The organism is Streptomyces sp. NPDC002958, from assembly GCF_055563255.1.
Genome location: NZ_JBVHDS010000006.1, coordinates 225,427 through 335,373, shown reverse-complemented (window position 1 = coordinate 335,373; position 109,947 = coordinate 225,427). Strand labels below are relative to the sequence as shown.

Sequence of the window (109,947 nt, the reverse complement as noted above, 5' to 3'; positions counted from 1 at the left end):
GCGTAGTCCTCGGGGCCGCCGGGGAGCCAGAGGCCGATGCCTTGGAGGACCTTGGTCTCCTCACCGTGGATCCCTGCGGCAAGGAAGGAAATCATGAGCGTGGTCAGTGCATTGGCGTGCAGGCCGTCCGGGGGTGGAGCCACAGTGATGACGCCTCCGATGATCTCGACGCGGTAACCCGGATGCTGCTCCATGAGGCTGTTGGCTGTGTCGAGCAGCGACTCCGGCTCACCGTCACAGGGGTGCTCGACTGCTGCTGCAGACATTGCGGGCCTCCTGAAGGGGTGATGTCGAGGCCATCATCGTAAGACGGTGCGCCTTGCGTGTCCTGTATGTCGTCCGTCCACTCGGTCGAGTGAACGAGGCGTGCCAGACCCTATGCAGAGGCGCTCTGCGGGTGCGTGCCCGTCGCCCCGTCGATCAGTTCGCGGACGATGTCCATGTGCCCGGCGTGTCGTACCACGTCCTCCAGCATGTGGATGAGCACCCAGCGCATCGACACCTTCCGCCCGTCCCACGCCGTACCGATCGCGTCGAGCGGGATCTCGTCTATCGCCCGGTCGGCGGCGGTGCGGGCGCGGGCGTAGAACGCCAGGATGTCGGCGGTCGTCTCGTCCGGGGCGACCGTCATGTCCTCCGTGTACGCGTCGAACCAGAGCTTCTCCGTCTCGCGGCCGAACGTCGTGCAGAACCAGCCGTACTCGACCGTTGCCAGATGCTTGACCAGGCCCAGCAGATTCGTGCCCGTCGGGGTCATAGGGCGGCGCAGCTGCTCGTCGTCGAGGCCGTCGAGCTTCCACAGCACCGCGTCGCGGTGCCGGTCGAGGGCGATGTGCAGGGATTCCTTCTCGTCGCCGGTGTACGGCACGGTCTTCGTCATGGGAGGACCGTAACAACAGGCACTGACAGGCCCGTTGTCAGTGGTGGTTGCGAGGATGGCCGGACCATCGAAGGAGGGGGCGCCATGGGCACCTGGGACATCGGCCATTTCGACAACGACACCGCAGCGGACTTCTCGGGGGACCTGGACCACGCCCCGCAGGGCAAACGCGCGGAGCTGATCCGGGACGCTCTGGCGGATGTCGTCCGGACCGAGGACTACCTCGACTCCGACGAGGCCGTCGTGGCCGTGGCGGCGGCCGCTCTGGTGGCCGCGCAGTGCCCGGGTGGGGAGCCCGTGACGACTGCGTACGGTCCGGACAAGCCGCTTCCGGAGCTGCCCGTGGACCTGCGGGGCCTTGCGGTTCAGGCTCTCGACCGGGTGGTGGCCGAGCCGTCCGAGCTGCTGGAGCTGTGGATCGAGGGCGGTCACGGGGAGCCCTGGAAGGAAGGGATCGGCCGGCTCCGGGCGGTTCTGGCGGAGGCGGCGGGGTGAGGAACGGCGAGGGGCCCTGGTACGGATCCGGATCCGTACCAGGGCCCCTCGGAGATGTGCAGCTGCTTGCTACAGCTTCTCGATCACGTAGTCGATGCACGCCGTCAGCGCCTGGATGTCCGACGGGTCGATCGCCGGGAACATCGCCACGCGCAGCTGGTTGCGGCCCAGCTTGCGGTACGGCTCGGTGTCGACGATGCCGTTGGCGCGCAGCACCTTGGCGACGGCCGAGGCGTCGATCTCGTCCGCGAAGTCGATCGTGCCGATGACCTGCGAGCGCTTCGCCGGGTCGGTGACGAACGGGGTCGCGTACTTGGACTCCTCCGCCCAGCCGTACAGGTTCCGCGCCGAGGTGGCCGTGCGGCGGACCGAGAAGTCCAGGCCGCCCTGGGTGTTCAGCCAGTTCAGCTGCTCGTTCAGGAGGAACAGCGTGGCCAGGGCCGGGGTGTTGTACGTCTGGTTCTTGAGGGAGTTGTCGATCGCCGTGGGCAGGCTGAAGAACTCCGGGATGTGGCGGCCCGACGCGTGGATGCGCGCGGCGCGCTCCAGGGCTGCCGGGGAGAAGACACCGATCCACAGGCCGCCGTCGGAGGCGAAGGACTTCTGCGGGGCGAAGTAGTAGACGTCCGACTCGGTGATGTCGACCGGCAGGCCGCCCGCGCCGGAGGTGGCGTCCACCAGGACCAGGGAGCCCTCGTCGGCGCCCGCGACGCGCTTGACCGGTGCGGCGACACCGGTCGAGGTCTCGTTGTGCGTGAACGCGTAGACGTCGATGCCCGCCTCGGCCCGGGGGTCCGGGTGGGTGCCGGGATCGGAGGCGATCACGGTCGGGTCGGCCAGCCACGGGGCGAGCTTGGCGGCCTTCGCGAACTTCGACGAGAACTCGCCGAAGTTGAGGTGCTGGGACTTCGTCTCGATGAGACCGTGCGTCGCGATGTCCCAGAAGGCGGTGGAGCCGCCGTTGCCCAGGATCACCTCGTAACCCTCGGGGAGGGAGAAGAGGTCGCGCACGCCCTGACGCACCGCGCCGACCAGGTTCTTGACCGGGGCCTGGCGGTGGGACGTACCGAGAAGAGACGTACCGGTGGCGGCCAGCGCGTCGAGCGCCTCCGTCCGCACCTTGGAAGGACCGGCGCCGAAGCGTCCGTCGGCGGGCTTGATGTCAGCGGGAATCTGGATATCGGCCACGAACCGGAGCGTAATACCTCACGGACACGGTCCTCGACCGTGTCCGTGAGGTGAGACATCTGCTCCGGTCCGTGGACGGCGGGAGCCGAAGCCGGTCAGCCCAGATCCACCGGCAGGTCGTGCAGGTCGTTCTGGGTGACGATCGGCTTGTTCCGCAGCTCGGACGCCGGGACGGCGAGCTCCAGCTCCGGGAACCGCTCGTACAGCGCGGGCAGCGCCACCCCCGCCTCCAGCCGGGAGAGTGCCGCACCCGGACAGACGTGCGGGCCGTGACCGAACGCGATGTGGCGGTTGGGGGAGCGGGTGATGTCGAAGTCACCGGCCGTCGGACCGTGCTGCGCCTCGTCGCGGCCCAGCGCACCGTACGAGACGATCAGCGCCTCGCCCTTCGGCAGGACCTTGTCGCCCACCTCGATGTCCTCCGTGGCGAACCGGAACAGGACGTGGGACGTGGGCGTGTTCCAGCGCAGTGTCTCCTCGATCACGTTCTCCCACGGCACCTCCCCGTTCAGCACCTGCTTGCGCTGCTCGGGGTGCGTCTGGAGCGCGACGACCGCGTTCACGATCAGGCTGATCGTGGTCTCGTGACCGGCCGCGATGATCAGCTGGAGGGTGTTGACGATCTCCTCGTCGGTGAGGCGGTCGCCGTCCTCCGAGGCCGCGATCAGGGCGCTGGTGAGGTCGTCGCCCGGGTTTTCCCGCTTGGAGTCGACGATCTCCGTGAAGAGCGCGCCGAGGTCCGCCATCATCTGCGGGACCTCCTCCGGCGGCGTCTGCGTCGAGAAGAACTTCTCGAAGAGCTCCTTGAGCCGGGGGTGACCGGAGGCGTCCACGCCCATCAGCTCGCTGATGACGTTCATCGGCAGCGGGTACGCGAACTCCGCCTTCAGGTCGACCCGCTCGCCGTCGGGCAGCGCGGCCAGCCGGTCCAGGCTCGCCGTGGTCAGCGCCTCGATGCCGGTGCGCAGCCGTTCCACGCGCTTCACGGTCAGCGCCTGCGCGACCAGGGTGCGCAGCCGGCGGTGGTCCGCGCCGTCGACCGTGAGCATGGAGCGGCCCGGGTTGGCGAGGCCGATCAGCGGCCAGTCCATCGGTATCTCGCCGCGCTGCCAGGCGCCCCAGACGTTGATGTCCTTCACGAGCCGGCTGTCGGTGAGCAGCTGCCGCGCCTCCGCGTGGTGGGTGACCGCGTAGCAGTGCACCCCGCCCGGCAGTTCCACCTCGGCGAGCGGGCCCGCTGCCCGCAGTCGGGCGCTCTCGCCGTCGAGGTCGGCGACGAAGGGGTCGAGGGCGATCCGGGTCATCTCCGGCCTCCGATGGTGGGTTCGACGGTGAGTGCGTTGTCGGTTCCGTCGGCGAATCCGTTGGCGGATCCGATGGCGGGGGTGGGCGTGAAGGTCACCGGCAGGTCCGTCAGGCCTCGCAGCCACGGGGACGGGCGCCGGGTGAGCTGCTCGGCGGGGACGGCGAGGTCGATGTCCGGGAGCCGGTCCAGCAGTACCTCGATGCCGGTACGGGCGATGACCTCGGCGGTCTCCTGGGCCGGGAACGGGCAGCGGTGCTCGCCGTGGCCGAAGGACAGGAACGCGTTGTTGCCGCCGGTCAGCGTGGAACCGTCGGTGCGGATCTGCGGGTCCGCGTTGGCGGCGGCGATGCCCAGCAGCAGCAGGTCGCCCGCCTTGATGTGGCGCCCGCCGAGATGGGTGTCGCGCGATGCCCAGCGGCCCGCGATGTTCTGCGTCGGGGTGTCCTCCCACAGGACCTCGTTCATGGCCTCGGCGACGCTGTGCCTGCCGCCCGAGAGGGAGGCGGCGAACCGGGCGTCGGTGAGCATCAGCCGCAGCGAGTTGCCGATCCAGTCGGCGGTCGGCTGGTGGCCCGCGGCCATCATGACCATCAGGTCCTGGACGATCTCCTCGTCGGTGAAACCGCCCGAGTCGGCGAGCATCCGCGTGGCGACGTCGTCGCCGGGCGCCGCGTGCTTGTCGACCAGCAGCTGGACCATCGACGAGGCGAGGTGCTGCTGCCCGGCCAGGGCCCGCTCCCGGCCGTCGATCATGTCGTTGATCGAGCCGACCAGCGCCGCGCCGACGCTGTTGTTGAAGCCGTAGAGCTTCGCCAGGACGAGGGCGGGGAGCAGCATCGCGTACTCGGCGATGATCTCGGTGCCGCCCGTGGAGCAGAACCGGTCGATGAGACCGTCGGCGAACTCCTCCGCGTACCGCTTCAGTGCGAACGGGTCGACGGCCTCCAGCGCGTTGCTGATCATCCCGGCGCGCTCGGTGTGCCGTGGGCCGACCGTGTAGAGGATCGACGGCTGCTTGCGGCCGATCATCGGCAGCAGCGGCCAGTCGTCGGGAATGCGGTCCCACTGGTTCCACAGGTCGGAGTCGCGGCTGAACAGCACCGGGTCACCGGTGAGCTGGTGCAGTTCGCGGTAGCCGAGCACGAGCCAGGCGGGGACGTCGCCGTCGAGGACGACGGGCGCCACGGTCCCGTGGTCGCGGCGCATCTCGCGGTACAGGCGGGTCGGTTCGGTCTGGAACCGGGGGCCGGAGAGGGGCACGCGGCCCTGGGACATGGGGCAGCCGGAGGGCGGCGCCAAGGGCTGGGTCACGAGGTGGGCTCCGGGGTCTTCTCCGGTGTGATCTCCGGACGGGCGGCGGACTGGCCGGCAATCCTGCCCTGCGACAGGGCGTGGAGGTGCTCGACCAGTGTGATCAGTACGTACTTGCTGGACGAACGGTCCCGGGCGTCGCACTCCACCAGGGGCACGTCGTCCGAGAGATCGAGCGCCTCCCGTATCTGCTGTTCGGTGTGGAGCGGGCCGCCGAAGTCGTTGCACGCCACGATGAACGGCGTGCCGTGGTGCTCCAGGCGGTCGATCGCGTACCAGGAGTCGGCGAGCCGACGGGTGTCGACGAGGACGACGGCACCGAGCGTGCCCGAGAACAGCCGGTCCCACAGGAACCAGAAGCGTTCCTGGCCGGGGGCGCCGAAGAGGTACAGCACCGAGCGTTCGTCGAGCGAGATCCGGCCGAAGTCGAAGGCGACGGTCGTGGACGTCTTCGAGTGCACACCGTCGAGATGGTCGACGGCCTCGCCCGCGCGGGTCATGGTCTCTTCCGTGTTCAGCGGGCGGATCTCGCTGACGGAGCGGACCATGGTGGTCTTGCCGACCCCGAAGCCGCCGACGACGACGATCTTCAGTCCGTTGTCGGCCGTCGCCTGCAGGGCGGCACGGTCAGAGGTTGCGGAGTCCAACGAGCACCTGTTCCAGGATGTCGGGGTCGGGGAGCCGGTCCGCGACACGGGCGGTACGGGGGTGACGGGCGCTGATCCGGCCGGTGTCCAGAAGATCGGACAGCATGATCCGGACGATGCTGACGGGCAGGCCGAGGCCCGCCGCGATCTCCACGACCGCGGTGGGCCGCTTGCACATGCGCAGGATCGTGACGTGCTCCGACTGCATGCCGGGGGTCGGCTCGCACTCGGAGACCACCAGCGTCACCAGGTCGAACGCGTCCGAATCGGACCGGCTGCGGCCACCGGTGAGGGTGTACAGCCGGTCCGGGTCGTCGTCCCGGCCGGGACGGGGGCGGGTCATACGTTCGCTGTCGCGTCGACGGCCGCGGTGGCCGAGGAGGCCGAGGGAGAGCGCGGCGGGGCGCTCAGGTGCTCGCCGAGCTGCTCGACGAGTTCGCTCATGTTGTGGCCGATGAGGCCGACGTCGGCCACATCGGAGGCGACGACCGCGAGATGGGCGCCCGCGCCCGCCTCGACGATGAACAGCACGCCGCCGTAGAACTCGGCCATCGCGGACCGTACGCCGCCGGTGCCGTCACCGAATTCGACGGACGCGCCGTGCGACAGGCTCTGGATACCGGCCGAGATCGCGGCCAGCTGGTCGGCCTGGTCGACGGAGAGCTCGGGGGTACGGCACAGCTTGAGGCCGTCCCTGGACAGAACGAGGGCATGACGGGTGCCGGGGGTGCGCTCCAGGAGCCCCTCCAGTAGCCAGTTGAGCTTCTCGTCGGTGGTCGCGGTCATCGGGTGTTGCCTTCTTCCGGGTGCGGGGAGTTGGCCCGAACAGCCTGGCGGAAGCTGCTGAAGCGGGCTGCCTGATCCTTGGGGTCGGCGTTACGGGGCCGGGGGGTTGCGGTGGCGCCGTTGGCGCCGGTACGGGCCTCGGCGGCGGCGAGGGTGCGGCCGCGGGGGCGCTTGGGGAGCCCGCTCTCGCCGAACCGGGGGAGGTTGCGGGTGGTCTCGGACTCGGGGGAGTCCGATGCGGGGGCGGGGGTGGCGGCGGCTGCCGAGTTCTGTGGGTGCTGAGCGTCGGCCGTCTTCGTCACAGCCGTCGTCGCTGCCGATTCGTGCGTGGGTTCCGGCTCGGAGGCCGGCTGGGGCATCGGCTGGGGCAGCGGCTGGGACAGCGGGGCCGGGGCCGGGGCCGGTGCAGGGGCCCGGGTGAGGAGCTCCTGCGGGAGCATCATCAGGGTGCCCGTGCCGCCGCGCGCGGACGGTCGGAACGACACGGTCAGACCGTGCTTGCGGGCCAGCCGGCCGACGACGGCGAGGCCGAGCCGGGTGCCGGAGAGACCTGTCAGGTCCTGGTGGGTGGCCGACACCGCACGCTCGGCGCGGCGCAGCTGCACGTCGCTCATGACCAGGCCGCTGTCCTCGACGGTCAGGACGATGCCGGCCGGCACCTCCTCGACGTACACATGGACCTCCGCCGTGGGCGGCGAGAAGTTGGCGGCGTTGTCGAGGAGCTCGGCGAGTGCGTGCATGACGCCCTCGGCGGCGTGGCCGGCGACCGCGACATCGCTGGTCGAGTGGAGACGTACCCGCTGGTAGCCGCTGATCCGGCCCATCGCGCCGCGCAGGATCGACTCCATCACGATCGGCTTCGCCCAGCGCCGTCCGGAGCGGGCGCCCGTCAGCACGGCGATGGAGTCGGCGAGCCGGCCCGCCTGGGCGGTGCGGTGGTCCAGATGGAGCAGATCGCCGAGCACGTCCTCGGAGGCGTGCCGGTGCTCCATCTCGCGCAGGTCGGCGAGCATGCTGGTGGCCAGGGCCTGCATCCGGCCCGCGGCGTTGGCGCAGGCGGCGATCGCGGCGGAACGCTCGGTCTCGCTGCGGGCCGCGCGGGCGGTGAGCCGCTGGACCTCGGCGGTGAGCCGTTCGCTCTCGGCGACGGCCTGCGAGGTGATCCGCGCGGTCTCGGTCTCGGCCGCGGCCTTGATCCGGGCGGTCTCGGCGGTGAACCGCTGGCCCTCGGCCGCGGAGGCGGATACGAGCCGGCTGATCTCGCCGGTGAACCGCTGGGTCTCCGCCGCGAGACGGGCGCGCAACCGGTTCGCGGTGGCGCGGGCACGGACGGCGGCGGCCACGGCGGCGGACAGCAGCACGGCGGCGGCGCCCGCCCCCCAGGCAAGCGTGGTCCGTACCGAATCGGGGGCAGCGGCGACCGCCCACAGGCACAGGGATCCGGTGACGGCCAGTGAGATCAGCAGGGCCAGTGCTGTCGGCCGGGATGAGGGGCTCAAATGGAGGTCCTTGGGGGCGGACGGGGTGGACGGGACGGACGGGGCGGGCAGGGCTAACAGGACTGATCTGGATAGATCGGTACAGCAGGGGTGAACGCGACAACTGGAGTTGATAATTCCCAGACAAGTCGTGGTCACTATATGAGAATTGACTCTCTATTTGTGAAGCGCTTGCGGCGTTCTTTGTCACGTATGTGATTACGTGTCCGACGTATTCCGGCGTATTGACGTATTCGGGGGACGCGCGCGGGTACAGGGCCGCCGAGTGACCGGATCAACGGCATCCTGGCCCCATGGCCGCACATCGGAAACCGGCGGAACGCACCGCACTCGCACAGGCTCTGCGCATCGCGGTTCGCGGAGAGGTCGACTTCGGCCGCACCGCACGGGCGTTGACGACGATGGACGCCTCCAACTACCGCCGCGTCCCGCTCGGTGTCGTCGCCCCGCGCGACGCCGACGACGTGGCCGCCGCGCTCGCCGTCTGCCGTGCACACGAGGTGCCCGTGGTCCCGCGCGGCGGCGGCACCTCCATCGCCGGGCAGGCCACCGGCACCGGTGTCGTCCTCGACCTCACCCGCCACATGCGCGGGATCGTCGGTCTGGACGCCGAATCCCGTACCGCGGTCGTCCAGCCGGGTGTGATCCTGGACGACCTGCGCACGGCCGCCGCCCCGCACGGCCTCACCTTCGGCCCCGACCCCTCCACGCACAGCCGCTGCGCGCTGGGCGGCATGATCGGCAACAACTCCTGCGGCGCGCACTCGGTCGCCTGGGGCACCACGGCCGACAATGTGCACGCGCTGACCGTGACCCGCTACGGCGGCGACACGCTGCGGCTGGACCGGGGATCCGGACTGCCCGAGGGACTCTTCGAACTCCACGGACTCATCGGCGCGAACCTCGCACTCCTGCGTACCGGATTCCCCGAACTCCCGCGCCGCATCTCCGGATACGCCCTGGACGCGCTCCTGCCCGAGCGCGGGACCGACCTCGCCCGGGCCTTCTGTGGCAGCGAGGGGACGCTCGGTGTGGTGACGGAGGCGACCGTGCGGCTGGTCGAGGCACCGGCGGCCCGCGCGCTTGCCGTGCTCGGTTACGCCGACGAGTCGGCGGCCGCCGAAGCAGCTCCCGGCCTGCTCCCGCACCACCCCCTGACCGTGGAGGGCATGGCCGCCGATCTCGTACGGGAACCGGTCGGGCTGCCGCGCGGCGGTGCCTGGCTCTTCGTCGAGACCGGCGGCGCCACTCCGGCCGAGGCGCGGGCGCACGCCGAGCGCATCCTCCGGGCGGCCGACGCGCTGGACGGCGCGGTCGTCACCGACCCGGCCCGGCAACGGGCCCTGTGGCGCATCCGCGAGGACGCCGCGGGCACGGCCACCCGCATGCCGGACGGCACGGAGGCCTGGCCCGGCTGGGAGGACTGCGCCGTACCGCCCGCCCGTCTCGGCCCGTACCTCCGCGACTTCCGTGCCCTGCTCGCCACCCATGGGCTGCGCGGCACCCCGTACGGACACTTCGGCGACGGCTGCATCCACGTCCGGATCGACTTCGACCTGCTGGACCCCGAGGGAGTGGCCCGCTTCCGCCGCTTCTCCGAGGAACTGGCGGACCTGGTCGTCGCGCACGGCGGATCACTGAGCGGGGAACACGGCGACGGCCAGGCCCGCGCCGAACTGCTCCCGCGCATGTACGGAGACGAACTGGTCGCCCTCTTCTCCCGGTTCAAGGACATCTGGGACCCGTACGGCGGCATGAACCCCGGCATCCTCACCCGCCCCGCCCGGCTCGACGAGAACCTCCGTTTCGAGGTGCTGCCGAAGCGCCCGGTGGACGTCGCGTTCGGCTACCCGCACGACGGCGGCGACTTCTCCGCGGCGGTACGCAGATGCGTGGGCGTCGCCGCATGCCGTACGGCGAAACCGGCGGGCGCGGACGTGATGTGCCCGTCGTTCCGGGCGACCGGCGAGGAGGCCCACTCCACCCGCGGCCGGGCCCGGCTGCTGCACGAGATGCTCGCCGGCGAGGTGATCACGGACGGCTGGCGGTCGACGGAGGTGCGCGACGCGCTCGACCTCTGCCTGTCCTGCAAAGGCTGCCGCAGCGACTGCCCGGTGGGCGTCGACATGGCCACGTACAAGGCGGAGTTCCTGCACCACCACTACCGGGGGCGGTTGCGCCCCGCCGCCCATTACACGATGGGACGGCTGCCGGCCTGGCTGCGTGCGGCTACCCCGTTCGCACCCGTCCTGAACGCCCTGGCCCGGTTCGGCCCGTCGGCGGCCCTGGCCAAACGACTGGCGGGCATCGCTCCGGAGCGGACGATCCCGGTACTGGCGCGGGAGACGTTCACCCGGTGGCTCCAGCGGCACCAGGGAACCCGGTGGCTCGGGCGGCACCAGGGCACCCGGTGGCTCGGGCGGCACCAGGGCGAGGGGGCGGTGATCCTGCCGGGCGACCAGGTGGTCACCCTCTGGCCCGACACCTTCACCAACCACCTCTCGCCCGAGGTGGGGCGGGCGGCGGTCCGGGTCCTGGAGGCGGCGGGCCGGAGGGCCGTGCTGCCCGGCCGTGGACTGTGCTGCGGCCTCACATACGTGTCGACGGGCCAGCTGGTCAGGGCCCGCAAGGTCATGCGCCGCACCCTGGACCGGATGGGCGTCACGCTCGGCAACCCGCTCGTCGTCCTCGAACCGAGCTGCGCCGCCACTCTCCGCACGGATCTGCCCGAGCTCCTCCCCGACGACCCCCGAGCCGCCGCACTCGCCGGATCAGTACGGACGTTGGCGCAGTACCTGGAGGAGTACGCCCCCGACTGGCAACCACCCCGCCTGAACCGCCGGGCCGTCGGCCAGACCCACTGCCACCAGCACGCGGTCCTGGGTGACGCGGCGGACCGGCGGTTGCGCGAACGGGCCGGGCTGACCGGCGAGTTGAGCGGCGGCTGTTGCGGACTGGCCGGGAACTTCGGCTTCGAACGCGGTCACTGGCAGGTGTCGGTGGCCTGCGCGGAGGAGCAACTGCTGCCCTCTGTACGGGCCGCCGGGCCCGGCACGGAGTTCCTGGCGGACGGCTTCTCCTGCCGGACGCAGCTGGAGCAGCTGGGCGGTGTGCGGGCCCGGCACCTGGCGGAACTGTTGGCGGAGGGGCTGCCGCCGGAATCGGGTACTTCCTGCGGCTGAGGCGCGGAGCGATCGTTATCTAGCGCTGTGAGACATTTACGCAGGTCATGGCGCTAGAGCGTGTATCGAATGTGGATCTTGAACGTGAGATGATCGTGGTTCGTGGCACGTGGAGATCTGACGGACGCGCAATGGGTAGTGCTCGAACCGCTGTTGCCGAAGGGCAAGAAGCCCGGACGGCCGCCGAAGTTCGACCCGCAGGATTACAAGGCGCGGCATGCGGTCGAGTGCGGCATCAACCGCCTCAAGAGACACCGGGCCGTGGCCACGCGCTACGACAAGCTCGCGGTTCGCTACGAGGCGACCGTCCTCGTCGCGGCCATCAACGAGTGGCTTTGAGCAGCGCATTCGAACCGGCCCCGGGGACGGCAAGGCAAAATGGCTCGCCCCGCCAGCGGACCAGATGGCAGGGTGCGGCGCATGACGCCCCAGTATCAGATTCGTGCCGACTACGACGCTCGCACGATCGTGGTCTATCAGGCGTACTCGCATGCCATCGCTGACGCGGCACTGCAGGCGGGCCGCTTCGTTGCGCCGTTCTCGTTCCACCGAATGACGTGGATCAAGCCGTCGTTCATGTGGCTGATGCACCGCAGCAACTGGGCCCGCAAGCCTGGCCAGGAACGTGTTCTCGCGGTGCGGATTACTCGGGAGGGCTGGGAGGAGGCCTTGTCCCAGGCCGTGCTGACGACCGCCGACCCGGCGGCGGTGGCCCAGGCAGCCGTACATGTTCAGTGGGACCCTGAGCGCTCGCCGCGCGGAGCGGCCCTGAACCACTACAGCATCCAGGTCGGCATCGGTCGCCACCTGATCCGCACGTTCACCGACGACTGGATCGTCAGTCTCACCGACCTCACCCCCCAGATCCGCAAAGCCTCGACACTGATACAGACCGGGCACGCCACCAAGGCTCATCGGCTGTTTCCTGCGGAGCGCGCCTACCCAATGCCCCGGACACTGGAAGACGTCGTTTCCTCAGGTAGATGACCGCGACCGGTGAGGATCGGCCACCGTACTACGAGCACTTTGGACACACGCCCTAGTGGCGGGTAAGGCATGTTAGGCATGGGCCTGCGGGGTCTCCGGTCGTCTCTACCGTGAAGGTGAGTGATCAACGGCCGGTGTAGAGAGGGACGTCGGTGGCTCTCACGGACCCGGGCAGGGTGGAGGGCGCGTGCCATGTTGTTTACGGGTCCGGCTGATATCGAAGGCCCGGCCTTGTGTGTACGCCTAGCGCCTACACCGACTGGAGGGTCAGTACGAGCACCACGCTGTATCCGCACAGCAGCAACAGCATGGCGACCCAGCTCAGCACCGTGTGCAGGCCGAGTCCGCCGGCCGTCATGCCGAGATGGACTCGCACCGCATGGCTCACGCGGGGCTGTCCATCATGCATGGATCCACGCTCAAGCGCTCGGCGAATCCGGCGCAGATCAACGGGCTCGCGCACGGCGAGGCAAACGCCGTATCGGTCGCGTACCACGATCACTCGGTCCACCCTCCCTCCCCAGGAGAAGCTCGCGAGGAGCCGCACCCGGGTGACCGCGGAAAGGTCTACAGTGCGTACGCCGGTCACGGTCCGCGCGGTCATTTGATTCCCGGAGGACCGGACCGGGGGCAGCACGCATGAACTTCGCTGATCAAGATGAAGCCGACGAGTGCAGCGACCAGGCCCAGAGCAAGAACCACACCGGGGTGAATGCCACCCAGGGCGCTGGCCGCAAGCCCGACGAAAGGGAGTGCCAAGAGCGCTCCGACCAGTACCACGCCCTGCCTTGTCCGGCGTCGGCCGGTCGCGGGCGGCACTGCATGGAGCTTCTTCTGAGATGTGGACATACGCTTCAGCTGCCGTGCGGGCCACGCGCGCGTGGCCTGGTGGCGACCCCGTGGTCGGAGCGCATGTGGGGTGGAACGACGAACTTCGGGGCGTTGAACAGCACCACGAGGACCTCCAGCAGCAGGCAGACGAGGATCGCCAGCAGCGCCACCACGAAGACTCCGAGCGACACGCCGCTCAGATCCATGTCGGTTGCTTCAAGCAGGAGCAGGATCGCGATCGCCCACAGCGATACGGCGGTAAGGCCCAGGGCTCTGATCTCACCGCGCTTGACGGCTGGGCCGAACGGCAGGAAGGAGACGGTGGCCGTGAAGTGGTCGATCAGGGTGTCGTCTTTCCATAAGCTGGGCTGCCTTCCAGGTGATGAACGCAGCGCCGAGCGCGAAGAAGGCAAACAGGAAATACGCCACCTTAACGGTCCCTACCCTTTGACGTCCTGGTCTGCCACCTGCTCGCGGGAGCGCCGGACGGGCTCCGAGGGTACGACATCGCCCTGCGGAGCCCGTCGGCTGTGTGCGTCCGGCTGTCAGCCGAACAGTTTCTTCCATCCCTTCGAGATCACGTTGTTGACCGTGCCCGTCGAGATGATGCCGGTAACCGCGCCGACGCCGGCGCCGAGGGCCCCTCCGATGACGGTGCCCACGCCGGGGGCGATGGCGGTGCCGATGGAGGCGCCGAGGGATGCCCCCAGCTTGGTCGCGCCGATCACCACGGCGGTGTCGGCGACGGTCTCCACGGTGGTCAGGGCGATGTTCCCGCCCGTGGCCTGGTAGTGCAACGCGGCCGGCCAGCGCACGACCGAGACGGAGCACGGGGCGTCCGGGAACACCAAGACCACGTACTGCTACGAGGACGCCAGACCGCACGTATTGTCCGGCTCCAGCACCAGACGGCCACCACCCGCCCAGCCAAGCTCGCCCAGCCCTTCACCCGGTGGTTGATCCGCAAGCTCGCCGCATATCTCCACAGAGTTTACGGGCGGGTGATCCGCATCGGTCGCGAGGCCCTGCGCTGCCTGCTCGCCCGACGCGGCGTCACTTTCCAGCGGACCAAGACCTGGAAGGAGTCCACCGATCCTGACCGCGATGCCAAGCTGGACCGGATCGAGCACGTCATGGACCATTTCCCTGACCGCGTTTTCGCGTTCGACGAGTTCGGGCCGCTCGGCATACGCCCGACCGGCGGATCCTGCTGGGCCGAGCAGGGCCGGCCCGACCGGGTCCCGGCGACCTACCACCGCACCCACGGCGTGACCTACTTCCACGGCTGCTACTCCATCGGCGACGACACCCTCTGGGTGTCAACCGCCGCCGCAAGGGCACCACGAACAGCCTGGCCGCGCTCAGGTCCATCCGCGCCGCTCGCCCCGACGGCGCCCCGATACGTGATCAGGGACAACCTCTCCGCCCACAAGGGCGCCAAGATCCGCCGGTGGGCGTGGAAGAACAGAGTCGAGCTGTGCTTCACCCCGACGAATGCCTCCTGGGCCAATCCGATCGAGGCGCACTTCGGGCCGCTGCGGCAGTTCACCCTGGCCAACTCGAACCACCCCAACCACACCGTTCAGACCCGCGAGCTGCACCGCCATCTGCGCTGGCGCAATGCCAACGCCCGCCACCGCGACCTCCTGGCCGCCCAATGCCGCGAACGAACCCGCATCCGCAGCGAGAAGGGCCTCCGCTGGGGCGGCCGACCGTTGGCCGCGGACTGAGGCTTCCCGCCACGACGGCCTACTCGGCCATCTCCTCGGGAGAAAGACGAGTGATCTTCTTTCCTGCTTCGGTCTCGACCAGGGTCAACGCGCCAATCCAGTTCCCGTCTTCGGGATACTCCCAGTTGGCCGCGTCTTCGAGAATCGCCGGAAGCTGATCACGAGGCACCAGCTCGCCGGGCTGGAAGCCGTTCTCTCCGGCGGGGGATGTCCACGGCGCGAGTCGGCGGACCTCGGTCCACCCACGATCGATGAGAGCGAGCAAGATTCCCGCCAGCTCGTTGACCGGTCGAGACTGGTCGGCTTCGTCGAGATCGCCCCAGATACCAGGCAGGATGTCGATCTCATAGGAATTGACCATGAAGGCTTCTTCAGACTTGGTCAATGTGTCCCACTCTTGCTTGCTCACACAGCAATCGTCGCAGAGCCGGGGGCACGACAGGCTCCCTACACGGCTGACCAAACCATCCCGACTCGGAGCTCACCCTGACCGCCCGGACCCGGTGAACCTTCGCGGTCACAGCACTGATGTACTGACCGGAGAGGGTGGTTGAGTTCTCACTCATGTCATGGTCCGGAGATCGTCGCTTGACCTGGACCGAGGTCCAGGTTCGAGGCTTGCGCCATGAGTGAGAAAGAAGAGCAGTTCGGCATCGGAGAGGTCGCCGCGCGTGCCGGTCTTGAACCTGACACGCTGCGGTACTTCGAGCGACAGGGGATCTTGCCTGCCCCTCGGCGTAACGCTGCTGGGCGCCGTCAGTACGTCGCTGCCGATGTTGACTTGATCCGCATTCTGGTTCACTTGCGCGAGACAGGGATGCCTCTGGCCGACATCGCGCAGTTCACCGGCGCTGACGCCGAGGTCACCGAGCCGTCGCGGTTGCGGCTGGAGCTGCTCACAGCGCATCGCCGTCGCGTCGAGGATCGCCGCGAGGCGCTGGATCGAGCCCTCGAGGTGATCACCCGCAAGATCGCGGACTACACCGATCAAGCAACCAACTCGCCGGAAGTTCTCAAGCGACCCGATACGACGATCGCCTACAGCGTTCAGGGGGAGGGACCCCTGCTCTTCCTCGTCGGCGCGCCGACAGGGAGAGCCGGGTTCGCGGCTCTCGCGGACGAGCTAGCTGGGCAGTTCACCGTCGTCACCCATGATCCTCGCGGTATCGGTGCCAGTCGCATGACACCCGGAATGGCTGCGCCTACGCCCGAAGTCCTCGCTGAAGACCTTGCTGCGCTGGTCGACACGTTCACCGGCGCGCCGGCAATCTTCGTCGGCACGAGCGGCGGGGCCGTGACCCTTCTCGAGCTGGCTAAGCAGCATCCCGGCCTCGTCGGGTCTGCCGTGCTACACGAGCCGCCCCTGATCACTCTTCTGGACGATGACACCCTCGCAGGTCGCGCTGCGTCGGCGTTCGCTGTTGCGACAACTGATCCTCAGCGAGCCGTGCAGGAGTTCTTCGACCTCAGCGGCGCCGCCCACTACACGGGCCCGGATCAGATGCCTCCGACGCATATCGCGTTGCCGGAGCTGCCGGCTGAAGAACTCGACAAGAACCGCTACTTCCTTGGTCAGATGGCTGGCCCCAGCGTCTTCTACGAGCCCGACATCGAGGGTCTACATCGAACCAGGCTGACCGTGTGCGCCGGCTCGTTGAGCCATCACCAGATGGCGCGTCGGGCGGCCAACGCCCTGGCCGCTCTGCTGCGTCAGCCCCTGGTCGACATGCCCGGCAACCACGTGGGCGCAAGCACGGACCCGGCAGGGTTTGCTCGTGCTCTCATGCCGCTACTCGACGTCTGAGCACACGTCCCCACACGACCATTCGGTCGTCCTGCACTCGAACGAGCACTCGGCCCTCCTGGGCCGCCCCGGTCCAGGAGGGCCACGACTATGTCGCACCCGAACGCTGCCTTGACCCCGCGCCACCGACACAAGGTGGGCCCTTCTCGTCGTCGAGGGCGGGTGGTGGCCGATCAGCGAGGTCGCCGCCCGGTTCCAGGTCTCCTGGCCGACCGTGAAGCGCTGGGGAGACCGCTGGCTCGCCGACAAGTCCATGCATGACCGGTCGTCACGCCCGAGGACGTCGCCGAACAGGACGAACAAGCCGGTGACGAGGCGCTGCGTGAGCCTGCGAATTCGATTGAGGGAAGGGCCCGTTCAACTCGCCGCCCGACTAGGCATCGCACCGTCGACGGTGCACCGCATCCTCACCACCGCTCGGCTGAACCGGCTGTCGCACCTCGACCGGGCAACGGGTGAGCTGGTCCGCCGCTATGAGCACGCGTACCCCGGCTCGTTGGTGCACGTTGACGTGAAGAAGCTCGGGAACATCCCCGACGGCGGGGGCTGGCGCTACGTCGGCCGCAAGCAAGGCGACCGCAACAGGGCCGGCACCCCCGACAAGCCGCGTCGGGCGAACTCGGGACGGTGGTGTGTGAGCACCGGCAGACCGAGAATCGCCACGGCAAGACCTTCTGCCGAGCCTGCGAGCGACAGCTCTACCTGTGACGAGTCCGCCCCCGGGGCTGTTACTTGGGACCGGCTCGTGGTGTGGGGGACGCGTCACTCCGGCGGCTGGTTGTACCGCTCCAACGTTGCCTTGCTCGTGGACCGGTCGACAAGGCGCAGTTCCCATGGCCCGGTGTTCACGTCGAAGTCCTTCCCGAACCCAACCCACTTCCCGGCCATCCGTCGGCCGGTCGGCTCGACCAGGAGCTGAATGGCCCCGTGGTACCGGGCGCCGTTGTAGTAGCCGTCCGAAGCGGTCTGCTCGACCCACGATCCGGTGACCACGTTGCGGTCAACGGTCAGGTCCAGCGTGAGCGGGCTGTTTGGGTTGCTGCTGGCCCCGGGCAGGCTCTGAGCGGTCAGCCGGTTTCCGTGCTGGACGATCACTACATAGTGCTTGCCCTCATACGAGTCACCCCGGCTCGAAGAGAAGAACTCGTAGTGGCTGAGCCACACCCCCGAGAACGTCTCCTCAGCCGTCTGCGTGGCGGGCTGCACGCCCGCTGCGGCAGAAGTGACACCACCTGTACCCGTCTCCATGTCATGCCCTCCCTTCCCGTCTCCGTGCACCCGTGCCATCGGTACCGGCAGGGTGAACCCCAGGGCCTCGATAGGACGGCCAGTGACCCGTTCCAAGGCTCTGGCGTACACCCCCGAGGGGTCTTGCTCGTACCGGACTCCCAGCGCTGCACCAGGCGCTTCGAAGCCTCGTTCGGCTCTCCCAGTTCCGCACCTGCCCGGCGGAGCGCCTTAGCAAAGTCGTCTTGGCTTAAACGCAGGCCGATACGCACGGCCCGCAGCACATCATTCGGCAACACGGCGGTCGTCGTCATGACGTCAAAGCTAGACCGAACTGACGCCCAATGACACCCAATTGACGCCCTTGTAAGTGTCATTGACGCCCCTCCGAGCGACGCCCCGACGACGCCCGTTCCGTCGTCGCTCTGCCCTACCTCCTGGCCGGAACATCAAGGCGAACCGAGGGCAGTTACGAGGGAGGCGAGCGGATGACGACGACCATGCGGGTATCCCGCGACGGCGGACGGACGTACGGCGGAGAAGTCGTCTGCCCGTCCGACCGGGCCGTGAAGCCGCTGACACCCACGGCCTCCGCCATCTGGCCCGCCTGCGAATGCCCTCGGTGCGCCAACTCCGATCACGCACTATCCGCAGGGACTGGCTACCGCCACCCCTTGACGAGGAAGGCACAGACGTGACGATCACGCAGTACAGCCCCGCCGAGGTTCAGAGCCTCATCAGCCCGGACCTTCGGGTGCTACTCATCAAGGACGTGCGCAAGACCTGGCAGGACCTCACCGACGAGATGGGTGAGCGCGGCGTGAACCAGCTGGTGGCCTTCCTCGCCACCAGCACCCGGAGCGATGAGCCGCTCACCCCGTCCCTTCGGGTGGATCTGTTCTGGCACGCCTTCGTGCAGCGCACCGTGCACTACGTCGCCCTCTCCAGGTCACTCGGCGTGGACTACATCCACCACGTCCCCGACGAGGACGAGGGCGGCTCGGACCCCGAGGCCGGCCGCGCCGCCATGGCCCTGACCACGGCCGCGATCCGTGCGGCCGGGTTCACCATCGATGCCGAGTTCTGGCCGAACGAGGGCGCGGCGGACTGCTCGCAGTGCCACGCTGGCTGCACCGACAGCCCCGTCGGCGGGAAGTAGCTCCACCCAGTCGGCCAGCCGCCCGGTTCCCCGTGCCGGGCGGCTGTGCCCGTGAACGAGAACGGAACCGAAGTGTCTGACACCCGTAGTGCGGCCTGGGACGAGTACGCGCAGACCAAGCCCCAGCGGCGCACGACGAACGCCCGTGGTGAGTCCACATGGTTCAACTGGACTCAGTACGCCGACCACGGCCCTGGGGTCGAGGTACTTGCCTTGAAGCCGGGTGAGACCGTGCTCGACCTTGGCTGTGGTGCGGGCGGGAACGCGGCCCACCTCGCCGGCCTCGGCATGCGAGCTGTGGGCATCGACCTCTCCCCCAAACAGCTCGCGAAGGCGCGGGACCGGTGGTCCGATGTGGACGGGATGGAGCTGCACCAGGGCGACGCGCTCGTTTATCTGGAAGAGACCCACGCGGTCTTCGATGCGATCTACAGCGTCTTCGGTGCGGGCTGGTTCTCGGACCCCGGCCTACTGCTACCGATCGTTCATGCGAACCTCAAGCCCGGTGGCGTGTTCGCCATGTCCCAGCGCCCCCCGATCGAGGGGTGCTACGGCTGCCAGGCGTCGTACATCCCTCGCGGGCCCGACGGTGATCCCGCTGTCGTCAAGCGGTGGGACCATGAACCAGATGTCTGGGCGCTGATCCTCAAGGAGCACGGATACGTGGACGTGTCCGCCTCCGTGATTGCTCCGCCCCCGGGGACCCGGCGCACGGGCACGTTGTTCGTCCGGGGCGTCCGAGGAGGCCAGGAGCTCTGAAACTCCCGCTCGTGGCCGCATCGCGCCTGCTGGGACGGGGCCTGCACGCGAACGGCTTCTCCTGCCGGACACAGCTGGAGCAACTGGGCGGCGTGCGGGCCCGGCACCTGGCGGAACTGTTGGCGGAGGGGCTGCCTCCCGAATCTGGCACTTCCTGCGGCTGAGGCGCGGGGCGGCCGGAGCCCGAGCTTCGGGGGCCGGGAGCCGGGAGCCGGGTTTCGAGCTTCGGGGAGGGCTTGTTCACTCTTTCGTGGGTACGGGGAGGGGGCCGGGGCCGGGTCTTGAGCTTCGGACTTCGGGGGCCGGGGTCCGGGCGTCGGGATTCGAGCGGTGTCGTACAACCGGTATCGGAAAGAAGGGGGTTGGGGAAACCTCCCCGCCCTCCCTGACCTGTCACGGCCAGCAAGTATGACTAATCGTGACCGACTTGCGGCGCGGATTCGCGGCTGCTTACGGTGCCCAACGTAACGACCCCGACGCGGTGTTCTCAGCACCGGCCGGGGCCTGACCCCAAGATCGAAGAGGCGATCCCGTGGCTGTCTCAAACCTTAGTCCTGCCCTGCGTGCGCCCGCATCCTTGCGCGCCCACCCGAAGGCCAAGCCCGGTTACGGAAAGCGATCCGTGCCGAATCAACGCCCGTACTGCGAGGGCGATTTCGCGTTGTTGCCCGAGCGTGAGCGGCACATCGCCGGTTACGTGGACGCGCTGCCCGACGGTGCGGCGATGGACATCAAGTCGCTGGCCAGGAGCCAGCCGTTGTACGGGCAGATGGCCGTCGGCAGCGCTTTGCGGGCCCTGGGTGTGGCCGGTCATCTGCGGCATGTCCGGTGCCTGAGCGGCGAGGGCGGCCAGGTCCGCTGGGTCACCCGCACTTTCTGGTCCCGGGTCGCCCGTGACAACGAGTGGTGGGACGCCTTCCTGGCCGCCGAGGAGCGCCACCCCGCGCCGCAGGAGGCCGCGGAGGCCACCGTGCCACCGCCGCCGTGGGTTCCCGCCGCCCCCGCCGCACCCGAGGTGGACGCCGCGTCCGAAGCACCCCCATCCGTACCGACGCAGCCGCTCATCACGACAGTGCCGCAGCAGCGCACCGCAGAGCCGGGGCCGGGGCCGCAGCCGGGGCCGGTGCTGATGCCGATGTCGCAGGCGACCGTGGACCGGCCCTCCCCCGCTTTCCTTGCCCTGGCCCATCTCGGCCGTACCGATTCCCGCCTGGCCCTCTCGGAGGTGGAATGCGCGGCACTGGAACAGGCGGCCGCCGAGTGGTTCGCGCGCGGTGTGGACGCCGACTATCTGACGCACGCCCTCACCGCCGGGCTTCCCGCGTCTGTCGACTCGCCCTTCGGGTTCGTCCGCCGCCGTCTCCGCGACAAGATCCCGCCCCGTCTGCCTGCCGCAGCCCTGGCCGTGCCGGGAACGCCCGTACGCCGTCTGATGGTCGAGTGCACCGAGTGCGGCGTCCCAGGAAGGCGCGAAGCGTTCCGCGACGGCCTGTGCAGGCCCTGCCGCCAACTCGACCCAGCCTGACCGGCCGGGCCGCGCGAACTGCTCGCGAACTTCGGACCCAAGGAGCCTGTGCACGTGCCCCAGCTCATCGTGGACGCCGCCCACCCGGTGAACGGCGGCGCCCCGCGCCGGACGGGTCCGGCGCGGGGCGTGAGGTCAGCCCTGGACGGCGTACGAGACGAAGTCCGTCCATGCGGTAAGGGAGAGGGTGAGTTCGGGGCTCCGCTGGTCCTTGGAGTCGCGGACGTGGATCGCCTGCGTCCCCTTCGCCACCTCGATGCAGTCGTCACCCTGCGAGCCGCTGTAGCTGCTCTTGAACCAGGCCAGTTCGGACGTGCTCATAGCGCTCCTCGCAATCGCTTCAACAGGCCCAGGGAGTCCTCTGGGGTCAGGGCCTGCGAGCGCAGTTTCGCATACCGGTGCTGGAGGAGACTGATCTCTTTCGCGTTGGCGATCAGTCGTCCGTTCTGCTGTCCCTCCGAGTAAGCGAACCATTGGTTGTCTGGCGTCTCGGCCAGTCGCATCGGTCCGTCCAAGCCCGCGTGCGTCGGCCTCCGCGTCGGCATCACCTGAAACTCCACGTTCCAGTTCCGCGCGATTAACTCCACCAAGTGGTCGAAGAGTTCCCGCGTCACCGCCTCCCCGCCCGTCCACCGCTCCAGCACCGCCTGCTCCACGATGAAGCTGAACGCCGTCGGCGGCTTCCGTGTCACCGCCAGCAGCTCCTGCCGTGCCAGTCGCGCCGCGATCCGCTGCTCCAGCTCCTCCGGGTCGGGCAGCGGCGGCACGTTCAGCGACACCGCCCGCGCGTACGCCTCGGTCTGCAACAGGCCCGGCACGACCCGGCATTCGTACGTGTACAGGCTGATCGCCGTCGTCTCCACCCGCGCCCACTGCCGGAACCAACTCGCCAGTCCCGCCTGCCGCGTCAGATGTGGCGCGGCCTTCCGTAGCGCGCCGGTGTTCCCGAGCGTCGCCTCCGCGCGTTCCACGAAGTCGCGGTCCGGCATCCGGCGGCCCTGCTCGATCGAGGCGACGGTGTGCTTGGAGAAGCGCACCAGGTCGCCGAACTCCTCGCGTGAGAAGCCCGCGTGCTCCCGTAAAGCCTGGACGAACGCGCCGAACGTGCGCAGACTGTCCGACACCCCCGGCTCAGCGCCGGCTCCCGCGCCCGTTCCTCCTGCCGCCGATCCCGCAGCGCCGTCGTCCGTGTTCTCGTAGGCCACAGTCGGCCACCTTTCGCGCGCACCCGCCCCGCCGTACCGCTTCTGACTCGGCTCCATCGTCACGCCGGGTGATGCGTACTGTCCACTGATTGTGTGCGTACGCTGACTCAGCGTACGCACGTCGGTCCTGGTGAACCCCCTTGCGAGCCCTGTGTATTGGGCGCATGAATCCACCGTCCACCCCCGCGACCGGTCAAGCGCCCCTCACCGTAGGTGTGTTCGTCCAGCGCTTCAGCTCCACCCCGCGCGGCGCACGCCTCGCTCGCCGGCTCGTGCTGCACCAGCTCGACGCCTGGGGCGTGCCGCACGGCAGTGGGGCGTCCGACGCCGCCGCCGTGCTGGTCGCAGAGCTCGCCGCCAACGCCGTCACGCACGGCCGCGTCCCCGGCCGAGACTTCGAGGTCACCGCCAAGCTCCTTGGCCGGACCCTGCGTATCGAGGTCTCCGACACCCAGGGCGAACTCCGGCCCCCCGCCCCGGGCGCGCCACGCCCCGCGATGCCGCCGCTGGCGGAGACCGGCCGGGGCATGCTCCTGGTGGAGGCGCTCGCCGATCGGTGGGACGTCCTTGACCGCGTGCCCGTCGGCAAGACGGTGGTGGCCGAGCTGGACCTGCCGCGCTGACGGCCCCGGACGCTGCACTGAAGGCCCCGGATGCCGCACCGGCGGCCCCGGACGTCGCACTGACAGGCACCTGTGACGTCTACAGGCTTGCCGGGCACGGCATCGGACGGTGACGGAGGCGACGGGGACCATCACGGTCCTGGGACACAGCGACGGCAGTGGGGTCGCCGGGCGGAACCGACCGGTGGGACCCCACGGGTACGCGGTGCCGGAGGACGTCGGCGGACGAAGGGATGCGCTCTTCTTGCCGCTGGGGCCGTCCCTGGAGATCGGGCCCGACGGCCGGCCGACCGGCGTGGAACTGGAGCTGCCCGCCGAAACCGCCCCGGCCTTTCCGGTGGTCGAGGAGTGAGCTGAGACGGGCGGGGTGCTCACCTCGGCCATCCGGCCCCGTGCAGGAGTGGACGCGTTCTCCGCGTTTATCGCGACGACCGTCACGATCAGCGAAGCCCACGAGATGGGCATCCAGCCGCCCGGCGCGCGCATCGACGACGAGGCCGCCGGAACGTGGACGATCGACATGCCGCGCGGCCACGGACTGGCCCGCTACACCTACACCGGAAAGCCCCCGACGATCCTCGACGAGGTCGTCATGCCACGCCTCGACTGACACCCGAAGCCCCCGACCGCGCACCCTGCGGTCGGGGGCTTCGTCATGTCCGGGGGACCGGTCACCGGGTGGGCGAGCGGACCACGCGACCGCAAGACGACGTCCTGGTGCTCGGCGAGGGCACCTCCCACCGCGTCGAGATGGTCGGCGGAGCGCTGCTGCTCACCCGCCGCCCGAGCGTCGCGCACCAGCGCGCCGTGCACCGCTTGGCCGTGCTCCTGGAGCACGACGCCGACGGCTTCGAGGTGCTTCCCTCGGTCAACGTGAACCTCGGCGGCCGCGCCCTGGCGGTTCCCGACATCACCGTCGTACGCACCGCGGCCGCCGCCGGCGACCGCCCCTTCGTCGACGCCGACAACGTCCTCCTGGCCGTCGAGGTCACCACGGCGGACACCGCGGTGACCGACCGGATCACCAAGCCCGTGCTGTACGCCGAGGCGGGCATCGGGCACCTTTGCGCCTCGACGACGTACCAGCGTGGCATGCGGCCCGGCCGTGTCCAGGCGTGCGGTGAGCCGGAGGTGGTACGGCCACGGTTCGTGAAGGCTCTGCGTGGACGATCGACGATCGACGATCGTGGCCCCCTACCCCGTTGGACGCCCGGCTCTCGTTGGGGTTGGCCAGGTGTGAGAGCACGTCAAGGAGTGCCAGTGCTCGGATTCGTAAGCACTTCTCTCACTTTGACTACGAACCGATTGTAATGTTGTCCGGCTTCACGGAGTCTGGCGACAGGTTCGTCGAAGGGGCTCTCGTCCGCCCACAGGCGTTGCTCATCTTCAAGAAGCGCCTGAAGAGTCTCAGCCGAGGACCACATAGTCTCGACGAGTTGCTCAGCCGTCTCCAGGAGATCATCCGGTCCCAAGACGAACAGCCTCATCTTCGCCGCCAAGCAGACGTCGTGTATCTCGTCAGCCGTCGTGAGCCGCGTGCGCATCTCGGGGGTGACGATCGATTGGCCAGGTTCTGCCTCATCTACCAACGGCTCCACCAACTCCCAGACCTGCCATAGCGCGCTCACCAGCTCCTCAGATGAGGTAAGTAACCCCACGCAGGCTTCCCGCCTTTCCTGGCGGAGCCAGTGGAGGTGCTCTGCGACGGCTTGATCCCTGACTTGTTGCCGAGTCGCTTCCGCAGACTTCTCAGCGCCAATGCGCGCACCGCGCACGGCTGCTATACCTCCTACGGCCGCGCCGCCGAGCGCTCCAACCATCCCTGCGATCGCGGCAATCAGCGCCGCAGTCCCCTCATCCATCCCTGCATTTTGCTCGTCTGCGGGGCGGAGCGGGACTGTAAAACGTTCGGCTCTGTCCCGTAATCGGTGGTAGCGCTGTGTAGTGATCACTGGAGGAGGATGCGGTGGCGGAGCAGGGAGAACCCGGCTCGGCCATGCATCTGCCTCATGATCCGTTGTCCTGCGGCACGTTCCGCCCAACGGGTACACGGTCACCGCGCGCCTCGACGTCCTACGTCCCGATCAGGCGGAAGCCATCGCCGGGAGGAAGAACCCCCGCCCGGACATCCGCGGCCCCATCCAGCCCGTGGAGGCCGAGGTCCTCCTCCGCGTCTGGGTCGACGGCGGCATTGACACCGCGGACGCCGCCCAGCGCCAGGCGCTCGAAGACCTCGCCGCAGCCGACATGGTCATCCGCAGTGAGCTCGTCGACGTCCTCGACGACAACGTCGCGTACAGCCTGCGGATGCTCTCCGAGCCGCCGCCGCCTAACTGACACACCTCATGTCGCCGTCCGCTGACATCTCGTGTCGCCGGCCACTGACGTTCTGATGTCGTCCGACACCGAGACGTCAGGCTGACCGGATCAGCCATGGTGAACCCGCCTCTTCGGCAACCGGTGATCGGAAGCTGTCGGACGACAGCGGGATGTCAGTGGTCGGCGACATGAAGTGTCAGTAGGGATTGACGTCGTCCGCGTCCTTCCGGGCCTTGCCGCGACGCTGTTGCGCTACCGGCGCCACCCTCCTCGGTGACGGCGAGCACCTCGGAGATCCCTTCGGGCAGTGCCCGGAGCGGCCGCTTGCCGGAAGCCACTCAAGATTTTTCACCTGCTGAGGAATCAGCTGCTTGGCTGGCGGCTCACCTCTACGAGTCCAACAACCCGGGTACGAGTCATCTGGATGTGCGTCCTACGCAGGTGTCATAAATAGCCATCACACTTAGTTCTCTTAAGCGCACTACAGCACGTCAAGTCAGCGTAGCTGACCAGGGGTTGATGGCATGCGCTAGGCGGCGCAAGTGTGTCATCCTCTCCGTATGACCACCACAGGGAGCGAGACAAACCAGGCAGCCGAGATGGCCGGGATCGTGACGGACGCGGCTGGCGAGAGCCTCGGCTACATGACACAGGAGCGCACGATCAAGCTCCTCCTCGACCGCTCGAAGCGGGCGAACCGTACGGTGCCGATCAGGAGGGACTTCCTTCAGACGGGCAAGACCCCCAACACCCAACCCGGCGTCATGCGCTCCCTCGTCGCAAACAAGCAGGAGCGTGCTCTCGACCTGTACCTGGTGATGGCTGCAGTCACCGGCGCCGGCGACTACTCGGCGACCGACTGGTCATCGACGTGGGCCAGGACTGTGGGCATCTTCGAGGAGAAATCCGGGGCGTCTGCAGTCTCCCGTGCCTGGAAGGCGCTGAGGGAACTCAACGTCATCTCGACCGCCAGGGGCGCGGGCCGTCGGACCACGGTCACCAAACTCCTCGAGGACGGCTCCGGCAGCCCTTACCACCCGCCGGTCGCCAACGAGGCGTACTTCCAACTTCCCTTTGAGTACTGGGAGGAGAACCTGCACACAGTCCTGTCCTTCCCGGGCAAGGCTGTGTACCTGATCTCCCTGGCACAGCGGAAGCCGAAGTTCCCACTGGCCCAGGCCAAGATCGGTGAGTGGTACGGCCTTGCCGAGCGGACCGTCGCGAACGGGATCAAGGACTTGATTCACCACAAGGTCCTGGAACGGGCTGGGTCGCAGGCGTACGAGACCCTCGCCGTTCCCTCGGGACGGGCCTCCCGGCCCCTCTACTCCCTCAAAGACCCATTCGGCCACCGCGGGCTGACCGTGCCTGCACCCCGGGACTCCTCCGAGGAGGAAAGCCCGAAGGACTGAAACCCCGTAAACGACGTCGGGGCCGCGCTGTAACGCGGCCCCGATCCATGTCCCCGAAATCCGATCCAGGCAGATCACGACCAAGGAAGACGGAACCCATCATGAGCCAGCAGCTCGCGTCCCACACCACCGGCCTGACGTCCGTACCCGACGAGTCGGTCCCGCCCGACCCCACTGCTCTCCAGGACCAGACGCTGACCGGTCTCGTTCCCGTGCCCCCCGCCAGCGGTGGAAAGCCCACCTCCACGTCGCTCATCCAGTGCATGGCCTCTACCGGCCGGGGAGTGGCCATCGCCCTTCCGCCGGCCACGCTCCTCGGCTGGATCGACCTTCACCCGACCTTCGCGTACGGATACTCGATCGCGTGGGGAATGAGCGAGGCCCTGCTTCCGTGGATCACCTGGGTGCGAACCCGCTACTCGGTCGTACGCCGCCCCGCCTCCTGACGTCTCAACGTTTCACCTCGCGCAGGGCCCGCCCGCACGCCGGGCCGGGCCCTGCCTCACTCCCACAACTGTCGCTGACCACTGACATCTCGTGTCGTCAGCCACTGACGTTCTGATTTCGTCCGACAGAAGCTACCGTCAAGGACCCCTGTGGATGAGCTGACTTCCTATCTACAGGTACAAGATCGAATAAGACCTAGGCACAAAGGGACCTCCCCTGTCGGGGAGGTCGGCTCAGCCGCCGGTGGTGTCCTGCCCCACGATCTCGCGGGCGAGCGCGGCGAGTCTCGGCAGTGCGGGGTGGCCGGGGGCGTCGCGCCGGGCGAGCAGGACGGGGACGGTCGGGGCGTCGACGAGGGGGCGGTAGGCGACCCCGGAGTGCGGGTGCATGCCGGCGGTGGATGCGGCGGAGACCCCGGCGCCGCGCCCGGCCGCGATGGCAGTCAGCCAGTCGTCGGTGTTGGCAACCGTGAGGGTCGCGGCGGGCCTCGCTTCCGGCGGCCACAGGTCGACGGTGGTGGTGCCGGAGACGGTGTTGAGGACGACGGTGCCACCCGCCAGATCGGCGAGACGGAGCGTGGCACGGGCGGCGAGCGGCCCGTCCGCGGCCACCGCCGCCACCCGGTCCTCTTCGAACAGCACCTCGGTGACGAGCCCGGGCGCCTCGACGGGCCCCCGCAGCAACGCGGCATCGACCTCGCCGCGGGTCAGCCCGGCGGTGCGGTCGTCGATCCGCAGCAGTTCGAGCGGGGTCTGCGGATACAGCTCCTGCCAGCGGCGCAGCAGTGGTGTGGTGTACGGGCCGAACGCGGACCAGGCGTGCCCGAGCCGCAGCGGCCAGTGGCGCAGCCCGCCGGGGTCGAGCGCCTCGTCGAACGCGGCGACCGCGGCGGCGGCCTTGTCCCGGAACGCGACGCCTTCGGAGGTGAGGACGAGATGGTGGGTGGACCGGTCGACGAGCCGGATGTCGAGGTGCTGCTCCAGGGCGGCGAGAGTACGGGAGACCGCGGGCTGGGTGAGACGGAGGCGGGCGGCGGCGCGGGTGACGTTGCCCTCGTCGGCGATCGCGAGGAAGGCGCGCAGATGGCGCATCTCGATGCCCCGGCCGGAACCCCGACCGGAACCCCGGCCCGAATACCTGTCGGTGCCGTCACCGTTGCTTCCAAGGCTCATGCGTAGGAAGCATAACGGGAGCCCAGCAGGCATTTCACGTGCCACGCGGAGGTGCCTACCGTAAGAGGGAGTGCCGCAGGGTGAAGTGCGGCATCTTCAATCGACCAGTGCATCGGAATGCACTGTTGGACTCGGGAGGGACATCGCAGGTGAACTACGAGCGCAGTGCAGCAGGGGCTGTGGCCACTGAGCAGGCCGCAGCCGTCGCCGTACCGGAGGCGGTGTCCGCCCTGGGCGGGGCGGAGGGTCCCGCACGTCCCCCGGGCCGGAGGGCGGCACTCGTCCCGGTCGCACTGGTGGTCGCGGGCGGTCTCTCCGTCCAGTTCGGCTCCGCGATCGCGGTCCTGCTGATGCCGCGGGCCGGCGCGCTCGGGGTCGTCACCCTGCGCCTGGCCATCGGCGCGCTCGTCCTGCTGATCGTCTGCCGCCCGAAGCTGCGCGGCTACTCGCGCGCCGACTGGGGCACGGTCCTCGCGTTCGGGGCGGCCATGGCGGGCATGAACACGCTCTTCTACCAGGCAGTCGACCGCATCCCGCTGGGCGCGGCCGTCACCCTGGAGGTGCTGGGCCCACTCGTCCTCTCGGTGATCGCCTCCCGCCGCCTGATCAACGTGGTGTGGGCGGGCCTCGGGCTGGGTGGCGTCTTGCTGCTGAGCGGGGGAGGCTTCGAGCGCCTCGATCCGGTGGGCGCCGCGTATGCCCTGGGTGCGGGCGCCATGTGGGCGGCGTACATCGTCTTCAGTGCCCGTACCGGCCGTCGCTTCCCCAAGGCGGACGGCCTGGCCCTGGCCCTGGTGGTCGCCGCGCTCCTCTCTCTGCCCCTCGGCATCCTGGAGTCGGGCTCGAAACTGCTGGTCCCGTCCACGCTGGCATTGGGCGCGGCGGTGGCGCTGCTGAGCTCGGTCCTCCCGTACACCCTCGAACTCATGGCGCTGCGCCGTCTGCCCGCGCCCACCTTCGCAATCCTGATGAGCCTGGAACCCGCGATAGCGGCCGCGGCCGGCTTCCTCGTCCTCGACCAGGCCCTCTCCGCGACGGACGCCCTGGCCATCGCCCTGGTCATCGCGGCGAGCATGGGTGCGGTGCGCGGCCAGGTGAGCGGGGGGCGGCCGAAGAAGCGCCGGGGTTGACGGCGGTGGGCGCCGTCGACCGCGGCCGGGGCGTTCGGGCCGAACGCCTTGCCGCGTGACTCGGCGCGGTCCATGGCTCCCTCAGCCTCGCGGATGTATCGCAGTGCGCCCGTCCGATCCCCTGTCTGTGCGGCGGCATGTGCCTGCTGACCCGCGAGGAAGGCCCGCATGCGGGGCCCGGCTTTCGGGGAGGCGGCGGCAGCGACGTCGGCCAGCTCCATGGCTTTCGCCCCATGGCGGAGGTCGACTGCCTGGACGCTCATGCCGCGCAGGGTGGTGCAGTAGGTCAGGTGGTCCTCGGTCGCGCCCGGCCGCCTCGTCCGGTGCCGGGGTGAAAAATCATGCAAGCATGCTTGCTTGTTTATGGGGCCGCTGCCATGATCCTGGGCACACCGCCTTGCCCCGAGGGGAGCGCACCGTGCCCGATGTCGCAGCCGTGATCGACGATCTGCGTGATGAGAGTCAGGAACTCGACGCACTCGTACGGGAGTTGAGCGCCGGGCAATGGGCCGCCCCGACACCCGCCCCCGGCTGGAGCATCGCGCACCAGATCGCCCATCTCACCTGGACCGACGAGGTCGCGCTGCTGGCCGCGACCGACGCCGATGCCTTCGCCGGGGAGGTGGCCAAGGCGGAGGAGCAGCCCGAGTCCTTTGTCGACCAGGGCGCCGGGGAACTGGCCGCGCTCGCCCCGGACGCGCTGCTCGCGCGGTGGCGGGACGGGCGCACGCGGCTCGACGCGGCGTTGCGGAACGCGCCCGCCGGAACCCGTATCCCCTGGTACGGACCGCCGATGAGCGTCGCCTCCATGGCGACCGCCCGGATCATGGAGACCTGGGCGCACGGCCAGGACATCGCCGACGCCCTCGGGGTCACCCGAACCCCCACCGCCCGGCTGCGACACGTCGCCCGGATCGGGGTGCGGGCCAGGGACTACGCCCACGAGGTGCGCGGGATCGAGGCACCCGAGGAGGAGTTCCGGGTCGAACTCACCGCACCTGACGGGGAGGTGATCGCGTACGGACCCGAGGGTGCCGCGCAACGCGTCACCGGTCCGCTGCTCGACTTCTGCCTCCTCGTCACCCAGCGCGCCCACCGCGACGACCTCGCCGTCCGGGCCACCGGGCCCGACGCCGACCGGTGGCTCGACATCGCCCAGGCCTTCGCCGGGCCCGCCGGAGCGGGCCGCGCACCCCGGGGAGGCGGCAAGTGACCGAGCCACTGCGGATCGGCAACGCCTCCGGGTTTTACGGCGACCGCTTCGACGCCGTACGCGAGATGCTCACCGGCGGCCCGCTCGACGTCCTCACCGGGGACTATCTCGCCGAGCTGACCATGCTCATTCTGGGACGGAGCCGGCTCAAGGACCCGACGCGCGGGTACGCCGCCACGTTCCTGCGCCAGTTGGAGGAGGGCCTCGGTCTCGCCCACGAGCGCGGCGTGAAGATCGTCGCCAATGCCGGAGGTCTCAACCCGGCCGGACTCGCCGACGCCGTACGGGAGCTGGCACACAAGGTGGGCGTGCCCGTACGCGTCGCCCACGTGGAGGGCGACAGTCTGCGCGTACCCGAGGGGTACCTCACCGCCAACGCCTACCTCGGCGGTGTCGGGATCGCCTCCTGCCTGCGCGCCGGCGCCGATGTCGTCGTCACCGGACGGGTCACCGACGCCGCCCTCGTCACCGGGCCCGCCGCCGCCCACTTCGGCTGGGGGCCCGAGGACCACGACGCGCTCGCCGGGGCCGTCGTCGCCGGACACGTACTGGAGTGCGGAACCCAGGCCACCGGGGGGAACTACTCGTTCTTCCGCGGCCACGACCTGCGCCGGCCCGGCTTCCCCGTCGCCGAGATCCATGCCGACGGGTCGTCCGTCATCACCAAGCACGACGGCACGGGCGGCGTCGTCGACATCGGCACCGTCACCGCCCAGTTGCTGTACGAGACCGGCGGGGCCCGGTACGCCGGACCGGACGTCACCGCCCGGCTCGACACCGTACGGCTGGCCCAGGACGGCCCCGACCGGGTACGGATCTCCGGCGTGCGCGGCGAGGCCCCGCCGCCCACCCTCAAAGTCGGGCTGAACCGGATCGGCGGGTGGCGCAACGAGGTCGTCTTCGTGCTGACCGGGCTCGACATCGAGGCCAAGGCGCAGCTCGTCAAAGATCAGTTCGCTCAGGCGCTCGGTCGGAGCCGTACCCAACCTGAAGAGGTTCGTTGGGAGTTGGCCCGGACCGACCGGGCCGACGCCGAGACCGAGGAGACCGGGAGTGCGCTGCTCCGGCTCGTCGTCCGCGACCAGGACCCGGAAGCCGTCGGGCGCGCGGTCTCCGGCGCCGCGATCGAGCTCGCGCTCGGCAGCTACCCGGGCTTCCATGTCACCGCCCCGCCCGGAAAGGGCGCGCCGTACGGGGTGTTCGAGGCGAAGTACGTCCCGGCCGACGAGGTCCCGCATGTCGCCGTACTCCCGGACGGGCGGCGGGAGAGCCAGCAACCTCCCGTACGGACGCGGCCCCTCCGGGAAGCCGGGGAGCCGCCACTGCCCGAACCCCTGCCGTCCGCCGGACCCACCCGGAACGCCCCGCTCGGCCGGGTCGCGGGCGCCCGCAGCGGCGACAAGGGCGGGGACGCCAACGTGGGGGTGTGGGCCGTCGGCGACGACGCCTGGCGGTGGCTGGCCCATGAGCTGACCGTCGAACGGTTCCGGGAGCTGCTGCCGGAGACCGCCCACCTCACCGTCGTACGCCATGTCCTGCCGAACCTGCGCGCCCTGAACTTCGTCGTCCACGGGCTGCTCGGCGAGGGCGTCGCCGCCCGGCACCGGTTCGATCCGCAGGCCAAGGCGGTGGGGGAGTGGCTGCGGTCCCGGCGCCTCCCCATTCCCGTATCGCTGCTGGAAGCCGTCCACGCACCGGAGGTGAACGCATGACCGTCCTGCCCACCGGGCTCGACACCGCGAGCCCCGAATACGCCGCGAACCGCGCGGCCATGCTCGCGAAACTCGACGAACTGGCCGGCGAGCACGCCAAGGCGCAGGCCGGCGGCGGCGAGAAGTACGTCGAGCGGCACCGCTCGCGCGGCAAGCTCCTGGCCCGTGAGCGGATCGAGCTGCTGATCGACGAGGACACCCCGTTCCTGGAACTGTCGCCGCTCGCCGCCTGGGGCAGCGAGGCCCCCGAGTACACAGTGGGCGCCTCGCTCGTCACCGGCATCGGCGTCGTCGAGGGCGTGGAGTGTCTGATCACCGCCAACGACCCGACCGTACGCGGCGGCGCCTCCAACCCCTGGACGCTGAAGAAGGCCCTGCGGGCGAACGAGATCGCTTTCGCCAACCGGCTGCCCTGCATCAGCCTCGTCGAGTCCGGGGGCGCCGATCTCCCGTCACAGAAGGAGATCTTCATTCCGGGCGGGGCGCTGTTCCGCGACCTCACCCGGCTGTCGGCGGCCGGCATCCCGACCGTGGCCGTCGTCTTCGGGAACTCGACCGCCGGTGGGGCGTACGTCCCCGGGATGTCCGATCACACCGTCATGATCAAGGAGCGGTCCAAGGTCTTCCTCGGCGGACCGCCCCTGGTGAAGATGGCGACCGGTGAGGAGAGCGACGACGAATCGCTCGGCGGCGCCGAGATGCACGCCCGCACCTCCGGTCTCGCCGACCACTTCGCCGTCGACGAGCAGGACGCGCTGCGTCAGGCCCGCCGGATCGTCGCCCGCCTCAACTGGCGCAAGGCACACGCCGATCCGGGCCCCGCCGAGCCGCCGAAGTACGACGAGGACGAGCTGATCGGCATCGTGCCCGGCGATCTGAAGGTGCCCTTCGACCCGCGCGAGGTCATCGCCCGGCTGGTCGACGGCTCCGACTTCGACGCGTTCAAGCCGCTGTACGGGACCAGCCTGGTGACCGGCTGGGCCACCCTCCACGGCTATCCCGTCGGCATCCTCGCCAACGCGCAAGGGGTGCTGTTCAGCGAGGAGTCGCAGAAGGCCGCCCAGTTCATCCAGCTCGCCAACCAGCGCGACATTCCGCTGCTCTTCCTGCACAACACCACCGGCTACATGGTCGGCAAGGAGTACGAGCAGGGCGGCATCATCAAGCACGGCGCGATGATGATCAACGCGGTGTCGAACTCGAAGGTCCCGCATCTGTCCGTGCTGATGGGCGCCTCGTACGGGGCCGGGCACTACGGGATGTGCGGGCGGGCCTACGATCCCCGATTCCTCTTCGCCTGGCCCAGCAGCAAGTCCGCCGTCATGGGGCCGCAGCAGCTCGCCGGTGTGCTGTCCATCGTCGCCCGCGCCTCCGCCGCCGCGAAGGGGCAACCATACGACGACGAGGCCGACGCCGGACTGCGCGCCATGGTCGAGCATCAGATCGAGTCCGAGTCGCTGCCCATGTTCCTGTCCGGGCGGCTGTACGACGACGGGGTCATCGACCCGCGCGACACCAGGACCGTCCTCGGGATGTGCCTGTCCGCGATCCACACCGCCCCGGTCGAAGGCGCCCGCGGCGGCTTCGGAATCTTCCGGATGTGAGGCCACAGATGACCGGGACGACTCAGATGATCTCCACACTGCTTGTTGCCAACCGGGGCGAAATCGCCTGCCGGATCTTCCGCACGTGCCGTGCGCTGGGCATCGCCACCATTGCCGTGTACTCCGACGCGGACGCCGACGCGCTGCACGTACGGGAGGCGGACACCGCCGTACGGCTGCCGGGTGCCGCCCCGTCCGACACCTATCTGCGCGGCGATCTCGTCGTACGCGCCGCGCTCGCGGCCGGCGCCGACGCCGTCCACCCCGGGTACGGCTTCCTCTCCGAGAACGCCGGATTCGCCCGGGCCGTGCAGGACGTCGGCCTCGTGTGGGTGGGCCCGCCGGTCAAGGCCATCGAGCTGATGGCGTCCAAGACCCGCGCCAAGGAGCTGATGGCCGCCGCGGGGGTGCCGCTGCTCGCACCCGTCGACACGGAGAACGTCACCGCCGACGACCTCCCGCTGCTGTTGAAGGCGGCGGCGGGCGGCGGCGGGCGAGGGATGCGGATCGTACGTGAACCAGCCCGCCTGTCAGGCGAGTTGACGGCCGCCTCCGCCGAGGCCGCTGCCGCCTTCGGGGACGGTGAGGTCTTCGCGGAGCCGTACGTGGAGCGTGGCCGGCACGTCGAGGTCCAGATCATGGCCGACGAGCACGGCGGGATCTGGGCGCTCGGCACCCGGGACTGCTCACTCCAGCGACGCCACCAGAAAGTCGTCGAGGAGGCCCCCGCACCCGGCCTCGACGACACGCTGCGGACCCGGCTGCACGATGCCGCCGTGGCCGCCGCCCGCGCGGTCGGCTACCGGGGCGCGGGCACCGTCGAGTTCCTGCTCGCCGCCGACGGACGGCCGTACTTCCTGGAGATGAACACCCGCCTGCAGGTCGAACACCCCGTCACCGAAGCGGTCTTCGGGCTCGACCTCGTCGCCCTGCAACTGCGCATCGCCGAGGGCCAACCCCTGCCCACCACCGCACCGCCCGAGCCGCGGGGGCACGCAGTCGAGGCCCGCCTCTACGCCGAGGACCCCGCCCGCGACTGGCAGCCGCAGACCGGAGCACTGCTCGCACTGGATGTGCCGGACGAACCCGGACTGCGCCTCGACACCGGGTACACCGGCGGCGACACCATCGGCGTGCACTACGACCCGATGCTCGCCAAGGTCATCGCCCACGCACCCACCCGCCGCGAAGCCGTACGCCTCCTCGCCCGCGCCCTCGAACGCGCCCGCATCCACGGCCCGGTCACCAACCGCGAACTGCTCGTACGGTCGCTGCGCCACCCCGACTTCCTCGCCGCCCGCCTCGACACCGGCTTCTACGACCGCCACCTGGACGCCCTCACCCCGGCCCCGGACGAAAGGGACCGCCACCTCGCCGCCCTGGCCGCCGCCCTCGCCGACGCCGCCGGCCGGCACCACGGCCCCGGACCCGGCCCCGTCCGCTTCGGGGCCTGGCGCAACATCTCCTCCCGGCCCCAGGTCAAGCACTACCGCGCCGAACCCGACGGAACCGAGCACCGGGCCGCCTACCGCACCACACGCACCGGCCTCCTCCCCGAAACCGGTGAACGGGTCATCGCCGCCCGCCCCGACCACGTCACCCTCGAAGTCGACTCCCTCACCCACCACTTCGCCGTCACCGCCCACCGGGACAAGGTGTACGTGGACACCGCCACCGGCTCGTACGCCTTCACCGCCCTGCCCCGCTTCACCGACCCCACCGACCGGACCGAACCCGGCTCACTGCTCGCCCCCATGCCCGGCACCGTCGTCCGCATCGCGGACGGCCTAGGGGCCGGGGCGGCGGTGGAGGCCGGGCAGCCACTGATCTGGCTGGAGGCGATGAAGATGGAACACCGCATCCTCGCCCCCGCCTCCGGCACCCTCACCGCACTGCACGCCGCCCCCGGCCTCCAGGTGGAGGTCGGCGCCCTGCTCGCCGTCGTCACCGAACCCGCAGACCCTGAGGAGAACGCATGAGCACCGTCCTCGAAACCGAAGAGCACCAGGCCCTGCGCGCCGCCGTCGCCACCCTCGGAAAGCGTTACGGGCGGGACTACATGACCTCCGTCGTACGCGAAGGAGCCCACCCGCGCGAGCTGTGGACCGAAGCCGCCAAGCTCGGCTACCTCGGCGTGAACCTTCCCGAGGAGTACGGCGGCGGGGGCGGCGGAATGGCCGAACTCTCTATCGTTCTGGAGGAGTTGGGTGCGGCGGGCAGTCCGCTGCTCATGATGGTCGTCTCCCCGGCGATCTGCGGCACCGTCATCGCCCGCTTCGGCACCGACACCCAGAAACAGCAGTGGCTTCCCGGCCTCGCCGACGGCAGCCTCACCATGGCCTTCGGCATCACCGAACCCGACGCGGGCTCCAACTCCCACCGCATCACCACCACCGCCCGCAAGGACGGCGACCACTGGCTGCTCACCGGGCGCAAGGTCTTCGTCTCCGGCGTCGACATCGCCGACGCCACCCTCATCGTCGGCCGCACCGAGGACGCCAGGTCCGGCAAGCTCAAGCCCTGCCTCTTCATCGTCCCGCGCGACGCGCCCGGCTTCCGGCGCTCGCAGATCGACATGGAACTCCACTCCCCGGAGAAGCAGTTCGAGCTGGTCCTCGACGACGTACGGCTGCCCGCCGACGCCCTGGTGGGCGATGAGGACGCGGGCCTCCTCCAGCTCTTCGCCGGACTCAACCCCGAACGCATCATGACCGCCGCATTCGGCATCGGCATGGGCCGCTACGCACTCGCCCGCGCCGTCGAGTACGCGAAGACCCGGCAGGTGTGGAAGGAACCCATCGGCTCCCACCAGGCCATCGCCCACCCCCTCGCCCAGGCCCACATCGAACTGGAACTGGCCCGGCTGATGATGCAGAAAGCCGCCCGGCTGTACGACGACGGCGACGACATCGGTGCCGGCGAGGCCGCCAACATGGCGAAGTACGCGGCCGGCGAGGCCTGTGTCAAAGCCGTCGACCAGGCCGTGCACACCCTCGGCGGCAACGGCCTCACCCGCGAATACGGCCTCGCGTCCCTGATCACGGCGGCCCGCGTCGCCCGGATCGCACCCGTCAGCCGGGAAATGATCCTGAACTACGTGTCCCACCAGTCCCTGGGCCTCCCCAAGTCGTACTGACGCGAGCCGGGTGCCGGATGGCCGAGTGCGACCGGGCGCTGTCCGTGCACGCGGATGGGGCGTCGTGCTGCACGGGGCCGGCCCCGTGCAGCAGACGAGGTAACCGCAGACCATGCAAGCGCGCTTGATCGCTCCCGGCTCCGCTGCCACGCTCGGCAGGACGTCCGGGGAAAAGGAGACGAACCACGTGACTTCGAAGCCGCCGCTCGCCGACCCCACCCACGACCGGGGCATCACCACCCTCACCCTCGACTCACCGGCCAACCGCAACGCACTGTCCGCACAGCTGGTCGGCGAGCTCTCCACGGCCCTGGACGCGTGCGCGGCCGACGACACCGTACGGGCCGTCGTCCTCACCCACACCGGCAACACGTTCTGCGCGGGCGCGGACCTGACCGGGCCGCCCGACCCGGCGGCCTTCGTCGCCCTGATGCGGCAGATCGTCGCCCTGCCCAAGCCCGTCGTCGCCCGGGTCACGGGGCACGTCCGGGCGGGCGGCCTCGGGCTGCTGAGCGCCTGCGACATCTCCGTCGCCGGCCCCGGCGCCTCCTTCGCCCTCACCGAGTCCAGGATCGGCCTCGCCCCCGCCGTCATCTCCATGCCGCTGCTGCCCCGCACCGACCCGCGCGCCGCCGCCCGCTACTACCTCACCGGCGAACGCTTCGACGCGACCGAAGCGGCCCGTATCTCCCTGATCACTATCGCCGTCGGGTCCGCCGAGAACATCGACCAGGCGCTCGTACCCGTACTGGATGGACTGCGCAAGGCCTCACCGCAGGGGCTGGCAGCATCGAAGGAGCTGGTCACGGCTACTGTGCTGAAAAGTTTCGACCAGTACGCCGAAGACCTCATCGCCCGCTCGGCAGCACTCTTCGCCTCCGCCGAGGCACGCGAAGGGATGACGGCCTTCCTCGAACGACGGGACCCCGCATGGGCGTTGTGATGCCCCCCACCGACCGGACCCCCAAGCAGGACCGCAGCCGCGCCACCCGTCGGCGACTCCTCGAAGCCGCGGTCGCCTGCCTCGCCGAACACGGCTGGGCAGGCTCCACGGTCTCCGTCGTCGCCGAACGCGCAGGCGTCTCGCGCGGCGCCGCCCAGCACCACTTCCCCACCCGCGAGGACCTGTTCACCGCAGCCGTCGAATACGTCGCCGAGGAACGCTCCGCCGCCCTGCGCGCCCTGCCCGTCCAGGGCCGCACAGCCGTCGTCGCCGCCCTCGTCGACCTCTACACCGGCCCGCTCTTCCGCGCCGCGCTCCAGCTCTGGGTCGCCGCGTCCAACGAGGAGCAGCTCCGCCCCCGCGTCAGCGAACTCGAAGCCCGCGTCGGCCGCGAGACCCACCGCATCGCCGTCGAACTCCTCACCGCCGACGAGACGAAGCCCGGCGTACGCGAAACCGTCCAGGGCCTCCTCGACATGGCCCGCGGTCTCGGCCTGGCCAACGTGCTCACCGACGACACCGCCCGGCGCCGAAGGGTCGTGGCCCAGTGGGCGGCGTTGCTGGACGAGGCGCTGGGCTGAGCCGGGACCAACAGCCCGCCGACCCCGGACCTCACGCCAGAAGTTCAGTTCCCGAGATTCGTGATCTGCTCGTACCCGGCGATCTCCCGAGGGTCACGCGCTCCGGGCCCGACATACCGCGCCGAAGGACGCACCAGCCGCCCCGTCCGCTTCTGCTCCAGGATGTGCGCCGACCAGCCCGCCGTACGCGCGCACGTGAACATCGACGTGAACATGTGCGCCGGAACCTCCGCGAAGTCCAGCATGATCGCCGCCCAGAACTCCACGTTCGTCGCCAGCACCCGGTCGGGGCGCCGCGCGTGCAACTCCTCCAGCGCGGCCCTTTCCAGCGCCTGCGCAACCTCGAAGCGCGGCGCGCCCAACTCCTCGGCCGTACGCCGCAGAACGCGCGCCCGCGGGTCCTCCGCCCGGTAGACCCGGTGACCGAAACCCATCAGCCGCTCACCCTTGTCCAGGGCCTTCTTCACGTACGCGGTGGCATCCCCGGTCCGCTCGATCTCCTCGATCATGCCGAGGACCCGGGACGGCGCACCACCGTGCAGCGGCCCCGACATCGCACCCACCGCACCCGACAGCGCCGCCGCCACATCGGCACCGGTCGACGCGATGACACGGGCGGTGAACGTGGAGGCGTTCATGCCGTGCTCGGCGGCCGACGTCCAGTACGCGTCGACGGCCTTGACGTGCTTGGGGTCCGGCTCACCGCGCCAGCGGATCATGAACCGCTCGACCACGGACTGCGCCTTGTCGATCTCGCGCTGCGGAACCATCGGCAGCCCCTGCCCGCGCGCCGACTGGGCGACGTAGGACAACGCCATCACGGCGGCCCGTGCCAGATCGTTGCGCGCCGTCTCCTCGTCGATGTCGAGCAGCGGTTTCAGGCCCCACACGGGAGCGAGCATCGCCAGTGCGGACTGCACATCGACCCGGATGTCCCCGGAGTGCACCGGGATCGGGAACGGCTCGGCGGGCGGCAGGCCGGGGTTGAACGCCCCGTCGACCAGCAGGCCCCAGACGTTGCCGAACGACACATGGCCGACGAGATCCTCGATGTCGACACCGCGGTAGCGGAGCGAACCGCCCTCCTTGTCCGGTTCGGCGATCTCCGTCTCGAACGCGACGACTCCCTCTAGTCCCGGTACGAAGTCGGACATGGCGGCTCCCTCGGTCGGCGGCTCTGCGGAGGCCACAATGGCCTGCTCCAAGATATTGGCGGGTTCCCACGACGCGGGGAAGCGTGACATCCGGCACAGCTTCCCGATTCACTGGTGGCGGATCGATGGCCCTCCTCGCCGGGCAGGCTCGGTCACTGCGGCAGGATGACCCCGTGCCCACCGCAGATTCCCCCTCCGATTCCACCACCGATCCGGCCGCGATGCGCGAGCAGTACCGCGCCGTGGCCTTCACCGAGGACACGCTGGCCGCCGACCCGATCCAGCAGTTCGCCCATTGGTTCCGGCAGGTCGCCGTGGGCGGCGTGCTCCACGAACCGAACGCCATGGTGGTCTCCACCGCCACCCCCGAGGGCCGGCCGTCCTCACGCACGGTGCTGCTGAAGAAGTACGACGAGCGCGGCTTCGTCTTCTTCACCAACTACGAATCCCGCAAGGGCCGCGAACTGACCGCCAACCCGTACGTCTCGCTGCTCTTCCCCTGGCACCCGATGGCACGCCAGGTCATCGTCACCGGCGCGGCGGCCCGCGTCGGCCGCGACGAGACGGTCGCCTACTTCCGCACCCGCCCGCACGGCTCCCAGCTGGGCGCCTGGGCGAGCGCCCAGTCGACGGTGATCGGCTCGCGCGACGAGCTGATCGAACGCTACGAGGAACTGGCAGCCCGCTACCCCGAGGGCGAACACGTCCCCGCGCCCCCGCACTGGGGCGGCTTCCGCGTCGTCCCCGACACGATCGAGTTCTGGCAGGGCCACGAGAACCGGCTGCACGACCGGCTGAGGTACGTACGCGAGGGCGAGGGCTGGCGCGTCGAGCGCCTATGCCCGTAGGCAAGCTCCTTGGGGCATGCAGAAACCCGCAGGCTCTGGTCCCTCCTTGCGGAGGAGCCGGCCGGACTTACCGGCGAGCCTGCGGGTCGGTGACTGCTTGGGATTGGCCGATGACCGGCCTGCACTGCAAAGAGCGCGACAACGGGCGTCAGCCCGCAGCCACCTCACGAGTCCGAGAAGAAATCACTTCCGGAACACCTCCTTTCCCTACGTGTGGCAGCAGCCTAAGAACCCTCGGAGAATGTCTCAACTCATTTATTCGGTGGCATGAGTGGCTCTTTGCCCCTCGCCAGGACGAAGACTGTGCCCGCGCCCGTTTTGCCGCTGCCGGTGTTGTTCGGTGGGGAACGTCACCGTCCCCGGTCTCTGCCTTCTCGGCGTGACGCCGACGGAGCTGTGTGCCGCGATATGAGCGATCTTTTGATGAAGATCGAATATGCCATCGTTCGGTGTGCCGACCGGCCGGATCCTGCGCCGGGTGGTGAGTGGATTTCCGAGAAGTCGGTGTGTGCTGGGTCACATTCGAGTTCAATGGTCTGACGTGCGGTGATGCCGGATACGTCCTGCGGGGGGTACGGAGATGAGTGCTTCCAGTAACAGTGGGACCACCGACGCTCCCGGGCCCGACGACGATCCGAAAGGCGATCTGGGGACTGCTCCGAGGACGATCGCGGGGGCCGAGTTGCTTGCGGCGCTGCTCGACGGGATGGATGCGGCGCTCTGTGCGTTCGATGCGGACGGCACCATCACCCACTGGAACCGCGAGGCCGAGCGGATTCTCGGCTGGTCCGCGGAGGAGGCCGTCGGCCGGCCCGGGTTTGCCGGGTGGGCGGTGCGACGGGCGGATGCTGGGGAGGTGCAGGGAAGGCTGATGGCGGCCATGGACGGTGCCGGTCGCCGGGTCCATGAGTTCGCGCTGCTGCGCAAGGACGGTGGGCGGGTGCTCGTGCGGACGCAGTCGGCGGGGGTCCGGGGCGCGGACGGGAGACCGGCCGGGGTGTACTGCGCGTTCGGCGAGGTGCACGCGCAGATCGATCTGGAGCGGTCGATCGCGCTGAGCGAGGCCCTGTTCGAGGACGCGTCGTGGGGTGTGGTGCTCGTCGACGCCGATCTGCGGCCGACGGTCATCAACGTGCACGCGGCACGGGCGCTGGGCGGCCGTCGCACGACGCTGCTGGGGCGCCCGCTGGGGGAGCTGATCGCGCAGGGCGTCGAGGATCTGGAGGGCGCACTGCAGCACGTACTCGCCGAGGGCGCACCACCGGCGCCCGCCGAGTTGTGGGTGACGCTGCGGACGGGGGAGGAGGACCGGCGGCGCTGCTGGCGCAGCGGCTTTCTGCCACTGGCCTCGCCGCTCGCGGAGGAGCCGGTTCCGTTGGGGGTCGGCTGGCTGTTCCAGGATGTGACGGCGGAGAAACTGGCGGCGCAGGAGGCGGACCGGGTGCGGTTCCGCTCCAACCAGCTGCACCGGGCTTCGCGGTCGGCGTCCGAGTGCGAGGACCCGATGGAGGCGGCGACGTCCTATCTGGACTACGCGCTCGCGGGCTTCGCCGACCATGCGCTGGTCGACCTGGTGGCGGGGGAACGGCTGGTGCGGGTGGCGGCGACCCCGTCCGGTGAGCCGGGCCCGTGCCTGCCGGTTGCGGGCGGCGGGATTCCTCTGCGGTACGCGGCCGGTCACCCGGCTCTTCAGGCGGTGGACCGTACGGGTTCGGTGCGGGCCAGTGCGGGAGCGGGGCCGGAGGCCGGGGGGTGGGCGGCCGAACGGCAGTGGCCGGGCGACTCGGTGCACGCGCTGTGCGCGGTGCTGCGGAGCAGGGGGCGCACGCTGGGCGTGGTGACGTTTCTGCGCTCCGCCCACCGCGCCGCCTTCGTACGCCCCGACGCGGCGTACGCGGAGAGCGTGGCGGTCCGGGTCGCCGCGGCGGTGGACCTGGCGCAGGTGCTGGCCCACTCCTAGCCCGTCCGGCGTTCGAGGACGGCACGGTTGCCCAGGCGGCCGGGTGCCGGGGGAGGGGCGTTCGGCGATGGGGGGCGGCGCGGGGGCGGCAGCCGGGCGGCCCCGTCACCCTCCGTGGCGGTAGAAGATCCGGTCCCGGTACTCCGTCATGACGCGCCCGTTCCACTCGTGGCCACCGTCGACGTTCCCCGATCGCAGCATCGGCGGCTCGACCCCCCGCGCCACGAGCTGCTCCGCCGCGGCGGCCATCATCGCCTGCATCACCGCGCTGGTGACCACCGTCGAAGCGGGCGCGAACGGCGCCTCGATCCCGTCGGCGGTCAGTTCCGCGTCGCCGATGGAGATCTTGCTGTCGAGCACGATGTCGCAGTGGTCCCGCAGGAAGCCGCCCGAGCTGTGCCGGGACCGGGTGCCGTCCGCGTACGCCACCGAAGTGACGCCGATGACCTTCAGGCCGAGCGCCCGTGCGTTCATCGCCATCTCCACCGGAAGCGCGTTGCGCCCGGAGAGGGAGATGATCACGAGGACGTCGCCCTCCTCGGCGGGGCTGGAGTCGAGCACCGCACCCGCCAGCCCGTCGACGCGCTCCAGCGCCGAGCCGAGCGTCGCCGGCATGACGTCGACGCCGACCGTCCCCGGCACAGCCAGCAGATTCATCAGGGCGAGACCGCCCGCCCGGTAGACGACGTCCTGGGCGGGGAGCGAGGAGTGCCCGGCGCCGAAGGCGAAGAGCCGACCGCCCGCGGCGACGGTGTCGGCGATCGCGGCACCGGCGGCCGCGATGTTGCCGGACTCCTCGTCGCGCACGCGCTCCAGCAGGCCGATCGCTGCATCGAAGAACTGACCGGCCAGCTTGCTGTCGCTCATCGAGGAGGCCCTTTCCGGCGGGGAGAAATACGGGAAGAAGTGTCCGTGGGGTGTCCGTGCCGCGGATCACGTTGCGGTCTGGACCAGTGACATGTCAATACCGCCCACGCCGCTCCGCTGCACGGTGTCCGGTCGGCGCGGCACGGTTGTCGGTGGTATGCGTCAGAATTGGTTCAGGGCCAGCGCACGACGTTTTTCATGTCACAGCATCGAGGGGCACGAATGTCCGGACTGATCGACACCACGGAGATGTATCTCCGCACCATCCTCGAACTCGAAGAGGAAGGTGTGGTCCCCATGCGCGCCCGGATCGCGGAACGGCTGGACCAGAGCGGTCCGACGGTCAGCCAGACGGTGGCGCGCATGGAGCGCGACGGCCTGGTCCAGGTCGCGGGCGACCGCCATCTGGAGCTGACCGGCGAGGGGCGCCGCCTCGCGACCCGCGTCATGCGCAAGCACCGGCTTGCCGAGTGCCTGCTCGTCGACGTGATCGGCCTGGAGTGGGAGCAGGTCCATGCCGAGGCATGCCGCTGGGAGCATGTGATGAGCGAGGCCGTGGAGCGGCGGGTGCTGGAGCTGTTGCGCCACCCGACGGAGTCTCCGTACGGGAATCCGATCCCGGGCCTGGAGGAGCTGGGCGAGAAGGCCGAGGCCGACCCGTTCCTCGACGAGAGCATGGTGAGCCTGTCGGAGCTCGACCCGGGCGCCGAGGGCAAGACGGTGGTCGTGCGCCGGATCGGTGAGCCGATCCAGACGGACGCCCAGCTGATGTACACGTTGCGGCGGGCGGGTGTGCAGCCCGGTGCCGTGGTCAGCGTGACCCAGTCGGCCGGCGGGGTGCTGGTCGGCAGCAGTGGCGAGGCGGCGGAGCTGAATGCCGAGATCGCCTCGCATGTGTTCGTGGCGAAGCGCTGACGGGCGCCGCTGACCGAGTGTCGGCGGGGCGCCGGAACGTGACGTCCGCTTTCCGTTTTTCCGTCCGGAATCGCAGCGCCCGGACGGATCGCGTGCCAGGCTGTGGCTGAGGCATACCTGAGAGTGTCGGCCATCTGGTCGCGCGGTCGGGGAGGGAGCAGGCGTATGCGCCCGTCGTACTGGCATGTTCGGCATGTTCGGCAGCCGTGCCGGAAGGTGGCTGCCGCGGTCCCGGCCGCCCGCGAACTCGAAGCCGGCACCGGCGCCCACACCGTCGGCGCTGCCGCCCGCGCTGTCGGTGTCGCTGCCGGTATCGGCGGGTGCGGTGCCTGCGCTGTCGGTGTCGAGACCCGCGCCGTGGGTGTCGCCGCCGGTATCGGCGGGTGCGGTTCCTGCGCTGTCGGTGTCGAGACCCGCGCCGTGGGTGTCGCTGCCGGTATCGGCGGGTGCGGTTCCTGCGCAGGCAGTGCCGTCACCCATGCAGTCAGTGCCCTTGCCCGCGACGCCCGCACCTCTGCCCGTGACGCCCGTGCCATCCTGCGCCGCTGCCGGCGCAGCTTGTGCCGTCGCCCGCGAATGCGTTCCGGAGTCGGTCGCTCTCTTGACGCAGGAGGGCCCCGGCGCCTTGCGGCGCCGGGGCCTGTCCTCCCCTGCTTCGACCTGGAGCCCCGAGCTCTCAAGGTCGATCCCTGCGGGCCCTCATCCCCGAGTGGCCCGCCTCCCGGAGAAGATCTCCCCTCCGCGGCCGCCATCAATCCTTGCAGCTGGTCACTCGAACGAGGGGTCTTGGATGCCAGGAACCGTTTTTCGAATAAAGGTTCGATAGTCTCATGTGGCGCGACCACACGGTGATCGAGCGGTATCAAGCGGTGATCGGGGACCAGAAGGGGGTGCCAGAACATGGTGCGGCGCATCGATGTGACCGGGGCCGACGGCGTACGCCTCGCGGCGTGGGAGTTCGCCGACCCGCCCAAAGGGCGCGCGGAGGGTGAGTGCGCCCCAGGGGTCTTATTGCTCCACGGCTTGATGGGCCGGGCCTCGCACTGGGCCTCGACCACCCGCTGGCTCTCCGAACGGCACCGCGCCGTCGGCCTCGATCAGCGCGGGCACGGCCGCAGCGAGAAGCCGGCCGAGGGCCCGTACACTCGTGATGCGTACGTCGCCGACGCCGAGGCGGCGATCGAACAGCTCGGCCTCGCCCCCGTCACCCTCGTCGGACATTCGATGGGAGCGCTCACCGCCTGGCAGCTCGCCGCGAAGCGCCCCGATCTCGTCCGGGCGCTGGTCATCTGCGACATGCGGGCCTCCGCGCTCGGCGCGGCCTCGCAACGGGAGTGGGAGGACTGGTTCAAGTCCTGGCCGGTGCCGTTCGCGACGCTCTCCGACGTACGGAAGTGGTTCGGCGAGGACGACCCCTGGGTGGAGCGGCCCAACCCGGCCCGCGGCGAATTCTTCGCCGAGGTGATGGCCGAGCGGGCCGACGGCTGGCGCCCCGTCTTCTCCCGCCGCCAGATGCTCCAGTCCCGCGCGACCTGGGTGTTCGACGCGCACTGGGAGGAACTGGCACAGGTCCGGTGCCCGACCCTGGTGCTCCGCGGCCTCGACGGCGAGCTGGGCCGGGCGGAGGCCCAGGAGATGGTCCGCGTACTGCCGCGCGGGCAGTACGCCGAGGTGGCCGACGCCGGCCATCTCGTCCACTACGACCAGCCGGAGGGCTGGCGCGCGGCCGTCGAACCCTTCCTGGAGCAATTCGCCGAGGACCCCCAGGGCGACCGCGAGACCGTGTCTCCGTAGGGCAGGCAGGCCTTGTCGTCATAGGAGAGACAGGCCTTATGAGGGGAGGGGCAGGCTCTGCGGAGGTGGCAGGCCTCAACCCTTGCTGGCCGCCGCCACCTGGGGTTACGGGCGTGGCGGGCGTGGTCACGGCTCACTGATCCGGCATACGGGGCGCATGGATGCATGGGCGGGGGCGCGCGTGAGGCGGTGCTCGGTCGGGCGGGTAGCCACCTACGGGCAGCTCACGGGCAGCTCACGGGCAAGCTCACGTGCAGTTCCGTAATGGTCGGCCTTTGTCATATGCCGACACGAATGACAAGGAACGCGACGGACGTGACGAACACGATGAATGTGCGCATTTTCCGTGTATTTGCCGGGCAGTGATCCGCTCATCGATCACTGCGGCCTCAGGGGGAAACATGGCAGCCAGGCCTCTCGTCGCCCGCCAGCCGAACGAACGGCTCCAGGCGCTCATTCAGGAAGCCGGATGCTCCAACGCCGGCCTCGCCCGCCGCGTCAACATGGTCGGCGTGGAGCGCGGGCTCGATCTGCGTTACGACAAGACCTCGGTGGCCCGTTGGCTGCGTGGACAGCAACCACGCGGCAGGGCACCGGGAATCATCGCCGAGGCGCTCGGCCGCAAGCTCGGCCGTACGGTCACGATCGACGAGATCGGCATGGCCAACGGCAAGAATCTGGCGTCCGGTGTCGGCCTGCAGTTCGCCCCGACCGTGGCCGGTGCGATCGAGCAGGTCTGTGAGCTGTGGCGCGGCGACGTCGGCCGTCGCGACTTCCTGTCCGGTTCGTCGGTCGCCTCGTCGGCGCTGGTCGAACCCAGCCGCGACTGGCTGATCAGCGGCGCCGACCCGCAGGTGGCACGGGCCGCCGGTGCCCGCGTCGGGATGTCGGACGTGGAGGCGGTGCGGGCGATGACGGCCGCGCTGGTCGACCTCGACCACCGGTTCGGCGGCGGGCATGTGCGGCCGGTCCTGGTGCACTACCTGAACAGCGTGGTCTCCGGGCTGCTCTCGGGGGCGTACCGCGAATCGGTCGGCCGACAGCTGTTCGCGGCGGTCGCACGGCTCACCGAACTCGCCGGGTACATGGCGGTCGACACGGGCCAGCCGGGGCTCGCCCAGCGCTACTACATCCAGGCGCTGCGCCTGGCCCAGGCGGCGAGCGACCGGGCCTACGGCGGTTACGTACTGGCCGCATCGATGAGCCATCTCGCGGCCCAGCTCGGCAATCCGCGGGAGATCGCCCAGCTGGCGCGGGCTGCGCAGGAGGGCGCGCGCGGGCGGGTTACCCCGAGGGCGGAGGCGATGTTCTACGCGGCGGAGGCGCGGGGACACGCCCTGCTCGGCGACGCCCGCACCTGCCAGGCGGTGACGGGTCGGGCGCTGATGGCCATGGAGCACGCCGAACCGGACACCGGGGACGACCCCGACTGGATCGCCCACTTCGACCACGCCTATCTCGCCGACGAGCTGGCGCACTGTCACCGCGACCTCGGCCAGGCGGAGGCGGCCGCTCGGCGGGCGAAGGAGTCCCTGGCAGGCCACCCGGAGTCCCGGGCCCGCCGCCGCGGCATCGGCCTGGTGCTCCTTGCCACGGCCCAGGTCCAGCTGCGCGAGGTGGAGCAGGCCTGCCACACGGGCACGCAGGCGATGGAGCTGCTGGGGTCGGTGCGCTCCGGCCGGGGCACGGAGTATCTGGACGACCTCCAGCAGCGGCTGGTGCCGTACGGGGACGAGCCGGCGGTACGGGAGTTCGGGGCGAGGCTGGAGTTCCAGGCGGCCTGACCGGGGCCCGATCACCGGATCGTGTCCAGGTGCCCCTTTAACTGCGTCTTGAGAGCGCTGGGTGTTACAGCGCTTGTGAAGGGGCGGTGAGTGAGAACACGCGCTTGGCGAACGGCGGCAGCCACCCGGTAGCGTGAGCCGACGATTCCGTAGGTTTACACGTAGGAGTCCCGGTGACGCAGAGCGGACAGGGTGACGAGCAGCAGCTTCCTGCTGTACGGCCCGCGCACGAAGGTGTCGTGCTGCCCGCGGGTGGCGGCGAGCCCTGGATACCAGGGGGGCCGGCGGATCAGGCCGCCCCGGCGGGCGGCCAGTCGTGGGGGCAGCCTTGGGAGCCGCAGGCGACGCACCAGGACGCCTCGTCGCAGCCACAGGCACACGGTCGGGGGCAGGAACCGTACGGCCAGGGCGAGTACGGCCAGGGGCAGCCGGTACAGGCCTACGGGCAGCCGCAGGCCCAGCCGTTGCCTCCCCTTCAGCCTCAGCAGCCTCAGCAGTCGTACGTGCAGCCGTTGCCGCCCGAGGCCGTGCCCGGCATGAGCGTGGGCGGGGACGCGGATGCCACGCAGTACATCGCACCGGTGCCCGCCGGGCCCGCGCCGGGCGGGCTGCCGCCGGAGAGCCCCGCGGAGGCCACCCAGTTCCTCGACCACGGAGCGCCGCAGCCGCAGCCGCAGGCGTACCAGCAGCAGCCCTCGCACGGCGGGAACGCCGAGGCGACCCAGTTCATACCGCCGGTCCCCGGCGCCGCCCCGTACGGCATCAGGCCCGGGACGCCCGGTGACCGGCAGCCGCCCGCCGAGTTCGACAACCTGTTCCGCAACGAAGGGCCTGCGGGCGCCACCCAGCAGATGCCCCGGTTCGACCCCACGCAGCAGCACCAGGGCGCCCCTCAGCCCCCACAGGCTCCGCAGCCCCAGTACCAGCCCGTGGACGAGAGGCCACAGGGGCGGGCCGGGCAGCGCAAGAAGGCGCCGCACATCCCACTCATCGCGGCGGTCGTCATCGGCTGCGCCGTCGTCGGCCTCGGTGCGGGCGCACTGTTGAGCGGCGGCGACGAGAGCACGGAGAACAAGCAGCCCGTGGCCGCCGCGAGTTCAGCCGCCGGGCAGCCCTCCCCGCAGGCCACGGAAGATCCGGCGAAGCCGCAGGCCGAGGCGCTCGACAAGCTGCTGGCGGACAGCAACAACAGCCGTTCCGCGGTCATCAGCGCCGTCGAGAACACCAAGAACTGCAAGGATCTGGACCAGGCCGTGACGGATCTGAAGGGCGCCGCCCAGCAGCGCCGTGATCTGGTGACCCGGCTTCAGGAACTGAACATCGACAAGCTGCCGAACCACGTCGAGCTGACCGCCTCCCTCACCAAGGCCTGGCAGGCGTCCGCCGCCGCCGACGAGCACTACGCGGCGTGGGCCGTCCAGGCCAAGAACGGCAAGAAGGTGTGCAAGCACGGCAAGGCCCGTACGACATCCGAGACGCAGCAGGCGACCGTGAAGAGCGGCGAGGCGAGCAAGGAGAAGCAGCAGGCGTCGGGGCTGTGGAACTCGATCGCGTCGAAGTACGGACTGACCCATCGAGCGGCGACCGATCTCTGACGGCGGGGCGGCCCGGGCCCCTCACCCGGGCCCTCGCCCCCTCACCCCTTCGCGCTCGCATTCGACAGCGTCTTCGTGACGTCCACGAACCCCTTCTTGTCCGCGACGAGCCGTCCGTCACGCACCACCTGAAACGTCACCTTGGTGTTCACGATGCGCGGATACGCCGACGAGCCGAGCACGTCCTTGAAGTGCCAGCGCAGCACCGGCGTGAGGCCGCCGGTGTCGACGGGGGTTCCGCTGTTGAGAGCGGCGGTGATTTTTCCGGCGGTGATCTGCGGGGCGTCGATCGCCTTCACGATTTCGTTCAGCACGGTGTACGCGATCCACGTCGTCTGGACGCCCGTGTCGTCCGCGTCGATCCGGTTGTCGCCGAAGGCGTGCTCGCGGATCACGTCCCGCATCTCGTCCCAGCGCGCGTCGCCCGAGTCCGGATACCAGCCGGTGATGTAGGCCCCCTCGAACGGACTGTCCCGGCCGCCGGTGCTGTCGATCAGCGGCTGTCCGACGCTGCCGAGGACGGACGAGATCCGTACGTTCCCGTACGACGGTTCGAGTCGGCGGAAGGAGTCGAAGAACGTATCGGTACGGTCCCCCAGCACGGCCGTCACACAGCCGCCGCTCGGACCCGCCGCCTCAAGCGCCCGCTCGGCGGCCTCGTCGTACGAAGTGGCCGACTCCGCCGCCCGGATGTCGGCGGGCTCGGGACGACCGGCCTCGGCGAGACCGGTGTTGAGGAGCCAGGCCTGGCCGTCGCCGCCCAGGGTGTCGGGCCGTACCACGGACACCCGCTCGCAACTGTCGGCGAGCTGCCGGGCATTGCCCGCGAGGAGTGCCGCCTGGCCGCCGTTGACGGGGTAGGAGTTGTAACTGTTGAACTCCTCGTCGGAGGCCCCGTATCCGCCGATGTAGGGAATTCCGGCGGCCGCCAGCGGCGCCATGAATGACGTTCCGTGCCGACTGTACGAGCCGACGACCGCCACCGCCTTCTCCTTGACGGCCAGCCGGGCGCAGTTCGCCGCGCCGAGCGAGGTGTCCGACTCGTCGCAGGTGACGACGCGCAGCTTGTGTCCGTCGAGGCCGCCGTTGCTGTTGACCCAGCGGGCGTACGTACGCGCCATGGCGGTCATGCCCGCCATGTTCACCGCGTCCGGTCCCGCCTCGCCGCCGGGGGCCCATGTCGCCACGGTGATGGGCTCCCTGGAGTCCCCCGAGGCCCCAGGGAGCGCACCGCAGCCGGTGATCAGCAAGGCCCCGACCGCCGCCGCACTTGTGAGGAGCTTGTAGGGGCGGGGGGAGGTGGAGCATTGCCTTCCGGTCATGGTTATGCACATTTCCGCCCACGGGGTAACGCCGCAGTGTGCTCCGCGCAACGCTCGGCGACATCCAGGTGAATTAAGGGGGCCTGTGCGGCGGGCTGGGAAGGGAACGTACGATCGGCAATCGTGCAGCAAGGTTCGGAGAACACTTCCCGTCGCGGCCGTCGCTCCTCCACCATGGGCGGCATGCCGCTGAATGACATGCCGTGGTGGCGCTGGCGCAGCAACGTGCGCTCGGCGCTGCACATGCTCTCCGACCCCGTCTTCCACCACGAGTGCTGGCTGGCCGGCCGGGAAGGGTACGGCGACGTCACCGACGCCGTGTACCGCCTGGTCGAGGACACCTGGCTGGACAACTGGTCCGCCGAGAAGTACGTCGGGACGATCTTCCGCGACTCCGGCGAGTCCGCCCTCGTCGACGTCGCCGTGCTCCGGGTGCTGCGCATCATGCACCAGGTCGGCGCGGATGCCCCCGTCTCGGCGTATCTGGAGCACCACGGCTGGCCGGAGGCAGTACGGGCAGCCCGCGAGGCCCATGTGCTCCTCGCCACCAACGACGGCGAGGACCCGGACACCCCGCCGCGTTCCCTGGACGTGCTCCGCATTCTGACCAGGTCGGCCTGATCTTGGTCCGGTGTGGCACGCTACGGGGATGACCGCGCCGAAGCCTGCTGAGACCACCCCCGAGCAGTACGTCCTCACGCTCTCCTGCCCGGACAAGAAGGGCATCGTGCACGCCGTGTCGAGCTATCTCTTCATGACCGGCTGCAACATCGAGGACAGCCAGCAGTTCGGTGACCACGACACAGGTCTGTTCTTCATGCGTGTCCACTTCTCGGCGGACAGCCCGGTGACCGTGGAGAAGCTGCGGGCCAGCTTCGCCGCGGTCGGCGACTCCTTCCGGATGGACTGGCAGATCCACCGTTCCGCGGAGCGGATGCGGATCGTGCTGATGGTGAGCAGGTTCGGGCACTGCCTCAACGATCTGCTGTTCCGCTCCCGGATCGGGGCGCTGCCGGTCGAGATCGCAGCCGTCGTCTCCAACCACACGGACTTCGCGGAGCTCGTCGCCTCGTACGACATCCCCTTCCGGCACATCCCGGTGACCAAGGAGACCAAGGCCGCCGCGGAGGCGGAGCTGCTGGAGCTGGTCCGCGAGGAGAACGTCGAGCTGGTCGTCCTCGCCCGCTACATGCAGGTCCTCTCGGACGATCTGTGCAAGCAGCTGAGCGGCCGGATCATCAACATCCACCACTCCTTCCTGCCGAGCTTCAAGGGCGCGAAGCCGTACCACCAGGCGCACGCCCGCGGTGTGAAGCTGATCGGTGCGACGGCGCACTATGTGACGGCCGACCTCGACGAGGGGCCGATCATCGAGCAGGAGGTCGAGCGGGTGGGCCACGGCGTCACGCCGGACCAACTGGTCGCCATCGGGCGCGACGTCGAGTGCCAGGCGCTGGCGCGGGCGGTGAAGTGGCATGCGGAGCGCCGCATTCTGCTCAACGGCCGCCGTACGGTGATTTTCGCGTAGGACGCCGTACGGAACGGCCTTTCTGGAGCGCCGGCTCGCGCGCTACAGCCGGCTCAGCGACGCCGCCGCGAACAGTACGTCGCGGATCGCCTCGCGGTCCCCCTCCTGACCGGCCGTCGCCTCCACCGGCGGCACATGCCCGGCCACCAGCTGGCAGAACTCGACGCCGTCCAGCGCGACCTGCGCCACCGTGTGAGCGGGCGAGCCGACCGCGGCCGGGGAGTCCAGCGGGATGTACCAGTCACCGCCGCCCGAGCCCTCGACCTCCAGATGCAGCGAACGGCCCGGTGATCCCGCCGTCACCGGACGGCGGGCGGGCCCGGCCAGCCCGGACCTGCGGCGCTCGGCGAGGGCGGCCGGGAGGAGCCGGGCCGCCAAGTCGATCATCCGGTTGAGATGGGCGGCCGACGGTGCTTCGTACGGATAGTCCACCGCGTCCGCGATGTCGCCACCGTGCACCCAGCATTCGAAGGCCCGGTCCAGCAGCGAGTCGTGCATCGGAAGGGCGAAGTCCCCGTACGAGATGGAGAGTTCGGAGGATTTGTGACCGGCGAAGGACACCGTACGAATGAGGGTGTGGCTCTGCTCGCGCCACGGCTCGCGGATCGTACGGGTAAGTGGCCGCCGGGCGGCCGACCAGTGCTTCTCCGTGCGTGAGGTGGGGGAGAGCGGCCAGTCGTCGCCCCGGCCGGTGACGCCGTCGCCGAGTGGTACGTCGAGGCCGAGGGCGGTGCCGACCAGCCCGTCGACGGTCATGAGGTGACCGATGACGCCCGCGACCGTCGTCTTGCGATTGACCTCCTGCTCGCCCTCGAACCACTTCAGCCGCACCGGGGCATGCCACTCCGAGTCGCCGATGTCACGCAGCAGTGCGTCGAGCCGGGCGGTCTCCGCGTCGTAGGGGGAGGCCCAGTCCGGTACCGGGATCTCGGCCGGACGGCGGCTCAGGCAGGTGTCGATCACCCGGGAACGCAGCGCCGGATCGAGGTCCAGGCTGCGGTCGGTCTGGAGCAGGCTGACCGCGTCGCGCAGCCGCAGGGCCTCATCCGCGCAGGCGGCGCACTCGGTCAGGTGCGCCTCGACGGCCTCGGTCTCCTCCGCCGAGCAGGCGGCCAGGGCCCAGGCGCCGAGGAGGGCTTTGAGGACGCGATGGGGGAGCACCAGGGCCGGTGCGGCGGACGGGCCCGATGGGTCCGGTGGTGCCACGACAGATTCCGGTTCCGGTGTTGCCGGTTGCGGGGCCGGCCGTGACTCCTCGGGCGGGATCGCGGGCACGGGCGGCGAGAGCGGGACGGCGTCGAGGTCGAAGTCGTCCGCGGCGGCCCGCGGTCCCGGTATGCGCCGCGCGCCCCGTACCTCGTCGTCGCCCTCGCGTCTGTTCGCGTCGTCGTCACCGGTCACAGGGGCCGTCCGTATCCGGGTGGCGCGGACCCCTCCAGCGGGCGGGTGTGCGCGGTGGAGAGCAGTTGCAGCCCGAGCCGCAGCCGGCGGCGGGCCTCATCCTCGGTGACCCCGAGGTCGGCCGCCGTCTGCCGGTAGTCCCGGCGCTGGACGTACGCGAGCTCCAGCGCGGCACGCAGCGGGGCGGGCATCGACGCGACGATGTAGTCGGCACGGGCCGCGGCCGTGGCCCGGCGCACCCGCTCCTCCAGATCCTCAGGGTCCGCCGTCGGGGCGGCGGCCCCGGTCTCCTCGTCCGTACCGTCCCGACGGCTGCCCTTCTCGCGCAGCCGCCGCACGGACTGGCGGTGCGTGAGCCGGGCCACCCAGGACCGCATCGAGCCCTGCTTCGGGTCGTACGCGTCCGGGTTCTCCCACACGTAACCGAAGACCTCACGGGTCACCAGGTCGGCGGCGGTCTCGTCGTCGAGCATCAGGTGGGCCTGGCTGTGCACGAGCGAGGCGAACCGGTCGTAGAGCTCGCCGAGAGCAGCCGCCTCACCGCGTGCCAGTCGCTGCTGCATCTTGCGGTCCCAGCGGGGTGGTGCGTTGTTCGGCATACGACCCCCAGCCCTGTTCCCTCGTCACATCGAATGTAGTCGGCGGTGCTGACCATGCACGCCCCTTTACGGCAAGTACGCCCCTGAGCAGGCCCGGGATGATAGGGAGTGCGTCATCCGACGCCGGCGGAATCGGACCTGACGTGATCATTTCTTCCCGAACCCGGCTGTGTTTTATCGCGCCGCCCGGTGTTTCATGGGTCTGCGGCGAGGGCAGCCGCGATAAGGAACGGAAACTTCCGGATCGTCGGAATCCCCGGAGCGAGAGGCCCAGTCGCGTGACACTGAACGTGGCCGAGACCGTGCAGGGCGACTGGACCGTGCTGCGCATACGCGGCGAGCTGGATCTGCTGACCTCGCCCGCCGTACGCCAGGGCGTCCATGACGCGGTCGCGGCCGGGCGCCACGATGTGGTGCTCGACCTCTCCGAGGTCCTGTTCTGCGATTCCAGCGGCGTCGGCATACTGATCGCGTCCCGTCGTCTCATGCGCTCCTGCGGGGGCCGGCTGCGGCTGATCCTCCCGGCCCGCGGCGCGGAGGAGGGGTCCCACGTCAACCGGGTGCTCGCCGCCCTCGGCGTGCGCCGCCTCTTCGAGGTTTACCCCGACCGGGACGCGGCCGTCGACGACGAGGCCCGGCCGCTCTCGGCATGAGGCCGGTCCAAGACCAGGTTGTAACAACGGTGGCGCGCGTAAGTGACACGTGACGCCTGTCGGCGTCGTACGCTCCCCGCATGGAAAGCGCAGAGTATGAGCGCAAGATCGCCTTCCGCTTCGCCGCCTTCGACCAGGACGGCAACGGATACATCGATCGCGCGGATTTCAGTGCCGCCGCGGCCCGTCTGCTCACCGAATTCGGTACGACGGCTCGCTGCGACAAGGGCCAGGCGCTCTACACCGGGGCCGAGGCATTCTGGCAGGGCATGGCGGGCATTGCCGATGTCGACGGGGACCAGCGTGTCACCCGTGAGGAGTTCGTGGGCGGGGCCGTGAAACGGCTGCGCGACAACCCGGAGCGCTTCGCGGAGATCGCCCGCCCGTTTCTGCGCGCGGCGATCGCCGTGGCCGATCAGGGCAACGAGGGCGCGGCCTCCGTATCCGCCGTGGAGCGGGCGCTGAAGGTGCTGGGCGCGGGCGCGGAGACGGCGGCGTTCGCGGCACGGAGTCTGGATACGGACCAGGACGGCAGGGTCACCGAGGGCGAGGCCGTGGAGGCGTTCGCCCGCTATTTCACGGTGATCGGGCCGGACGCGTAGGGCCGCGGCGCTACGGGGGCACGGCTACGGGGCCGCGGCGCTACGGGGGCAGGGCTTACGGGGCACGGCTACGGGGGCAGGCCTTCGGGGGCAGGGCTACGGGGGCACGGCCCCCGCTCCCACCCTCGTCCGCCGCCCCCGCCCGTCAGGAGAACCGCTCCCGCAGCCGGTACTTCAGTACCTTCCGCAGCGCCTCGTTGCGCGGCAGCGCTGCCACCACCTCCAGTTGCTCCGGCAACTTGTGCACGGAGAGCCCCTGCGCCCGTAGATACCCGGTGATCTCCACCAGTGTCAGCGGAGCCGTTCCCGCGGGCTGTTCCACGACCGCGCAGACGCGTTCGCCGCGCGACGGGTCCGGAAGCCCGATCACGGCCACGTCCCCGACGCCCGGGTGACGGTGCAGCAGGTCCTCTATCTCCTTGGCGGAGATGTTCTCGCCCTTGCGGATGATGATGTCCTTCAGCCGCCCGGTCAGCACCAGATGCCCGCTCGCCTCGACATGGCCGACATCGCCGGTGATCAGGAACCCTTCCGCGTCGAAGGCCGCCGCCGACGCCTCCGGGTTCAGATAGCCCTGGCAGACGGCCTCCCCGCGGAGTCGTACCTCGCCGTCGGTGCCGTGCGGCAGCGGTTTGCCGTCCTCGTCGGTGATCCGTATCTCCATTCCCTCGGGCGGGCGGCCCTCCGTCTCGGCGAGGTGTTCCACCGTGTCGTCGGGCGCGCCCATGGTGATCATGGGGACCTCGGTCATGCCGTACCCGTGGGTGAGCTGGACGCCCATTTCCCGTACCACCGCGTGGTAGATCTCCGGCGGTTTCGGCGCCCCGCCGCCCGCCAGCAGCCGCAGGGTGGGGATCAGCTTCCGGTCCGGGGCCTTGCGCTGTTCGGTGAGGAACATCGAGTAGAACGCGGTGGACCCGCCCGCGACCGTCACCCGGTGGCGCCGGTAGTCGTCCAGCGCGTCCGGCATCGCGAAGTGCTCGAACAGGACCGCGGGGAATCCGTACAGCAGCAGCATCACCGCATAGTCCGGCCCACCGACATGGGCGAACGGGAAGGCCACCGAACCGATGTCGTCCTCCGACAGGCGCAGTGCGTGGGCCAGGCAGGAGCCGCCCGCGATCAGGCTGCGGTCGGTGTGGAGGACCCCCTTCGGGTCGGAGGTGGTGCCCGAGGTCCAGTAGATCCAGCGCACCGCCGACCCGTCGGCGGGCGGCGGCGGCAGTACGGACGGGTCGCCGTCCGGCAGTGACGCGTACGCCTCGAAGACCAGCGGCGGGTGCCCTGCTTCCGCGGCCAGCCGGTGCGCCATCGCCGTGTGGTCGAAGCCGCGCCAGGTGCCGGGCACGGCGAAGAAGCCGGCCTTCGACTCGCGCAGCGCGAATCCCGCCTCGCGGTCCCGGTAGAACGGGATGACGGGCGACTGCACGGCCCCGATGCGGGTCAGCGCGAACGACAGCAGCACCGTCTCAAGACGGGTCGGCAGTTGCCAGGCGACGACGCTGCCGGGGCGCACGCCCATCCCCCACAGTCCCGCCGCGACCCGCTCACCGCGGGCGCGCAGCTCGCCGAAGGTCAGGGTCCGGTCGTCCTGGATCAGGAACGGGCGGTCCGGCGTCAGGGCGGCCCGGCGTTCGACGAGCTCCCAGAAGGTGCCCGATGCGCTCAGCGCGTGTGCGGTCTCGTTCACGGCGAACCCCTCGCAGCTGACGGGTAGTCAGATCATGCGGAGAGCGTAGAGCGCTGCGCCTTGTCGGTCCAGGGGTGCGGGGCTAGCCTGAGTCGTGGAGTGAATCTGACGACCCATCAGGAAAGAGTGTCGTCGGAGACGGCCGTCGGAAACAACCGTCGGAATCATCCGTCGGAAACGTCTGTCGGAAACGTCCGTCGGAACCACGGCCGGAAGGCCTCAAGCGTGCGCCGAAGGGGACACCATGACGGAACTGCCTCGGATCGTCAGCGTCGACGACCATGTGATCGAGCCGCCGCACCTCTTCTCGACCTGGCTGCCCGCCAAATACCGCGACCGCGGCCCGCAGCCGCTCACCGCGGGCATCGGCGAGCTGGCGTACACAGGGGGCAAGTACGTCATCACGATGGACCCGGACGGGCCGCCCACCGACTGGTGGATCTACGAGGACCTGAGGTTCCCGTACAAGCGGAACATCGCCGCCGTCGGCTTCGACCGCGACGACATGACGCTGGAGGGGATCACCCGGGCCGAGATGCGGCCCGGCTGCTGGGACCCGGCCGAGCGCCTCAAGGACATGGACCTCAACCATGTGGAGGCGAGCCTCTGCTTCCCGACCTTCCCGCGCTTCTGCGGTCAGACCTTCGCCGAGGCGCACGACAAAGAAGTAGCGGTGGCGTGCGTCCGCGCCTACAACGACTGGATGGTGGAGGAGTGGTGCGGCGACAGCGGCGGCCGGCTCATCCCACTCTGCATCATCCCGCTGTGGGACATCGACCTGGCGGTCGCGGAGATCAAGCGGAACGCGGCGCGAGGGGTGCGCGCGGTGACCTTCTCCGAGATTCCCACCCATCTCGGACTGCCGTCGATCCACACCGGGTACTGGGACCCGTTCTTCGCGGCCTGCCAGGAGACCGGCACGGTCGTCAACATGCACATCGGGTCCAGCTCGCAGATGCCCGCCGCCTCGCCGGACGCCCCGCCCGCCGTACAGGCCAGCCTCTCCTTCAACAACGCGATGGCCTCGATGATGGACTTCCTGTTCAGCGGGGTGCTGGTCAGATTCCCACGGCTGAAGCTCGCCTACAGCGAGGGCCAGATGGGCTGGATCCCGTACGCCCTGGAGCGCGCCGACGACGTGTGGGAGGAGCACCGGGCGTGGGGCGGGGTGCGCGATCTGATCCCCGAGCCGCCGTCCACGTACTACTACCGGCAGATGTTCTGCTGCTTCTTCCGCGACAAGCACGGGGTCGCCTCACTCGACGTCGTCGGGCGGGACAACGCCACCTTCGAGACCGACTACCCGCACGTCGACTCGACCTTTCCGCACACCAAGGAGGTCGCCCTCGACCACGTCAAGGGACTGGACGACGAGACCGTCTACAAACTGATGCGCGGAAACGCGATCCGGATGCTCGGTCTGGACCTGGACAAGTAGGCGCGCGGTGGATCTCGCGTACACGCAGGACGAGGAGGAGTTCCGGGCGCGGCTGCGCGAGTGGCTGGCCGCCGTGCTGCCGTCACTGCCCGCGAAGCCCGGCGCCGACGACTGGCCCGGACGTCGCGCGTACGACACCGCCTGGCAGCGGATGCTGTACGACGCGGGCTACGCGGGCCTGCACTGGCCCGTCGACGCGGGCGGGCAGGGCGCCACCCCGACCCAGCATCTGATCTACCTGGAGGAGACGGAGAGGGCCGGCGCCCCGTATGTCGGCGCGAACTTCGTCGGGCTGCTGCATGCCGGGCCGACGATCGCGGCCGAGGGCACGGCCGAGCAGCGGGCGCGCTGGCTGCCGCCGGTGCTGCGCGGCGACGAGATCTGGTGCCAGGGGTTCAGCGAGCCCGACGCCGGGTCGGACCTCGCCTCGCTGCGGACCCGGGCGGTGCGCGACGGCGATCACTACGTGGTGAGCGGGCAGAAGATCTGGACCTCGCACGCGGAGGTCGCCGACTGGTGCGAGCTGTTGGTGCGTACGGACCCGGCGGCGCCCAGGCACCGCGGGATCAGCTGGCTCGCGATGGAGATGGACGCCCCCGGGGTCACCGTCCGCCCGCTGCGCACCCTCGCCGGGTCCACCGAGTTCGCCGAGATGTTCCTCGACGAGGTGCGGGTGCCGGTCTCCCACCGCATCGGCGCGGAGAACGACGGCTGGCGGGTCACGATGGTCACGCTCTCCTTCGAGCGCGGTACGGCATTCGTCGGCGAGGTCGTCGCCTGCCGCCGCACGCTGGCCGCCCTGGCCGCCGAGGCGCGGGCGAGCGGCCGGTGGGACGACCCGGTCCTGCGCCGCAGGCTGGGCAGGCTGAACGCCGAATTCCGGGCGCTGTGGCGGCTCACCCAGTGGAACGTCAGCGAGGCGCAGCGGGCCGGGGGCGGCGGCGTGCCCGGCACCGGTGGTTCGGTCTTCAAGCTGCGCTACTCGCACGCCCGTCAGGAGCTGTACGAGGCGGCCGCCGAAGTGCTCGGCGCGGACGCGGCCGATCTGGACCGGGAGTGGGCCGTGGACCGGCTCTCCTCGCTCTCGTACACCATCGCGGCGGGCACCTCGCAGATCCAGCGGAACATCGTTGCCGAGCGGATCCTCGGCCTGCCGAAGGGGCGCTGACGCGACTATGGACTTCCAGCTCTCGGACGACCAGCGGGCCCTGCGGGCGGGGGTGCGGGAACTCCTCGCCGGGCGCTTCGGCAGGGGCCGGATGCGGGCGGCTCTCGACGGCGGTGCGGGTCTCGACCGGGCCCTGTGGCGGGAGCTCGGCGAGGCCGGGTTCTTTGCGCTGCGGCTGCCGGAGACGGAGGGCGGTGTCGGGCTCGGTCTGCCCGAATCGGTTCTCCTCTTCGAGGAGGCGGGGCGGTCGCTGCTGCCCGGACCGCTGATCGCCACCCACCTCGCCGCCGGCGCGGTGAAGGGGGCGGCGGAGGGCGAGGCGGTGGTCACCGTGCTGGACGACGGGCAGCCGGTGGGGCACCTGGGCAATGCGGACGGGCTGCTGGTGCTCGGGCCGGGGGCGGGGCGGAGACCGGGACCGGGGGAGGGGGCGGCAGGGGCCGTGACCGGCGGGGCGCTGCGGGATGCCGTACGGGAGGCCGCCAGGCCCGTACGGTCGCTCGACCCCTTCACGCCCCTGTGGCGGGTCACCGGCCCCGTCGGGCCCGGCGAGCTTCTGCCCGGCGGGGTGCGGCTGCGCGACGAGGGCGCCCTGCTCGCCGCCGCCGAACAGCTCGGAAGCGCCGCCCGTACGACTGAGATGGCCGTTCAACACGCCGGTGAACGTGAACAGTTCGGTTCGCCGATCGGGTCCTTCCAGGCGGTCAAACATCTGTGCGCCGGGATGCTGGTCCGCGCCGAGCTGGCCCGTAGCGCCGTGTACGCGGCGGCCGTGACCGCCGACCCCGTGGAGATCGCTGGCGCCAAACTGCTCGCCGACGATGCGGCCGTCCGCAACGCACGGGACTGCCTCCAGGTGCACGGCGGTATGGGCTTCACCTGGGAGGCAGACGTTCATCTGCACCTCAAGCGGGCGTGGCTGCGGTCCGGGCAGTGGCTGACGGCGGCGGCGGCCGAGGAGGTGCTTGCGGCCGACCTGTGCTGATTCCGCACGGGTTCCGTGCAGGCATCGGGCCCGTGCCGGACCCGCGCCGGACGGCGGATGTCCGGCAGACGCATGTGGCAGGCCGAGTTCTGAGCCTCGCGCTGCGAAGTTACGCAGTGCAGTCGGTGGGCGCCGATGTCGGCTTGCACCCTTTGCGTGATTCGTCACGGGGCGGAGTCGGCGCCCGGCTCAGGTACGCTCCGTGGGATGCGAGAGGTTCTGGAACCGGGTGATCCGGGTGTTTGCCGTGCGGCGACTCCGGCCCGGAAAAGGTGCCCTGCTCGCGGCCCATGCAGAAGCGCCGGGCCTGCCCGGGAGACGATTCCCGCAGCCCCGATACGCCTCTGTTCGACTCCCCGCAGCGCGCGTCGCACAGTATGCAGCACGCGTACTCCTTCGCGCTGGAATATGCCCGAAGCGCTTGTTGCGGTGACTGTACGTCAACCATGCTGTCACGTAGGGGAATCACGTTCCGTGACCCTGAGGAGGCGCGAGGCGATGTGTCCGCCGGTTCGGATGGTGTGAGCGGTGCAGGTGCTTCAGGTTCAGCTGGAGGTCGGGCCGGATCCCGCGGAGGTCGGGCGGGCCCGTAGATGGGCGCGGTCGAGACTGGTCGGGTCCGGGATAAGAGACGACGAGCCGCTGGCCGAGACGCTCATCCTGCTGATCTCGGAGCTGGTCACCAATGCGGTGGTCCACACCGGGTGTCCGGCCGTGCTGCGCATGCTCTTCGGCTCGACGGACACGGCGGGGACCGTGCGGGTCGAGGTGGCCGACACCAGCTGCCGCCCGCCGCAGCAGCGCCACGCGAAGGGCGAGGACACCGGCGGCCGGGGCCTGGAGCTCGTCGACGGCCTCGCCGACCGCTGGGGCTGGCAGCCGGAGGGTGCGGGCAAGCGCATCTGGTGCGAGGTCGACCGGAGTGCTCCGCTGACCCAGACGGTGCAGGTGCACCCGGGTGCACAGGGCGGACAGGGCGGACAGGGCGGACAGGGCGGACAGGGTATCCATGGCGCGCCCGGCGCGGGGGATGCGGGCCACGAGACGTATGAGACGTACGGGCCGTCGCGAGCCGTTACGAATCACGCTGTTACGAATCAAGCTGTTACGAATCAAGCTGTGACGAGTCAGGTCGCTACGAGTCAGGTCGCTACGAATCACGCTGTCAAGAATCAGGCCATTGTGAAGCGTGCATAAAGGTTAAAGCAGTCGGTCCGGGTTACGGCCCGGCGTCGGCCCGAGGCCCTTCAGAGGACGGCGACCGGGGCGACCGGGGTGCCGGTGGCACCGATGAACGGTTCCGGCATGGCGGAGAGCAGGAAGCTGTACCGCCTGACTTCCGCACAGGCTGTGGACAACTTTTCCAGGTTCCAGTTCTGGCCCTGCAGCATGCCCATCTCGACCAGGTCCAGCGCATGCACCCCCAGCCACAGATCCTCGATCTCCGGCGGGAAGATCTCGAAGGTCAGGGTGTCATTGGCGACCGCCGCCACATCGCGCGCACGGAACCACTCGGGCGTCCGGATCGAGAGACCCGGCGACGGATAGGCGTACGCATGCTTGTCGCCCGCCAGATACACCTGCACCTGCCCCGTCCGTACGAGCACGATGTCACCGGCCCGGACCCGGACCCCCGCCAGCTCCTCGGCCGCGTCCAGGTCCTCGGGGGTGACGGCATGGTCGCCGGGCAGCCTGTCCACGCCGTGTGCGCGAGCCACGTCGAGCAGCACCCCGCGCGAGACGATGTGCGGCGCCTTGTCGATCCCGCTGAACTGCGCGCCGCCGTGCGCGGTGATCGTGGTGGCCGGGCGGCCGTTGTAGATCTTCCCCGAGTGCGAGGCGTGGGTGAGGGCGTCCCAGTGGGTGGCTGTCTGGAGGCTCAGGACGGCTGTGTCGTCGCTGGTGGCGACGGTGCCGGGGCCGAAGAGTTCCTGGTTGATCTGGACCATGGTGTGCAGCGGATTGATCCGTCCCGGGATCAGCCCGCTCTGGACGCCGTCCTGCAGGAGGGAGAGCGCGAGCGGGATGCGCAGCCCGGTGCGGACGGTGGCGGCCGCCTCCCGTACGACCGCGTCGGTGATCAGGTTGAGCGTGCCGATCTCGTCGTCGGCGCCCCAGCGGCCCCAGTTGTTCACCCGCTCGGCGATGGCGTGGAACTCGGCCGGCAGTGACATGGGGCCTCCCGGGGCTTGTGCTCGTGGACCTGATGGCCCATAAAATCTAACGGTCCGTCAGAAACCGCGGGAAGGGGCCGGGCATGGGGAACTTCTTGGCAGGCAAAGTGGTGGCCGTGACGGGTGCCGGGCGCGGCATCGGGAGGGCGGTCGCGCTTGCGGCGGCGGCCGAGGGGGCGAGGGTCGTCATCAACGACTACGGCGTCTCCATCGAGGGCGGTGAGCCGAGCAGCGAGGTAGCCGAGTCCGTCGTCAAGGAGATCGAAGCGGCGGGCGGGCAGGCGGTGGCCGTCGCCGACGACGTCTCCACGATGGCGGGCGGGCAACGGATCGTGGACACGGCGCTCGCGCAGTACGGGCGGATCGACGGGGTCGTGTGCGTGGCCGGGATCCTGCGGGAACGGATGCTGTTCAACATGTCCGAGGAGGAGTGGGACCCGGTGGTCGCCACCCACCTCAAGGGCACCTTCACCGTCTTCCGGGCCGCGTCGGCGGTGATGCGGAAGCAGGAGGGCGGCGGCACACTGGTCGGCTTCACCAGCGGCAACCATCAGGGCAGCGTCGCCCAGGCCAACTACAGCGCCGCGAAGGGCGGGATCATCTCGCTGGTACGGAGCGCGGCGCTCGGCCTGCACAAATACGGCGTCACGGCGAACGCCGTAGCCCCGGTCGCCCGCACCCGGATGTCCGCCAACGTTCCCATGGAACTCAAGGAGATCGGCGAGCCGGAGGACGTGGCGGCGCTCGTCGTCTACCTGCTCAGCGAACGGGCCCGCAAGGAGAAGATCACCGGCCAGGTGTACACGATCGCGGGGCCGAAGATCGCGGTCTGGGCACAGCCGAGGGAGCTGCGGGCGGGGTACGCGGAGGGGGCCTGGACCCCGGAACGGATCGCGGACTTCCTGCCGGGGACGGTGGGCACGGACCCGATGCCGATGCTGGCGCAGTTGGAGGAGATGGCCGCGGCGGCTGCGGCCAAGGCGCGACCGAACGCGTGACGGGTGTCCGCCCCGGGGTTCTGCCCCGGACCCGGCCGAACGCGTGACGGGGTGTCCGCCCCGGGGTTCTGCCCCGGACCCGGCCGGACGCGTGACGGGGTGTCCGCCCCGGGGCTCTGGCCCCGGACCCGGCCCTCAGTCGCCGGACGGGTTTGATCCTGCAACAGGAGGCAATGTGGACTTCACCTTCGGTCCGGACGACACCGCGTTCCGCGAGGAGGCCCGTGCCTGGCTGGAAGCCCACCTCGTCGGCGAGTACGCGGCGGCCGCCGGCACCGGCGGCCCGGGCAGCGAGCACGAGGGCGTCGCGATCCGCCGTGCATGGGAGCGCGAACTCGGCCGCGGCGGCTGGATCGGCCTCGGCTGGGACAACCACGGCGCCGGCCACGGCAACCGGCACGCGAGCCTCACCCAGCAGGTCGTCTGGGCCGAGGAGTACGCCCGCGCCAACGCTCCGGCCCGGGTCGGCCACATCGGCGAGAACCTCCTCGCCCCCACCCTGATCGCCTACGGCACACCGGCGCAGCAGCAGCGCTTCCTGCCCGCCATCGCCCGCGGCGAGGAACTGTGGTGCCAGGGATACAGCGAGCCGGGCGCCGGATCGGACCTCGCCGGGGTGCGGACGACCGCCGTACCCGACCGGGGCATCGGCGGCCACCGCGTGACCGGGCAGAAGATCTGGACGTCGCTGGCGAAAGACGCCGACTGGTGTTTCGTACTGGCCCGTACGGAGCCCGGCTCCAGCCGCCACCACGGCCTGTCGTTCCTGCTGGTGCCCATGGACCAGCCGGGCAGGATCGAGGTGCGGCCGATCCGCCAGATGTCGGGGACCAGCGAGTTCAACGAGGTCTTCTTCGACGGGGCGCACGCCGGGGAGTGTGTCGGCGGCGAGGGCAACGGCTGGGCGGTCGCCATGGGCCTGCTGGCCCTGGAGCGCGGCGTCTCCACGCTCGTCCAGCAGATCGGGTTCGCCGCCGAGCTCGACCGGGTGGTCCGTGCCGCCGTCAACGGCGGCGCCGTCACCGACCCGGTCCTGCGCGAACGTCTCGTGAGGCAGTGGGCGGAGCTGCAGACGATGCGCTGGAACGCCCTGCGCACCCTGGGCTCCACGGGCGACCCCGGCGCACCCAGCGTGGCGAAACTGCTCTGGGGCGGCTGGCACAAGCGCCTGGGCGAACTGGCCGTGGAGATCAGGGGCGCGGCGGGTGCCGTCGGCCCGGACGACTGGTCGGCGCAGGCACCGTACGAACTCGACGAGGCGCAGCGCCTGTTCCTGTTCAGCCGGTCCGACACCATCTACGGCGGCTCGGACGAGATCCAGCGGAACATCATCGCCGAGCGGGTGCTCGGCCTACCGAGGGAGCCGAGATGAGAGGCGTCGTCTTCGACGGCAAGCGGACCGAGGTCGTCGACGATCTGGAGATACGTGATCCGGGCCCCGGAGAGGTGCTGGTGACGGTGGCCGCGGCCGGGCTGTGCCACAGCGACCTGTCGGTGATCGACGGGACGATCCCGTTCCCGTCGCCGGTGGTGCTCGGGCACGAGGGCGCGGGCGTGGTGGAGGCTGTCGGCGCGGGTGTCGTCCATGTGGTGCCCGGCGACCATGTGTCGCTGTCGACGCTGGCCAACTGCGGGGCGTGTGCGCAGTGCGACCGGGGGCGTCCGACGATGTGCCGCAAGGCGATCGGGATGCCGGGACAGCCGTTCTCGCGGCGGGGTGAGCCGCTGTACCAGTTCGCGTCCAACTCGGCCTTCGCCGAACGGACCCTGGTCAAGGCCGTGCAGGCGGTGAAGATCCCCGCGGACCTGCCGCTCACCTCGGCGGCCCTGATCGGCTGCGGTGTGCTGACGGGAGTCGGAGCCGTACTCAACCGGGCGAAGGTCGACCTGGGTGACACCGTCGTGGTGATCGGTACCGGCGGCATCGGACTCAACGTGATCCAGGGTGCCCGGATCGCGGGCGCCCTGACGATCGTCGCGGTCGACACCAATCCGGCGAAGGAGGCGGTGGCGCGGCAGTTCGGCGCGACGCATTTCCTGACGTCGGCGGACGGCGTACGGGAGATCCTGCCGAGCGGCGCCGACCACGCCTTCGAGTGCGTGGGCCGTACGGAACTGATCCGTACCGCGATCGATCTGCTGGACCGGCACGGACAGGCAATCCTGCTGGGCGTCCCGGCGGCGACGGCGGAGGCGACGTTCCTCGTCTCGTCGATGTACCTGGACAAGTCGATCCTGGGCTGCCGCTACGGTTCCTCGCGCCCGCAGCGGGACATCGCGCTCTACGCGGAGCTGTACCGGGAGGGCAGGCTGCTCCTGGACGAACTCGTCACTGAGACCTACCCGGTGGAGGACTTCGCCAAGGCGGCGGACGACGCACACCACGGTCGGGTGGCGCGGGGGGTGCTGGTGTTCTAGGTGTATTGACCCGCAGCGTCGTTGCCGTCGCTCAGTCGTCGAAGGCGCCGCTGTCGCGCCGGGTGACGCCGGGCCGCGTGTTCACGGACCACATGTGGGTGCACTGCGGACACTGGAGGTGAACGACCGGTCCGTTGTTGGATATCAGATAGCGCCAATGCTCACGGCAGGTACGGAGGTCGGCGCAGTTCTCGCAGTGACGCGCGTCGTCGCAGACGGGGCAGGGCATCCAGGCGCGGCGGGCCGCGTCCGCCTGCGGATCAATGGGCAGTCGCACGGCCCGGCCCCCTTCCCGGCAGGACGCCGGTCGCCACCAGCAGGTCGTAGGTGCGCTGCTGTTCGGCGTCCAGGCCCGAGTAGAGGAGCGCGTACGCCTCGTCCTCGCCCTGGAGCGCGGCGATCGGGTCCCAGTCGGGCCCGAGCGCGGCCACGACCTCGGCCCTGCGCCGAGTTTCCTCGAACGTCAGATCGATCGTGAAGGGTATGAGGCTGTCTGAATTTCCCTTTTTCATGGCGAAACTTCCGATGTGCCGGTGGAACTCCCCATGCCTATCAGGCGGAAGCGGCGTCGGGGAAGGGTGACCTAAGTCGCCCCGAGGCGAAGCGGTACCCGGCCCGTGAGCGAGGAACTCTCGGATCGGTCGGCAGGGGTGGACTGTTGCTGACATGGGGGCCCCGACGGTGGACGCGGTCCGTGCGCGGCGCTGTGACGTACTTCATGACGGCGCCGGCGTTCAGCTGGGCGGTCGAGCTGCTGCAACCGACCGGGCTGCCCGCGGACCATTCCCGGCACGGCACGGCACGGCACGGCACGGCACGGCACGGTGGCGCGGCTGGTGCTCGGCTCGACCTTCAACGCACCCGATCTGCTCGGGTACGCGGTGGGTGCGGGTGCGCCTGGGCTGCGGCGGCCCTGGCTACTTCTGCCGGGAACGCTCCTCGGACTTCTGCATCTCGATGACCTCGAAGACATGGGCGCTGGTCTGCCTGCGCACACTGCCGGCGACGAACAGCGCCGCACCGAGGACGGACAAGGGGGCCGAGATCCCCAGAATGACCAGCTGCTTCGGCCACTCGGTGACCACCTTGCACTGCACGGAGTCCCGGTAGCAGTACACATCCTGCTGGTTCACCAGCAGAAAGCCCAGCCAGATCCACAGGGCGCAGGCGACGAGCAACAGCACGGCGCCCCAGGTCTGCATCAGTACGGAGCGGTGATGGAACTGTTGGCGTGCTACCCACTGCATGAGATCCCCCGGTTCGGTGCGCGACGAAGTAGAAGGGGCGGATGCACCGCCCGTCGACCGACAGGTGATCGTACGTGCATAAGAGCCCGTCCGGGCCGGAAGGCGTTGGCCGCTGTGGCCCGATTCCTGTGAAGCGTGTCTCTCCGGCCACTCGTGAGGGCGTATGCCATGACTCGATGCTGAGTGACGTGCCCCAGACAACCGAAAGCGCCGCCCGGGACGACGACCGGCAGGCCACCCCCGCAGCCCCCGGCGGGCGTTTCCGCCGACGCGTTCACCGTGCCTGGATCGTCGCCGTCGTCACCTTCGTGACGATCACTGGCGGCGCCACGGGGGCGCTGTGTGCGACGGCGGCGCTGATGGCACTGGTGATCCGGCGGGTTCCGGAGCCGCCGGGCGCCGCGGCGGGCCGGCGTGCCGGGCGGCCGATCCGCCGCACCTCACTCGCTGAACCGCCCGAACCTTCCCCGGTGGAAGAGCAGCGGATCGCACCCCTCCGCCGCGCCCAGCGCCGCCACCCGGCCGACGACGATCAGATGGTCGCCCCCGGTGTGGACGGCCTGGATACGGCAGTCGATCCAGGCCGGTACGGAGTCCAGCAGCGGCGACCCGGTCGCGGGGGCCGCCTCGTACGCCACCCCGGCGAACTTGTCGGCCCCGCTCACCGCGAAACTCCGGCACAGTGCGCCCTGGTCCGCGCCCAGGATGTTGACGCAGAACGCCCCGGCGCGGGCGATGCGCGGCCAGGTCGTCGACGTGCGGGCGACCATGAAGGTCACCAGCGGCGGGTCCAGGGAGAGCGAGGCGAACGACTGACAGGCGAAGCCGGCCGGTCCCTCCGCGTCGTCCGGGTCGTGTGCGGTGACGATGGTGACCCCGCTCGCGAAGTGGCCCAGTACGCGGCGGAATTCTGCCGGGTCGACGGGCGGGCGCTCGCCGTCGGCGACGGCCCGCAGGTCCGGTCGCGGCAGCGGATCGACCGGCGCTGGCTCTGCGGTGGTGGCGGCGCCGACGGACCTGAGGTACCGGACGGCGGTGGCGGCCATGCCTGCGTGTCCCATCACCCTTCGATTAGAACTGACGTGGCGTCAGATAGGAAGGGGTGGGCTTGTACGTTCGCCCCGACCGACCGGAATTGCACTGCGGCGAAGCTGATGTCCCAGGTGGGTCTGCGGGAGCGTCCGACGAAGTCAGCGGGCGGGCGCGGCGGCCTTCGGCTTCACCCGGCATCCGAGGCCTGGCCCCTGATCCTGGGCTGGCTGACGGGCGCGACGCTGCTGACAGGGGCAGCCCTCATGGCACGCGATGCCGCGCTGCACGGGGGCCGACTCCGACGCATCCTCGGCTGGGGCGCGTACGAGCCCGGGGACAGCACCACGTGGAGCCAGAGCGTGCGGCTCGACATCGAGGACTGCTCCTTCAGCGGCGACGACGACGGCTGGCGGATCAGCGGCACGCCGGATCGGCCCGAACTCAACCGGGAGTACGGCGATATCGACTCACCGGACTGGTACACGCTCAGCCGGTGAGGGCCCGGACCGCCCGGCAGGGCGGAGAGTACGTGAGGCTCAACTCCCGGCGGCGTATGCCACGAAGGCAGTCCAGGTCTCGGGGGTGACGGCGAACCGGGGGCCCTGCGTGTGCTTCGAGTCGCGGACGTGGACGGCGCGGGGAGTGGTCGCGACCTCCACGCAGTCGTTGGGGTTGCTGCTGTCGCTGTAGCTGCTTTTGAACCACGCCAGTTCGGAGTCGTCCTCGGTGGAGGGCTTGCGAATCATGTTTCTCCCAGCGCTCGCTCGATGAAGGCCAGCGACTCCCGTGCGCTGAGAGCCTCCGCCCGGATGATGCCATAGCGGAGTTCCAGGATCCGTAGCTGCCGTGGACTGGAGACAGGACGACCGCCGAACTCGTCATCGGAGCGCCCGACTGCCGCGCCATCCTCGAACTTCAGCATCTGGATCCGGCCGCCCGTCCCAGGGTGACCCCAATGGGCAGTCGGCATCACCTGAATTTCGACATTGCGCAACTGTCCTACCTCCAGGAGGTGTTCCAGCTGCCTGCGCAGCACGATCTTGCCTCCAATGGGTCGGTTGAGCGTCGTCTCTTCCTGGACAAAGCTCAGTTCGGGGGCCGGGGAGCGGTCGAAGATGGAACGTCTGGCCATGCGGCCTGCCACACCACGTTCCACTTCGTCGTCCGACAGCGCAGGACGCCTCGTTTTCAGCAGCGCCCGAGCATGCTCCTCCGTCTACAGAAGACCGTGGAGGTTGTGGCACCCGTACGACAGCAGCTCGACCGCCCGCGCCTCCATCCGCGCCAGATCCCGAATCTTCTTCGGGTACCGGACCTCCGCCACGTCCTTCTTCATCGCGGCGATCAGCCCACCGGCCCCCAACACCTCGTCCGCCCTGTCCAGATACTCCGGGCGTGGAATCCGCTTCCCGGCCTCGACTTTGTAGACCTGGTCCTCCCCGTACCCGATCGCCACACCGAACTCGGCGGCCCGCATCCCGGCTGTCTCCCGGCGCAGCCTCAACTGCCGCCCCACCGTGGCGACGACCGCCGCACCCGACTCGTCATCCGGGTCGACCTCCCAACCGGACTCGTCCGTTTCGCCCCCGGCCCGCTCCGTACCGTCCGCATCCACCCGCATCCGCGCCACCTCCGACATGCCGTCACCATCGCGGCACCACCTACCCGCACGCCTCCTCCGGACAGCCCGGACAGCTCCGGACAAGCGCCGGACAGTGACCGTACGCATCCGCTTGATCACTGGTCAGCGTAAGCGTGCCCGGCCACGCTGAGTGACGTGAATCAAGAAATCACCCTCCCTCAAGCCCCCACCCCCAGCCGCGCGTTCAGCGTGTTGCTCTCGCCCACCCGTCGGGGCGCCAGGCTGGCCCGGCTGCTCACCACCGCGCATCTGGGCGAGTGGGGGATTCCCTCGGAGTCGGCCGCGCAGATCGTCGCCGAACTGGCGGCCAACGCCGTGGCCCATGGCCGAGTTCCGGGGCGGGACTTCCGGCTGGACCTCGCGGTTCACGACGACGGCGCGCTCCTGCGGATCGAGGTGAGTGACGCTCGTGGCGCGTGCGTGCCGCCCGGTCTGTGCGGCACGCACGTCCCGGATGACGACTCCGAGTCCGGGCGCGGCCTGCTGATCGTCGAGGCGCTCGCGGACCGTTGGGGAGTGAGCCCCGGCCCCTTTCCCCGTAAGACCGTATGGGCTGAGCTCGACCTCGTACCATGACCGCCGCAACCGGATCGTGGATCTCTGCGATCCGGTGGTCCGGGACGCGGTGGCTTGCGACGTCAAAAACCTCGAAGGAACTGGTTAATTACCCTTTCCGAACCCATTCGCCCTCCCGTCACTCACAAGGGTGAGGTTTGCCAACTTGGTTACTGTTCCGGCCGATTGGCTGGCATATGCTCACGGTGACGAGCAACCCCCAGACATGCGACGGCCCCCGGCCGGGACTGGCATCCCGATCGAGGGCCTGACCAACGAGGAAGAAGAGACCTTCCCGATGGATACCCAGCAGATTAGCGCGCCTTCGCGCGCCACGTCCCGCGGACACGAGGACGCCAGGCCGTCCTCCGGTGTCGTGCACGACAACTCCCGGCACACCAGCCGTTTCACGGTCGTGGGCAACCACCTCACCCAGCACCGCGAGCTCTCCCTCACCGCGATCGGTCTCGCCGCGCACATCCAGTCGTTGCCCACCGGGGCCAGGATCGGCATCAAGGACCTTGCCGGGCGCTTCCCGGAGAGCGAGGCGAGGATCGCCGCCGCGTTACGCGAACTCGAAGCGCATGGCTATCTGCGACGCACCAGGGCACGACTGGCCGACGGCCGGATCGTCACCCGTACCGTCTCCTGCAACCGGCCTGCTGGCCGGCAGCCCACAGATCCCCGGCCTGGCCGTGGCTGCCCGCCGCGTCCGCAGCGTACGACCCGGTCATCCGCGCCCGTCCGTCCCCGCCGGGAGGCCGAAGCCGACACCATCCGTCCACCCGGGTCTCCGGCCCGCACCGTGCACGCATCACGCCATGAGCACTCGTCCGCGTCCGGTGGTGAGCACCCCCTCGTGCCCGCTCGTGAGCATGCGCCCGCGCCCGCGCAGGGGCGTGAGCGCACCCCGTACAGCCGGTCCATGCCTCTGCTCGTCGTACCGCAGCCGGCCTTCCCCGCCCCGTCCCTCCTCCGGGACGCCGCCGACCTGCTCGCCGGACTGCACCGCCGGGACCCGCGCCTGCTGCTCTCCGAGCAGGACGTGGACGTTCTGGCTCCGGGGGTTGCCGCATGGCTGGAACGCGAGGTCGGCCCCGATGCCGTGGAGCACGCGTTGACCAGCGGACTCCCGGCCGAAGGGCTGCGGCGACCGGCGGGTCTCCTTGCGCACCGGCTCACCGCCCGGCTTCCTGCACCGCCCCCGTTCAGGGCTCCGGTCGATTCCTCGTCCCGGACGCCGCTCCCGTTGCAGAACTGCGAAGGCTGCGACCGGGCCTTCCGCGCGGCGGAGCCGGGGTCGTGCCCCGGCTGTCTGACCTGCACCTCTCATCCGACCGTTCAAGAACTCTAGGGAAACCACATGGTCAGCTCGTCCCACGAGGCGATGCACCGCATCTTCCAGGAGTACCCGGGACTCTTCTCCCGTGTCTCCGAGGTGCTGGGGGTGACGATCGGCCCACCCGCCTCGGCCACCGTCATGCCCACGGACCTCACCGAGAACCGGCCACTCGAACGCCGTGTCGACACCCTTCTGCGCATCGACATGGAGGACGGCCAGTCCTACCTCCTGGCGATCGAGGCCCAGGGCAAGAAGGACCCGGAGAAGCCGGTGAGCTGGATGTACTACTTGTCGTACCTCCAGGCGAAGTACGAACTGCCGCCCATGCTGCTGGTCGTCTGCCAGGACCGGGCCACCGCCGAATGGGCCGCACGCCCGTTCACCGCCGGACACCCCCAATCGCCCGTGCTGACCCTGCACCCCCTCGTCGCAGGCCCGCACAACATGCCGGTGATCAAGGATGTGGCCGAGGCCCGCAAGGACCTGGCGCTGGCCACGCTGGCGGCGATCACACATGCAGGCGATCCGGACATCGGTGCCATACTGAAGACGCTGTCGACCGCTCTGCGGGACGTACCGGAAACCATTGCCGACCCCATCGTCGAACTCACCGCACAGGGCCTGGGCAACCGCCCGGCCGCACAACAGTGGAGGAATCTGGTGGCCGTGGACCTTTCTTTCTACAAGTCAGCGCTCTCGGAGGAGATCCGGGACGAAGGCCGCGCAGAAGGTCGTACGGAAGGTCTCGCGCGGGGCATCTTGCTGTTCCTTACTCAGGCCGGTATCGACGTACCCGACGAGGCGCGCGAACGCATCACGGGCTGCACCGACCTTGACGCTCTGAGCCGCTGGCTCCTGCGTGCTCCTACTGCCACATCGGTCGAGGACGTCTTCACCGAGAAGTAGGTGGACTGCGGCCGGGACCCCCCGATGGCCCGTACGAACCGATGGGTCCCGGCCGCACAACAGTGGAGGAACCTGGTGGCCGTGGACCTTTCTTTCTACAAGTCAGCGCTCTCGGAGGAGATCCGGGCAGAGGGCCGGGCGGAGGGCTGGGCGGAGGGCATTGCGTGGAGCATTTTGCTCCTCCTGGACCGGGTCGGCATTGACGTACCCGATGAGGCGCACCAGCGGATCACGGGTTGCACCGACCTCACCCTTCTGAGGGGCTGGCTCTCGCGCACTCTCGCCGCGACATCTGTCGAGGACGTCTTCGCCGACCGGTAGGCAGATTGCGGCCGGGGCACGCCGGTGGCCCGTGCCGATCGGTGGGGCCCGGCCGCACAACAGGTGGGTGCGGGGCCCGGCCGGTTCCCCGCAGTGGTCTGTGGCAGGAGCGGAGGACGTGGGCGCCTCCGGAGCCCTCACAGCCCCCGGTACTTCGGAGCGCGCCGCTCCACGAAGCTCGCCACGCCCTCGTGGGCGTCTTGTGTCGTCATATTGATCTCCTGGGCCATCGCCTCGGCTGCGAAGGCCGTCGCCCGGTCGGAGTCCAACGAGGCATTCACCAACTGCTTCGTGAGGGCGATCGCCCGGGTCGGCCCCTCGGCCAGCCGCTGCGCCCACGCGCGGGCGGTGGCCGCCAACTCCTCGTCCGGGACCACCCGGTTGACCAGCCCCAGACGTTCCGCCTCCGCCGCCGGGAGCGCGTCGCCGAAGAACATCAGCTCCTTGGCGCGCTGCGGTCCGATCAGGCGTGGCAGCAGATACGCGCCGCCGCCGTCCGGTATGAGGCCGCGGCGCACGAACACCTCGATGAACTTCGCCGACTCGGCGGCCAGCACCAGATCACAGGCGAACGCGAGGTGCGCGCCGATACCGGCTGCCGTGCCGTTCACCGCAGCGATGACCGGCTTCTCGCACTCCAGCACCGCCGCGATCAGCCGTTGCGCGCCGAGCCGGATCGTACGGGCCACGTCCCCCGGCACCCGGTCGGCGGTCGACGGCGCGCCGCGCAGGTCGGCACCCGCGCAGAAGCCACGACCGGTGGCGGTCAGGGCGACGGCCCGGACCGTCGGGTCCGCGGACGCCTCGGCGAGGAGCGTGATGACGCGTTCCCGCTGGTCCCAGGTGACAGCGTTCATTGCTTCGGGGCGGTTGAGCGTGATCCAGGAGACGCCGTTGTCAGTGGCGTGGAGTACCAATGAATCAAGCGGGTCGGCCGATGAGGCGGGCCCGGCGTGTTCGGTGTGCTCGACGGTGTCTTCGGGGGAGGACGGCATGAGGCAGCTCCTGGGTAGGTGGGTCGGCCGGTGGCGCGGTCTGCGAGGTGGTTGGCGAGATGGTCGGCGCGGTGACCCGTCAGCGGCAGACGGCCAGCGCGTCCAGCGCCACCGCGCCCTGCCCCCGCCCCAGCACCATCAGCGGGTTGATGTCCAGCTCGGCGAGGTCGTCGCCCAGTTCCAGCGCCATCCGCTGCACCCGCAGCACGACCTCGACGAGCGCGTCCACATCCACCGGCGGACCGCCGCGTACGCCCTCCAGCAGGGCCCGGCCGCGCAGTTCGCCCAGCATCGACCGCGCCTGGTCCTCGCCGAACGGCGGCACGCGTACCGCCGCGTCGTGCAGCACCTCGACCAGTACGCCGCCGAGCCCGACCGTCACCGTCGGCCCGAACAACGCGTCCTGCGTGACACCGACCATCATCTCGACGCCCCGCTCGACCATCTGGCAGACCAGGATCCCGTCCAGCTCGACGCCCTCGTACCGTGCGATGTCGGTCAGTTCGCGGTAGGCGTCCCGCACCTGGCTGGCGGAGGTGAGCCCGACCTTGACCAGACCCAGCTCGGTCTTGTGGGCGAGCCGGGCGCCCGACGCCTTCATGACGACCGGGTAGCCGACCAGCCCCGCGGCCCGGACGGCCGCCGCGGCGCTGGACACCAACTGCTCGCGCGGAACGCGGATTCCGTACGCCCGCAGCAGCTGCTTCGCCGCGTGCTCGCTCAGCTGGTGGCCCGGGCGCATCAATGCCTGCGCCTTGCGGAACGAGGGCGACGGCGTGCGGGGCGCCTCATCGAAGGGGGAGCGGTAGGAGGCGGCGAACAGGTGGTGGTCCAGATAGGCCTTCACGGCGGTGATGCAGTTGCCGAAGGTGCGGAAGGTGGCGACGCGGGACGAGCCGAGCAGCGTTGTGCGGTACGCGTCCTCCGTACCGACGGGCGAGCCCCACACCACGCACACCAGCTTGTCCGTGGCCTCTGCCGCGTCCACCAGGTCCTGCGCGAGTTTGTCGCTCATCGGGGGGAAGGGGCCGGTGATCGGACAGATCAGCACGCCGACGGCGGGGTCGGCGAGGATCGCGTCGATGATCTTCCGGCCGCGCCAGTCGCCGACCGGATGGCCGCCGTTGTCGACCGGGTTCGCCACGTTCAGATAGCCGGGGATCCACTCGTGCAGCTCTCGCTGCTTCTCCTCGGACAGGGTGGGGATCTTCAGCCCCGCGCAGGTCGCCAGGTCCGAGAAGTGCGCGCCCGTGCCGCCCGAGATCGAATACACGACGACCCCGTCGGCCTGCGGCTTCCGCGCCCGGGCCAGCAGGGCCGCGGTGTCCTGGAGTTCGTCGAGCCCGTCCACCCGGATCACGCCGAACTGCCGCATTGCCGCGTCCACGACCTGGTCGGCGCCGGTCAGCTTGCCGGTGTGTGAGGCGGCCATCCGGGCCCCCGTCTCCGTACGCCCCACCTTGACCGCCACCACCGGAACGCCGGCCCGCGCCGCCCGGTCCGCGGCCAGCAGAAAGGAGCGCCCGTCCTTGAGCCCCTCCACGTAACAGGCGATGGCCCCGACCTCCGGGCGCTGCGAGAAGTACGAGATGAAGTCGGCGGTCTCCAGATCCGCCTCGTTGCCCGTGGGCGCCCAGTGCGAGAGCCGCACGCCCAGCTCCTGAAGGGTGTAGACGGGGCGGCCCTGGTGACCGGACTGGGTGATCAGCGCGATGGCGGGCCCGTCCAGATCGTCCCGGAACTCCTCGAAGGCGTTGAGGTTGGTGTTCGGCCCGAGCAGCCGCAGTCCGGACCGCTCCACCGCCGCGGCCAGCCGCGCCTGGGCGGCGGCACCTTCCTCACCGGTCTCGGCGAACCCGGAGGCGAAGGCCACCGCGAACTTCACCTTGGTTTGCGCGAGTTCCTCGATCACCGGGAGCGGATCACCGACCAGCAGCACGGCCAGATCGACCTGCTCCGGCAGGTCCGCGGCGGAAGGAGAACAGGCCCGCCCGAACACGGACTCCCGGCTGGGATGCACGGGATACAGCCGCGCCCCGACCCGCTCGGCCCAACTGATCAGCTGTCGGGTGATCCCGGTATTGGGCCGTCCCTCGGTGTCGGACGCGCCGATGACGGCGACGGACTCGGGCCGGAAGAACCGGTCCAGATCCGGCACGGGCGTGTGCAGCGGGCGGCCGCTGACATCGAGATCGCCCTCCGCGGCGGCGGTCGCCATGCTGTGGACGATGGCGTGCGGCTCTTCGCCGCAGGCCACCACCCTGGCGCGGAAGTCGGTGGTGAGGGTGCCGTGAGTCGATCCAAGCATCGTTCCGCCCACTCCTGCTCGAGGTCCGTCGGGTGATCGTGCCCGGCCAGCCCGAAGCTGACACTCTGTCAGGTTACTTAACTGACGGTCCGTCAGGAATGGGTGTGCAGGCAAAGGCTGAAATGGCGGAAGTCCGGTGCCGTGCGGGTGTGGCGCACGGGCGGTGCGTGCCGGTTGCGTGCGGCGTCACCGGGTCCGCTCTTGTGCCCGACGTGCGTGCGGGGTGGCGGACCGGCCGGACCCCGTCGCCGTACAACCTCCCGGTGATCTTGAACGTCCAACCAGCAGGCCGGACTTCCGGCCGCCGTTCACCGTCGTCGTTCCAACCCTGGGGGAGTTCATGAGACCCGTATCCGCCCGGCGCACCGCGCGCCTCGGGGCCTGCGTCGCCGCTGCCGCCGGACTGCTGACCGCCGGGCTCGCCGCACCGGCGGCCGCGTCCGCCGAGGAGCAGTCGGACCAGCTGTGGATTCAGGCGCCGTACGAGCAGAACCTGCTGCTCGCCAATGGCGGAGGTGAGCCGCAGAGCCGTTCGCTGGACGTCGGGCTCTACCACGACAACGACAACTTCACCGTCACGGACGGCCGCCTCTCGGTCGACATCTCCGGCATCGCCGGAGTGGCCGAAGTGACCTGGCCCGACAACTGCGCACCGAGCGGTACGACGGCCGTGTGCAGCGTCCCCGAGGTGCCCGTCATGGGAGATGACTACACCCCGCAGGTCAACCTCACGATCCGCGCCGCGGACGGTGCGACGGCCGGGGCCCAGGGGCGCATCACCTACGCGGCCGTGGCCACCGGCGGTCCTTCGGGCACGCTGGAGGCCCCGCTCGACTCGTTCGACACCACGGTCACGGTCGCCTCGGCACCCGACCTGTCCCTCGGCGAGATCGCCCCGGTGAAGGGTGTCCTGCCGGGCAGCGTGCACACCGTGCCGTTCACGGTGACGAACAAGGGCGGTGAACGGTCCGAGGGCTTCACCGCCACGTTCATGGCGTCGTACGGGCTGGACTTCGTCAACGAGTACCCCGAGTGCGCGTACGAGACGACCGGTGGCGACGACTACGCCCCGATGACCCACGCCACCTGCACCTTCGACCAGGTCCTCGAACCGGGTGACACCTACACGCTGCCCGAGCCGATGCGGGTGGCCCTCGCCCCGCACGCGCTCGGCGAGCGCCTCGACATCAGCGTCGAGCCCGGCAACGGCGCCACCGACCTGACGGACGAGGACAACTACACCATCGCCACCTTCAAGGCGGTCAACACGGCGGACTTCGAGGCCACGGGCGCCCGTGTCACCGGTGGCGCCGGTGAGACCGTCACCGCCGAAATCGGCTTCCGTAACAACGGCCCGGCCTGGATCGGCAACCTCGGCTCCGGCGACCCGGTCGCGGCCGTCGACTTCACCGTCCCGGAGGGCGCCACCGTCACCTCCGCCCCCGCCGACTGCGAGCCGCGCACCCTGAGCGGCGGCTACTACCCGCAGCGGACCGGCGCACCGCGCTACAGCTGCGAGATGCCGTACTGGGCGCTGCCGGACACGACGCGCTCCCTCCCGTTCCAGCTGCGCATCGACCGGGTGGTCCCTGACGCGGCGGGCCAGGTCATGCTCACCACCGGCGGCTCCAGCCCCGCGACCTTCCCGTTCGACCCGCAGCCGGCCAACAACACGGCCCAACTCGTGGTCAACGCCACGCCTGCGGCCTGACCGACGTCCCCGAAACGTGGGTGCGGGGCGCGGCCGGTCTTCCCGGCCGCGCCCCGCGCGGACAGGCGCTGACCTAGGAGCTGTCCGGTCGAGCACGGTCGTGGGCGGTCCGGCATGATGCCCGGGTGAGCGTCATCGTCGAGTTCTTCGCGGCTCCGGATGACGCGTCAGCGGCTTTGGTTCTTCAGACCGGGCCGCGGCGCGCGTTCGAGTCGCTCTCCTTCGGTAACTTCGATCCCGAAGAAGCTGTGGTCGAGTGGCAGTGTCTTCTTGCCGGCGGCAGCTTCGAAGAACTCGTCGAAGCTGGTGAGCCTCGTCTCGTCGCCGGCCAGGGCGATGACGGGTGCGTCGTCTTCGCGATCTCGCCTCGCCTGTCCGCAGCACTCGCCGAGGCTGAGGGGTTCGAGTTGAAGGATGCCGCTGTCGCCTGGTCCTTGCAGCGTGCGGAGGACGGCGAGGTCATCGACACGGAGATCGCCTCCGTGATCCTGGGTGATTTGGCTGCTCTCGTCAGCAGCGCCCGACGCCAGGGCCAAGGTGTCTACTGCTGGGTGGCGTAGAGGTTCATGTTCGGAGTCAGATCGCGACGGACGCCGCGGTGGCGGTGCCGAGGAAGATGCAGCCGCGTTTGTCGTAGCGCGTGGCGACGGCTCGGGGGACGCGGATCTTCTCCAGCACGGCGATGAACTGGGTGCAGCCCGCCCGCTGGCTTGGCGTGACAATCAGGGACGGCGGTCGGCAGCGGCCGTCCGCGCCCGGGATCACCAGTCGACGTGTGTGTCGACCCGCTGGCCCAGGCCGTCTTCGTCGTCCGCAGGCGGCAGTTCGGGGCCGCAGGCGAGCGGCGTGCACGACAGTTGCAGGTGTGTGAGACAGCTGTAGGGGCCGTTGTCGGATGCCGGGCCGAGAACCAGGGCGTGGGCTGGGCGTGCGCCAGATGCGGTGGGTCGGCGCGGGCCCGGGGAGGTGCGGCGCGATCGGCAGCGCGGCGAGTTCGGCGACGGCGTCGGCGGTCAACGGCCGGTGCGCGACGGCGCGTACGGGTATCGGCATGCCGATCATTACAGAAGCGGCGACCCATGCGGCGTCAGCCCCGGCGTGTTAGCTTCTTCGCGATCTTCTGTGCGTCCAGGGCCAGTTCGCGCAGCATGCCACTGATCGGGTTGGTGAACCCGGTGAAGTACAGGCCGGGGGCCTGCTTGGGCGTGCGGCCGCCGTGCACCACCGGCCGGCCCCGTGCGTCCAGTACGCCGAGGTGGCCGACCAGGCCCTCCAGGTTCCGTCGGTAGCCGGTCGCGGCGATCACCGCGTCCGGGGTGATCCGCTCCCCGTCGGCCAGCACCACCGCGTCCCCGTCGAACGACTCGACGGCCGCCACCGGCACCACCCGGCCGCCCTTCACCGCGTCGATCAGCCCTACGTCCTGCACCGGAATGGCGCCGTCCCTGACCCGTGAGTACAGGCCGGTGTCCGGACGCGGGAGACCTTGCGAGGTGAGGTCGGGGACGGCGATCCTGGCCATCAGGCGCCCGGCTCTGTCTACCAGCCGGACCGGCAGCCTGCGTACCAGGATGCCGGTTGCCTGCGCGGGCCAACCCGCGGTCGAGCGGCGCACGATGTGCGGCGCGGTGCGCACCGCGATCCGTACCCGCGATGCCCCGCCCTCCACCAGGTCGACGGCGATCTCCGCGCCCGTGTTGCCGATCCCGACGACGAGGACGTCTTTGCCCGCGTACGGGGCGGGATTGCGGTAGTCGGAGGCGTGCACGAGGTCGCCGGTGAAGGTGTCGCGGCCGGACCAGTCGGGGATGCGCGGGGTGTGGTTGTGGCCGGTGGCGACGACGACGGCCCGGCCGGTCAGCATCCGGCCGCCGGTCGCGTTCAGCTGCCAGCCGGCTCCGTCGGGGGCCCGGTCGACCCGGGACACTTCGACGCCCGTCACCACTTCCAGTTCGTGGTGCTCGACGTACTTCTCCAGATAGCGCACCACATCGTCCCTGCCCACCCAGCGTCCGAACCGGCGCGGCATCGCGAGCCCCGGCAGCGCGGACCAGCGCCGGGTCGTGTGGAGGTGCAGCCGGTCGTAGTGGCGGCGCCAGGAGGCCCCCACGTTCCCGGACTTCTCCAGCACGACCGCCCGTACCCCCTGCTCGCGCAGGGCCGCCGCGGCGGCGAGACCGCCCGGGCCGCCACCGATGACGTACACGGGCCGGTCCTCGGTGAGGTCGGTGGGGGCCGGGGCGGAGCTACCGGCGGTAGGTGCGCTGTCGGGCATGGTTCGGAGCGTAATCGCGCGCTCATTCGGTGGGTCTCGGCCGAGACCGGAATCGATTGCGAATTGATCACGGGTGTGCATCTCGCGTCTCCTGCACGCCTCTTGCGCGAGCCGCCGTCATCAGGTGAACTGACGTACCGTCAGATTCATGAGCGGGAGGCCCCATGCAGACGATCTGGCTCGGCGGCGCCGAGTGGCTCGCCGTCCTCCGGATAGGCCTCGGCCTGTGGTGGCTGGAGAGCTGGCGCCACAAGGACAAGAAGGGCTGGTTCGAGCGCGGTACGGGCATCGCCTGGGCCGCGGACGTGGCGGGCAAGCACCGATGGGCTGCCGTACGCACCGGCTTCCGGCGGATCGTCGCCCCGCGCCCCAAGGCCATGGCCTACCTCGTCGTGTACGCCGAACTCGCCCTGGGCCTCGGCTTGATCGCCGGATTCCTCACCCCTGTCGCGCTCGTCGCCGGACTTCTCCTCAACCTTCTCTACCTCGTGCTGATGATCCATGACTGGGCCGAGCAGGGGCAGAACGCGATGATGGCGCTCATCTCGCTCGTCGGGCTGTTCGCGATGTCCTGGCAGACCTGGTCCTTCGACGAGGCGATCGGACTCTTCCTGTGACCACGGCCGCCGTACGTTTCGACCTGCCCGAGCCCGACTCCTTCACCCGCCCCTACTGGGACGCCGCCGCCCAGGGGCAGTTGCTGCTGCGTCGCTGCCGAGCTTGCGGGCGCGCCCACCACTACCCCCGTGAGTTCTGCCCGCACTGCTGGAGCGAGGACGTCACCTGGGAACGGGCGAGCGGGCGCGCCACGCTCTACACCTGGTCCGTCGTCCACCGCAACGACCTGCCGCCGTTCGGCGCCCGCGTCCCGTACACCGCCGCCGTCGTCGACCTGGCCGAGGGGCCGCGGATGATGACGGAGATCGTGGACTGTGAGGAGTCGGCCCTCGCGATCGGCATGGAGCTGCGCGTCGCCTTCCGGCAGGAGGAGAGGTGCGAGGCGGTTCCGGTCTTCCGGCCGGGAGACGCTGCCTGACGCGTCGGACTCAGCGCCGCTCGCTGCGGCGCAGCTTCCACCGCTCCCTGATGCTGGGGTGGCGGACGACCACTCCGTCCATGCCGCCCGAGCCGGTGAGGCGGAGCAGCGGTGTGCCCGGGAGCCTCTCACCCCGGGTACGGTCCTTGAAGCCGCCCAGGCCGGGATGGACGTCGTCGGTCTCCGCCGCCCACCCCCTGGGTACGACGACGACCCCGCCCATCTGTCCGTTGACCTCCAGCTCGATCGCGCGCAGTCGGGTCTGGGTCTGCGTGAAGTCGAGCTTGGTGCCGCCCATGCCGCCGCGCACGTCGATGCGCGCAGGCACCTTCCACCGTCCGGTCCGTGCCAGGCCGTGGATGCCGCCCTCGATGACCAGCGGCTCCATCGCGTTCTGCGGCACGAGCGACAGATCGGCGGTGAGGGGTTCCAGTTCGGCGAAAGTCTTGGCGGCGAGCGCCTAACCCAGGCGCGTATCCAGCTCGTCGAGATCGATGCGGCCCTCGGCCGCCGCCTCCTGGAGTTGCTCCACCACCGCTTCGCGGGCAGCGTCGGAGGCGCGAAGTTGACTGACGGAATTCGGGCGCTCAGGAGTCATGAACCTGATGGTACGGATGAGGGACTCGGGTGGACCGCCACCTGGCTCACAGACCGGGCGCGCCCCAGACGGGCGAAAGACCGTGCGTCGCGTTCGGGTGGTCACTGGCTCAGGCGGTGGAGAGGCGGTCGGGATCTGCGTCGGTGGCCAGGCGGTCGTGAAGCTCTACGTCGAAGCGCACGCCGTCGTACTCCAGTTTCTGTCGTTCCAAGCCCTCCACCGCAAAGCCGGCTGCCCTGGCCACGCCGCAGGAGGCTGGGTTGTTGACCCGATGGCCGAGTTCCAGGTGGAAAAGTCCGGCGTCGTCGAAGGCCCATCGGGTCATCGACTGGCAAGCCCGGGAGGCGACACCATTGCCTCTGGCTGCTCGGGTGACCCAGTAGGACACCCATCCGGTTCCGTGCCGCCGATCGATTGCGCCCACAGTCATATTGCCCAACATGGTGTCCTGTTCGTCGACGACAGCAAACGCGAAGGCTGAACCTGTTTGCCATCGCTCGCTCTGCCCGATGAGCCAATGCTCTGCGGTTCCAGCTGATGTCACGGGCTCACTGGCCTGTCTCCGCATCAGAGGATCCGCGATGCTGTCAAGACCGCCTGCACGTCCCCTGCCGACCAGCGGCGCAGCCACAAACCCGTCGATACTTCCACATGGTCACGCACTCACCGTCGGAGTCTGCCGCCGGGCACTCGCGGAGCTCATGGCCTTCTGGAAGCGCTGACGATCGGTCCAGGCTGCCGCTGCGGCGCCTCCCCTCTTCATCAGGGGAGGGGCCCGTGATTCAGACCTTGAGGCGTTCGGGGACGAATAGTTCGAAGGAGTCCATGTAGCAGAGGAACTGCACGCCGTTCTTGCGTATCAGCGTCTCCAGCTCGGGCTCCTCGGTCGTCTCCCACAACTCTCGCCACGTCTTCCCGAGGCTGCGGTATTCCCACCGGTCACCGTTCGGCATCTTGCTCAGGGCCTCGTACTCGGCGTTCAGCTTGTCGAGCATCTTCTCGGCCTGGGACCGCATCAGAGCTGTCCCATACCGTCGCCCCGGCCCCATGTCCGCCATGATGACAGGCACGAGTTCCTCGATCTCCCGCATGCGAGTTTCGTTGTCCTCGCCCACGACGTAGATGCGCTCTTCCACCTCGGTGTCGCCGTACTGCTCAAGCAAGTGATGCTTGAAGGTGGTGAGCAGCCTGCCAGGGTTCCAGGACAACTGATCCTCGCACCCGTAGCGAGTCCTCTCACCCACCATGCGCGGGCTGACGCATCGGAACTTCGGGTACTCCTTGCGGCCGTTCTTAGTCTCCCTGCGGGACACGTGCAGGCGCATCTTGCCCTTGCAGTACCCGCAGAGGATCACGTTCAGGAAAGGAGTGACGTTCGTAGGCGAGGAAACCGAGAAGGATCGCTCGCTGAGGTGGTTCTGAAGCGTCTTCCACTCCTCCTCGGTGAAGATCGGCTTAGCCATGTGGATCTTGTTTCCGGTGGAGTCGATGACGGGGGTGGTCTCGTAGTATTTTTTGCCGGGGACCTGTCGGCTCTCCATCTTCCAGCCCATGAGGGCTTCGTTCTTGAGCATCTTCCGGATGCCGGCCGCCGTCCACTTGTACTCGCGACCCGATTCCGCGATGCGCTTGGACGGACGCGTGCCCCGCGGAGTCGGCTCTTTCCGGGAGTTGAGGTCGTCAGCAGTGATCGCTGGAGTGTCCTCGGTGGTGAGGAGTCGGTTGGCGATTTCCCGAATGACGTTTACCTGGTGGGGGTTCTGGCGGAGGTACGCAGCTCCGTCTTCTCCCCTGCAGACCTCGAAGCCGTAGGCCGGCATGCCTCCCGGCCAACGCTGCTGCTCGCGGATGCTCTCTCGGAAGCTCTTGACGCGCATGGACGTGTTATCGACCTCCATCTCCGCGAGGGCGGAGAACAGGGAAATGATCACGCGCTGGAACGGGCCGGTCATGTCGAAGATCGGCTCAGTGACTGAGGCGAATTTCTTCTTCCCGTGGTCATCCGCCCAGCGGAGCATGTCCTGCATGTCTTTGACTTTGCGGATGAAGCGGTCCAGCTTCCAGAACAGAATGAGGTCGAATTCCGGGGCGCGTTCTTTGATCCAATGCCCTAGCTCGACTCGATCCATTGGGCGCTTCTTTGTCGCTGAGACGTGCGCGTCTCGCGCTACGCCGACCTCGACCCAGTTGAGTCCCTGGGCGACCTTCTTGGCGATGTATTCGCGGGCGTCCGCAAGCTGCCGCTCGAGGCTGGTGGATTCGTCGGTCAGGTAGCTGATTCGCAGGGCTACGAGGACCCTGACGGGCTTCTGTCGCCCGAAGGTGTCTGCGGCCGTGTCAAAGGTGGTCACGGCGAAGGAGCGTACGTGCCTACGTCGCGGGTACAAAGGTTGTTTGTATCTGTAGACACCTTCGGGTGACTGTTCAGTCGATCAGTCCTGGCGCGTCCCAGAGCGGGAACCAGCGCGTTTTGTCCTTCTCGATGCGTAGGTCGTTCTCCAGTAGGGCGGCTACCTGTAGCTCCAGCGCGTTATCGCGTTTGTGCTGGTCAGGCAGTGTGCATAGTGGATAGAACGCACCGCGTTTGTACAGATACACCAGTGCCAGCGACCGCCCCCCGCCGTCGCGGAAACTGATCAGTGAGCAGAGCAGCTGCGGCCCGAAGCCGCCGTCCTGGAGCAGGGTGTTCACCGCGTGCAGGTCGTTGACCAGGGTGGCAACGTCGTCGGGGGAGTGGCGGGCGAGCAGCCAGGTGTAGCCGTACGTGTCCTGGCTGAACTCCACCGGGATGCCGCCCCGGTCGGTGTCGGCGTCGAGCAGTTCGCGTACGTCCTGCTGGATGCGGGCGAAGGTGCCTCCCTCGACGCCTGCGAAGCAGACCGAGCCGAGGCCGGTCGGGGCGAACCCGGCACTCGCCTGGAGAGTGAGGGCGGCGGAGGGAACGGCGAAGAGCTGGTCGAGGTCGGGGCGGACCGGTTTGCTGCGGCCCAGGATGGCGTCGAGGAGGCCCATGGGCGTTCCTTACGGGCGGGCGAGGTCGGCGGAGATGCGGGCCAGCTGGTCGAGGCGCTGTTCGAGGGTCGGATGGGAGGAGAACAGCCGGCTCAGGCTCTGCTTGGAGGAGAACGCGGGAACGAAGTAGAAGGCGTTGTACGGCTCCGCCTTCCGCAGGTCCTCGGTCGGGATGCGGGCCATCTGGCCGCTCACCTTCGTGAGGGCGGAGGCGAGCGCGGAGGGGCGGCCGGTGAGCAGGGCGGCGGTGCGGTCGGCGGAGAGCTCGCGGTAGCGCGAGAGCAGCCGGGTGAGCAGGAAGCTCAGGGCATAGACGACCGCGCTGACCAGTGGTATCAGCAGGATCGCGATGCCGACGGGGTCATTGCTCCGGCTGTTGCGGGAGAGGCCGCCCCACAGGGCGACACGGGTGATGACGCCGGCGAGCACGCCGAGGAACGAGGCGATCGTCATGACGGCGACATCGCGGTGCGCGACGTGCGACATCTCGTGTGCGAGTACGCCCTCCAGCTCCTCGGGTTCCAGTCTGCGGAGCAGCCCGGTGGTGGCACAGACGAGAGCGGTCTTCTCGTTCCGGCCGGTGGCGAAGGCATTCGGCACATCGCTCCGGGCGATCGCCACCCGAGGCTTGGGCATATCGGCCAGCGCACAGATCCGGTCGACGGTGCCGTGCAGTTCCGGCGCCTGTTCGGGGGTGACCTCCCGGGCTCCCATGCTGAAGGCCGCGATGCGGTCGCTGAACCAGAACTGCGCGATGAAGAGAACGCCGGTGAAGATCAGAATGATCGGCCAGGCGCCGCGCAGCACCGCGAGCAGCACGCCGACCAGGACCACGTACAGCAGACCGATCAGGAACATGGTGGTCACCATGCGCGTGGTCAGCCCGCGGTCGGCGGCGTAACGGGAATGGGTTCGGCTCATCACTGCCTCCAGTCCGCACCTGTCTCCGTCTGTTTCCCATAGTGCTCCTTTGCTGTTGAAGCAGACCAAAACGGCGGCTCGTGGGAGCGGTCCGTCTTCCCGGCTGGGCGTGCTGCTCCTGTGGCCGGAGCAGTTTCCGGCTCCTACGGCCGGAGCAGTTCCCGGCTCCTACGGCCAGAGCAGCTCCCGCGTCCAGGCATCGCCGGTCCGGCGGTAACGCAGCCGTACATGCCGGCGCCTCGCGTCGCCCTGGAAGAACTCGACCTCCTGCGGCTCGACCACGTACCGCGTCCAGCTCGCGACCTCTGCGTCCGGTTCGGCCGACGCCCGCTCCCAGGCGGCGTCGGCGGTCCGGGCCAGTTCCTCCTGCGACTTCAGCACCTCGCTCTGCGACCCGGTCAGCGCCGATGCGAGCGCACCGGTCGAGCGGGCGTGCAGATCGGCCAGACTCTCCGCCCGGCTCGTCTCGGTGACCGGCCCCCGCACTCGTACCTGCCGCCCCTGTACCGGCCAGTAGAAGCCGAGCGCGGCGTGCGGGCGGGCGGCGAGCTGGCGGCCCTTCGCGCTGGTGCGGTGCGTGGCGAAGTGCCAGCCGCGCTCGTCCGCGTCGTGCAGCATCAGCGTCCGTACGTCGGGGTGTCCCTCGGTGTCGACGGTGGCCAGCGACATCGTGTGCGGCTCGGCCTGCCCGGCGGCCACGGCCTCGGCGAACCAGGTGTGGAAGAGGGGGAGCGGGGCGGCGGGCGCGGCGTCCGGGTCGAAGGCGGGAAGGTCCACGTCCCAGACCCGCTGGGCATGGAGCAGGTCCAGGAAGCTCTGCTGCGCGTCGGTCCTCTGTGTGTGGGGCCGCTTTGCGTGGGTCCTCTGTACGTCGCTCATGGCCCTATTGCAGCGCATGGCACCAGCGTGCGGGGTGACGGGAGAGTTGCCGTAGCGCATGGAGACACGTCGAGCTACGCTCGTGGAATGAAGACCATCACGCAGCGGGAGTTCCGGAACAACTCCGCAGAAGTCATGAACGCCGTGGAGGCGGGCGAGGTCTTTCACATCACCCGCAACGGAATAGAGGTCGCAGAGCTGCGGCCGCTCACCCGGAAACGGCAGTTGAGCGCGGAGGAGCTGGTGGCCAGGCACCGTCGGCTGCCCCGTGTGGACGGTGCGCTGATGCGCCGCGAGGCCGATGCGTTCTTCGGGGCCGAGGACCGGGTCGGGGACGACGACCCGTGGGAGCGCGAACGTGGCTGAGCGGCATGACGTGGGGGTGCTCGACACCTGCGCATATATCGACCTCGATCTGCTGCGAGCCGAGGACCTGCCTGTCCTCCCAGCGCTCACCGCCGTGACGATGGCCGAGCTTCAGCAGGGCGTGGCGATGGCCAAGGACCCCGGCGTGCGGGTGGCCCGGATGGAGAAACTCGGCGCCGCCGTGGCCGACTTCGAGCCGCTTCCCTTCGACGGGGACGCCGCCGCCCGTTACGGGAGCCTGGTGGCTCTGGTGGTCGCTGCCCGGCGTGATCCCCGACCCCGGCGCATGGACCTGATGATCGCTTCCATTGCTTCGGTCAGAGGGCTGCCGCTTTTCACGCGTAACGCGGAAGACTTCAAGGGGCTGGAGGGGGCGCTCACGGTCGTGGCAGTGTGACCGGCCGCCCCCGCCCGGACCCTCACCCCGCCCGCTTCCCCCGCCCGCTTCCCGGCCCCTCACCCCCGCCCCAGCACCACCGTCCCCGACGAGCAGAACCAGCCGCCCGTCCCCGACGCCACCGCCAGCTCCGGGAGCCGGCCGCCCGCCCTGCGCACCTGGCGCTCGCCCGCCTCGCCGCGCAGCTGCCGTACGGCCTCCACCAGCAGGAACAGCCCGCGCATCCCGGGGTGGCAGGCGGACAGGCCGCCGCCGTCGGTGTTGACCGGTAGCTCGCCCGTCAGGCCCGTCCGGCCCTTCTCCATGAACGAACCGCCCTCGCCCTTCTCGCAGAAACCCAGGTCCTCCAGCGTCACCAGCGTCATATAGGTGAACGCGTCATAGATCTCGGCGAGGTCGATGTCCGAGGGCCGCACCCCGGCCCGTTCGAACGCCAGACGGCCCGAGACCGCCGCGGGGGAGACCGTGAAGTCGTCCCACTCGGACATCGTGGAATGCGAGACGTGCTCACCCGTGCCGAGGATCCACACCGGTTCCTTCGCCGTGTCCGGTACGAACTCCTCGGCGGCCAGCAGGACCGCGCAGCCGCCGTCGCTGCGGATGCAGCAGTGCAGCTTGGTGAACGGGTCCGCGATCACCGGCCCCGACAGCACGTCGTCCACGGTGATCGGGTCGCGGAACATCGCGTCCGGATTGGCCGCCGCGTTCGCCCGTGCCTGGACCGCCACCTCGGCGAGCTGCTCCGGGGTCGTCCCGTACTCGTACATGTGGCGGCGGGCGGCCATCGCGTACTTGGCGATCAGCGAGTGCCCGTACGGCACCTCGAACTGGAGCGGGCCGCGCGCCCCGAAGGAGAGGTTGGAGGTCCGGCGGCCCGCCCTGATGTCCGCACGGGCCGTCGACCCGTACACCAGCAGTACGGCATCGGCGTGACCCGCCGCGATGGCGTCCGCCGCATGGGCCGCCATCACCTCCCAGGTCGAACCGCCGACTGCGGTGGAGTCCACCCAGGTGGGTTTCAGTCCCAGATACTCGGCGACCTCGACCGGGGCGAGCGTGCCGAGTCCGGCGGAGGCGAAACCGTCGACGACGGACCGGTCCAGGCCCGAGTCGGCCAGTGCCCGGCGGGCGGCCTGGGCGTGCAGGGCGTACGGCGTGGCCTCGTCGACGCGTCCGCAGTCGGCGAGGGATATGCCGACGACAGCGACCTTGCGGTGGGAAGAAGGCATGAATCTGACGGTACATCAGATAGCTGCAGATAGCTGTCGGGCGGGCAGCTCGCGGTGCGGGAGCTTCCCGGCCCCTCCCCTGCGCGGCTCTGGGCATCTGCTGTATTCACCCCTAGCATGACGGCCCGTCAGATCAGAGGCCCGAGGCCTCTGAGGGGAAGGAGTTGGACGATGGATGCCGCCTTCACCGCGGAACAGGACGAGATCCGCCGCACCCTGCGCGAACTGCTGGTCAAACGCAGCGGACCCGACGACGTCAGGAGTGCCGTACGGACCGCCGACGGGTACGACGGGGCCCTGTGGCGACAGCTCACCCAGGACCTCGGACTGCCCGGACTCGCCCTCCCGGAGGCGTACGGAGGCGTCGGCTGCGGCCTCGCCGAGCTCGCCGTCGCCTGCGAGGAGACCGGCCGCGTCCTGCTGCCGTCGCCCCTGATCGCCACCGCCGCGCTCGCCGCGCCCCTGATTGCCGCACTCGGCACCGAGGCCCAGCGCACCGCCCTGCTGCCGCGCATCGCCGCGGGCGCGCTGACCGCCACTCTGGCAGTCCCCGGAGGCTCGCTCCCCACCGCACTCGGCCTCAGTAGTGACCCCACCGGCGGCGCCTGGGCGGGTGGTGGCCGGGCGGGCGGAGTCCAGGCCAGGCCGGTCGGCGGCGCGGAGGGCTGGCGGCTGTACGGGGAGGCCGCCCAGGTCCTCGACGGGCACAGCGCGGGACTCCTCCTGGTCGCCGCCCACGCCGGCGGCTTCCCGCGCAGCCGTACGCTCCTCTTCCTGGTGCGCCCGGACGCGGCGGCCGGACTCGTCCGCACCCGCCGGACCTCGCTGGACGAGACCCGCCCGCTGGCCCGCATCGAACTCCGCGACACCGAGGCCGAACTCCTCGGCGCGGACGACACCGTGGACGTCACCGACGCACTCGCCCCGGCCGGACGCGGGGTCGCCGCCCTGCTCGCGGCGGAGGCGGTGGGGGCGGCGGCGAGCGCACTGGAGCGGACCGTCGAATACGTCAAGGCGCGCGAACAGTTCGGCCGGGCGATCGGCTCCTTCCAGGCCGTGAAGCACCGCCTCGCGGATCTGTACGTACGGGTGCAGGCGGCCCGCTCCGCCGCGTACTACGCGGCCTGGGACCCGGCAGCCGGGGGCCTCGCCCTCGCCCAGGCCCTGGAGGCGCTGCGGATCACCGCCGCCGAGGCCGTCCAGTTGCACGGCGGGATCGGCTTCACCTGGGAACACGAGGCGCATCTGTACTTCAAGCGGGCCGCCGCCGACGAACTGCTCTTCGGCCCCGTGCACCGGCTCCGCGACCATGCGGCGCAGCGGGCCGGGCTGTTCGCGTCGTCGAACGGGCGGCCGTGCGCGTTCTCGGCATTCACCGCCCCGGGATCGGCCGGGCAGGTGGCGGTCTGATGGCGCCCGGCGTCCGGCTGATCCAGAAAGTCTCCTCGACCCGCGCGTTCGCGAGGATCGCCCCGCATGTCGTCCCCGCCATGGACCGTGCGGTGCACCGGCTCACGCGCGGCAAGGTGCTGCTCAGCGCCCGGATGCTGCCGGGGCTGATCCTGACGGTGCCGGGCGCGAGGAGCGGGCGGCTCAGGACCACTCCGCTGGCCTGCATGCCGGAGAACGGGACGGAGCAGAGTTGGATTCTGGTCGGCAGCAACTTCGGCCGTACGGGGCACCCGGCCTGGACCGCGAATCTGCTGGCCGGCCCCGACAAGGCCGTCGTCAACTGGAAGGGCCGGGACATTCCGGTGCGCGCCACGCTGCTGGAGGGTGCGGAACGGGACGAGGTGTGGCAGACGGCGCTGAGGTTCTGGCCGCCCTACGCGACGTACCAGGCACGGGTGGAGCGGGAGATCCGGCTCTTCAGGCTGGAACGGAGGGGCGACGCCGCGACCTGACGGGGCCGGGTGCGGAAGCGGTGCGCGTGAACGGTGCGCGCAAACAGCGATCGTGGAAACGGTGATCGTGGAAACGAAAGATCGCGAAAACGACGTGCGAAAACTATGTACGAAAAAGGCTGTTGGGGCGGTCCGTGGAACGGTCCGGGTGCACCGACGGCGGACCACGCGTGTGGTCCGCCGTCGGTGAGACAGGACCTGGGGTGCCCGGAAATGCCGCGCGGTGCCCAGTGGGGGGAGGTGGCCTGGCGCGGCGCTACTTGGGCGGCTTCCTGCCGGTGATGCCCAGATGCACCAACAGTGCGAGATTCGGCTTGAGTTCGGCCTGCTTGACGCCCCAGGTCGTAAAGCCCTTCTGGTGCGAGGCGACCGCGGCCAGCATCGCGACCAGGGAGCCCGCCATCGCGGCGGCGCTGACGTCCTTGTCCACCTTGCCCTTGGCCTGGAGTTCCTTCACCGAATCCGTAAGAGAGTTGGTGACCGAGTTCAGGATCTTCATGCGGATCTTGTAGAACCGCTTGTCGCCCTCGGCCGCTCCGAGGTCGACCACGCGCAGGATCGCGTCGTGATGTCGCCAGAAGTCGAGGAATCCCTCGACGAGCTCTTCGGCGGTCTGCCAGCCGGACTTGCCGACCCAGGAGCGGCCTGCGACCAGTTCGGTCAACCCGGCGCCCTCCTTGGCCATTTCCTCGGCGATCTCAAGGACGGCGCCCTCGACGTCGGGGAAGTACTGGTAGAAGGTCGCGGGTGAAGTCCCCGCCTTCCGGGCAACGTCGATGACTTTGACGTCCCGGTACGGCGAGGAACTGAGCATCTCGCTGAGACAATCGAGCAGCTTCTGCCGCGTCGCCTGTCCGCGTCGACCGGCCACGCGGCCGTCGACGGTGCGTACTTGTCCTGTCATGCCGTCAGCTTACCGAGGGGTGATCGGAGCGCGATTCGGCCGACTGCAAATGGGGAGCGCCGCAGGTGCGATGGGGGAGTGGCCGGATATCGACGTATGCGCCCTCACCGGGCGATAAGTGTTATCAACAGCCTGTGGATAACTTCCGTGGATAACTTTCCGTGACTCCGCGACCAAGGAACTCCTCTGTCGAAAATAAGTTCGATGTAGACGGGTCGGGGCGCGGTGCGTGCTGCCCGCGGTTACGTTGACTGTGGCGAGCGTCACTGCCGTGAACGGCGAACGGCTGCGAGCGGTCGCGGACAACCGCCAACAAACAAACCGCAGCAACCCGCGTACATGCCGAGTGCACGCCGCGAGCAAGCCGCGAACGACCGCGAACGACCGCGAACGACCGCGACGGAAGGATCCGGGCCCATGGCCGCATTCGCGCAATTCGCGCCGTGCTGGGTGGATGTGCAGCTTCCCGACCTCGAAGCGGGCAAGCGCTTCTACGGTGAGCTGTTCGGCTGGACCTTCCGGGCCGGCGACGGCCCGTACGCGGACGCGCTCAGCGATGGGAAGCTCGTTGCCGCACTCGCCGCCAAGCAGGACGGCCGGATGCCCACCGCCTGGGGCATCTACTTCGCCACCGACGACATCGCCGCGTCCGTCGCACGCATCAGGGAGGCGGGCGGTCAGGTGATCACCGATCCCGTCCGGGCAGGTGAGGCCGGGGTGCTCGCCCAGGCGGCCGACCCGGGTGGAGCGGTCTTCGGGCTCTGGCAGGCCGGTGACCGGGAAGGTTTCCAGAAGCAGAACGAGCCGGGTTCCTTCCGCTGGACCGAGGTCCACACCCGGCAGAAGGACCGCGTCGACGCCTTCTACGAGGAGGTCTTCGGCTTCCAGGGCACCGATCTCGAAGCCATCGAAGGCATCGAGACCACCGAAGGCATCGAGACCACCAAGGCCACCGAAGGTGTCGAGACCACCGAGGCCGCCGAGACCGCCGAGGCATCCGAGGCATCCGAGGCCTCCGAGGCCACCGGCGCGGGCGAAGCCGACACGGCCGGGTCCGGCGCCGATTTCCGCATGTGGTCCCCGGCGGGCACCGAACCGGGGCCGGACACCGCGATCGGCGGGCGCAGCGTCATCACCGACGCGTTCCCGGCAGAGATGCCCAGCTACTTCCTCTGCTGCTTCGCCGTCGAGGACTGCAATGCCGCCGCCGAGAACGTCGTACGCCTCGGCGGCCGCATTTCCGTGCCGCCCTTCGATACCCCGTACGGGCGGATGGCGGTCCTCCAGGACGATCAAGGTGCCGTGTTCGCCGCACTTCAGCCCCCTATGTCCGAGAAGAGGGCAGAGTGAGCTGTGACACCCCGGTCCGCCCCCGGGTTCGCAACCAGGGCATCGGCCAGGAACAATCGGGGTGCGCACCGCCGGGTGGTGCCCAGTGGTGAGACGCCGCACAGGGCGGGGATTTCGCGGGCTTCTGTTCCTGAGGCCCGTACGGGGAGGTGGCAGGGCAAGTGGTGGAGCAGCTGACGCAGCACGACCCGAGGCGGATCGGCCCGTTCGAGGTGCTGGGACGGCTCGGTGCCGGTGGCATGGGGCTGGTCTATCTCGCCCGCTCGGCTTCGGGCCGGCGGGTGGCGATCAAGACGGTGCGTACGGAACTCGCCGAGGACCAGCTGTTCCGGGTCCGCTTCACACGTGAGGTGGAGGCCGCCCGGGCCGTCAGCGGTTTCTACACGGCCGCGGTGGTGGACGCCGACCCGCGGGCCGCTGTGCCGTGGCTGGCCACCGCCTATGTGCCCGCACCCTCCCTCGAGGAGATAGTGAATGAGTGCGGGCCCATGCCGGTCCAGGCGGTGCGCTGGCTGGCCGCCGGTATCGCCGAGGCGCTCCAATCGATCCACGGTGCGGGGCTCGTCCACCGCGACATGAAGCCGTCGAACGTGCTCGTCGTCGAGGACGGCCCCCGGGTGATCGACTTCGGGATCGCGTCCGGGGCCTCCAACACCCGGCTGACCATGACGAATGTCGCCGTCGGCACGCCCGCGTACATGTCGCCCGAACAGGCGCGGGACTCGCGCAGCGTCACGGGCGCCAGCGATGTCTTCTCGCTCGGCTCGACGCTGGTGTTCGCCGCCACCGGCCATGCGCCGTTCCACGGCGCCAACCCCGTCGAGACGGTCTTCATGCTGCTGCGCGAGGGCCCCGACCTGGAGGGCCTGCCCGGCGAACTGCGGCCACTGATCGAGTCCTGCATGCAGATGGACGCCGGGCTGCGGCCCACCCCCGCCGATCTGCAGGCCCAGCTCGCTCCGCATCTCTTCGCCTCCGGCGGCGACGACAGCGGTACGGCCTCGGCATGGCTGCCGACCTCCGCCACCGCGATGATCGAGCAACGCCGCGGCGGAGGCCGCAAGGCCGCGGCCCCTGCTCCAGCCCCCGCTCCGGCCCCCGCTCCGATGCCGCCGCCACCCCAGCAGCCGCCGGGCGCCGACCGGGACACCGCGTGGCGCGGCGGCGCCGACCTGCGTTCCCCGTCCTCCGCGGCGGCGCAGCTGCCCGACGGGGGCGGTCCGGTGCAGCTGCCCGGCGCGAAGGTGCCGATCGGTCCCGGCCCGCGCGCCCAGGACGTACGGGCCACCGCCACGGCCATCGCGGACGCCGGCCCCACGACCGGCTGGGTGCGCCCGCCCGCCGGGGTGAACGGCACTGCCCCCGCCGTCCCGCCCGCCCCCGCCGTGCCGCCCGCCCCTGTCCCCTCGCCCACGCACGGCCCCGAGGCCGCGCCGCCGGGGCCGGACCGCTGGCGGCCCTGGCGGTTCCGAATGTCCAACGACGTCTGGGGGACGCCCGTCGTCGCCGGAGACCTCCTCTACGTCACCTCGTTCGAGGTGCACGCCCTGGACATCGGCAACGGGCGGCGCCAGTTCAAGACCCGGGACGTGGCCTGGGTGATGGCCGTCGAGGGCGGCCGTATCCACGCCTCCGACGGGCCGTCGCTGTATGCCCTGGACGCGGCGACCGGCGCCGAGTGGTGGCGGTTGCAGACCGACGCCTGGGTGTACTCCCTCAAGGCCGACCGAGGCACCGTCGTCACCGGCACCCGGGGCGGTGGCGTCCAGGCGTGGGAGGCGTCCACGGGCGAGAAGCTGTGGGAGCGCGGCGGCGTACAGACCGACTTCGAGACGGCGGAGGCCGGTCCCACGATCCACGACGGCACGGTCTACCTCTGGCAGGACGCCCGCCTGCGCGCCGTCGACGCCCGTACCGGCATCGAGCGCTGGTCGTACCCCATCGGCGACGCGGCCTCCTGCGGCGGTGTGCCGGTCCGGGTGACCGCGGCGCCTGACGGCTCCGTGTACGTGAGCGCGGGGGCCCGGGTCCTGGCCGTCGACACCGTGTCCGGCCATGTCCGCTGGCACTTCGAGTCGCCCGCGGTCTTCCTCTCCCCGCCCGCGTTCGCGCCCGGGCCCGCCGTCACGGGCGGCGGTGTGTACCTGGCCGACTACCTCGGCACGGTGTACGCGCTCGACGCCTCGACCGGCAAGGACCGCTGGCGCATCGCCACGGAGGCCCGGCAGTCGATCGAACCGGTCCTGGTGGCGGCCGGCAACGTCCATGTCGGCAGCGGCAGCGCGCTGTACACGCTCGACGCGGTCACCGGCACCCCGAAGTGGCGGTTCGCGGCGGGCGGCGAGGTGGTGGGGGCCCCGGTGGTCGCCGACGGCCGGGTCCACTTCGGCTCCGCGGACCACGTCCTGTACACCCTGGACGCGGCGGGCGGCCAACTCCGCTGGAAGTTGGCGACGGGCGGCGAGATCACGGGTTCGCCGGTGGCGCAGGGAGGTGTCGTGTACGCGTGCAGCAAGGACCGCTGCGTGTACGCGCTGGACGCGCTGAAGGGAACGGGCACGGGCAGCCGGGCCCGGACGTAGCGCTCTGCGACGAGGCCGAGCCGCTCTTGTCGAACCGTGCTCGACGAACCGCGTCGGCGCGGTCGAGCCTGTCCGGCGATCGAGAACGCAACCCCGGGCGCGGAGGTCGCCCGACAGGCGTTCAGGGGCGCGGAGGACGGCGCGGATCGGAGTCCGTTTCCGGCACGACCGGATACGGCGCTGTGTCCCGGTCCTCCGCGTCCGGGTGGCGGGCCACAGGAGAGGGCCCCGTGTACAGGTCCGGCTCGGGCTCCGGCAACGGACTCGTCTGCATGGACGGCCCCGGCTCCTGCGTCGGCGGCCACGTGTCCGGGTGCTCCGAGCCGGGCGCCGCGTACGGCTGGTTACGGGCCCTGCGGGCAAGGCGCCCACCACGCCGCCCCGACATCACCGCCGCACCCAACAGCAACAACACCCCGCCCCCCACCGCGTTCGCCACCCCCCACTGCAGCCCGGAACCGTCGCCCGCGACTGTCAGACTGCCCATCGCCTGTCCCTGGCGCACCATCCACAGCACGGTGAACCCGAGCACCACCACACCCGCGGACGCCACCAGTAGCCGCGACCGCAGCGCCACACCGACCACCGCCAGCACGGCGGCGAAGAAAAAGGCCAGAAAGATCGAGCCCAGCGGTCCGGGCCGGCTGCCGGTGACACCCGTGAAGAGCTCGTCGATCCGGTACTGACGCCCGAGACGGCCGTCGTACCAGTCACGGAAGGGGCTCAGCACGGCGACCGCCGCTCCTGCGAGAGCGAGGACCGAGCCGAGGACGTTGCGGATCATCATCGGCCTCCTGCGGGTGCGCGGACCGGCGTCACGGATCAGCATCGCTCTCGGCCTCGACGCTACGCCGGGCCCCTGCCCCCCGCACCTTGCGCTAGCGTGTCGCGCGGTCGTTCGACAACAGCACACGCAGCAACACGGACGGCGACACGGACAACCACACAAGGGGGGCTGCATCGATGATGCGGCAGCACATAAAGCTTTCCGCGGTACTGGTCGTGGTGGTGCTCGCACTCACTGGCTTCTCGACCTCCAGCCTCAGCGGCCGAAGCGGCAAGAGCAAGGGGTCGAGCAGCGGCGGCGGCTGCTCCAACTCCGAGAAGAGCAACGGCAGCTACCACGACAACGACTACGACGACTACGACGACAACGACTACGACTCGTCGAGCGGCTCCTCCGGCAGCGCCGGCTACGAGACGCCGACCCCGAACGTCACGGCCTCGGACGCACCCCAGGCGTACGTCCTCCGCTGCGCCCGGCCCGGCAAGGGCAAGCGCAAGGCCGTCACCACCTCCACCATCCGGCTCACGGCGAACGCTGTCGGCTCGCACACGTACGAAGTCGATGTGACGTTCCTGGACGCAGTGGGCAACACCGTCGACACCGGCGAGGCGAGCGTGGACGTCGAGGGCGGCGAGACCAAGACCGTCTCCGTGCGGATGGACAGCCCGCGCAAGGTCTCCCGGGTGAAGAAGTGCCGGGTCGAGGCCGAGCTGAGCTACTGACCTCGGGTACTGACCTCACCGCATCCGGAACTCGTTGCCGCCCCGCCCCCGGAACAGCTCCGCCTGCCGCTCCGGCGGCAGGTTCCCGAGCGCGATCAGGTGCGGGGCGTGGGCCATGGCCTGCGCCCTGGCCGCCTCCTTCGCGGACCACACCGCCCGTACCGTCCCCTGCACCGCCTTGGTCGGGTACGAGGCGATCACCCCCGCCGCCCGCAGCGCGGCCTCCACTGCGCCGCCCGGTGCCGTCACCTCACTGACCAGCCCGGTCTCGTACGCCCGCCGGGCTGTGACCCGTTCGGCCGTACCCATCAGGGACATCCGGGCCACCTCGCCGAACGGCATCCGCTGCGCCATGGAGATCGCCTCGTACGCGCTGACCATGCCGTACGTCGTGTGCGGGTCGAAGAACGTCGCCTCCTCGGACGCGATCACGAACTCCGCCTCGCCCAGCAGGTAGAAAGCCCCGCCGCAGGCCATCCCCTCCACGGCCGCGATCACCGGCTTCCACAGGTCGTTCGCCTTGGGCCCGATCGCGATCAGCGGATCGTCGATCGTGTACGGGGACGGGGGCTGCGGTACCTCCACATCCCGGTCGATCCCCGTACAGAAGGCCCGACCACCCGCGCCGGTGAGGACGACGGCCCGTACCCCGTCGTCGAAACGGAACGCCCGCCAGGCGGCGGCCAGTTCGGCGGCCGTCGCCACGTCGATCGCATTGAGCTTCTCGGGCCGGTCGAGGGTGACGAGCGCGACCCCGGTCTCCTTGTCCGTCTCCGTCCGCAGCGCCATCGCCGATCACCTCTCCAGCAGCCAACGCACCAGGGTCACCCCGGAACCGACCGGGCAGAACACCGCCCGCACCGGCGCGCCGATCCGCAGCCGCCCCGGATCGACCGAGTCCAGCCGGGCGTCCGGACCGCTCACCACGTTCCCGACCAACCGGATGTCCGGGGCGTCGGCCAGCTCGACCACGACGGCGTTGTACGGGGCCTGCGCAGCGTACGCGGGAAGCAGCGGCGGATGCGGCAGCACGTACGACCAGATGCGGCCGCGCCCGCTCATCGGCCGCCACTCGCTCGCGAAGGACTGGCAGTGCGGGCAGCACGGCCGGGGCGGGAAGCGGAGCCTTCCGCACTCCGGGGCGGCACAGGCCTGGACACGGAGTTCGCCGCGGGCCGCGTACTCCCAGAAGGGGGCGCCGTCCTCGTCCACGACGGGCAGCAGCAGAGCATCCATCCCGGTCAACTCCTCAGCAGTACGGCCGATGTGGGCACGCCCTCACCGGCGGTGACCAGACACGTCCCGGCGTCCGGGACCTGTGCGGTGGAGACGCCGCGCAACTGCTTCACACCCTCGTTGATGAGGTTGAAGCCATGCACATACGCCTCACTGAGCCCGCCGCCCCCGGTGTTGATGGGCAGCCGCCCGCCGCTCTCCAGCGCCCCGCCCTCGGTGAACGCCCCGCCCTCGCCGCGCCCGCAGAAGCCGTAGCCCTCCAGGGAGAGCGGAATGAGCGGGGTGAACGCGTCGTAGATCTGCGCGACATCCACGTCGTCAGGCCCGAAGTCGGCCTGCTTCCACAGCTGTCGGGCGGCCGTCCAGGCGGGTCCGGTGAGCGGGTCGTCGTTCCAGTAATTGACCATGCCGTGGTGCTGGGCCGGCAGCCCCTGGGCGACGGAGTGGACGTAGACGGGTTTCTGCCGGCAGTCGAGGGCCCGCTCCGCCGAGACGATGACGCAGGCCAGCGCCCCGTCCGTCTCCAGACAGTTGTCGAAGAGACAGAGCGGCTCGCTGATCCAGCGCGAGGTCATATACATGTCGCGGGTCAGCGGCCGCTCGTACATCACCGCGTCCGGGTTCTGGTTGGCGCGGTTGCGGCAGGCGAGGGCGACGTTGAAGAGATGGTCGCGGGTCGCCCCGTACTCGTGCATGTATCGCCGCGCCAGCATCCCGATCTCGTCGGCCGGCCGCAGCAGCCCGTACGGCCGGGTCCACTGGGCGGGCGTGGGCAGTTGGACGGAGGTGTTCTTCCAGGGCCGGGGCCCCGACCCGCGTTTGCGTGACCGCCAGGCGACACCGACACTCGCCTGCCCGGTCGCCACGGCGGCGGCGAGATGCGCGATCGTCGCACAACTGCCCCCGCCTCCGTACCCCACCTTGCTGAAGAAGGTGACATCGCCCGCCCCGATTGCCTTGGCGATCTCGACCTCGTCGGTCTCCTCCATCGTGTACGAGGCGAAAGCATCCACCTCCGAGGCGGCGATGCCCGCGTCGTCGAGCGCCGCGACGATGGCCCGGCAGGCCAAGGTCCTTTCTGATTCGGGCAGTTGTTTTGCGAAGGCCGTCTGTCCTATGCCGACTATCGCTGTCACGTCCTTGAGCGCCGCCACCGCCACCGCCACCTCCGAGACAGTCATGACTGCTGACAGCGGCTGAGGCTACAGCTAATCTGACGGATAGTCAGCTACTGTGTCAGGGAGGGTGAGCGATGCGCGGCGACGAGGAATGGGGCAGCATTCCGAAGCTGATACGGGCGGCGGCGCGGCGGTACGGGGACCGGGAGGCGGTCGTCGAGGGCCGGACCCGGATCTCGTACGCCGAACTCGGCGACCGCGTCGAACGGGCCGCCGCCGCGTGCATGGCCTCGGGCGTCGAGCCGGGGGACCGGGTCGCGATCTGGGCCCCGAACACCCTGGACTGGATCGTCTCCGCGCTCGGCGCGGTCACGGCGGGGGCGGTCCTGGTCCCCCTCAACACCCGCTTCAAGGGCACGGAGGCGGCGTACATCCTGGAACGCAGCCGGGCGAAGCTGCTCTTCGTCACGGGTACCTTCCTCGGCACGTCGTACGTGGCGTCCCTGCGCCGGGCCGACGTACGGCTCCCGCACCTGGAACGGGTGGTGGTGCTGGCGGACAGTGCCCCCGACGACTACGTCACCTGGAAGGACTTCCTGGCGGCGGGGGAGGGGGTGTCCGGAGCGGCGGTACGAACCCGAGCCGACGCGATCGCCCCCTCGGCCCCCTCCGACATCATCTACACCTCGGGCACCACGGGCCGGCCCAAGGGTGCCGTCATCACCCACGCCCAGACCCTGCGCTGCTATGCGATCTGGAGCGAGCTGGCGGATCTGCGCGAGGGTGACCGCTATCTGATCGTGAACCCCTTCTTCCATACCTTCGGCTACAAGGCGGGCATCATCGCGTGCCTGATGCGGGGCGCGACGATGGTTCCGCAACCGGTGTTCAACGTGGACACGGCCCTGGCCAACATTGCCGCCGAACGCATCTCGGTCCTGCCCGGCCCGCCCACCCTCCACCAGTCCCTCCTGGACCACCCGGCCCGGGACGCCCACGACCTCTCCGCCCTCCGCCTGGTGGTGACGGGCGCGGCGGTGGTCCCCCTGCGACTGGTGGAACGCCTGCGTACGGAGCTTGGCATAGCGACGGTCCTCACCGCGTACGGCCTCTCCGAGGCGAGCGGCATCGTCACGATGTGCCGCCGCGGCGACCTGGTACGGACGATCGCCTCGACATCGGGCCGGGCGATCCCCGACACGGAGATCCGTGTCCTGGCCGCTCCCGGCAGTTCCGGCGAGGTCCTGGTCCGCGGCTTCAACGTGATGCAGGGCTACTTCGAGGACCCGGAGACCACGGCCGCCGCGATCACTTCCGACGGCTGGCTCCGCACCGGTGACGTGGGCGTCCTCGACGAGGACGGCAACCTCCGGATCACCGACCGGATCAAGGACATGTTCATCGTCGGCGGCTTCAACGCGTACCCCGCCGAAATCGAACAGCTCCTCGACCTGCACCCGGACGTGGCCGACGTGGCGGTGATCGGCGTCCCGGACCCCCGACTGGGCGAGGTGGGCAAGGCGTACGTGGTGCGCAGACCGGGCGCGACGGTGACGGCCGATGACCTGATCGCCTGGTCCCGCCGCGAGATGGCGAACTACAAGGTGCCGAGGGCGGTCGAGTTCGTGGCGGAGCTGCCGCGCAATGCGAGCGGCAAGGTGGTGAAGGGGGAACTGCGGGGTCAGAGGTAGAGAGGAGGGCTCAGGGCGACGGCCACGATCCGGAGGCCCGTCTGGAACCGTCGTCGAGCCCGTCACGAAGGACGTCGCCGACGAGGCGATCGGCCTGCTGGGCGCCACCGGGCTGCGCGGTCACAAGTACGCCATCGACGCGGCGCTCGCGGTGATCGCGGGGCGTCAGGTGGGCCGGGTGGTGGTCTTCACCTCCGGCGAGGACGACATGGGCAAGCTGTGCGGGGTGGACGTACTGGTCCGCGGGCTGTAGGCCCTGCCGTACGGGGCCTGCCAGGCACGCTGAGGCCGCGCGGAACGCGGAGAGGGGCACGAACCGATGGTTCGTGCCCCTCTTTCGGCTTCGTGCCACGGCCGCGACGGCTCCCCCTCCGCGCCGCCGCGGCCGTTCCCCCGTCCCCGTCGAATGCAGCTCTACTTGGCCGGCTCGCTCGTCGCGTGCATGTCATCGGTCGTCGCGGTGCCGACCGTCGCGTGCATGTCGAGCGGCTTGATGGTCCCGCCGGTGGCGTGCATGTCCTGCGGCTCGACGGTGCCGCCGGTGGCGTGCATGTCCTTGGTCGTGATCTTCCCGGTGTCCTCGCCGGTGGCGTGCATGTCCTGCGGCTTGATCTCCAGGTCGTTCTTCGGGTCAGCCATGTTCGTTTGCTTCCTTAGGCTCTCGGACGGTGGGGCGACGCCCCGCCCGGCTGTTCCCCCGTGGACTGCCGGGCGGGCGCCTCAGGGCCGCTCACACTAGTGCTACGGCCGTGGTATCGATCCGCCTGCCCCCCGACGCGGCGGATTGACATGCATGAGCTTGCCGTGCCGCGATAAACGAATGATGAACGGCGCGCGGGGCGGGTCACGTTGCCGCGGAGGCCAGCAGGGCGCGCACTTCGTCGGCTTCGTGGGAGCCGAGTTGATCGTAAATGGTCAGGGCCTCGCGCCAGCAGACTTGTGCCCGGCCGAACTGGCCGATGCCGTCGAGGGCTCGGCCGAGGACGGTGAGTACGTTGCCCCTGCGCCACTCGCCGCCGATGCCGCGCAGGGAGGTCAGAGCCAGTTCGGCCTTGCTCGCCGCGTCGGCCGGACTGCCGGACGCGAGATCGACCTCGGAGAGGCGGAAGAGGGTCATCCCCTCCCACAGGCGCTGGCGGCTGTCGCGGAAGATCTCCAATGCCTCCAGGAGGCTTTCCGCCGCGATGGCGAACTGGCCGCTCTGCGTGAGAGCCATGCCCAGCGCATAGCGCCCGTTCGCGCTTCGTAGCGCGTGCCCCATGGCGTCGTAGATGTCTATGCCCTGCTGGGCCAGCGAAACCGCGCTGTCGGTGCGACCGATGGCGAGATGGATGCGTGAGAGATTGCACAACGCGCTCGCCTCTCCCGGGCGGTCGTGGATCTCGCGGAAGCGCTCGATGGCCAGGGTGAGGTACTTTTCCCCGTCGTCGTGCCGGTTCTGATAGAGAGCCATGATCCCGAGGGCGTTCGGAGCCCAGCAACCGGGCAGGGGATCGCGGGTGGTTTCGACGAGGCACATGACTCTCTCCGCCTCGTCCTTCGCCTGGTCGAAGCGGCCGGAGGTGTGGTGGACATCGGCGAGCGTCATCAGAGCGCGCACCTCGGCACGCTGGTCGCGCGCCGCACGGGCGGCCTCCAGCACCGCGAAGGCGGTCGTCTCGTACTGCTTCGAGTTCGCTCCCGACTCACCCAGATCGAGCGCCGCCCAGAGGAGATCGATCCCACGGGACAGCGTCGAGGGGCTGGTGGACTGGCGAACGCAGGAGAGCAGGGAAGCCGCCTCGGAGTACAGCCAGTCCCGTGCGCCGTGCCGGTCACCGAAGGTCAGCCCCGCACGCCCCGTCGGCTCCAGATGGTCCACCAGCCGATCCCCCGGCCGCTCCAGCGCGTACACCCCCGCCGCCGTCGCCAGGTAGAAGTCCAGCAGCCGCGACAGTGCCGCCTCCCGCTCCTCCGGGGGCTCCTCGTCACGTTCGGCACAAGAACGCGCGTAGAGGCGCACCAGGTCGTGGTAGCGGTAGCGGCCCGGTGCCGCGGACTCCACGAGGCTGGTGTCCACCAGGGCTTCCAGCAGGTCTTCCGCCGCGTGGGGTTCCAGGTTCAGCAGCGCTGCCGCCGCGGCCAGTGAGATGTCCGGGCCGTCGGCCAGGCCCAGCAGGCGGAACGCCCGGGCCTGGGCGGGTTCCAGCTGCCCGTAGCCGAGCTCGAAGGTGGCCTTCACCGCGAGGTCGCCCGCCTGGAGCTCGTCCAGGCGGCGGCGTTCGTCGGCGAGTTTGGCGGCCAGGACGGAGACGGTCCAGGTGCGGCGGGAGGCCAGGCGGGAGGCAGCGATGCGGATGGCCAGAGGGAGGAAGCCGCAGGCGGCGACCACGTCGAGGGCGGCCTCGCGCTCGGAGCTGATGCGCTCCTCGCCCACGATGCGGGTGAAGAGCTCGAGTGCCTCCTCCGGGGACATCACGTCCAGGTCGACCAGGTGGGCACCGGCCAGGTCGACCATGCGGACGCGGCTGGTGACCAGGGCCGCGCAGCCCGCGGTGCCGGGAAGGAGGGGACGGATCTGGGCCGCGTCATGCGCGTTGTCGAGGAGGACCAGGATGCGTCGGCCGTCGAGCGTGGAGCGGTAGAGGGCGGCGCGTTCGTCCAGGGAGTCGGGGATTGCCGAGTCCGCCGTGCCCAGGGCGCGCAGGAAGGCGCCGAGGACCGTCTCCGGTTCGGCGGCCCGTGCGCCAGCGCCCTGGAGGTCCACGTACAGCTGTCCGTCCGGGAAGTGCTGGCGCGCCTGGTGGGCGACGTGCACGGCGAGCGTCGTCTTGCCGACACCGCCGATGCCGGCCAGCGCCGAAACGGCCATGACCGAGCCCTCGGCGGTCGCCAGCCGGTCGCCCAGCTCCCGTACGAAGGAGGCACGGCCGGTGAAGTCCGGGACGGTGGCCGGGAGCTGGGCGGGGCGCACCGGTGCGGGGGCCGGGGCCGGTTCGTCGGCCGGGCGGGCCAGTTCCTCGTCGGCCTGCAGGATGCGCTGTTGGAGCTGGGAGAGTTCGGGGCGCGGGTCGACGCCCAGCTCGTCGGCGAGCAGCCGGCGGGTGTCGGCGTACACCGCGAGCGCCTCGGCCTGACGGCCGCTTCGGTACAGGGCGACCATGAGGAGCTCGCGCAGCCGTTCGCGCAGCGGGTGCGCGGCGGTGAGCGCGGTCAGCTCGGAGACCGCCTCCGCGTGGCAGCCGACCTCCAGGTCCAGGTCCAGGCGGGTTTCGGTGAGCTGGAGCCGCCATTCCTCCAGACGGGTGCGCTGATTCTCGGCGTACGGGCCGGGCACGGAGGCCAGGGCCTCGCCGTCCCACAGGCCGAGCGCCTTGTTGAACAGGGAGCGGGCCTGGGTGCGGTCGCCGCCGGCCCGGGCCTTCTCCGCCTCGGCCGCCAGCTCCTGGGCCACGGTGAGATCGAGGGCCTCGCGCCTGGTCCGGATCGCGTATCCGCCGGCGTCGCTGACCAGCGTGTGCGGGTCGAGGACCTTCCGGAGCCGGGAGGCGTACGTGCGTACCGCAGCCAGCGCCTGCGAGGGCGGTTCCTCACCCCAGATGGCATCAATGAGTTCGGAGGCCGTGGCCGTGCGGCCGCCACGCAGGAGCAGCGCGGTCAGCAGGGCGCGCTGCTGGGGTGAACCGGACGGCAGCACCTCGCCGCCCCGCCGTGCCCGTACCGGGCCGAGCACGGAAAAGTGCAGATCGACGTCGTCGTCCGACCGCTGTTTCGGAGCGCGCTGCTCCGGAACACGCATGTGCGGCCGGTTGTCACGGTCCATTGCTGCCCCCTGCCCTGCTCGCCCCGCCGGTTCTGCCGATCGTGCTGATGCTGTCCGTTCCGGATCGCTCGCCCCCACTGCCGTTGTGGTGCGGGTGGATCCGGATTGCTCCGTACCGCTGGTATCGCGCTCACAGTCTGCCTTGTTTTGGGCGGACACGTCAGCAGTGGGTGGCTCTCTGCACAAGCCCTCGACAACGATTGAGGGAAGGGGGCCGGTACCGATAGCTGACGGTACGTCAGATCAGCGCTACCGTGGTGGGCATGGAGACCTTCCCGAAGATCATCTCGGTGGACGACCACACAGTGGAGCCCGCTCATGTCTGGCGGGACCGGCTCCCGTCCAAGTACCTCGACCGCGGCCCGCGGATCGTTCGCGCACCGCTCAAGGAAATGACCTTCATGGGGGGCAAGTTCGCGCCCGTGATGGGCGCGAAGGGCGATGACGGGCCGATCGGCGACTGGTGGGTGTACGAGGATCTGCACCGCCCGCTCACCCGGCTCGACACCGCGGTCGGCTACGACCGGGACGAGATCAGGCTTGAGGTCATCACGTACGAGCAGATGCGCCCGGGTTCGTTCTCGGTCCCCGACCGGCTCGCCGACATGGACGTCAACCACGTCCAGTCCGCCCTCTGCTTCCCCACCTTCCCCCGCTTCTGCGGCCAGACCTTCACCGAAGCGAAGGACCGTGAGCTGGGGCTGCTCGGGGTGCGGGCGTACAACGACTGGATGGTGGAGGAGTGGTGCGGGCCCGAGGCGCGGGGCCGGCTCATCCCGCTCACCCTGATCCCGCTCTGGGACGCCCGGTTGGCCGCGGACGAGGTCCGGCGGAACGCGGCGCGCGGTGTGCGCGCGGTGGCGTTCTCCGAAATACCTCCGCATCTCGGTCTGCCGTCCATTCATACGGACGAGTGGGATCCGTTCCTGCGGGCCTGTGACGAGACGGGGACGGTGATCGCGATGCACATCGGCTCGTCCTCGAAGATGCCGTCCACCTCGGCCGACGCCCCGCCCGCAGTCGGTTCCACCATCACCTTCGCCAACTGCTGCTTCTCGATGGTCGACTGGCTGATGAGCGGCAAGTTCGAACGGTTCCCGAACCTGCGGATCATGTACGCGGAGGGCCAGGTCGGCTGGATTCCGTACATCCTGGAACGTGCCGACGTCGTCTGGGAGGAGAACCGGGCCTGGGGCGGCGTCGCCGACAAGGTCCACCGCCCGCCGTCGGAGCTGTTCGCCGAGCATGTCTTCGGCTGCTTCTTCGACGATGCCTTCGGGCTGAAGAATCTCGACTCGATCGGTGTCGGGAACGTTCTGTACGAGACGGACTACCCGCACTCCGACTCCACCTGGCCCAAGTCGCGCGAGGTCGGCGAGGCACAGATGGGGCATCTGGACGCCGACCTGGTGGACCGGATCGTCCGACGCAACGCGATCGACCTGCTGGGGCTGACGGACGACGGGCTGTGGGCGGGGCCCGGAGGACGGTAGGGGGGCAAAGGAACGTGACACCTGGGGTGCGGAGTGTCACGTTCCTTTTCGGCCCATGGGCGTCCGAGGGGGATCAGGCCCTGGTGACCGGCTCCTGGAGTTCCGTCACCCACTTGTCCCGGTCCTCGGGGCACTCCAGGCTGATCTCGCGGGCGTATCCCGCGGACCGGTAGCCGTTGGCGTCGATCCAGCGGGCCAGGGCCTGGGCCGTCGGCAGTACGCCGGCCATCGAACCGCGGTGGACCATGGTCGCTGCCTCGAACGGAGGCAGCTCGACCACCGTGATCCCGGTGTCGCCGAGCGGGCCCACCGGGGCGGAGACCGTCACCCCGGCGTGGACGACGACCGCGCCGCCACCCTCCGGGGCATCCTCGTAGTGTGCGATCCCGGGGCCGCTCGGGCTGACGCCCACCGTGCCCAGCAGCGGGAAGAGCCGGTCGTACAGCGGGCCGATCACCGGAGTGATGTCCTCCGGTTCGTAGCCCGCCGCGGTGCCGGTCAGCTCGGCCACCCGTACCGCGGCAACACTCTTGACCACCACGTCGTCCGCAGACATGCGTCCCTCGCTCTCGATCGACCGGAGCCTCGCCTCGACCTGCGCCAGCCGTGCGGCCGCCGCCGCCATGGCCTCCTCCAGCTCCGCCCGCCGCAGCCGCAGCATCCCGCGCAGTTCCTCCGATCCCACCTGCTCGTCGAGGATGGCCCGCACCTGCTGGAGCGTGAAGCCGAGATCCTTGAGGGCGATGATGCGGTTGAGGCGTGCGAGCTGCGCGGCCCCGTAGAAGCGGTAGCCGGTGGCGGGGTCGGTGCGGTCGGGGTGCAGGAGCCCGATGGCGTCGTAGTGGCGCAGCATCCGGGCCGACACCCGTCCGTACCGGGCGAAGTCTCCGATGGTGAACATGATGACTCCCACTGCACCGCTTCACACGGTGTCAAGGTCAAGCACGGTGTCGAGGCCGATGCATCGGGGCGCCCCGATGCCCCCGCCGAGAGGGAAAAGGCAGGAGCCCCGCTCCCCGCCGAAGCGGAGGAGCGGGGCTCCTTGGGTACTACTAGCCGGCCGCGATCGGCCGACCCGGGCAACTAGGCCGGGGTGACGTTCTCAGCCTGCGGACCCTTGGGTCCCTGAGTGACGTCGAAGTTCACGACCTGGTTCTCCTCGAGGGAGCGGAACCCGGACGCGTTGATCGCGGAGTAGTGAACGAAGACATCCGGGCCGCCGCCGTCCTGGGCGATGAAGCCGAAGCCCTTTTCAGCGTTGAACCACTTGACGGTTCCGGTAGCCATAAGCCCTCCTTGGGCCAAAGGGTTGCCCTGCTCCAGAACCTGCAAAGAAGTCTGAAAACTACAAAAGCCTGCGGGTTACATGCTCCGCAGGCTCTGTACTGCAAGGGAAACCAAACTGCAACTTGCGTCGAGCCTAGCACGCAGCGTGTGCGGAAGGGTAGGGGGAAAGATCACTTCACCCGGATGTTTGATTGCCGTGCCGATGAGCTGACGAAGAGGTGTCCCGGAGGGTGTCATCCAGGTGCCTTCAAGAGGTACGGGAGAGGACTTCGGCGCGATCCCTGGGGGCGATACCGGTGCGCGCCGGGAGCGGGATCGAGTGAGGCCCCGGGAGTGGGATTCCCGCGCACCCGGTGCCGTCCGGGGAGCGCCACGGGTCTAGCCTCGCGATGTGGACAATTCAACCGTCTCAACCGTCTCAACCGTCGCAGGCGACGACCGTCGCAGCCGGCCGCGCGTCGGCCACATCCAGTTCCTGAACTGTCTCCCTCTGTACTGGGGACTGGCGAGAACGGGAACCCTGCTCGACCTGGAGCTCTCGAAGGACACCCCGGAGAAGCTCAGTGAGCAGCTGATCAGGGGCGATCTGGACATCGGCCCCGTCACGCTGGTGGAGTTCCTCCGCAACGCCGACGACCTGGTCGCCTTCCCGGACATCGCGGTGGGCTGCGACGGGCCCGTCATGTCGTGCGTGATCGTGTCGCAGGTGCCGCTGGACCAGCTGGACCGGGCCCGGGTGGCGCTCGGTTCGACCTCGCGCACCTCCGTGCGTCTGGCTCAGCTGCTGCTCGCCGAGCGGTACGGGGTCAGCCCGGACTACTACACCTGCCCGCCGGACCTCGGCGTGATGATGCAGGAGGCGGACGCCGCTGTGCTGATCGGCGACGCCGCGCTGCGCGCCAACCTGCACGACGCGCCCCGGCTCGGTCTCCAGGTCCACGACCTGGGTCAGATGTGGAAGGACTGGACCGGGCTGCCCTTCGTCTTCGCGGTCTGGGCGGCCCGCAAGGACTATCTGGCGGCCGAGCCCCATCACGTGAGCAAGGTGCACGAGGCCTTCCTGGCCTCGCGGGACGTCTCCCTGGAGGAGGTCACCAAGGTCGCGGAGCAGGCGGCACGCTGGGAGGCCTTCGACGCGGAGGTGCTGGAGCGGTACTTCACGACTCTGGACTTCCGCTTCGGCCCGGACCAGCTGGCGGGTGTGCAGGAGTTCGCGCGCCGGGTCGGTCCGACAACAGGCTTCTCGGCGGACGTGAAGGTCGAGCTGCTCGGCGGCTGAGCGGACGGCAGGACGGGGCGGGGCTGGACGTGGGGGCGGGTGTCGAGTGCGTCGCGTGTGGGAATGGCCCGGGATATAGGTGAATCCTGTACCTCCGGGCCGGATATCTCTTCCCGCCCCTTCTCGCGTCCCTCTCTTCCGGCCCGGCTATCGATTCAGGTTAATTCGCGTTGAATAGTCGATTCTGGGTGGCATCCGGGGAGAGTCCCGGTCGTGTACCGGAATCGCTCGGGTGAACGACGCATTCACGCCTTTTGTTGTGTCGAAAGCCGTTGTTCGTTCCCTTAGGGGCGAAATCGGCGGATGGTTTCCTC

At 69.9% G+C, this 109,947-nt stretch carries 109 protein-coding genes and 7 pseudogenes (1 of these 116 only partly in view); 63 read left to right on the top strand and 53 right to left on the bottom strand.

What is annotated here, in order from left to right:
* Positions 1-266 carry the 5' end (the start) of a Uma2 family endonuclease gene (locus ACZ3IC_RS14375; protein ID WP_467415974.1) on the bottom strand. It extends 346 nt beyond the left edge of the window, so only the first 266 of its 612 coding nucleotides appear in the window; the start codon lies at positions 264-266; the stop codon falls past the left edge of the window.
* A 110-nt stretch (positions 267-376) separates the two neighbouring features.
* Complete coding sequence (locus tag ACZ3IC_RS14370; protein ID WP_467415972.1) at positions 377-880, bottom strand: DinB family protein; 504 nt, start codon at positions 878-880, stop codon at positions 377-379.
* An 84-nt stretch (positions 881-964) separates the two neighbouring features.
* On the opposite strand from ACZ3IC_RS14370, the gene ACZ3IC_RS14365 reads away from it, so the two are divergent.
* Positions 965-1,375 (top strand): DUF4259 domain-containing protein, encoded by a 411-nt coding sequence (locus tag ACZ3IC_RS14365; RefSeq protein WP_467415970.1) that lies wholly within the window; start codon positions 965-967, stop codon positions 1,373-1,375.
* A 69-nt stretch (positions 1,376-1,444) separates the two neighbouring features.
* On the opposite strand, the gene serC is transcribed toward ACZ3IC_RS14365, so the two are convergent.
* From serC to ACZ3IC_RS14330, 7 genes are all read right to left on the bottom strand, one after another.
* Positions 1,445-2,563 (bottom strand): phosphoserine transaminase, encoded by a 1,119-nt coding sequence (gene serC, locus ACZ3IC_RS14360; RefSeq protein WP_467415969.1) that lies wholly within the window; start codon positions 2,561-2,563, stop codon positions 1,445-1,447.
* Between the two features lie 95 nt (positions 2,564-2,658).
* Positions 2,659-3,867, bottom strand: coding sequence for a cytochrome P450 family protein (locus tag ACZ3IC_RS14355; protein ID WP_467415966.1), 1,209 nt, complete (start codon positions 3,865-3,867; stop codon positions 2,659-2,661).
* Positions 3,864-5,168, bottom strand: a complete 1,305-nt coding sequence (locus tag ACZ3IC_RS14350; protein ID WP_467416106.1) for a cytochrome P450 — start codon at positions 5,166-5,168, stop codon at positions 3,864-3,866. The genes ACZ3IC_RS14355 and ACZ3IC_RS14350 overlap by 4 nt, the downstream gene beginning before the upstream one ends.
* An 8-nt stretch (positions 5,169-5,176) precedes the next feature.
* Positions 5,177-5,827 (bottom strand): GTP-binding protein, encoded by a 651-nt coding sequence (locus ACZ3IC_RS14345; RefSeq protein ID WP_467415965.1) that lies wholly within the window; start codon positions 5,825-5,827, stop codon positions 5,177-5,179.
* Complete coding sequence (locus ACZ3IC_RS14340) at positions 5,808-6,170, bottom strand: DUF742 domain-containing protein (protein ID WP_467415962.1); 363 nt, start codon at positions 6,168-6,170, stop codon at positions 5,808-5,810. The genes ACZ3IC_RS14345 and ACZ3IC_RS14340 overlap by 20 nt, the downstream gene beginning before the upstream one ends.
* Positions 6,167-6,613 (bottom strand): roadblock/LC7 domain-containing protein, encoded by a 447-nt coding sequence (locus tag ACZ3IC_RS14335; protein WP_467415960.1) that lies wholly within the window; start codon positions 6,611-6,613, stop codon positions 6,167-6,169. The genes ACZ3IC_RS14340 and ACZ3IC_RS14335 overlap by 4 nt, the downstream gene beginning before the upstream one ends.
* Positions 6,610-8,112 (bottom strand): sensor histidine kinase, encoded by a 1,503-nt coding sequence (locus ACZ3IC_RS14330; protein WP_467415958.1) that lies wholly within the window; start codon positions 8,110-8,112, stop codon positions 6,610-6,612. Before ACZ3IC_RS14330 ends, ACZ3IC_RS14335 begins: the two co-directional genes overlap by 4 nt.
* 293 nt (positions 8,113-8,405) lie before the next feature.
* Here ACZ3IC_RS14330 and ACZ3IC_RS14325 point away from each other — a divergent pair, with 293 nt between their 5' ends.
* The 3 genes and pseudogenes from ACZ3IC_RS14325 to ACZ3IC_RS14315 all read left to right on the top strand — a co-directional run bounded on the left by ACZ3IC_RS14325 (position 8,406) and on the right by ACZ3IC_RS14315 (position 12,281).
* Complete coding sequence (locus ACZ3IC_RS14325; protein WP_467415955.1) at positions 8,406-11,294, top strand: FAD-binding and (Fe-S)-binding domain-containing protein; 2,889 nt, start codon at positions 8,406-8,408, stop codon at positions 11,292-11,294.
* A gap of 162 nt (positions 11,295-11,456) precedes the next feature.
* Positions 11,457-11,633, top strand: a pseudogene (locus ACZ3IC_RS14320) (IS5 family transposase); the annotation flags it as partial.
* Positions 11,634-11,714: 81 nt separating this feature from the next.
* Positions 11,715-12,281 carry a DUF4291 domain-containing protein gene (locus ACZ3IC_RS14315; RefSeq protein WP_467415954.1) on the top strand — a complete coding sequence of 189 codons (567 nt, stop codon included), beginning with the start codon at positions 11,715-11,717 and terminating at the stop codon, positions 12,279-12,281.
* A gap of 250 nt (positions 12,282-12,531) precedes the next feature.
* On the opposite strand, the gene ACZ3IC_RS14310 is transcribed toward ACZ3IC_RS14315, so the two are convergent.
* The 3 genes from ACZ3IC_RS14310 to ACZ3IC_RS14300 form a co-directional block, all read right to left on the bottom strand.
* A complete protein-coding gene (locus tag ACZ3IC_RS14310; RefSeq protein WP_467415951.1) occupies positions 12,532-12,669 on the bottom strand; it encodes a hypothetical protein in 138 nt (45 codons plus the stop codon).
* A 466-nt stretch (positions 12,670-13,135) separates the two neighbouring features.
* Positions 13,136-13,525: a hypothetical protein gene (locus ACZ3IC_RS14305; protein ID WP_467415949.1), complete on the bottom strand. Its 390-nt coding sequence runs from the start codon at positions 13,523-13,525 to the stop codon at positions 13,136-13,138.
* A 132-nt stretch (positions 13,526-13,657) separates the two neighbouring features.
* Positions 13,658-13,963 (bottom strand): hypothetical protein, encoded by a 306-nt coding sequence (locus tag ACZ3IC_RS14300; RefSeq protein WP_467415947.1) that lies wholly within the window; start codon positions 13,961-13,963, stop codon positions 13,658-13,660.
* Positions 13,964-14,113: 150 nt separating this feature from the next.
* On the opposite strand from ACZ3IC_RS14300, the gene ACZ3IC_RS14295 reads away from it, so the two are divergent.
* Positions 14,114-14,842 (top strand): transposase, encoded by a 729-nt coding sequence (locus ACZ3IC_RS14295; RefSeq protein WP_467415945.1) that lies wholly within the window; start codon positions 14,114-14,116, stop codon positions 14,840-14,842.
* A 19-nt stretch (positions 14,843-14,861) separates the two neighbouring features.
* On the opposite strand, the gene ACZ3IC_RS14290 is transcribed toward ACZ3IC_RS14295, so the two are convergent.
* A complete protein-coding gene (locus ACZ3IC_RS14290) occupies positions 14,862-15,251 on the bottom strand; it encodes a hypothetical protein (protein WP_467415944.1) in 390 nt (129 codons plus the stop codon).
* 216 nt (positions 15,252-15,467) lie between these two features.
* On the opposite strand from ACZ3IC_RS14290, the gene ACZ3IC_RS14285 reads away from it, so the two are divergent.
* Positions 15,468-16,646, top strand: coding sequence for an alpha/beta fold hydrolase (locus ACZ3IC_RS14285; RefSeq protein ID WP_467415942.1), 1,179 nt, complete (start codon positions 15,468-15,470; stop codon positions 16,644-16,646).
* Between the two features lie 90 nt (positions 16,647-16,736).
* Positions 16,737-17,271: pseudogene (locus tag ACZ3IC_RS14280) on the top strand (helix-turn-helix domain-containing protein); the annotation flags it as partial.
* A gap of 137 nt (positions 17,272-17,408) precedes the next feature.
* Here the strand turns inward: ACZ3IC_RS14280 and ACZ3IC_RS14275 are convergent.
* Positions 17,409-18,187: pseudogene (locus tag ACZ3IC_RS14275) on the bottom strand (helix-turn-helix domain-containing protein).
* A 380-nt stretch (positions 18,188-18,567) separates the two neighbouring features.
* Here ACZ3IC_RS14275 and ACZ3IC_RS14270 point away from each other — a divergent pair.
* The 4 genes from ACZ3IC_RS14270 to ACZ3IC_RS14255 all read left to right on the top strand — a co-directional run bounded on the left by ACZ3IC_RS14270 (position 18,568) and on the right by ACZ3IC_RS14255 (position 21,316).
* Positions 18,568-19,032 carry a glycine-rich domain-containing protein gene (locus ACZ3IC_RS14270; RefSeq protein WP_467415939.1) on the top strand — a complete coding sequence of 155 codons (465 nt, stop codon included), beginning with the start codon at positions 18,568-18,570 and terminating at the stop codon, positions 19,030-19,032.
* A 72-nt stretch (positions 19,033-19,104) separates the two neighbouring features.
* Positions 19,105-19,791, top strand: coding sequence for a class I SAM-dependent methyltransferase (locus tag ACZ3IC_RS14265; protein ID WP_467415938.1), 687 nt, complete (start codon positions 19,105-19,107; stop codon positions 19,789-19,791).
* Positions 19,792-19,802: 11 nt separating this feature from the next.
* Complete coding sequence (locus ACZ3IC_RS14260; protein WP_467416110.1) at positions 19,803-19,955, top strand: hypothetical protein; 153 nt, start codon at positions 19,803-19,805, stop codon at positions 19,953-19,955.
* Between the two features lie 368 nt (positions 19,956-20,323).
* On the top strand, positions 20,324-21,316 hold the full coding sequence (locus ACZ3IC_RS14255) for a MarR family transcriptional regulator (RefSeq protein ID WP_467415936.1): 993 nt from the start codon (positions 20,324-20,326) through the stop codon (positions 21,314-21,316).
* Positions 21,317-21,451: 135 nt separating this feature from the next.
* Here the strand turns inward: ACZ3IC_RS14255 and ACZ3IC_RS14250 are convergent, their stop codons facing one another.
* On the bottom strand, positions 21,452-21,637 hold the full coding sequence (locus ACZ3IC_RS14250; protein WP_467415933.1) for a DUF397 domain-containing protein: 186 nt from the start codon (positions 21,635-21,637) through the stop codon (positions 21,452-21,454).
* Positions 21,634-22,521: a helix-turn-helix domain-containing protein gene (locus tag ACZ3IC_RS14245; protein ID WP_467415931.1), complete on the bottom strand. Its 888-nt coding sequence runs from the start codon at positions 22,519-22,521 to the stop codon at positions 21,634-21,636. Before ACZ3IC_RS14245 ends, ACZ3IC_RS14250 begins: the two co-directional genes overlap by 4 nt.
* Before the next feature lie 164 nt (positions 22,522-22,685).
* On the opposite strand from ACZ3IC_RS14245, the gene ACZ3IC_RS14240 reads away from it, so the two are divergent.
* The 4 genes from ACZ3IC_RS14240 to ACZ3IC_RS14225 all read left to right on the top strand — a co-directional run bounded on the left by ACZ3IC_RS14240 (position 22,686) and on the right by ACZ3IC_RS14225 (position 24,455).
* The gene (locus ACZ3IC_RS14240) at positions 22,686-23,144 is read left to right on the top strand and encodes an ATP-binding protein (RefSeq protein ID WP_467415930.1); all 459 of its coding nucleotides are present in this window, start codon (positions 22,686-22,688) and stop codon (positions 23,142-23,144) included.
* A 184-nt stretch (positions 23,145-23,328) separates the two neighbouring features.
* Positions 23,329-23,496 (top strand): hypothetical protein, encoded by a 168-nt coding sequence (locus ACZ3IC_RS14235; RefSeq protein WP_467415927.1) that lies wholly within the window; start codon positions 23,329-23,331, stop codon positions 23,494-23,496.
* Positions 23,497-23,544: 48 nt separating this feature from the next.
* Positions 23,545-23,754 (top strand): hypothetical protein, encoded by a 210-nt coding sequence (locus ACZ3IC_RS14230; protein WP_467415925.1) that lies wholly within the window; start codon positions 23,545-23,547, stop codon positions 23,752-23,754.
* A gap of 68 nt (positions 23,755-23,822) precedes the next feature.
* Positions 23,823-24,455 (top strand): Uma2 family endonuclease, encoded by a 633-nt coding sequence (locus tag ACZ3IC_RS14225; protein ID WP_467415922.1) that lies wholly within the window; start codon positions 23,823-23,825, stop codon positions 24,453-24,455.
* On the opposite strand, the gene ACZ3IC_RS14220 is transcribed toward ACZ3IC_RS14225, so the two are convergent.
* Entirely contained in the window at positions 24,392-25,006 is a 615-nt protein-coding gene (locus ACZ3IC_RS14220) for a hypothetical protein (protein WP_467415921.1), read from the bottom strand. The two genes, ACZ3IC_RS14225 and ACZ3IC_RS14220, sit on opposite strands and share 64 nt — an antisense overlap.
* A 286-nt stretch (positions 25,007-25,292) precedes the next feature.
* Between ACZ3IC_RS14220 and ACZ3IC_RS14215 the strand changes: the two genes are divergently transcribed.
* The 3 genes from ACZ3IC_RS14215 (at position 25,293) to ACZ3IC_RS14205 (ending at position 27,321) form a co-directional block, all read left to right on the top strand.
* Positions 25,293-25,481: a hypothetical protein gene (locus tag ACZ3IC_RS14215; RefSeq protein ID WP_467415918.1), complete on the top strand. Its 189-nt coding sequence runs from the start codon at positions 25,293-25,295 to the stop codon at positions 25,479-25,481.
* A 542-nt stretch (positions 25,482-26,023) separates the two neighbouring features.
* Positions 26,024-26,875, top strand: a complete 852-nt coding sequence (locus ACZ3IC_RS14210; protein WP_467415915.1) for a hypothetical protein — start codon at positions 26,024-26,026, stop codon at positions 26,873-26,875.
* Positions 26,876-26,976: 101 nt separating this feature from the next.
* Positions 26,977-27,321, top strand: coding sequence for a hypothetical protein (locus ACZ3IC_RS14205; RefSeq protein WP_467415914.1), 345 nt, complete (start codon positions 26,977-26,979; stop codon positions 27,319-27,321).
* Between the two features lie 234 nt (positions 27,322-27,555).
* Here the strand turns inward: ACZ3IC_RS14205 and ACZ3IC_RS14200 are convergent, their stop codons facing one another.
* A complete protein-coding gene (locus ACZ3IC_RS14200) occupies positions 27,556-28,413 on the bottom strand; it encodes a LysR family transcriptional regulator (RefSeq protein WP_467416104.1) in 858 nt (285 codons plus the stop codon).
* 230 nt (positions 28,414-28,643) lie between these two features.
* Between ACZ3IC_RS14200 and ACZ3IC_RS14195 the strand changes: the two genes are divergently transcribed.
* Complete coding sequence (locus ACZ3IC_RS14195; protein ID WP_467415911.1) at positions 28,644-29,624, top strand: EamA family transporter; 981 nt, start codon at positions 28,644-28,646, stop codon at positions 29,622-29,624.
* A gap of 14 nt (positions 29,625-29,638) precedes the next feature.
* On the opposite strand, the pseudogene ACZ3IC_RS14190 reads toward ACZ3IC_RS14195, so the two are convergent.
* Positions 29,639-29,926, bottom strand: a pseudogene (locus ACZ3IC_RS14190) (transcriptional regulator); the annotation flags it as partial.
* Positions 29,927-30,042: 116 nt separating this feature from the next.
* Here ACZ3IC_RS14190 and ACZ3IC_RS14185 point away from each other — a divergent pair.
* From ACZ3IC_RS14185 to ACZ3IC_RS14155, 7 genes are all read left to right on the top strand, one after another.
* Positions 30,043-30,837, top strand: a complete 795-nt coding sequence (locus ACZ3IC_RS14185) for a TIGR03084 family metal-binding protein (RefSeq protein ID WP_467415909.1) — start codon at positions 30,043-30,045, stop codon at positions 30,835-30,837.
* Positions 30,834-32,549, top strand: coding sequence for an acyclic terpene utilization AtuA family protein (locus tag ACZ3IC_RS14180; RefSeq protein WP_467415907.1), 1,716 nt, complete (start codon positions 30,834-30,836; stop codon positions 32,547-32,549). The genes ACZ3IC_RS14185 and ACZ3IC_RS14180 overlap by 4 nt, the downstream gene beginning before the upstream one ends.
* Positions 32,546-34,153, top strand: a complete 1,608-nt coding sequence (locus ACZ3IC_RS14175; protein WP_467415905.1) for an acyl-CoA carboxylase subunit beta — start codon at positions 32,546-32,548, stop codon at positions 34,151-34,153. The genes ACZ3IC_RS14180 and ACZ3IC_RS14175 overlap by 4 nt, the downstream gene beginning before the upstream one ends.
* Positions 34,154-34,179: 26 nt before the next feature.
* Positions 34,180-36,132: an acetyl/propionyl/methylcrotonyl-CoA carboxylase subunit alpha gene (locus ACZ3IC_RS14170; protein WP_467416102.1), complete on the top strand. Its 1,953-nt coding sequence runs from the start codon at positions 34,180-34,182 to the stop codon at positions 36,130-36,132.
* Entirely contained in the window at positions 36,129-37,289 is a 1,161-nt protein-coding gene (locus tag ACZ3IC_RS14165) for an acyl-CoA dehydrogenase family protein (protein ID WP_467415902.1), read from the top strand. Before ACZ3IC_RS14170 ends, ACZ3IC_RS14165 begins: the two co-directional genes overlap by 4 nt.
* Positions 37,290-37,476: 187 nt before the next feature.
* Positions 37,477-38,232: an enoyl-CoA hydratase family protein gene (locus ACZ3IC_RS14160; RefSeq protein ID WP_467415901.1), complete on the top strand. Its 756-nt coding sequence runs from the start codon at positions 37,477-37,479 to the stop codon at positions 38,230-38,232.
* Entirely contained in the window at positions 38,220-38,813 is a 594-nt protein-coding gene (locus ACZ3IC_RS14155) for a TetR/AcrR family transcriptional regulator (RefSeq protein WP_467415899.1), read from the top strand. The genes ACZ3IC_RS14160 and ACZ3IC_RS14155 overlap by 13 nt, the downstream gene beginning before the upstream one ends.
* A 44-nt stretch (positions 38,814-38,857) precedes the next feature.
* Here ACZ3IC_RS14155 and ACZ3IC_RS14150 read toward each other — a convergent pair whose 3' ends face one another.
* Entirely contained in the window at positions 38,858-39,967 is a 1,110-nt protein-coding gene (locus ACZ3IC_RS14150) for a citrate synthase 2 (protein ID WP_467416100.1), read from the bottom strand.
* A 221-nt stretch (positions 39,968-40,188) separates the two neighbouring features.
* Here ACZ3IC_RS14150 and pdxH point away from each other — a divergent pair, with 221 nt between their 5' ends.
* Complete coding sequence (gene pdxH, locus ACZ3IC_RS14145; RefSeq protein WP_467416099.1) at positions 40,189-40,815, top strand: pyridoxamine 5'-phosphate oxidase; 627 nt, start codon at positions 40,189-40,191, stop codon at positions 40,813-40,815.
* Positions 40,816-41,395: 580 nt separating this feature from the next.
* The gene (locus ACZ3IC_RS14140; RefSeq protein WP_467415896.1) at positions 41,396-42,775 is read left to right on the top strand and encodes a PAS domain-containing protein; all 1,380 of its coding nucleotides are present in this window, start codon (positions 41,396-41,398) and stop codon (positions 42,773-42,775) included.
* Positions 42,776-42,880: 105 nt separating this feature from the next.
* Here the strand turns inward: ACZ3IC_RS14140 and ACZ3IC_RS14135 are convergent, their stop codons facing one another.
* Positions 42,881-43,642 carry an SIS domain-containing protein gene (locus tag ACZ3IC_RS14135; RefSeq protein ID WP_467415894.1) on the bottom strand — a complete coding sequence of 254 codons (762 nt, stop codon included), beginning with the start codon at positions 43,640-43,642 and terminating at the stop codon, positions 42,881-42,883.
* Positions 43,643-43,864: 222 nt separating this feature from the next.
* Here ACZ3IC_RS14135 and ACZ3IC_RS14130 point away from each other — a divergent pair, with 222 nt between their 5' ends.
* The 4 genes from ACZ3IC_RS14130 to ACZ3IC_RS14115 all read left to right on the top strand — a co-directional run bounded on the left by ACZ3IC_RS14130 (position 43,865) and on the right by ACZ3IC_RS14115 (position 49,730).
* Complete coding sequence (locus ACZ3IC_RS14130) at positions 43,865-44,557, top strand: metal-dependent transcriptional regulator (protein WP_467415892.1); 693 nt, start codon at positions 43,865-43,867, stop codon at positions 44,555-44,557.
* 900 nt (positions 44,558-45,457) lie between these two features.
* Positions 45,458-46,351 carry an alpha/beta fold hydrolase gene (locus ACZ3IC_RS14125; RefSeq protein WP_467415890.1) on the top strand — a complete coding sequence of 298 codons (894 nt, stop codon included), beginning with the start codon at positions 45,458-45,460 and terminating at the stop codon, positions 46,349-46,351.
* A gap of 401 nt (positions 46,352-46,752) precedes the next feature.
* A complete protein-coding gene (locus ACZ3IC_RS14120; RefSeq protein WP_467415887.1) occupies positions 46,753-48,135 on the top strand; it encodes a transcriptional regulator in 1,383 nt (460 codons plus the stop codon).
* Between the two features lie 173 nt (positions 48,136-48,308).
* The gene (locus ACZ3IC_RS14115; RefSeq protein ID WP_467415884.1) at positions 48,309-49,730 is read left to right on the top strand and encodes a hypothetical protein; all 1,422 of its coding nucleotides are present in this window, start codon (positions 48,309-48,311) and stop codon (positions 49,728-49,730) included.
* A 41-nt stretch (positions 49,731-49,771) separates the two neighbouring features.
* On the opposite strand, the gene ACZ3IC_RS14110 is transcribed toward ACZ3IC_RS14115, so the two are convergent.
* Positions 49,772-51,052: an ABC transporter substrate-binding protein gene (locus tag ACZ3IC_RS14110; RefSeq protein WP_467415882.1), complete on the bottom strand. Its 1,281-nt coding sequence runs from the start codon at positions 51,050-51,052 to the stop codon at positions 49,772-49,774.
* A 174-nt stretch (positions 51,053-51,226) separates the two neighbouring features.
* Here ACZ3IC_RS14110 and ACZ3IC_RS14105 point away from each other — a divergent pair, with 174 nt between their 5' ends.
* Positions 51,227-51,673 (top strand): SCO4402 family protein, encoded by a 447-nt coding sequence (locus tag ACZ3IC_RS14105; protein WP_467416096.1) that lies wholly within the window; start codon positions 51,227-51,229, stop codon positions 51,671-51,673.
* A 28-nt stretch (positions 51,674-51,701) separates the two neighbouring features.
* On the top strand, positions 51,702-52,580 hold the full coding sequence (gene purU / locus ACZ3IC_RS14100) for a formyltetrahydrofolate deformylase (RefSeq protein ID WP_467415880.1): 879 nt from the start codon (positions 51,702-51,704) through the stop codon (positions 52,578-52,580).
* A gap of 42 nt (positions 52,581-52,622) precedes the next feature.
* On the opposite strand, the gene ACZ3IC_RS14095 is transcribed toward purU, so the two are convergent.
* A complete protein-coding gene (locus ACZ3IC_RS14095) occupies positions 52,623-53,981 on the bottom strand; it encodes a zf-HC2 domain-containing protein (protein ID WP_467415878.1) in 1,359 nt (452 codons plus the stop codon).
* Entirely contained in the window at positions 53,978-54,580 is a 603-nt protein-coding gene (locus ACZ3IC_RS14090; protein ID WP_467415876.1) for an RNA polymerase sigma factor, read from the bottom strand. The genes ACZ3IC_RS14095 and ACZ3IC_RS14090 overlap by 4 nt, the downstream gene beginning before the upstream one ends.
* Before the next feature lie 278 nt (positions 54,581-54,858).
* On the opposite strand from ACZ3IC_RS14090, the gene ACZ3IC_RS14085 reads away from it, so the two are divergent.
* Positions 54,859-55,233, top strand: coding sequence for an STAS domain-containing protein (locus ACZ3IC_RS14085; protein ID WP_467415873.1), 375 nt, complete (start codon positions 54,859-54,861; stop codon positions 55,231-55,233).
* Between the two features lie 80 nt (positions 55,234-55,313).
* Positions 55,314-55,835 carry an EF-hand domain-containing protein gene (locus ACZ3IC_RS14080; RefSeq protein WP_467415872.1) on the top strand — a complete coding sequence of 174 codons (522 nt, stop codon included), beginning with the start codon at positions 55,314-55,316 and terminating at the stop codon, positions 55,833-55,835.
* Positions 55,836-55,980: 145 nt separating this feature from the next.
* Here the strand turns inward: ACZ3IC_RS14080 and ACZ3IC_RS14075 are convergent, their stop codons facing one another.
* A complete protein-coding gene (locus ACZ3IC_RS14075) occupies positions 55,981-57,525 on the bottom strand; it encodes a class I adenylate-forming enzyme family protein (RefSeq protein ID WP_467415870.1) in 1,545 nt (514 codons plus the stop codon).
* A gap of 244 nt (positions 57,526-57,769) precedes the next feature.
* Between ACZ3IC_RS14075 and ACZ3IC_RS14070 the strand changes: the two genes are divergently transcribed.
* From ACZ3IC_RS14070 to ACZ3IC_RS14055, 4 genes and pseudogenes are all read left to right on the top strand, one after another.
* Positions 57,770-58,963 (top strand): amidohydrolase family protein, encoded by a 1,194-nt coding sequence (locus tag ACZ3IC_RS14070; RefSeq protein ID WP_467415868.1) that lies wholly within the window; start codon positions 57,770-57,772, stop codon positions 58,961-58,963.
* 7 nt (positions 58,964-58,970) lie between these two features.
* Positions 58,971-60,131 (top strand): acyl-CoA dehydrogenase, encoded by a 1,161-nt coding sequence (locus tag ACZ3IC_RS14065; RefSeq protein ID WP_467415867.1) that lies wholly within the window; start codon positions 58,971-58,973, stop codon positions 60,129-60,131.
* A gap of 7 nt (positions 60,132-60,138) precedes the next feature.
* Complete coding sequence (locus ACZ3IC_RS14060) at positions 60,139-61,116, top strand: acyl-CoA dehydrogenase family protein (protein ID WP_467415864.1); 978 nt, start codon at positions 60,139-60,141, stop codon at positions 61,114-61,116.
* Between the two features lie 528 nt (positions 61,117-61,644).
* Positions 61,645-62,049, top strand: a pseudogene (locus ACZ3IC_RS14055) (ATP-binding protein); the annotation flags it as partial.
* Positions 62,050-62,363: 314 nt separating this feature from the next.
* Here the strand turns inward: ACZ3IC_RS14055 and ACZ3IC_RS14050 are convergent.
* On the bottom strand, positions 62,364-63,290 hold the full coding sequence (locus tag ACZ3IC_RS14050; RefSeq protein WP_467415862.1) for a cyclase family protein: 927 nt from the start codon (positions 63,288-63,290) through the stop codon (positions 62,364-62,366).
* 83 nt (positions 63,291-63,373) lie between these two features.
* Between ACZ3IC_RS14050 and ACZ3IC_RS14045 the strand changes: the two genes are divergently transcribed.
* From ACZ3IC_RS14045 to ACZ3IC_RS14035, 3 genes are all read left to right on the top strand, one after another.
* Positions 63,374-64,288: an SDR family oxidoreductase gene (locus tag ACZ3IC_RS14045; RefSeq protein WP_467415860.1), complete on the top strand. Its 915-nt coding sequence runs from the start codon at positions 63,374-63,376 to the stop codon at positions 64,286-64,288.
* 175 nt (positions 64,289-64,463) lie between these two features.
* Positions 64,464-65,660, top strand: a complete 1,197-nt coding sequence (locus ACZ3IC_RS14040; RefSeq protein WP_467415857.1) for an acyl-CoA dehydrogenase family protein — start codon at positions 64,464-64,466, stop codon at positions 65,658-65,660.
* The gene (locus ACZ3IC_RS14035; RefSeq protein WP_467415855.1) at positions 65,657-66,706 is read left to right on the top strand and encodes an alcohol dehydrogenase catalytic domain-containing protein; all 1,050 of its coding nucleotides are present in this window, start codon (positions 65,657-65,659) and stop codon (positions 66,704-66,706) included. The genes ACZ3IC_RS14040 and ACZ3IC_RS14035 overlap by 4 nt, the downstream gene beginning before the upstream one ends.
* Positions 66,707-66,737: 31 nt before the next feature.
* Here ACZ3IC_RS14035 and ACZ3IC_RS14030 read toward each other — a convergent pair whose 3' ends face one another.
* Positions 66,738-66,983: a hypothetical protein gene (locus ACZ3IC_RS14030; RefSeq protein ID WP_467415853.1), complete on the bottom strand. Its 246-nt coding sequence runs from the start codon at positions 66,981-66,983 to the stop codon at positions 66,738-66,740.
* The gene (locus tag ACZ3IC_RS14025) at positions 66,967-67,218 is read right to left on the bottom strand and encodes a DUF6400 family protein (RefSeq protein WP_467415851.1); all 252 of its coding nucleotides are present in this window, start codon (positions 67,216-67,218) and stop codon (positions 66,967-66,969) included. The genes ACZ3IC_RS14030 and ACZ3IC_RS14025 overlap by 17 nt, the downstream gene beginning before the upstream one ends.
* A 212-nt stretch (positions 67,219-67,430) precedes the next feature.
* On the opposite strand from ACZ3IC_RS14025, the pseudogene ACZ3IC_RS14020 reads away from it, so the two are divergent.
* Positions 67,431-67,667 (top strand): annotated as a pseudogene (locus ACZ3IC_RS14020) (DUF2809 domain-containing protein); the annotation flags it as partial.
* Here the strand turns inward: ACZ3IC_RS14020 and ACZ3IC_RS14015 are convergent.
* Both ACZ3IC_RS14015 and ACZ3IC_RS14010 read right to left on the bottom strand, forming a co-directional pair.
* Positions 67,624-67,953, bottom strand: coding sequence for a hypothetical protein (locus ACZ3IC_RS14015; RefSeq protein WP_467415849.1), 330 nt, complete (start codon positions 67,951-67,953; stop codon positions 67,624-67,626). The pseudogene ACZ3IC_RS14020 and the gene ACZ3IC_RS14015 sit on opposite strands and share 44 nt — an antisense overlap.
* 440 nt (positions 67,954-68,393) lie before the next feature.
* Positions 68,394-68,999: a flavin reductase family protein gene (locus ACZ3IC_RS14010; protein ID WP_467416095.1), complete on the bottom strand. Its 606-nt coding sequence runs from the start codon at positions 68,997-68,999 to the stop codon at positions 68,394-68,396.
* A gap of 249 nt (positions 69,000-69,248) precedes the next feature.
* Between ACZ3IC_RS14010 and ACZ3IC_RS14005 the strand changes: the two genes are divergently transcribed.
* On the top strand, positions 69,249-69,482 hold the full coding sequence (locus tag ACZ3IC_RS14005; protein WP_467415846.1) for a hypothetical protein: 234 nt from the start codon (positions 69,249-69,251) through the stop codon (positions 69,480-69,482).
* A 39-nt stretch (positions 69,483-69,521) separates the two neighbouring features.
* Here the strand turns inward: ACZ3IC_RS14005 and ACZ3IC_RS14000 are convergent, their stop codons facing one another.
* Both ACZ3IC_RS14000 and ACZ3IC_RS13995 read right to left on the bottom strand, forming a co-directional pair.
* On the bottom strand, positions 69,522-69,731 hold the full coding sequence (locus ACZ3IC_RS14000) for a DUF397 domain-containing protein (RefSeq protein ID WP_467415844.1): 210 nt from the start codon (positions 69,729-69,731) through the stop codon (positions 69,522-69,524).
* Positions 69,728-70,606, bottom strand: a pseudogene (locus tag ACZ3IC_RS13995) (helix-turn-helix domain-containing protein). The gene ACZ3IC_RS14000 and the pseudogene ACZ3IC_RS13995 overlap by 4 nt, the downstream one beginning before the upstream one ends.
* A 156-nt stretch (positions 70,607-70,762) precedes the next feature.
* On the opposite strand from ACZ3IC_RS13995, the gene ACZ3IC_RS13990 reads away from it, so the two are divergent.
* The 4 genes from ACZ3IC_RS13990 (at position 70,763) to ACZ3IC_RS13975 (ending at position 73,751) form a co-directional block, all read left to right on the top strand.
* A complete protein-coding gene (locus ACZ3IC_RS13990) occupies positions 70,763-71,203 on the top strand; it encodes an ATP-binding protein (protein ID WP_467415841.1) in 441 nt (146 codons plus the stop codon).
* Positions 71,204-71,480: 277 nt separating this feature from the next.
* Positions 71,481-72,536 (top strand): helix-turn-helix domain-containing protein, encoded by a 1,056-nt coding sequence (locus tag ACZ3IC_RS13985; RefSeq protein WP_467416093.1) that lies wholly within the window; start codon positions 71,481-71,483, stop codon positions 72,534-72,536.
* A 9-nt stretch (positions 72,537-72,545) separates the two neighbouring features.
* Positions 72,546-73,430, top strand: a complete 885-nt coding sequence (locus ACZ3IC_RS13980) for an RpnC/YadD family protein (protein ID WP_467415839.1) — start codon at positions 72,546-72,548, stop codon at positions 73,428-73,430.
* A gap of 24 nt (positions 73,431-73,454) precedes the next feature.
* Positions 73,455-73,751 (top strand): hypothetical protein, encoded by a 297-nt coding sequence (locus ACZ3IC_RS13975; RefSeq protein WP_467415838.1) that lies wholly within the window; start codon positions 73,455-73,457, stop codon positions 73,749-73,751.
* A gap of 137 nt (positions 73,752-73,888) precedes the next feature.
* Here ACZ3IC_RS13975 and ACZ3IC_RS13970 read toward each other — a convergent pair whose 3' ends face one another.
* Entirely contained in the window at positions 73,889-74,746 is an 858-nt protein-coding gene (locus ACZ3IC_RS13970) for an enoyl-CoA hydratase/isomerase family protein (RefSeq protein WP_467415835.1), read from the bottom strand.
* 79 nt (positions 74,747-74,825) lie between these two features.
* Complete coding sequence (locus tag ACZ3IC_RS13965; protein WP_467415834.1) at positions 74,826-77,054, bottom strand: acetate--CoA ligase family protein; 2,229 nt, start codon at positions 77,052-77,054, stop codon at positions 74,826-74,828.
* Between the two features lie 340 nt (positions 77,055-77,394).
* Between ACZ3IC_RS13965 and ACZ3IC_RS13960 the strand changes: the two genes are divergently transcribed.
* Both ACZ3IC_RS13960 and ACZ3IC_RS13955 read left to right on the top strand, forming a co-directional pair.
* Positions 77,395-78,765 (top strand): COG1361 family protein, encoded by a 1,371-nt coding sequence (locus ACZ3IC_RS13960; RefSeq protein ID WP_467415832.1) that lies wholly within the window; start codon positions 77,395-77,397, stop codon positions 78,763-78,765.
* Between the two features lie 125 nt (positions 78,766-78,890).
* Positions 78,891-79,325, top strand: a complete 435-nt coding sequence (locus ACZ3IC_RS13955) for a hypothetical protein (protein WP_467415829.1) — start codon at positions 78,891-78,893, stop codon at positions 79,323-79,325.
* Between the two features lie 16 nt (positions 79,326-79,341).
* Here ACZ3IC_RS13955 and ACZ3IC_RS13950 read toward each other — a convergent pair whose 3' ends face one another.
* Both ACZ3IC_RS13950 and ACZ3IC_RS13945 read right to left on the bottom strand, forming a co-directional pair.
* The gene (locus ACZ3IC_RS13950; RefSeq protein ID WP_467415827.1) at positions 79,342-79,530 is read right to left on the bottom strand and encodes a hypothetical protein; all 189 of its coding nucleotides are present in this window, start codon (positions 79,528-79,530) and stop codon (positions 79,342-79,344) included.
* A gap of 322 nt (positions 79,531-79,852) precedes the next feature.
* Positions 79,853-81,040 carry a flavin-containing monooxygenase gene (locus tag ACZ3IC_RS13945; RefSeq protein ID WP_467415825.1) on the bottom strand — a complete coding sequence of 396 codons (1,188 nt, stop codon included), beginning with the start codon at positions 81,038-81,040 and terminating at the stop codon, positions 79,853-79,855.
* Between the two features lie 164 nt (positions 81,041-81,204).
* On the opposite strand from ACZ3IC_RS13945, the gene ACZ3IC_RS13940 reads away from it, so the two are divergent.
* Together ACZ3IC_RS13940 and ACZ3IC_RS13935 are read left to right on the top strand one after the other, a co-directional pair.
* Positions 81,205-81,657, top strand: coding sequence for a DoxX family protein (locus tag ACZ3IC_RS13940; protein ID WP_467415822.1), 453 nt, complete (start codon positions 81,205-81,207; stop codon positions 81,655-81,657).
* On the top strand, positions 81,654-82,076 hold the full coding sequence (locus tag ACZ3IC_RS13935) for a Zn-ribbon domain-containing OB-fold protein (protein ID WP_467415821.1): 423 nt from the start codon (positions 81,654-81,656) through the stop codon (positions 82,074-82,076). Before ACZ3IC_RS13940 ends, ACZ3IC_RS13935 begins: the two co-directional genes overlap by 4 nt.
* Before the next feature lie 10 nt (positions 82,077-82,086).
* Here ACZ3IC_RS13935 and ACZ3IC_RS13930 read toward each other — a convergent pair whose 3' ends face one another.
* From ACZ3IC_RS13930 to ACZ3IC_RS13900, 7 genes are all read right to left on the bottom strand, one after another.
* On the bottom strand, positions 82,087-82,479 hold the full coding sequence (locus ACZ3IC_RS13930; protein ID WP_467415819.1) for a hypothetical protein: 393 nt from the start codon (positions 82,477-82,479) through the stop codon (positions 82,087-82,089).
* Positions 82,480-82,536: 57 nt separating this feature from the next.
* Positions 82,537-82,674: a DUF1707 SHOCT-like domain-containing protein gene (locus tag ACZ3IC_RS13925; RefSeq protein WP_467415817.1), complete on the bottom strand. Its 138-nt coding sequence runs from the start codon at positions 82,672-82,674 to the stop codon at positions 82,537-82,539.
* Positions 82,675-82,783: 109 nt separating this feature from the next.
* Complete coding sequence (locus ACZ3IC_RS13920; protein WP_467415815.1) at positions 82,784-83,305, bottom strand: GNAT family N-acetyltransferase; 522 nt, start codon at positions 83,303-83,305, stop codon at positions 82,784-82,786.
* A gap of 151 nt (positions 83,306-83,456) precedes the next feature.
* Positions 83,457-85,025, bottom strand: a complete 1,569-nt coding sequence (locus tag ACZ3IC_RS13915) for a recombinase family protein (protein WP_467415812.1) — start codon at positions 85,023-85,025, stop codon at positions 83,457-83,459.
* 73 nt (positions 85,026-85,098) lie between these two features.
* Positions 85,099-85,686, bottom strand: a complete 588-nt coding sequence (pspAB, locus tag ACZ3IC_RS13910) for a PspA-associated protein PspAB (protein WP_467415811.1) — start codon at positions 85,684-85,686, stop codon at positions 85,099-85,101.
* 9 nt (positions 85,687-85,695) lie between these two features.
* Positions 85,696-86,607, bottom strand: a complete 912-nt coding sequence (gene htpX / locus ACZ3IC_RS13905; RefSeq protein ID WP_467415810.1) for a zinc metalloprotease HtpX — start codon at positions 86,605-86,607, stop codon at positions 85,696-85,698.
* A gap of 168 nt (positions 86,608-86,775) precedes the next feature.
* The gene (locus ACZ3IC_RS13900) at positions 86,776-87,486 is read right to left on the bottom strand and encodes a pyridoxine/pyridoxamine 5'-phosphate oxidase (protein ID WP_467415807.1); all 711 of its coding nucleotides are present in this window, start codon (positions 87,484-87,486) and stop codon (positions 86,776-86,778) included.
* Positions 87,487-87,573: 87 nt separating this feature from the next.
* Between ACZ3IC_RS13900 and ACZ3IC_RS13895 the strand changes: the two genes are divergently transcribed.
* A complete protein-coding gene (locus ACZ3IC_RS13895) occupies positions 87,574-87,852 on the top strand; it encodes a type II toxin-antitoxin system Phd/YefM family antitoxin (RefSeq protein ID WP_405685462.1) in 279 nt (92 codons plus the stop codon).
* Positions 87,845-88,249: a PIN domain-containing protein gene (locus tag ACZ3IC_RS13890; protein ID WP_467415803.1), complete on the top strand. Its 405-nt coding sequence runs from the start codon at positions 87,845-87,847 to the stop codon at positions 88,247-88,249. The genes ACZ3IC_RS13895 and ACZ3IC_RS13890 overlap by 8 nt, the downstream gene beginning before the upstream one ends.
* A 59-nt stretch (positions 88,250-88,308) precedes the next feature.
* Here the strand turns inward: ACZ3IC_RS13890 and ACZ3IC_RS13885 are convergent, their stop codons facing one another.
* Positions 88,309-89,478 (bottom strand): thiolase C-terminal domain-containing protein, encoded by a 1,170-nt coding sequence (locus tag ACZ3IC_RS13885; protein WP_467415802.1) that lies wholly within the window; start codon positions 89,476-89,478, stop codon positions 88,309-88,311.
* 171 nt (positions 89,479-89,649) lie between these two features.
* On the opposite strand from ACZ3IC_RS13885, the gene ACZ3IC_RS13880 reads away from it, so the two are divergent.
* Positions 89,650-90,888 carry an acyl-CoA dehydrogenase family protein gene (locus tag ACZ3IC_RS13880; RefSeq protein WP_467415801.1) on the top strand — a complete coding sequence of 413 codons (1,239 nt, stop codon included), beginning with the start codon at positions 89,650-89,652 and terminating at the stop codon, positions 90,886-90,888.
* On the top strand, positions 90,888-91,382 hold the full coding sequence (locus tag ACZ3IC_RS13875; protein WP_467415798.1) for a nitroreductase family deazaflavin-dependent oxidoreductase: 495 nt from the start codon (positions 90,888-90,890) through the stop codon (positions 91,380-91,382). The genes ACZ3IC_RS13880 and ACZ3IC_RS13875 overlap by 1 nt, the downstream gene beginning before the upstream one ends.
* Positions 91,383-91,638: 256 nt before the next feature.
* Here ACZ3IC_RS13875 and ACZ3IC_RS13870 read toward each other — a convergent pair whose 3' ends face one another.
* Positions 91,639-92,286 (bottom strand): TetR family transcriptional regulator, encoded by a 648-nt coding sequence (locus ACZ3IC_RS13870; protein WP_467415797.1) that lies wholly within the window; start codon positions 92,284-92,286, stop codon positions 91,639-91,641.
* A gap of 417 nt (positions 92,287-92,703) precedes the next feature.
* On the opposite strand from ACZ3IC_RS13870, the gene ACZ3IC_RS13865 reads away from it, so the two are divergent.
* Together ACZ3IC_RS13865 and afsK are read left to right on the top strand one after the other, a co-directional pair.
* A complete protein-coding gene (locus ACZ3IC_RS13865) occupies positions 92,704-93,636 on the top strand; it encodes a VOC family protein (protein ID WP_467415796.1) in 933 nt (310 codons plus the stop codon).
* Positions 93,637-93,800: 164 nt separating this feature from the next.
* The gene (gene afsK / locus ACZ3IC_RS13860) at positions 93,801-96,218 is read left to right on the top strand and encodes a protein serine/threonine kinase AfsK (RefSeq protein ID WP_467416091.1); all 2,418 of its coding nucleotides are present in this window, start codon (positions 93,801-93,803) and stop codon (positions 96,216-96,218) included.
* Between the two features lie 121 nt (positions 96,219-96,339).
* On the opposite strand, the gene ACZ3IC_RS13855 is transcribed toward afsK, so the two are convergent.
* Positions 96,340-97,002 carry a hypothetical protein gene (locus ACZ3IC_RS13855; protein WP_467416090.1) on the bottom strand — a complete coding sequence of 221 codons (663 nt, stop codon included), beginning with the start codon at positions 97,000-97,002 and terminating at the stop codon, positions 96,340-96,342.
* A 179-nt stretch (positions 97,003-97,181) separates the two neighbouring features.
* Here ACZ3IC_RS13855 and ACZ3IC_RS13850 point away from each other — a divergent pair, with 179 nt between their 5' ends.
* Positions 97,182-97,727, top strand: coding sequence for a hypothetical protein (locus ACZ3IC_RS13850; protein WP_467415793.1), 546 nt, complete (start codon positions 97,182-97,184; stop codon positions 97,725-97,727).
* 15 nt (positions 97,728-97,742) lie between these two features.
* On the opposite strand, the gene ACZ3IC_RS13845 is transcribed toward ACZ3IC_RS13850, so the two are convergent.
* Genes ACZ3IC_RS13845 through ACZ3IC_RS13835 form a run of 3 tightly spaced genes read right to left on the bottom strand, consistent with a single transcriptional unit; the run spans position 97,743 to position 100,117 of the window.
* Complete coding sequence (locus ACZ3IC_RS13845) at positions 97,743-98,516, bottom strand: enoyl-CoA hydratase/isomerase family protein (protein WP_467415791.1); 774 nt, start codon at positions 98,514-98,516, stop codon at positions 97,743-97,745.
* Between the two features lie 6 nt (positions 98,517-98,522).
* Complete coding sequence (locus tag ACZ3IC_RS13840; RefSeq protein WP_467415788.1) at positions 98,523-98,963, bottom strand: Zn-ribbon domain-containing OB-fold protein; 441 nt, start codon at positions 98,961-98,963, stop codon at positions 98,523-98,525.
* 5 nt (positions 98,964-98,968) lie between these two features.
* Entirely contained in the window at positions 98,969-100,117 is a 1,149-nt protein-coding gene (locus ACZ3IC_RS13835; RefSeq protein ID WP_467416088.1) for a lipid-transfer protein, read from the bottom strand.
* A 98-nt stretch (positions 100,118-100,215) separates the two neighbouring features.
* On the opposite strand from ACZ3IC_RS13835, the gene ACZ3IC_RS13830 reads away from it, so the two are divergent.
* Entirely contained in the window at positions 100,216-101,772 is a 1,557-nt protein-coding gene (locus ACZ3IC_RS13830) for a FadD3 family acyl-CoA ligase (protein ID WP_467415787.1), read from the top strand.
* Positions 101,773-102,186: 414 nt separating this feature from the next.
* Here the strand turns inward: ACZ3IC_RS13830 and ACZ3IC_RS13825 are convergent, their stop codons facing one another.
* Positions 102,187-102,411 (bottom strand): hypothetical protein, encoded by a 225-nt coding sequence (locus tag ACZ3IC_RS13825; protein ID WP_467415785.1) that lies wholly within the window; start codon positions 102,409-102,411, stop codon positions 102,187-102,189.
* A 205-nt stretch (positions 102,412-102,616) separates the two neighbouring features.
* Positions 102,617-105,574, bottom strand: coding sequence for an SARP-family global regulator AfsR (gene afsR, locus ACZ3IC_RS13820; RefSeq protein ID WP_467415783.1), 2,958 nt, complete (start codon positions 105,572-105,574; stop codon positions 102,617-102,619).
* 263 nt (positions 105,575-105,837) lie between these two features.
* Between afsR and ACZ3IC_RS13815 the strand changes: the two genes are divergently transcribed.
* Positions 105,838-107,067, top strand: a complete 1,230-nt coding sequence (locus tag ACZ3IC_RS13815; protein ID WP_467415780.1) for an amidohydrolase family protein — start codon at positions 105,838-105,840, stop codon at positions 107,065-107,067.
* A gap of 73 nt (positions 107,068-107,140) precedes the next feature.
* Here the strand turns inward: ACZ3IC_RS13815 and ACZ3IC_RS13810 are convergent, their stop codons facing one another.
* Positions 107,141-107,968 (bottom strand): MerR family transcriptional regulator, encoded by an 828-nt coding sequence (locus ACZ3IC_RS13810; protein WP_467415777.1) that lies wholly within the window; start codon positions 107,966-107,968, stop codon positions 107,141-107,143.
* Positions 107,969-108,150: 182 nt separating this feature from the next.
* Positions 108,151-108,354, bottom strand: a complete 204-nt coding sequence (locus ACZ3IC_RS13805; protein ID WP_003967102.1) for a cold-shock protein — start codon at positions 108,352-108,354, stop codon at positions 108,151-108,153.
* Positions 108,355-108,745: 391 nt separating this feature from the next.
* Between ACZ3IC_RS13805 and ACZ3IC_RS13800 the strand changes: the two genes are divergently transcribed.
* Positions 108,746-109,633 (top strand): menaquinone biosynthetic enzyme MqnA/MqnD family protein, encoded by an 888-nt coding sequence (locus tag ACZ3IC_RS13800; RefSeq protein ID WP_467415776.1) that lies wholly within the window; start codon positions 108,746-108,748, stop codon positions 109,631-109,633.
* Positions 109,634-109,947: the final 314 nt, after the last annotated feature.

Coding starts and splice junctions, on each gene's coding strand:
- ACZ3IC_RS14370 (WP_467415972.1), bottom strand. CDS start 880: ATGACGAAGACCGTGCCGTACACCGGCGACGAGAAGGAATCCCTGCAC.
- ACZ3IC_RS14365 (WP_467415970.1), top strand. CDS start 965: ATGGGCACCTGGGACATCGGCCATTTCGACAACGACACCGCAGCGGAC.
- ACZ3IC_RS14355 (WP_467415966.1), bottom strand. CDS start 3,867: ATGACCCGGATCGCCCTCGACCCCTTCGTCGCCGACCTCGACGGCGAG.
- ACZ3IC_RS14340 (WP_467415962.1), bottom strand. CDS start 6,170: ATGACCCGCCCCCGTCCCGGCCGGGACGACGACCCGGACCGGCTGTAC.
- ACZ3IC_RS14335 (WP_467415960.1), bottom strand. CDS start 6,613: ATGACCGCGACCACCGACGAGAAGCTCAACTGGCTACTGGAGGGGCTC.
- ACZ3IC_RS14325 (WP_467415955.1), top strand. CDS start 8,406: ATGGCCGCACATCGGAAACCGGCGGAACGCACCGCACTCGCACAGGCT.
- ACZ3IC_RS14315 (WP_467415954.1), top strand. CDS start 11,715: ATGACGCCCCAGTATCAGATTCGTGCCGACTACGACGCTCGCACGATC.
- ACZ3IC_RS14285 (WP_467415942.1), top strand. CDS start 15,468: ATGAGTGAGAAAGAAGAGCAGTTCGGCATCGGAGAGGTCGCCGCGCGT.
- ACZ3IC_RS14250 (WP_467415933.1), bottom strand. CDS start 21,637: ATGAGCACGTCCGAACTGGCCTGGTTCAAGAGCAGCTACAGCGGCTCG.
- ACZ3IC_RS14240 (WP_467415930.1), top strand. CDS start 22,686: ATGAATCCACCGTCCACCCCCGCGACCGGTCAAGCGCCCCTCACCGTA.
- ACZ3IC_RS14220 (WP_467415921.1), bottom strand. CDS start 25,006: ATGGATGAGGGGACTGCGGCGCTGATTGCCGCGATCGCAGGGATGGTT.
- ACZ3IC_RS14210 (WP_467415915.1), top strand. CDS start 26,024: ATGACCACCACAGGGAGCGAGACAAACCAGGCAGCCGAGATGGCCGGG.
- ACZ3IC_RS14205 (WP_467415914.1), top strand. CDS start 26,977: ATGAGCCAGCAGCTCGCGTCCCACACCACCGGCCTGACGTCCGTACCC.
- ACZ3IC_RS14200 (WP_467416104.1), bottom strand. CDS start 28,413: ATGCGCCATCTGCGCGCCTTCCTCGCGATCGCCGACGAGGGCAACGTC.
- ACZ3IC_RS14175 (WP_467415905.1), top strand. CDS start 32,546: ATGACCGTCCTGCCCACCGGGCTCGACACCGCGAGCCCCGAATACGCC.
- ACZ3IC_RS14170 (WP_467416102.1), top strand. CDS start 34,180: ATGATCTCCACACTGCTTGTTGCCAACCGGGGCGAAATCGCCTGCCGG.
- ACZ3IC_RS14165 (WP_467415902.1), top strand. CDS start 36,129: ATGAGCACCGTCCTCGAAACCGAAGAGCACCAGGCCCTGCGCGCCGCC.
- ACZ3IC_RS14155 (WP_467415899.1), top strand. CDS start 38,220: ATGGGCGTTGTGATGCCCCCCACCGACCGGACCCCCAAGCAGGACCGC.
- ACZ3IC_RS14150 (WP_467416100.1), bottom strand. CDS start 39,967: ATGTCCGACTTCGTACCGGGACTAGAGGGAGTCGTCGCGTTCGAGACG.
- pdxH (WP_467416099.1), top strand. CDS start 40,189: ATGCGCGAGCAGTACCGCGCCGTGGCCTTCACCGAGGACACGCTGGCC.
- ACZ3IC_RS14140 (WP_467415896.1), top strand. CDS start 41,396: ATGAGTGCTTCCAGTAACAGTGGGACCACCGACGCTCCCGGGCCCGAC.
- ACZ3IC_RS14135 (WP_467415894.1), bottom strand. CDS start 43,642: ATGAGCGACAGCAAGCTGGCCGGTCAGTTCTTCGATGCAGCGATCGGC.
- ACZ3IC_RS14130 (WP_467415892.1), top strand. CDS start 43,865: ATGTCCGGACTGATCGACACCACGGAGATGTATCTCCGCACCATCCTC.
- ACZ3IC_RS14125 (WP_467415890.1), top strand. CDS start 45,458: ATGGTGCGGCGCATCGATGTGACCGGGGCCGACGGCGTACGCCTCGCG.
- ACZ3IC_RS14120 (WP_467415887.1), top strand. CDS start 46,753: ATGGCAGCCAGGCCTCTCGTCGCCCGCCAGCCGAACGAACGGCTCCAG.
- ACZ3IC_RS14110 (WP_467415882.1), bottom strand. CDS start 51,052: ATGACCGGAAGGCAATGCTCCACCTCCCCCCGCCCCTACAAGCTCCTC.
- ACZ3IC_RS14105 (WP_467416096.1), top strand. CDS start 51,227: ATGGGCGGCATGCCGCTGAATGACATGCCGTGGTGGCGCTGGCGCAGC.
- purU (WP_467415880.1), top strand. CDS start 51,702: ATGACCGCGCCGAAGCCTGCTGAGACCACCCCCGAGCAGTACGTCCTC.
- ACZ3IC_RS14090 (WP_467415876.1), bottom strand. CDS start 54,580: ATGCCGAACAACGCACCACCCCGCTGGGACCGCAAGATGCAGCAGCGA.
- ACZ3IC_RS14080 (WP_467415872.1), top strand. CDS start 55,314: ATGGAAAGCGCAGAGTATGAGCGCAAGATCGCCTTCCGCTTCGCCGCC.
- ACZ3IC_RS14070 (WP_467415868.1), top strand. CDS start 57,770: ATGACGGAACTGCCTCGGATCGTCAGCGTCGACGACCATGTGATCGAG.
- ACZ3IC_RS14060 (WP_467415864.1), top strand. CDS start 60,139: ATGGACTTCCAGCTCTCGGACGACCAGCGGGCCCTGCGGGCGGGGGTG.
- ACZ3IC_RS14050 (WP_467415862.1), bottom strand. CDS start 63,290: ATGTCACTGCCGGCCGAGTTCCACGCCATCGCCGAGCGGGTGAACAAC.
- ACZ3IC_RS14045 (WP_467415860.1), top strand. CDS start 63,374: ATGGGGAACTTCTTGGCAGGCAAAGTGGTGGCCGTGACGGGTGCCGGG.
- ACZ3IC_RS14035 (WP_467415855.1), top strand. CDS start 65,657: ATGAGAGGCGTCGTCTTCGACGGCAAGCGGACCGAGGTCGTCGACGAT.
- ACZ3IC_RS14025 (WP_467415851.1), bottom strand. CDS start 67,218: ATGAAAAAGGGAAATTCAGACAGCCTCATACCCTTCACGATCGATCTG.
- ACZ3IC_RS14015 (WP_467415849.1), bottom strand. CDS start 67,953: ATGCAGTGGGTAGCACGCCAACAGTTCCATCACCGCTCCGTACTGATG.
- ACZ3IC_RS14010 (WP_467416095.1), bottom strand. CDS start 68,999: ATGGCCGCCACCGCCGTCCGGTACCTCAGGTCCGTCGGCGCCGCCACC.
- ACZ3IC_RS14005 (WP_467415846.1), top strand. CDS start 69,249: ATGGCACGCGATGCCGCGCTGCACGGGGGCCGACTCCGACGCATCCTC.
- ACZ3IC_RS14000 (WP_467415844.1), bottom strand. CDS start 69,731: ATGATTCGCAAGCCCTCCACCGAGGACGACTCCGAACTGGCGTGGTTC.
- ACZ3IC_RS13985 (WP_467416093.1), top strand. CDS start 71,481: ATGGATACCCAGCAGATTAGCGCGCCTTCGCGCGCCACGTCCCGCGGA.
- ACZ3IC_RS13980 (WP_467415839.1), top strand. CDS start 72,546: ATGGTCAGCTCGTCCCACGAGGCGATGCACCGCATCTTCCAGGAGTAC.
- ACZ3IC_RS13975 (WP_467415838.1), top strand. CDS start 73,455: ATGGCCCGTACGAACCGATGGGTCCCGGCCGCACAACAGTGGAGGAAC.
- ACZ3IC_RS13970 (WP_467415835.1), bottom strand. CDS start 74,746: ATGCCGTCCTCCCCCGAAGACACCGTCGAGCACACCGAACACGCCGGG.
- ACZ3IC_RS13965 (WP_467415834.1), bottom strand. CDS start 77,054: ATGCTTGGATCGACTCACGGCACCCTCACCACCGACTTCCGCGCCAGG.
- ACZ3IC_RS13960 (WP_467415832.1), top strand. CDS start 77,395: ATGAGACCCGTATCCGCCCGGCGCACCGCGCGCCTCGGGGCCTGCGTC.
- ACZ3IC_RS13945 (WP_467415825.1), bottom strand. CDS start 81,040: ATGCCCGACAGCGCACCTACCGCCGGTAGCTCCGCCCCGGCCCCCACC.
- ACZ3IC_RS13940 (WP_467415822.1), top strand. CDS start 81,205: ATGCAGACGATCTGGCTCGGCGGCGCCGAGTGGCTCGCCGTCCTCCGG.
- ACZ3IC_RS13925 (WP_467415817.1), bottom strand. CDS start 82,674: ATGACTCCTGAGCGCCCGAATTCCGTCAGTCAACTTCGCGCCTCCGAC.
- pspAB (WP_467415811.1), bottom strand. CDS start 85,686: ATGGGCCTCCTCGACGCCATCCTGGGCCGCAGCAAACCGGTCCGCCCC.
- htpX (WP_467415810.1), bottom strand. CDS start 86,607: ATGAGCCGAACCCATTCCCGTTACGCCGCCGACCGCGGGCTGACCACG.
- ACZ3IC_RS13900 (WP_467415807.1), bottom strand. CDS start 87,486: ATGAGCGACGTACAGAGGACCCACGCAAAGCGGCCCCACACACAGAGG.
- ACZ3IC_RS13895 (WP_405685462.1), top strand. CDS start 87,574: ATGAAGACCATCACGCAGCGGGAGTTCCGGAACAACTCCGCAGAAGTC.
- ACZ3IC_RS13885 (WP_467415802.1), bottom strand. CDS start 89,478: ATGCCTTCTTCCCACCGCAAGGTCGCTGTCGTCGGCATATCCCTCGCC.
- ACZ3IC_RS13880 (WP_467415801.1), top strand. CDS start 89,650: ATGGATGCCGCCTTCACCGCGGAACAGGACGAGATCCGCCGCACCCTG.
- ACZ3IC_RS13875 (WP_467415798.1), top strand. CDS start 90,888: ATGGCGCCCGGCGTCCGGCTGATCCAGAAAGTCTCCTCGACCCGCGCG.
- ACZ3IC_RS13870 (WP_467415797.1), bottom strand. CDS start 92,286: ATGACAGGACAAGTACGCACCGTCGACGGCCGCGTGGCCGGTCGACGC.
- ACZ3IC_RS13865 (WP_467415796.1), top strand. CDS start 92,704: ATGGCCGCATTCGCGCAATTCGCGCCGTGCTGGGTGGATGTGCAGCTT.
- ACZ3IC_RS13855 (WP_467416090.1), bottom strand. CDS start 97,002: ATGATCCGCAACGTCCTCGGCTCGGTCCTCGCTCTCGCAGGAGCGGCG.
- ACZ3IC_RS13850 (WP_467415793.1), top strand. CDS start 97,182: ATGATGCGGCAGCACATAAAGCTTTCCGCGGTACTGGTCGTGGTGGTG.
- ACZ3IC_RS13845 (WP_467415791.1), bottom strand. CDS start 98,516: ATGGCGCTGCGGACGGAGACGGACAAGGAGACCGGGGTCGCGCTCGTC.
- ACZ3IC_RS13840 (WP_467415788.1), bottom strand. CDS start 98,963: ATGGATGCTCTGCTGCTGCCCGTCGTGGACGAGGACGGCGCCCCCTTC.
- ACZ3IC_RS13830 (WP_467415787.1), top strand. CDS start 100,216: ATGCGCGGCGACGAGGAATGGGGCAGCATTCCGAAGCTGATACGGGCG.
- ACZ3IC_RS13825 (WP_467415785.1), bottom strand. CDS start 102,411: ATGGCTGACCCGAAGAACGACCTGGAGATCAAGCCGCAGGACATGCAC.
- afsR (WP_467415783.1), bottom strand. CDS start 105,574: ATGGACCGTGACAACCGGCCGCACATGCGTGTTCCGGAGCAGCGCGCT.
- ACZ3IC_RS13815 (WP_467415780.1), top strand. CDS start 105,838: ATGGAGACCTTCCCGAAGATCATCTCGGTGGACGACCACACAGTGGAG.
- ACZ3IC_RS13810 (WP_467415777.1), bottom strand. CDS start 107,968: ATGTTCACCATCGGAGACTTCGCCCGGTACGGACGGGTGTCGGCCCGG.
- ACZ3IC_RS13805 (WP_003967102.1), bottom strand. CDS start 108,354: ATGGCTACCGGAACCGTCAAGTGGTTCAACGCTGAAAAGGGCTTCGGC.